The sequence below is a fragment of the Castellaniella hirudinis genome (assembly GCF_042651965.1).
Classification (GTDB): domain Bacteria; phylum Pseudomonadota; class Gammaproteobacteria; order Burkholderiales; family Burkholderiaceae_B; genus Castellaniella; species Castellaniella hirudinis.
In genome coordinates, this window is record NZ_JBHSDY010000001.1 from 110350 (window position 1) to 221426 (window position 111077).

The window sequence follows — 111077 nt, forward strand, 5'->3', positions numbered from 1 at the left end:
GCGCGATCCAGAAGCCCGTCAATGTTTCCAACGAGGCGCAACTGACCCCGCCGACGCCTTCGGCCACCGCATTGCTGCAGCTGCCTCCTCCGCAGAAGAAGATCGTGGCCGCCGTCTATGGTTTCCGGGATGAAACCGGCCAATACAAGCCGTCCCCCAGCAGCGCGTTCTCCACGGCGGTCACCCAGGGGGCAGCATCCATGCTGATGAAGGCCCTGAAGGACTCCGGCTGGTACATCCCCGTCGAACGCGAAGGCCTGCAATCCCTGTTGACCGAGCGCCGGGTGCTGCGGGCCGTGGACGAGGGCGGGCAAAACAGCGGCGGAGTCCCGAACCTGCTGCCCGCCTCCATCATCCTGGAGGGCGGCGTGATCGCCTACGACACCAACACGAGGACCGGCGGCCTGGGGGCGAAGTTCCTGGGAATCGGCATGACCACGCAATACAGCGTCGATCAGGTCACGATCAGTCTGCGGGCCGTCGACGTCGCGTCCGGGGCCATCCTGGACAGTGTCTCGACCACCAAGACGATCTTCTCGTACGAGATTCATCCGAGCTATTTCCGTTTCGTCAATTATTACGACCTGCTGGAAATCGAGGGCGGCTACACCCACAACGAGCCTGCCCAGTTGGCGGTGAAGGAGGCCATCGACGCCGCCGTCATGCACCTGACGGTGCAGGGCATCAAGAACAACCTGTGGCGCCTGAAGAATCCGGCGGACTGGAATAGCGCGCTGATCCAGCGCTACGTGACCGCCGAAAACAACGAGGTGACCACGGTGACGCCGCGCCAGGCAGTCACCACGGGTGCCGCAGCCACCCCGGTCCAGACCCAATAACCGCCTTGAACGCGGCCCAGCCCGCCAGGAGCGCGCCATGAACATACCTTCTCTTTCCCGCTTCGGCCCATCGCTCGGCCGCCTCGGCCTGTACCTGGGTCTCGCGACCCTGCTCAGCGCCGCCCCCCCGGCCAGTCACGGCGCCGGCCTCGATCTTTCCGCGCCCAGCGAACTGCCGCCCCTGGAACTGGCCAATGTCGGCGTACGGGCGCACATCGACCAGCGCGGCGGCCTGAACACCGGCGAAATCACCCAACAGGGCGCCGATTCCGCGGCATCCATCCTCCAGGACGGCTTCCGCAACCGGGCGAGCGCCTCGCAGTCCGGCGCGGGCAACACAGCCGTGATCCAGCAGGCCGGAGCCGGCAACGACGCCCAGATCATCCAGGCCGGAATGGGAATCTGGGGCGAAATCCATCAGACCGGCGTATCCAACCTCGCCCGGCTGGAGCAGTACGCCAGCAACAGCTACGCGAACCTGAACCAGATCGGCAATTTCAATCAACTGTCGGTCACGCTCACCACGCCGGGCCCGCTGGCGCCCATCACCCAGATCGGCAGCGGCCTGAAGCTTTCCGTGTATCGCTGACGCACTCGCACCTCTTCTTCCGACGACGCCCGGTTCCAAGACCGCCGGACAGCGTTTTTTACTCACTGGTCTTGTCGACTCAAGGAGCTTCAACATGAAACACTCTCTTTGCGCACTGGCGTCCGGTCTTGCATTGGCCTTCGCCGGCACGGCAGCCTTCGCCGGCAGCACTGGCAACACCTACCAGAACGGCTTCAACAATGATGCCGCAATCACCCAGGCATACAACGGGAACGCCAGCGCGACCATCACGCAGATCGAAGCCAGCAACGTGGCCAAGGCCAACCAGTCCAACAACTTCTTCGGCGCCGCCCAGATCGACATCTACCAGAAGGGATACAACAACTACGCCGACGCGAAACAGTCGGACAACGTGGGCGCCAGTTCCAAGGTCGTACAACAAGGCTGGAAGAACGTGGTCAACACGGACCAGAGCCATAACGTGAACGCCCGATCGGATGTCTACCAGGAAGGCGTGAACAATTCGGCCGACGTGATGCAGAAATGGACCGGTGACGCCAGCGCCAAGATTGTCCAGACCGGCTGGAAGAACGTCGCAAACTCCAACCAGGAACACAGCCTGGACGTGACGACCGACATTTACCAGAGCGGCGTCAACAACTCCGCCGACGTCACGCAGAAATGGACCAGTGACGCCGACGCGAAGATCGTGCAGGCCGGCTACAAGAACACCAGCACGGTGACGCAGCAGTACGGAAGCAACCAGAAGGCCGACCTTTATCAGGACGGATGGGTCAACTCGGCGACCGTGATGCAAACGGGTTCCAATCTCTCCGCCACAGCGGTGCAGATCGGGTTCGGCAACACCGCTACGTTCAACCAGACGGGCTGGTAAGCCGCACGTCCGGCGGCCCGCTCCCGGGCCGGCCGCCGACGGCCGGCCCGGGGCACTCTCCCTTGATGCCCAATCGCTCCAGGAGACGATCATGATGGCAATGGATGCGGGCCTGCAGGTCTGGCTGGACACCGTACCCGACACCCGGCCCGGCATCATCGTGCCCTACGTGCGCAGCCCCAAGGACGGCACGCTGCGCTATCAGTTGAGCGCCGTCCGGCAGGGACGCAGCGGGACCTCATCCATCCAGCAAAGCGGCAGCGTGCCGCTGCGCGCGGACACGCCGACCGCCCTGACCCGATTTTCCCTGTCCATCGGAGCACAGGACCAATGCAGGATCGAGCTGATCCTGTTTGCCAACGGACATCCCGCAGGCACCTACACCTTCGCATGCCCTCGCAACCCCTGATCCCCGCCCGCCATGAAACCCGACCGGCACGCCCGCCTGCTGCCCGCCGCGCTCACCGTGTGCGTGACATTGGCCCTGCTCAGCACGGCGGTATCCGCATCGACTCCGCTGGAGCAGGCGGCCGACGCCTATGATCAGGCACCGAACGCCCCCGGCGTGGCGCACGCCTATATCCTGGCCCTGCGGCAGGCACGGCTGCCGCAGGCCGCCCTGCGCATCGCGCAGATGCATCCCGGGGTGGAACCCGGGCTGATCCGCGCGCTGCAGGCCGACGTCGCCGCCCAATGGACCCGGACCGCATCGACCGACGCCCGGGGCGAAGCTGACCGGCATGTCCTGGCGGATAAAGCCCTGGCCCAATACGATCAACTGATCCCGCAATGGCGCGCCCTGGGCCCGGAAGCCCGCGACGACACGCAGCGCGCCGAGGCGGACCGCCTGCAGGCCTTGCACGCGCGCGGCCGCATGCGGGAACTCACCCGCAGCTATGAAGCCCTGCGGGCGGACGGCACGCCCGTCCCGGATTACGTGCTGGGCGATGTGGCGAGCGCCTATCTGGCCCAGCATCAGCCGGACACCGCAGCAACCTTGTTTCAGCAGTCCCTGGCCTCCACCGCGGCGGGCCAGGATGCAACGGCCCGGGTGGCAGACCGGATCGGCCTGTTCTACGCGCAGGCCGAGTCGAACCAGGCCGAGGCGGCCAACGCCGGGCTGGACCAGACGCTGGCCGCGCTGCCCACCTGGATCTGGTACAAGGGCGACCCCGTCCGCCGTCCCAATCCTGAAAAGCTGGATGCCGAACTGACGCGCGCACTGGGCGCCGCGTACCAGGGGGACACCCCGAAGGCCCAGGCCGACCTGGACCGCATGGTCGAAGCCGCGCCCGGCAATACCCGCCTGCGCGTCGCGCGGGCCGAGGTCTGGCGCGCCCGGGACCTGCCGCGCCAGGCGGAACTGGACCTGAAGCTCGCCGAGACCGAGGCGCCCCGATCGATCGAAATCGAGACGGGACAGGCCGAAACCGCCCTCGCCCTGCAGGAATGGCGCCAGGCCAGGCTGCTGCACGACGACCTGATGGCCCGCGCCCCGGACAATCCGGCCGTGCAGCGCCTGGACCGTGCATGGACGGCACACCAACAGGCCGAATGGCGGACGAGCGCCGGCCTGGGCACGGCCACCGGCAGCCCGGTACAGGGCAGCCGCGACCTACGCATCGACACCGTGCTGTATTCGCCGCCCCTCGATGAGCACTGGCGCGCGTTCGCCGGCGCCGGCTATGCCGAAGGCCGTTTCGACGAAGGGAACGGCCACGATGCCTGGACGCGCGCCGGCGTCCAATGGCGCAGCCGGGACCTGACGATCGAGGCCGAGGCCTCGGGAAACCGCTACGGCTACGGCAACCGCGCCGGGGCGGCGTTCTCGGCCCTGGTGGACCTGGATGATCATTGGCAGGCGGGCGTCGGCGGCGCGCTGCTGTCACGCGACACGCCGCTGCGCGCCTTGGCGCACGACATCACGGCCAACAGCCTGAGCGCCTCGTTGCGGTGGCGCGGCGACGATCGCCAGGAATGGACGCTGACGCTGACGCCCTCTTTCTTCTCCGACGGCAACCGCCGTCTGGAGGCCGATCTGTCCGGGCGCCAGCGCCTGTACACCGCGCCCCGGGTCCGGGTCGATGCGCTGCTGGACCTGGCCGCCTCGCGCAACACCGCCGACGACGCCCCGTACTTCAACCCCAAATCGGACCTGACCGTTCTGCCGGCCCTGCAGGTGACGCACACCCTGTACCAGCGGGGCGAAACCCGTTGGGATCAGCAGTTTCTGCTTGCGGCCGGCGCTTACGCGCAGCAGGGCTACGGCACGGGCGGCCTCTATACCCTCGGCTACGGTCAACGCTATCACCTCAGCCCCACGTTTGAAATCGGCTTCCTGGCCACGGGGACCTCGCGGCCCTACGACGGCCAGCGTGAACGCAGCTTCAACATCCTCGTCGACATGACGGTCCGGTTCTGACTCGGGAGCACGCCATGCCACGATCCTTCATCCCCGGCCCCCGCCTGTTCCTACTGGCCTGCTGCCTGGCGCTGCTCGCCGGCTGCGCGCGCGACATCCCCGCGTTCGTGCCGCCCGACCAAAGACCCATCGCCGGCGTCGACCAGCCCTGGCCCGCCAACCACGTGCTGGCGCTGGCCTACCACGACGTCGAGGACAGCGACCCCGACCAGCGTTTCCTGGCGGTCCGCACGGATCAACTGGTCGCCCAACTGGAATGGCTGCGGGACAACGGCTATCAAGCCGTGTCCGTCGACCGGATTCTGGACGCCGGACGCGGCGGCGCGCCCCTGCCGCCCAAAGCGGTGCTGCTCAGCTTTGACGACGGGTACAGCAGTTTCCGCAGCCGGGTCTTTCCCATCCTGAAGGCCATGAACTGGCCGGCCGTCTGGGCTCCCGTGGGCCGCTGGATCGACACCCCGCCCGACCAGCCCGTGGCATTCGGCACGCTGCAGGTCCCCCGGGACCACTTCGCCACCTGGGAAGACGTCCGCCGGGTGGCCCGCTCCGGTCTGGTCGAGATCGCCGCCCACACCGATGACCTGCACCAGGGCATCCTTGCCAATCCCCAGGGCAATGAAGAACCGGCCGCCATCACGTATCGCTACGACACCGCCGCGCAGGTGTACGAGACCGATGCCGCCTACCGCCGGCGGATCACGGACGACGTCCGGCGCATCACGCGCAAGATCCGCCAGGCCACCGGCCGGGCGCCGCGCGTCTGGGTCTGGCCCTACGGCGCCGCCAACGGCGAGGCGCTGGACATCGTGCACCGCCAGGGCTACCAGATGGCCCTGACCCTGGACGACGGCCTGGGGTCGGCACACGCCCCCCTGTCCATCCCCCGCCTGCTGGTGACGGACTCGCCCGGCATCAGCGCATTTGCACGGTCCGTGCTGGCCACGGAAGCCAGGAACGACTTCCGGGTGGCGCAAGTGGACCTGGACTACGTCTACGATCCAGACCCTGCGCAAACCGACCGGAACCTGGGCGCCCTGGTGCAACGGATGGCCGATCTGCAGATCGGCACGGTCTTTCTGCAAGCCTATGCCGATCCCACCGGCGACGGCCTGGCGCGCGCGGTCTACTTCCCGAACCGCCAACTGCCCATGCGCGCCGACCTGTTCAACCGTGTCGTCTGGCAACTGCGCACCCGCGCCCATGTGAAGGTCTACGCCTGGCTGCCGGTCCTGAGCTTCGACCTGCCGGCCGGCATCGATCGGGTCGTCCGACCCGATCCCGCACATCCGAACGCCGCGCCGACGCCGGACCCCACGCAATATCGCCGGCTGTCGCTCTTCGACCCCCGAGCCCGGGCGGCCATCACGGCGCTGTACGAGGACATGGCACGCGCCGCGCCGATCGACGGCATCCTGTTCCACGACGACGCCCTGCTGAGCGACTTCGAGGACGCCAGCCCGGCGGCGCTGGCCGCCTACCGGCAGGCGGGCTTGCCGGATTCCATCCCGGCGCTGCGGGCCGACCCGGACACCCTGCGCCGCTGGACCCGGTTCAAGAGCCGCGCACTGGTCGATTTCACCCTCACGCTGGCGCAACACGTGCGCGCCATCCGCGGACCGCAAGTACAGACCGCCCGCAACCTGTACGCCGAACCGATCCTGAACCCGGCCAGCGAGGCGTGGTACGCACAGAACCTGGATGACTTCCTGCAAGCCTACGACTGGACCGTGCCCATGGCCATGCCGCTGATGGAAGGAGTCCCCATGGCGCAGGCCAATGCCTGGCTGGACCGCCTGGTGGCGGCGGTCCAGCGGCGCCCCGGCGCACTGGATCACACCCTGTTCGAACTTCAGGCGCGCGACTGGAGCCGGCCGGGCCAGCCCCCTGTAGACAGCCGGATCCTGGCCGGCTGGATGCAGCGCCTGCAGCGCGACGGCGTCCGGCATTTCGGCTATTACCCCGACGATTTCGTCCAGAACCGGCCGGCGCTGCAAGCCATCCGGCCCGCGATCTCGACCGACTGGTATCCCCACCGCTGAGGAGCTCCGCCATGCCGGACCGACTGCTCGCTTTCCTGCTTCTGTGCCTCGTCGCGGGCGCGCCCTTCGGGGCGGCCCTGCTGTGGACGGGCAATCTGATCCTGGACTTCGTCTTCTTCTATCCGCTGTTCATGTCAGGCCTGTGGATGTTCGGCGGACTCTACTACTGGCTGCACTGGGAGCGGCGCTGGCCCTGGGGGCCGGACGTCGCGCCGCCCGAGCTGCGGGGGCGGCCCTGGGTTTCCATCCTGATCCCCTGCCACGATGAGGCCGAGCATGGCGCCGACACGATTCTGTCGGCCCTGAACCAGCGCTATCCGCGCGTGGAAGTGATCGCCATCAACGACGGCTCCACCGACGACACCGGGGCGATGCTGGACCAGTTGGCTGCGGCGCACCCACGTCTGCGCGTGATCCATCTTGCCCGCAATCAGGGCAAGGCGATGGCGCTGCGCATGGGCGCACTGGCGGCGCGGGGCGAATATCTGGTCTGCATCGACGGCGACGCCATCCTGGAGCGCGACACCGCAGCCTATCTGGTGGCGCCCATGATCAACCATCCCCGGGTCGGCGCCGTCACCGGCAACCCGCGCGTGCGGACCCGATCCACCTTGATCGGCCGGGTCCAGGTGGGCGAATTCTCGTCCATCGTGGGCCTGATCAAGCGCACCCAGCGCATCTACGGCCAGGTGTTCACCGTGTCCGGCGTCGTGGCCGCCTTCCAGCGCGGCGCGCTGGACCGGGTCGGCTACTGGAGCCTGGACATGGTGACCGAGGACATCGACATCAGTTGGAAGCTGCAGCGCGATCACTGGTCGATCTTCTTCGAACCGCGCGCGCTGTGCTGGATCCTGATGCCGGAAACACTGCGCGGCCTGTGGAAACAGCGGCTGCGCTGGGCGCAGGGGGGCGCCGAAGTCTTTCTGAAGAATCTGCCCGGCATCCGGGCCTGGCGCCACCACCGTCTGTGGCCCATGGCGCTGGAATACTGCATCTCGACGATCTGGGCCTTCGCCCTGGCCCTGTCCCTGGTCCTCTGGCTGATCGGCCTGTCCGTGACCTTGCCCGGCCACATCCGCGTCGAGACGCTGATGCCGCCCGCCTTCACGGGCATGGCGCTGGCGGCGGCCTGTCTGCTGCAGTTCTGCATCAGCGTCTTCATCGACCACCGCTATGAACGCGGCCTGTTCCGTTCACTGTACTGGGTGATCTGGTATCCCCTGGCCTATTGGATGATCAGTCTGTTCACCACACTCTGCGGCTTTCCCAAGGTCATGCTCAGGCGCCGCCGCGCCCGGGCCCGCTGGAAGAGTCCCGATCGAGGCATCAAGGCGCCCACATCATGATGATCGTCAAAACCCCCCGCTCCCTCTTGGCATCCGCGCTCGACGTCCTGCTGACGGCTCTGGCCTGGGCCGCATTCGGCTTCCTGTTCGTCTCGGGCGTCCACGCGGTCGTGTGGAACCCGGCGCATGCCGCCGCAGACCCCTCCATCTCCCGCCTGCTGCCCGACGCGCAGGCCTTGCTGGCCTACGCGCTGATCGCCGCCTGCATCGGACTGCTGCTGTCCGCCTGGGCCTGCTACAACGCCCTGCGTTTCTGCGGCATGGACCGGCGCAAACCGCCGGGGGAGCCGCAGTCCGACACACTGGCGGGCCACTTCGACATCAGCCTGTCGCAGTTGCAGGTCCTGCGCGCCAGCCGGACGATCCTCATCCACCATACGGACGAGGGCCGGATCAGCATGATCGATTTCGCGCACGATCCGGCCTTTAACCGCGACGTCATCCCCCAAAAGCGACAGATGAAACAGATATGACCGCAGATTGGTTACGAACGGAAAAAGGGATCACAGATAGCAAGTCAAGGATTGTCAAATCGTACCAATGCATAAAAAATAAACATCCTGCTCACTGCATGCAGCCGAAACTCTTTGCGAGGGAGCATCACGATGGTGACCATCACGGTAGTCGAACCCAACACCCTCTTGCGCATGGGGCTCCTGACGCTGCTGCGCACGTTCGACTGTCCGCTGACCAGCACCGGGATCGACTACACGCAGTTGTTCCACGGCGCCCTCCCGCGCACGGAAACAGACCTGATGCTGCTGTCGGTGCCGGACACTTACGACCGGATGATCGAACTGGTCCGCACAGCCCAGGAACACTATGCGCCACGCCGTCTCCTGCTGCTGTCGGAAACCCGGACCCTGCCTTATTCGCTGCTCAACCTGCCCCCGGTGCTGGCAGGATACATTTCCAAGCACGCCTCGCAGGATGTGCTGAAGGCATCCGTCATGCTGGTCTTGGCCGGCGGGAAATGTTTCCCGCACCCGGACGCGTATCAGACCGAAGCCCCGTCGCCCGATAGCCGCGATCCGCCGAAGCGGCGCTGGTACGACCATCAGGACGCGCCCTCCGTGTCCCGGTACGACGAGCCGCAGCCCGACAATCTCTTGCACATGCCGCTCGACCGGTACGCGCCGCCCGCGCCGCCCACGCCACAGGCCGGCGCCCAGACCCTCACGCCGGAACTCGTCTCCCGAGAAGCCGCCATGCTGCACCTGACGCATCGCCAGTACGAAGTGCTGGTGCTGCTGGCCAAGGGCTATCCGTTGAAGAAGATCAGCCGGGAACTGAACATCTCGGTGGCGACGGCCAAGACCCACGCCGAAGCGCTGTATCAGCGCCTGGCCGTGAACAGCCGCAATGCCGCCGTCTACGCCGCGGTGTCACGCGGCGCCACGCTGGGCTGGCACGACCCGGACCTGGCGACGCATCCGCCCCTGCACCCGGCCGCCTGAAGCGATTCGAATGCATGGGCGACGGCTTGATCAGCGGTGCTTGAAGTCGGGTTTGCGTTTTTCCACGAAAGCCCGCATGCCTTCTTTCTGATCCTCGGTGGCGAACAGGGCGTGGAAATTGCGCCGCTCGAACAGCAGCGATTCGCTCAGCGGCGCCTCGTAAGCGCGATTGATGCATTCCTTGGCCATCATGACGGCCGGCAACGACATCGAGGCGATCGTCGCGGCGGCTTCGAGGGCCTCGTCCAGCAGGCGCTCGACCGGCACGACGCGGGACACCAGCCCGGCGCGCTCGGCCTCGGCGGCGTCCATCATGCGGGCCGTCAGCACCAGATCCATGGCCTTGGCCTTGCCCACCGCACGCGGCAGGCGCTGGGTGCCGCCATAGCCGGGAATCACGCCCAGCTTGATTTCCGGCTGGCCGAACTTGGCATTTTCGGCGGCGATGATGAAGTCGCACAGCATGGCCAGTTCGCAGCCCCCGCCCAGCGCGTAGCCGGACACGGCCGCGATGAGAGGCTTGCGGGTGCGCCGCAGCGCATCCCAGTTGCCGCCCAGATAATCGGACTTGTAGACGTCCATGTAGGTCCAGTCGGACATGGCGCCGATGTCGGCCCCGGCCGCAAAGGCCTTCTGGCTGCCGGTCAGCACCATGGCGCCGATGCCGTCATCGGCCTCGAAGGCGCTCACGGCGGCCGATAACTCGTCGATGACCTCGTTGCTGAGGGCATTCAAGACCTGGGGACGGTTCAGGGTCAGCAGGCCGACGCGGCCCCGGACCTCGACCTTGACGAACGATTCGCTCATGGTGCCTCCAAAGTAAACTACCGACATGAAAAATGAACAGATGATCCAATATCAAGTGCGGCTGGCCGACCCGGCCGGTCACCGCTACGCCATCCGTCTGACGATTCCGCGCCCCGATCCGGCCGGCCAGAGCCTGCGCCTGCCCGCCTGGATTCCAGGCAGCTACCTGATCCGTGATTTTGCCCGACAGATCGAAACTTTGCAGGCTTCGTCCGGCGGCGCCCCGGTGGCCGCGCGCAAGACCGACAGCCACACCTGGCGCTGCGCCCCCTGCACCGGACCGCTGACCGTCGATTATCAAGTCTACGCCTGGGATCTGTCCGTGCGCGGCGCGCATTTCGACGAAAGCCACGCCTTCTTCAACGGCTGCAGCCTGTTCCTGGCCGCCGTCGGCCAGGAAGCGCAGCCCTGCCTGCTGGACCTGTGCCCGCCCGCCCATGCGCGCGGCTGGCAGGTCTACACCAGCCTGCCGTCCGCCGCCGGCCATCCGGACGCGGCCCCGCTGCGCGGCTTCGGCCTGTACCAGGCCCGCGACTACGATGAACTGATCGACCATCCCGTCGAGATCGGCACGCCGCAGTGCATCAGTTTCGAGGCCCACGGCGCGGTCCACGATCTGGTGTTCACCGGCCGCGTGCCCAATCTGGATCTGGAACGCATCGCCGCCGATGCGCAGAAAATCTGCGCGGCCCAGATCGAGCTGTTCGAGCCCGCCAGCCGCCGCGCTCCGTTCCTGGACGGCGCCGAACGCTACGTGTTCCTGGTGACGGTCACGGGCGACGGCTACGGCGGCCTGGAACACCGCGCCTCCACGGCCTTGATCACCCGCCGCGCCGACCTGCCCGCGCAGGGCTGCGCGGCGCCCGAGGGCTACGTCACTTTCCTGGGCCTGCTCAGCCACGAATACTTCCACACCTGGAACGTCAAGCGCATCAAGCCCGCCGCCTTCGCCCCCTACGATCTGAGCCGCCCCGGCCACACGGAACTGCTGTGGGTGTTCGAGGGCTTCACGTCCTACTACGACGATCTGATGCTGCTGCGCGCAGGCGTGATCGACGAGCCCGCCTACCTGAAGCTGGTCGGCCGCACCCTGGACCAGGTGCTGCGCGCCGGCGGACGCCTGAAGCAGTCCGTGGCGGAAAGTTCTTTTGACGCCTGGACGCGCTACTACAAGCAGGACGAGAACTCGCCCAACGCCCTGGTCAGCTACTACACCAAGGGTTCGCTGGTGGCTCTGGGCCTGGACCTGGAAATCCGCCGCCAGTCCGGCGGCGCGCGCAGCCTGGACGACGTCATGCGGCTGCTGTGGCGGCGCTACGGCCGCGACTTCTACCAGGGCCGCCCCCGAGGCGTGGCCGAAGACGCCATGCCGGCGCTGATCCAGGCGGCCACCGGCGCCGACGTGACGGACTTCATCGCCCGCCACGCGCTGGGCCGCGAGGACGTGCCCCTGAAAGCCGCCCTGGCCCGCGTCGGCATCGAACTGTCCGCGCAGCCCGAGCACACCCGCCCGACGCTGGACGTCCGCACCCAGGCGGACCCGGCGGGCCTGCGCCTGGCCACCGTCCACGAGCACGGCCCCGCGCACCGCGCCGGCTTGTCGGCCGGAGACCTGCTGATCGCCGCCGACGGTCTGCGCATCACCGACGCCGCCGGCCTGGACCGCCTGCTGGACGCGCGCCGGCCGGGCGAACGCCTGAGCCTGCATGTGTTCCGACGCGACGAACTGCGCCAGCACACGGTGCGGCTGGGCAAGCCCGCCGCCCTGCGCCACCAATTGCAACGGGTCGGCGGCGGGGCCCACGGGACACCCGCATGAGCGCCGAGGGGGGCTCCATGAGCGCGAACACGAACACCCGGCGCGTGATCCTGGACGCACTGCGCGTCCAGGCGCCCATCGGCATGCTGGACCATGAACGCCAGGCCCCGCAGCCGCTGGTGATCCGGGCGGAATTCGACACCGACGCCTCGCGGCCCGTGGACGATGCGGACATCGGCACGGTGCTGGACTACCGCCTGCTGCGCGCCGCCCTGATCGAGGAAGCCACCCGCACCCACACTGACCTGCTGGAAACCCTGGTGGACCGCGCGCTGGACCGCATCCTGCGCGACTTCCCCGGCGTCCTGGGCGTTAAAATCCGCATCTGCAAGCCGCAGGCCTTCGACGATTGCGCCGTCTGCATCGAACAGGCCCGCCGCCGCTGAACCCAACCCAGTCCGACCCATGAACACGTCCCTCTCGGCGCCGTCCGCCTCCGATCCGATCCCGTCCGCCCGCACGCCCGAATCCGACGCGCACGCCGCCCAGCGCCGCAGCGTCAACGAGAACAAGCTCGTCAAACGCCTGCTGCGCGAGACCGGCAAGGCCATCGGCGACTACGGCATGATCGAACACGGCGACCGCGTCATGGTCTGCCTGTCGGGCGGCAAGGACTCCTACGGTCTGCTCGACATCCTGCTGACGCTGCGTGAACGCGCACCCATCGATTTCGAGATCATCGCCGTCAATCTGGACCAGAAGCAGCCCGGCTTCCCCGAACACGTCCTGCCCGACTACCTGAGCGCGCGCGGCATTCCCTTCCACATCGAGAACCAGGACACCTATTCCGTCGTCAAACGCCTGATCCCGGAGGGCAAGACCACCTGTTCCCTGTGCTCGCGCCTGCGGCGCGGCATCCTGTACCGCGTCGCCCGTGAACTGGGCGCCACCAAGATCGCCCTGGGCCACCATCGCAACGACATCCTGGCGACCTTCTTCCTGAACCTGTTCTACGGCGGGCGCATGAAGGCCATGCCGCCCAAGCTGGTGTCAGACAACGGCGAACACGTCATCATCCGGCCGCTGGCCTACGTGCGTGAAAAAGACCTGATCGCTTACGCCAAGCTGCGCGAATTCCCCATCATCCCCTGCAATCTGTGCGGCTCCCAGGAAAACCTGAAGCGCAAGGAGGTGGGCCGCATGCTGGAGGAATGGGACCGCCATTTCACCAACCGCACATGGAACGTGTTCCGCGCCCTGTCGCACGTGGTGCCTTCGCACCTGATGGACCCGGCGCTGATGGACTTCGCCGGCCTGAAGCCCACGGGCCGGGCCGACGCCGATGGCGACCGCGCCTTTGACGAAGAAGACTTTCCCATGTCCGCCTTTGCCGAGGACGAGGATGAGATCGGACACGAAATGGTCCCTGCGGACCATTTCGAGCCCATCGAATCGAAGCGGCATGCAGGCCGCGCCGTGGACGAGCAGCACAGCAGGCCGCGCGTGCGTCGGCCGGACACGCCCTAGCAGGCCGCCAAAGTCCTTTTCAATGGACGCTATGACGCCACGATCCCCGGCAACCACAACGTCAGACCGGGGAAGGACACCAGCAGTCCGATCATGGTCAGCATGGTCACGACGAACGGCAGGGCGCCATACACGACATCCTTGAGCTTGCCTGATTCACGCGTCCCTTGAACGACGAACAAGTTGATCCCGACCGGCGGCGTCAGCATGGCGGTTTCCATCAACACCATCATCAACACCCCAAACATCAGCGGATCGATGCCTGCGGCCTTGATCGCCGGAATGACCAGCGGCACCGTGGCGATCAGCATGGACAGGGGTTCCATGAACATGCCCAGCACCAGGTAGAAGACCACCGCAGTCACCAGGACGGCGGTCGGCGACAGCCCCGTGCCACTGAACAGCTGCGTCACCAACGACGATAATCCGATCGCCGACAAGACGAAATTGAGCAAGAATGCGCCAATCACGATCAGCATGATCATGGCGGTGGTCGTCATCGTGGCTTCCGCAGCCTCCAGCAGCATCTGGATCGTCAGCCGCTTGCGCGCCACGGCGAGCATCAATGCCATCAGGACGCCCAGCGCCGCCGACTCGGACGGTGTCGCCCATCCCAGGTAAATGACGCCGATGACCACGATGAAGATGAACAGCGGCGGCAGCAGATCGGGCAATACTTCAAAGCGTTTGCGCCACGAAGTGGCAATGGCTTCGCCGCCCCATCCGGGCCGCGCCACGCAACAGACGACGATGATGGCCGAAAACAGCACGGCCAGCAGCACGCCCGGGATCATTGCAGCCAGGTACAGCTTGGGAATCGACGTCTCGGTCAGCACGCCGTAGATGATCAAGGGGATGGAAGGCGGAATCAGGATGCCGAGCGAACCACCCGCCGCAATCGTGCCCAGGAACAGGGGCTCGTGATAGTGATACCGTTTGACCATGGGATTCGCGATGGTGCCCAATGTCGCGGCGCACGCCACACTGGAGCCGCTCATGGCCGCAAAGGCGGTGGAAAAGCCCACATTGGCATGCATCAACCCGCCCGGCATGCGCGCCAGCCACTGGGCGATGGCGTGGTACATCCTTTCACTGATGCCGCTCCGCAGGAGCAGCTCACCCAACAGGATGTACAGGGGAATGGCAAACAGCGTGAACCCGCTCGATGTCCCCCACGTCAGTTCGCCGAACGCAATCCACAAGGGCATGGGCGAATACCAGTCGGCCAGCAACAGGCCCAGCACGATCATGACTGCGGCCACGGGGATACCGGCGCCGAGCATGAGCAACAACATACTGACGGAAGTGCTAAGCATGGCGCGCCTCCTTCGAGCCTGCGTTCTGGATGACCTCCTGCTGCTCGCGCAGATCGTCTTCGGCAGTCCGCGTCCCGATCAGTTTCACGGCATCCATGCGATCACCTCGCACCACATGCCCGAGCGCTCTGGCAAACAGGTACACGCTGGTCATGAACAAAAACACCAGCCCGGCCGCCCAAAGCCCCTGAGGAACGGCCATGGGTACGGCAAGCGGCGTAATCGAGCGGGCGCCGCGTTCCAGCGATTCAAGATAGGTCGCAACACCCACCCAGGCCAGCACGGCGCTGGCCGCGCCAAAGACACACATCGCCAGCAAATCGAAATACACCCAGAGCGACCGGGGAAAGATCGACTGCAGGATGTCGATACGAATATGGCCCCGATTCAACAAAGTCAACGATGCCGCCCATGTCGTGGCAATCGCCAGCACATACCCGGAAATCTCTCCCGCGCCTCCGGAGAGGATGGAATGACCGAACAACTTCCGGCTGAATACGTCGATGCCGATGACGAAGGCCATCAACAATACGGCCAGCCCCCCTATGCGGGCACTCCAACGTGCCAGGGCGGAGAAAATATCTGACATGGCTTTGATCCGTAGAATGAAAGGGACGAAGCGCGAGCCCCCGCCCCTTTCCTGGAAGGATTAGAGCGTGGACAAGTCGATCTGCATGTCGACCACCTTGCCTACGGTTTCGTTCCAGCGGCTGGCACACTCCTTGCCGCAACGCTTGGCCCACTGCGGCAGCACCACTTCCTGCGCGACCTGCTTGATCCGCGCCTTATCCGCATCGGAGGGAGGCACCAGCGTCATGGACTCCTTGCGCCCCAAGGTGCAGGGATCCTTGCCGGTGTTGCAATCGATTCCTTCCTGATTGGCCTTTTCGCCGATGGCCCACAGCCGCTCATCCAGGGAAGCGAATTTCCGGGTCAGATAGTCCCGCACAGCCGGGTCGAACTTGTTCCACGCCTTCAGGTTCACGGACTGGTAGTAGATGGACCAATTGACGGGCACGGCCAGCAGATACTTGGTGACTTCGCCCCAACCTGCCGTATTGCCGGCCAGACTGCCCGTGATCGCGCAATCGAACACGCCGCGCTGCAGCGAAGGCACGACTTCGCCGAATGGCGTCGTGACCGGCGAACCCCCCAGGGCAATGACCATATCGGCCATGGTCCGGCTGTTGACACGAACCTTCTTGCCCTGGATGTCCTGCAGGCCCCTGACCTCGGGCACGCACCAGAAAATCAGACCGGGGTTCGGGGCGAGACCCAGCAGCTTGGTATTGAACTTCTCCTCCATGATCCGCGACACTTCCGGCGCCCAGGCATTGCAGGCCTTGTGCGCCGTCTCGATGTCGGGAGAAATCCCGGTCAGATCACACCCCTCGAATGCAGGCTCATCACCCGCGACCTTGACGATGTCGGTCGAGGCAAAATCGGCCACACCGGAAGCCGTGAGCCGCAGCAACTGCTGCTCCTGCAGGCCCATGACATCATAGTTGGCATATTCGGCCGTGATCCTGCCGCCCGAATCAGCCGGAATTTCCTCGAGCCAGAACGGCTTTTCAACCTGCTGTGTCTGAACCAGCGTGCTGTAGCCGCCGATGACGCGCAGTTTGGTGGCCGGCATCTCCTGGGCATGGCTGCCCGCAAAAGGCGCCAGAACCCCCAGGATCAAAGCCGCGGCAAACACCGGGGCGCGCAGGGCGCAGCACATCCTCGGATGAGTATTCATCATCAGTCTCCTTGCAAATATGAATTGTTGTTCTATTGGGTTAGGTAAAGAAAATCACGCCGCAAACATCCGGGCTTGCGGCCTCCTGCCTGACAGGGCCGCCTCAAGAATGAGGCGCACGCCCTGCGCGTCGACCGGCCGGGGATTCAGGCCGTTGTCGGTCTCGATCACCAGCTCGGTGCAACGCTCGACATCCCCCTGCGTCATGCCCTGATCAGCCAGGCAAACGGGGGCGCCCACGGATCGGGCAAAATCATACAAGCCGCCGGACGCCGTCTCTGCACCGAGCGACCGGGCGACCCGGGACATGATGGCCGGGCACGCCGATTCATTGAAAGCCGTCACATAAGGCAAGGCGACCGAATGCGACGTGGCATGCGGGATGCCGTAGCTTGCGCCCAGGACATGCGCAACACCGTGGTGCAGCGCAAAGCCTCCGGTCAGGGCGGCGCCGCCCAGATACGCTCCGTACAAAGCCTCGCGCCGCGCCTGCAGGTCGGCAGGATCCCGCATGACCCGCGGCACGCCCTCGCTCAAGGCCCGGATCCCTTCAAGCGCGGCCATGGCGATCACAGGGCTGGCCGTCCGCACATAGAGCGCCTCGATACAGTGCGCCATGGCATTCATGGCGCTCTCGGCGCTCACCTGCACGGGCAGGCCCAAAGTCAGCTCGGGATCGTAGATGACGGTGCGCGCCAGCATGCGCAGGCTGGTATGCATCCGCTTCACGCCGTCGATCGTGATGCCGCAGAACCCGGTCATCTCGGATCCGGAATAGGTCGAGGGAACCGCGATGTAACTGCAATCCGTCTCCAACGCGACCGCCTTGGCCAAGCCAATGGCCGCGCCCCCTCCGACGGCGATCAGGCAGTCGATGCCGCATTCCGTGACATACGCACGCGCGGCCCGCGCCAGCTCGATGGGCACTTGCGACACCGCCTTGGGATAGACGCCGACACACAGGCCGCCCAGGCGATCGGCCACCCGATGCGCCATTTCATTGCGCCCGGGCGTGCACACCACCAACGCGCGCCCGGCATTCAGACGGGCCACCTCTTCGGCCACGCGGGCGGCCGCGCCGGCGCCAAAGACGATGCGCGGAGGCATCGCATTGTAGATATCACCCGGTGTCGTGAAGTCCGCGCCACCCGACCATTCATTCCCATTACGGCTCATCAATCCAGTTCCTTCAAATCGTTCCAACCACACATCCGAGGCATCGGCCCACCCTGCGACGGCTACCAGTCGACGACGGTTCCATCGTCGAGCACTGCGCCCGATGCATGCATGACCTCCTGCTTGAACGGATGCCGGGCCGCTTCGCGTTCATTGATTTCGACGCCCAGTCCAGGGCTCTCCGGCACCTGCCAGGCATTGCCGATCCGCCGCATGGGCGTACTGACCACGTCGTCGTACCAGGGCACGGCACCGGACATCTCTTCCTGAATCACGAAATTCGGCGTCGACACATCGAAATGCAGGGCTGCCGCGCCGGCGATCGGCCCATTCGGGTTGTGCGGCGCGACCCCCATGAACGCGTGCTCCGCGGCATGCGCAATGCGCTTGCCCTCGAGCAGGCCGCCCGTATGGTTCAGATCCGGTTGAATGATGTTGACCGCCTGCGCGCGAAACAGCGGCTCGAACTCCTTGAAGCCCACCAGGCGTTCACCCGCCGCGATAGGGCAGGCCGCGCGCGCCGTGATGGCGCGCAAAGCCTCGGCATCGCCCGGCTGAACGGGCTCCTCGCAGAACATCGGCCGATACGGCACAAGCTCCTCGATGAACTGCAGCGCCGCCGACTGCGATGCCGGCCGCCCATGGAAATCGATCATGATGTCCACGTCGTCGCCCACGGCGTCGCGCAACACCTGCATGCGCCGTCCCACATCGCGGCGAGCGGCGTTGCTCACCGAATAATGGGAATACGGAATGAACACGACCTTGAGCGCGTCATAGCCCTTGTCGATCACGGCCAGCGCCCGGTCACGCAACGCGCCTTCGTCGAACGTCTCATAGACGGATTTCATGTCGCCCATGCCCAGGTGGGTATAGACGCGCACACGGTCCCTCACCTTCCCGCCCAGCAGACGCCATGCCGGCACGCCCAGGCTCTTGCCGAAAATGTCCCAGAGCGCATGCTCGATGCCGCTGATGGCCGTCGCCCCGATGATGCCGAGGCGATAGTAGCTGTGCTTGTTCAGCACACGCAGAATCTGTTCGATATCCCGCGGATCACGACCGATCAACAGGGGCGCCAGGTCTTCCACGGTCGAGGCGACGGCGCGCGTCTTCCAGTTGAGGCTCGCCTCACCCCAGCCATACAGGCCATCCTGGTCCGTCATCACTTTGACGAAGATCCAATTGCGCATTTCCGCGTTCACCACCATCGTGGTCACGCTGACGATCTTGATCGGCACGGAGCGTTCCGTCTCCAGCATGTTTGACATCCTTGTGTGACTGTCAGGCCGATGGGGCCCGAACCCTGTTGAGCAGCGGTTCTCCGGCCATCAGGCGCCGGATGTTCCCCGCAATGAACCGGTATCGACGTGCAGCCAGATCGGCAGTCCAGGCGCATGAGTGCGGCGTGCACACGACATTGGGCAACTCGTGAAACGGATGGTCTGCAGGCGAGACCTGATCGTCCGCGGCGGCCGGATAGCGATACCACACATCCAGCACGGCGCCGCCGATCTGCCGGCGCTGCAGGGCCGTGAACAAGGCGCTTTCCTCGACGATCTGGGCACGCGAGACATTGATCAGCACCGCCGACGACTTCATGCGCGCCAATTGCGCCGCGCCCATCATGCCGCGTGTCGCGTCGTTCAACGGACAAGCGATCACCACGAAATCAGCCTCACCCAAGAGACGATCCAGTTCATTCTGCGGGACAAAGTCGTCGATCAACCCGGGTACGGCGCTGCCATGGGGGTCGGTGGCCATCACCCGCATGCCAAATACCTTGGCGCGCTGGGCGATGGCCCGCGCAATACGGCCCATCCCGATCAGGCCGAGGGTCCTGCCATACAACTCCCCGTGCTGAACCCGATGGAGGTACGCATCCGGCCAGCTTTTCTGCACGAACCGCTGACGCATCTCGGCCAGGCGGATTTCCGATTCGAGCATGGCGAGCAGTACATATTCCGCAATGGGAATCTCGTGCTCGAAGACATTGCACACCGTGGCCGAGGGCGGCAGGGTATCGAGCGCGATGCCGTCCAGGCCCGCACCAGGCACATGCAGCAGGCGAAAGGCAGGCATCCTGCCGGCCGGCCTGGTGAGTCGCAACGTGATCAGCACATCATCGGCGGCAATGTCCGAGTCGTAGGCCGCGCTATGGGCGGCTTCCCGTGGCAAGGAGACAAAATCGCAGCCCAGGGGCAGCTCTGCTGCCAGAGTGGCCTGATGGTTTGCCGCCTCACCGACCATGACTATTTTCATGTCCGCCTCCTTTGAACGCATCCTACAAGGGGGCCATTAAGAAAGTCCAATTATGTTTTATGATCTAATAATAATTACCACTTATCAGAAACCCACGACGGCGGAGGCCTCATGGATCAACGGCGCCTGCAGTGTTTCATCGTGCTGGCAGAGGAACTGAACTTCAGGCGCGCGGCAGACCGCTGCCACATCAGCCAGCCCGGACTCAGCCAGCTTCTGCGGCAACTGGAAGACGAGCTGCAGGCACAGCTTTTCTACCGGGACAAACGCAATGTATCGTTGACGCCCGCAGGCGAACTCTTCCGCAAAGAGGCCTACAAGCTGCTGCTGCAGATGCGTGACATCGTGGACCGCACGCGCCAGATCGAGCGTGGCGCCATCGGCGAATTGACCATCGGAGCCACGGCGACGGCCCTGTTCGTGATCCTGCCTGAAATCGTCCGCCGGTTTTCAGAGGCGCTGCCGAAAGTGGCGCTCACGGTCAGGTCGATGACGACCGTCGATCAGGAACATGCGCTACGCCGCGGCGACATTCAGGTGGGGCTGGTACACCCGCCCCTCGAAGACCGGGCGCTCACGTGCCGGGTGATTTCCGCCATACCATTCGACGTGGTGCTCTCGGACCTCAATCCCCTGAGCCGGAAATCCGTCCTGACGCTCAAGGAACTCGCACAGGAAACCTTCATTCTGTTTCCACGCGCCGTCGGCCCCAGGCTATACGATGAAATCATCACCCTGTGCCACCAGCAAGGATTCAGCCCCCGCAAGATCATCGAGGCCGCCCCTGCCCAATCCATCGTCGCCATGGCCGCCTGCAACATGGGCATTGGATTCGTGGCGTCGAAACTGCAGCATTACGCCCGGCCGCTGGCGACCTACCGGCAACTCCAAGGCCCCGGTCCGCGCCTGACCCTGGGCGCCATCCATCCCAGTGAGCACATGTCGCCCGCAGCAGAGAAATTCATCGAAATCGCGGCATCGGTCGGCGCTTCTTTGAACTAGCGCCGCGCGGGGAGCGATAGACTACCATCCCATGAACACAGCCTTTTCAGCGCCGCCTGCAGCGGCCGCCACCCCCGTTCCGATCCCGGCCGCCCACACGCCGGGCGCCAGAAACCACGGGACACGAGGCACGCCATGACGATACGCTGGACACTCGCTCTGCTGGCCCTGCTGGCCGTCCTGGCGGCGGCCTGGTGGGTCAGCACCAAGCCCTCGAACGACCGCGACTGGGCCGATGAGGTCTCGCGCACCCTGCGCGGCAGCGTGCAAGGGTCCCTGGTCACGCTGCACGACATCCGAGATTTCGACTGGCGCAGCGACACCGACTACACCGCGCGCTGGCATGACGGCGTCTACGACCTGGACGCCCTGACGTCCGTGGACATGGCGCTGTCCTACTGGATGGGGCCGGCCATCGCCCACACCCTGGTGTCCTTCGGCTTCGCAGACGGGCGCCATCTGGTGTTCTCCGTCGAGATCCGCCGCGAACGCGACGAGGCCTTTTCCACCCTGGGCGGCTTCATCAAACAGTTCGAGCTGGCCATCGTGGCCGCCGAAGAACGCGACATCCTGCGCGTGCGCGCCGGCCCCCGGGGCGAACAGGTGTTCCTGTACCCGGTCCACATGCCGCCGGACGCCCGGCGCGCCTTGTTCCTGTCCTACGTGGAGCGCGCCAACCGGCTCGCCGACGAGCCGCGCTTCTACCACACGCTGACGGCCAACTGCACCACCCTGGTCTACGACATGGTCCGTCCGCTGGTGCCCGGCCTGCCGATGGACTACCGGCTGATCCTGTCAGGCTACCTGCCCGAATACCTGTACAAGCACCACGGCCTGGACACGAGCCTGCCGCTGGACGCCCTGCGCGCCCGGGCCGACATCACGCGACGCGCCGGACAGCCTGCGGCCGCGCAAGATTCCGCCCTGGACTTCTCGCGGCGCATCCGCGCCCCTGAATCAGCCTCCGGCCCTGCGCGGCCCGGCACCGACGCATCATCATGAACGCTGCTTGCGCCAGACTCCGGGGCGTCTCCCCGGCCCGCCTCCTGCACAAGGCCGGCCTGCTGTGCATGATCGGCCTGCTGACCGGCTGCGCCGGCGTGCGGATCAAGCCCGTCAGCACCCAGGAATTCATCGCCCAGCATCGGGGCGACATCCTCAGTTCCGGCACGCTCAGCATCGCCGCCCGCAATACCTTGTCCGTGATCGGCCAGGATCCGGCTCCCTGCCGCCGCGATCCCGCCCCCTGCATCGAAGCCCTGAGCAGCCCGACGGGCCTGGACGAGGAACAGCGGCTGTCCGCGCTGGCGGAACTCTGGCTGGCCCAGGCCCTGAACGAGGGCCGGGCCAACGGCTCGACCGGCCCGGGCTCCTATCTGCAGGCGGCCCGGTACGCCTACGCCTATCTGTTCTACACCACGCGGCCGCCCGCCCAGCGCGCCTTCGAAGAGCGCCAGACCCAGGTCCGCGACTACTACAACTACGCCACCGAGCAGGTGTCCCTGCGGGCGTACCGCCATTACCAGGCCCACCCGGACGAGTCCCCGCTGGGCGGGGCGGCGCTGCAGACTGCGGGCTGGCGGCTGCGCATCCGCAACGCCGACGTGCGCCTGCCCGAGGGTGAGCGTCTGCCCGACGAACTGATCCCGGCCAGCACGCTGACGTTCCGGGGCCTGCGCAGCATCTACCGGCGCGACGGCCTGGGCGCCGAACTGGTCGCCGTCACCCGCGCCAACCGCGAAGACAAGGGGACATTTCCCCACCCCTGGAGCGAGCCTGCCTTCCCGGCCGTGACCGCCGTGCTGTCCTTTCCGGGAAGCGACCTGGAGGCCGTCCTGCGCACCCGCGAGGCCATGCTCCGGGTCTACGACCCGTACAAGCACGACGCCATCCGGCTCGCGGGCGACACGGTGCCGCTGGCGGCCAATTTCACCTCCGGCTACGGCTTGTGGCTGGCCCGCTCGGGCTTCGCCACCCAGGCCATCCGCAATGTGCTGGGCGGCGAAGACGGCTTGCGCGAGCCGCACATCTACCTGCTGCAGCCCTATGACCCCAAGCGGCGCATCGTCCTGATGCTGCACGGCCTGGCCAGCAGCCCGGAAGCCTGGGTCAATGTGGCCAACGAAGTCCTGGGCGACGAGGACTTGCGCCGCAACTACCAGATCTGGCAGGTCTATTACCCCACCGGCCGGCCGCTGGCCTACAACAACCGGGCCATCCGCCAGGCGTTCCAGGCCACCCTGGACCATTTCGATCCCGACCGCACGGCCCCGGCCGGACGCGACATCACCCTCATCGGCCACAGCATGGGCGGCGTCCTGGGACGCCTGCTGGTGTCGTCCTCGAGCAACGTCCTGCACGACGCCATGCAGACCCGCTACAACCTGGAGCCCGAACAGCAGGCCCGCATCCTCCACGATTACGCCGATCTGCTGTATTTCACACCGGTCCCGGGCGTCAGCCGCGCGGTCTTCATCGCCGCGCCGCATCGCGGCACCGCCTACGCCAACAACCGCCTGGCACGCTTTGCCTCGTCGCTGATCCGCCTGCCCCTGACGATTTTCGAGGACCTCAGCGGCCTGGCCAACATGACGCAGCGCGGCCAGGCCCAATACGACCGGGCCCTGATATCCAACGGGATCGACAATCTGAGCGATCGGGACAGCTATCTGCGCCTGAGCAACGACATGGCGATCTCATCCGCCGTGCGCTATCACAGCATCATCGCCCGCCGCTCGGCGGACGGCCCCCTGGAAGATTCCGACGACGGGCTGGTGTCCTGGCGCAGCGCCCACCTGGAAGGCGCGGTATCGGAAAAGATCATCCCGGGCGCGCACAGCATCCAGGAAACCCCGCCGGCCATCCTGGAGATCAGGCGGATCCTGCACGAGCATCTGCAGGCGCTCGAACCGGATCGCCGACGCTAGGCCGGGCGCGCATGCCGGGCCCGCCATTCGCTGGGCGACACCTCGAAGCGGCGCCGGAAGGCATGGCTGAACACCGAGGTGTCGATGAACCCGTGGGCATACGCCAGTTCGCCGATCTGCCGGGTGCAGGCGGGATCGGCCAGCAGGTCCCGGCAACGTTCCAGCCGGGCGCCCAGGATATAGTCCGCCGGGGTCAGCCCCCGGGCGGAAAACAGCTTGTACAGATAGCGGCGGGACATCCGGAAACGCTGCGCCAAGGTATCGGCGTTCATCCCGCTGTCATGCAAGTGTTCCTGCACGTGCCGCAGAATGACGCGCAGTTGCCCCTGGCGGACTTCCTCGAGGCTGGAAGCGCCGCCGCCGTCGGCATGCTCGCCCAGGCTGAGGGCGAACAGCCGCATCACGGTCGAGGACACCTCGAAGGCCAGTTCCGATCCCAGCGCAGGCCCCTGAGACACCAGCGCCCGCAAGGCATCCATGGCGACCCGCGCGCTGCCGTGCTCCGACCCGAGCCGCCGGGCGAGCTGCGACTGGATGCAGGGCTCCCACACGGAAAGCACGTGCGCCGGCACCTGCAGGACGAGAAAATGCGCGCCCGGTTCTTCACAGACTTCGTAGGGCCGCGACGTGTCGTAGATCCCCCAGTCACCCGGATCGAGCAGCGCCGAACGGCCGTCCTGCTCGATCTGCGTGCGGCCGGAGAGCTGGACGCTGAATTTGTATTGCGCGTTTTCGGCGCGGCTGGCCAGCACGCGCGTGCGCCGCACCCGTTGCGCCGCCGTCACCAGTTCGGAGATCTGGAGACAGCCGAGCATCTCGTTGGCCGCCAGATTGCGGAACGCGCCGTTGCCCCTGGCTTCGACTTCCAGGGGGACGAAATGCTCGGAGATGCTGTCCGCCCAGGCGCCGCGCGTATCGAACCGCCGCAACGGCGTGCTCAGCCACGTAGGCTTGAGCGCGGGCGCCGCGGACTTGGGCATAGGCGCGGACATGGTGTCGATCCTCACTTCCAGACTATCGGGAAATCTAGCGCCCCAACGCCATTCCGGCCAGCGGGACAAACCCCTAGCCGGACGGCCCCGAGGCCCGGTGACGGTCGAATCCACAGGCGCCTGGGAAGGGGCGGCGCGCCCGCGCGCTCAATTTGATCCATAGAGATACGGGGCGGGCGTCAGGCCCAGCTTTTGCAGCCTGGCTTCCAGTTGCCGGCGCGCGGCCACGACATCATCGAAGCGATAGGGCCGGACCGCCCCGACCTCGCCGGCCGTGAACGGCCTGAAATCGGGCGTGACCGTATCCGGGCTGAAGTTGGCGACCATCCAGTTCAGCACGTCCGCGAGCTCGGCGTTGCCCAATTGCGACTGAGCGGCGCCCGGCACGCGGATCATGTATTCCCGGCCTTCAGGCAGGCGGGTGAACAGGCCGATGGAATTGAGGAAACTGGGCACCGCATTGCGGGCCACGCCCTGGCCGTCGAAGCGGTGGCAGCCCCCACAATTGAGCATGTAATCCTTGTAGGCCGACTGGCTGGCCGCCATGGATTCAAGCATCGCATGCGAGGCGGCCCCGGTCTGCGCGGCCCCGACCGGGGCCGACAGGGCCAGCGCCAGGCACAGACCCGTCCTGAACCCGCGCACGAATTTGGACATGATCCGCTCCCTCCTGCCTGAAGGTCAATTCTTGCCCAGCCCCACGATGGTGGAGACGGTGCAATGGTAGGTCGTGTTGCTGTTGGCCATGCACCAGTTCACATCATTGTGCAGGAAGAACTCGTAGCCCGGCCGTTCACGCACCTGGCCGCCGCAGTAGCACCGGCCGCAGGCCGTCTTGCCGCAGCAGTCGTGGTAGCTGACCAGATAGTCCTTGCCATCCTTGGGATTGTGGCAGGTCCCGACCCACGAGATGGGCGAGGGCTCGCTGCCCGGCGGGCAGGTCGTCGCCGAACCGCCGCAGCAGGTGCACAAAAAACCGTCCACCGCGCAATAGCGCCAGTAATCGCACGAGGACAATTCTTCTTCGGTCGCGGTATCCAGGTCCGTCTTGGGCGCCGCTTCCGCGGCCTTGGCGATCCGGGCGACCGGCAGGACCGGCATGACGAAGGCCGTGCCGACGAACACCTTGCCGATCGAACACAACACGCTGCGCCGCGACGAGGCGTGGGCTACCTTGCGGGTCAGGGATTCACCGAAATGATCAAGCCATCGCATTGCTATTCTCCTTGCGCGTGATTTCCTGGACCGTCGTGCCGCGTTCCAGCCATTCCTGGGCCGAGGCCACACCGATTTCCTTGGCCGTGAACAGGCTTTCGAGCTGTTCGCGGGAATTGATCAGGCCCTTGGCCCGGACGACGCCCTGCTCATCGATCAGAATGGCATAGGGCAGCTTGCTGACCTGGAAACGCATGCCGACCTCGGTGGACAGCGCGTAGGGAAAGGCTTCCAGGCCGGCCTTGCGGTAGAAGGCCAGGTGCTCGGGCATCTCGCCGTCGCTGGCCAGCACGATGTCCAGCCAGGCGCCTTCGGTGCGCGCCACCGACTTCAGGATGGGCAGCAGCTTCTTGCACACCGGGCAGGTGGGGGACACGAAGAACAGCAACTGGCCGCGCCCGCCGCCATGGCCGATGCTCAGGGGGCGGCCCAGCAGGTCGGTGAGTTCGAAGCGGGGCGAGGCAGCCCCCACCGCCGGCCCCTTGTCGATGGTCAGGGCGCCCATCGGGGCGACCCGCTCGTACAGGACGCCGATCTGCCGGGACAAGGCCAGCACCACCAGCAGCAAGGCCAGCGTCACGACCCACAACACGATATTCGATACGATCAATGCCGTCATGATTGACTCCTTTTGCGCATCTCGAGATGGGATGCGAGCAACTGATTGAAAGCGAGATAGAGGCCGAGCAGGGCCAGCGACATGCCGAAGAACGTGACGCCGTCCAGCCAGACCAGGTCACGCACCGCAGGACCGCCGATCCCGGGCCAGGCCGGCAGGGCCAACAGCGCGAGCAGGCCGTTGCGCGCCACCACCCACCAGGACAGGCTGGCCGGCGCCTGGGACAGGCCGCCGCAACCGCAGTCGATGTCGGTGCGGCCCCGCAGCAGATTCACGGTCACGCCCAGCGTGGCCGCAGCCAGGACGGCCAGCGCCACAGCCACGCCCGCCGCGCGTGCAGCGGGCCATAGCAGCAGCCCCCCGGCCAGCAGTTCGGCCACGACGAAGACGAGCGCGAACGGCCGGTGCAACACGGTCGGCAGCAGGCGGTAACCCGCCACGGCCGCTTCGAACCCGGACCAGTCGCGCAGCTTGTGCAGGGCGCCCAGCCAGAAGATCGCCGTCAGCACCGCCAGCGCGGCGTACGCGATGACAGGATCACCCATTGCCGCCTCCCGCATAGCCCATCAGTTGCAAGGACGCCTCGGCCGCCTCCGGGATCGTCAGGACCTCTTTCGGCTCGGGCTTGGAGATGTCATAGACATGGACATTCCCGCCATCGATGGTCAGCAGTTGAGGCTTCTTGCCCGGAACGACGGACATGGACAGCGCATCCTTGCCCGGCACGCGGGCGATGCGCTTGCGGGTCTTCAGATCGTAGACCCAGATCTCGGCGGCGGGATGCTTGTGGGAACCCTCGACACCGTCCGGATGCATGAAGATATACAGGCGCTCGCTCTTCGGTTCGACCGCCAGCAGGTTGTAGCCGCCCGGCACCCAGTGCTGCGCCCGGTCCGCGTCGTCGAGCAGGGACCAGACGGGGTCGAATTTCATGGCGCCGTCCTTTTGCGGCCTGGCCGTATAGACATTGCCGTAGAAGGAGACGAACACCATGGCGTTGGACAGGCGGCCCGGGGTGATGAAGACGGGGTCGTCCTTGACCGGGAACATGGGCTCGCTGCGCGCCTGGGACGCCACCTTGCCGTCATCCCCCAGCGTGATCGTCAGCAGGGCGCCGTCACCGCAGATCGTGGAGAAGCTGCGCGGCGTGCCCGGCACGGGAATGATGCTCCAGCAGCCCGCCGTGGCGGTGATTTCATCGACGAAGGCGTTTTTCCGCATATCGACCACGCTGACCGAAGCAGCCGGCGTGGCGTTCTGCACCAGGACGAAATGGCCGTCCCCCGTCTGGCGGAAAATGCCGTCGTAGTTCAAAGAGCCGGCCCGCTTGGGCGGGATCTTGATTTCCCGCACGAAGCTGAGCTTTTCGTTGTCCCAGACTTCGACCACGTCCGTGCGCTCGCCCCGCGTGATGCGCTCGAAATACGTGGTGGCGACATAGATCTGCTTGCCGTCCTTTGAGACCTGGGCCTGGCCGTTGAACGCGGTGGGGATCATCCCCAGGAGCTTGCCGGTGTTGCGGTCGAACTCCTTCAGACGGCTGTCGGTCAGGTGGAAAAACACCGAATCCATCACATAGATGCGCTGGTCCGGGGCGACCTTGACCGAATGGCCGCCGGTCAACTGCTCGACCGGCAGAGGCGGGGCGGCCTGGACGCCGGCGGCGGCGCTCAGCAACAATGCCGCCGACAGCAGGCCCATCCCGGTTGAGATCCTGAATACTGGTTTTTTCATGGCGTGAGTCTCCTGGGTCCGGCCTAGAAGGCGTAGACGTAACGCATCTGCACACCGCGCATGCGCGGACCGTTCTCGACCTTCAGGTCGTGGATGTACTGCAGTTGCACCTGATTGGCGTCATTGATCTGGTGGGTGATCTCGAAGGCCAGTTGGTGGTTCCTGGCGCTGGATACCGTCTCGACGCCATCGACCTTTTCGCGGCCGCCCGTTTCGTAGCGGTAGCGCATGCCCACGTAGGTGCTCTCGGTGATGTTGGTCGACGCCAACGCCATCAGGCGGATGGCCGGCGCCTTCTTGAGCGTGCCGCCGTAGTAATTGGTGTTGTCGCCGAAGAACTCGAATTCGGCGACGGCCTCGAGGAAGGTCGATTCGCCGACCCCCTGCACAAAGGCGAAGTCCTGGATCGTCGTCCAGCGGTTTTTCCCGGACGAGGCATCGGCGTGATTGCTGTGATAGCGGCCGGTCGGCACGGTGATGAAGGGCTCCCAGGCGAACCAGGTCTTGGTCTCCTGGTTGTTGACGAACCAGACCGCCGCGCCCAGTTGGGCGTCGCCCACGCCGGTCACCCGGTCGTCGGGCTCGCCGCTGACCCCGATGGTGGTGCGCGTGGCCGGCAGGATCAGTTCGTACTGGACGGTTTTGCCCAGGACCTCGCTGAAATACATGGGGCGCAGCACCATGCCCCGCACGTCCACCGTGGGCCCGTCATCCACCCGATTCCCATGGTCATAGAAACCATGGGAATTCAGGCCGAACAAGTAGGCCGCGAACACACTGGTGCCCGGCGGCGCCGGAATCCAGTCCCGCGCGCTGGGATCCCCCGCCTGAGCGGAACCTGCCGCCGCCAGGGCGGCAGCCAGCGCAAGCCTGCGCATCGTACGCATCATCGTCATGCATGTCTCCTCGTGGCCGGCTTCCGGGCCGGCTCTGTTGGAATGAAAAAAACTGCTGAAACCTAGTGTCCTGTTTGGCTAATTGCGCGAACTAACCAAGCAGGACACCAGCCGTCAGGCAGCGCCCGGATAGGCGATGCAAACCGACTTGGTTTCGATATAGTTGTCGATCACGGCGCGGCCATGTTCGCGCCCGACCCCGGACTGCTTGTAGCCGCCGAACGGCATGCTCGGGTCCAGCATGTTGTGGGTGTTGACCCAGACCGTACCGGCCTGGATGCGCGGCACCAGGCGATGCACGCGGCCCAGGTCATGGCTCCAGATGCTGGCCCCCAGGCCGAAGCGCGTGTCGTTGGCCAAGGCCACGGCCTGGTCCTCGTCGCGGAACCGCGCCGCCACGACGACGGGGCCGAAGATTTCCTCGCGCACGATCGTGGCATCGGGTGCGGCGCCGTCGAACACCGTCGGCCGCACGAAATAGCCCGGGCCGTCCCAGGCCTGTCCACCCGCCACCACGCGCGCGCCCGAGGCGCGTCCGGCCGCGATGAAGTCGGAAACCCGCTGGCGGTGGCGCGCCGACACCATGGGACCGATCTGCGTGTCCGGATCGAAGCCGGAGCCGATCCTGAGGCTGTCCGCAACGGCCGCCAGGCCTTCCAGCACCTGATCGTAGAGGCCTTCCTGGATGAACAGCCGCGAACCGGCCGTGCACACCTGGCCCTGATTAAAGAAAATGGCCCCGGCCGCGCCCTGGATCGCCTGATCGATGGGGCAATCATCCATGATCAGGACCGGCGACTTGCCGCCCAGTTCGAGCGAAATCCGCTTCATGTCGTCCAGCGCGGCATGGCCGATGAGCTTGCCGACTTCGGTGGACCCGGTGAAGGAAATCTTGTTGACGTCGGCATGGGCGACGAGCGCCGCGCCGGTCGTCTCGCCCCGGCCCGTGATCACATTGATCACCCCGGGCGGGAAGCCGACTTCGAGCGCGAGTTCCGCCAGCCGGATCGCCGTCAACGGGGTCTCCTCGGCCGGCTTGAGCACGACCGTGCAGCCCGCCGCCACGGCGGGGGCAATTTTCCAGACGGCCATCAGCAGGGGGAAATTCCAGGGCACGATCGCGGCGACGACCCCGACGGGTTCCGCCCGGGTATGCGCGTGATACTGGACGCCCGGCGGGAATGGAATCGACAGGTTCAGGGTTTCGCCCGTGATCTTGGTCGCCCAGCCCGCCATGTAGCGCAGCCATTGCGCGCTGGCGCCGACTTCGAGCATCCGGGACAGGCCCAGCAACTTGCCGTTGTTCAGCGTCTCGAGCCGCGACAGGGACTCGCCCTCGGCCTCGACGCGGTCGGCCAGCGCCAGCAGCAGGCGCTCGCGGCCCGCCGGCGTCATGGCGCGCCAGGCGGAAGACTCGAAGGCGCGGCGCGCGGCCCGCACCGCCTGATCCACCTGGGCGGGACCGGCTTCGACCTGATGGGCGATGATGTCGCCGGTCGCCGGATCATAGACGGGCAGGCGGCCTTCCCCCTGAGTGCAGGGTGTGCCGTCGATGATCATGTGTTCCCGAATGGCGGCCTGCTCGGGGCGCGGATCCGTCGCGGTCATGTCTACCTCTTCTTCGCATTGATTCAAGCGAAGAATACCCGCGCCCGCCCGCTGTCAATTGTCACGCCGTGCACCGAAAGATGTCACCCCGTGCACGCCGGCCCCCGGGACACCGCCTCCCGGGCGCTCCAGGGCCTGTTCACACTAGGCCCGCGCCGCCTCGGCGACACCCGACAGAATGTCCACCGCCGCGAGCCGTTCCTTGACGAAATCGATGAAGACCCGCGCCCGGGCCGGCATCATCCGCGACGGGAACAAGGCCACCATGGGAATGGGTGCAAAAGACCAGTCCGGCAACACCCGGACCAGGCCGCCGCCCTTCATGTCCTGAACGGACAAGGGCACGATGCCCATGCCCGCTTCCCCCATGCGGCGCAGCATCAGCACCTGATTCACGGCAATCCGCCCCCGGACCCGGACCCGCTGTTCCTGGCCGTCCCGGGCAAACAGGGTCCAGAGGGAGTCCACTCGCTCGGCGGTGGCGCGCAGGCACTCATGTCGCGCCAGGTCCGCCGGACTGTCGGGAGTCCCTTGCGCGTCCAGATACCCCCGGGACGCGTACAGCCCCAGGACCAAGGTGCCGAGCCGCCGCGACACGATCCCGGAATCGGGCGGCTCGCCCACCCGGATCACCACGTCGTAGGGATCCGACTGCAGGTTGATCCGCCGGATGCTGAGGTCGTACTCGCACTCGATCTCCGGGTAGCGCAGCGAAAACTCCCGCAAAGCGTTCGAGAGCAGCGACATGGCCAGCGTGGACGGCATCGACACCTTCAGGCGTCCGCGCGGATTGCTGGCCTCGTCCACGAGCATTTCATGGGCGATGCGGGCTTCTTCCACAATGTGCTGACAACGCGCGAAATACGCCGCGCCGGCCTCGGTCAGGCTCACCTTGCGGGTGGAGCGGTTCAGCAAGCGCACGCCGATGGATTTTTCCAGCGCCGAGATCCGCCGGGAAATCGTGGACGCCGGCATGTCCAGCGCCTCGCTCGCGCGGGTAAAACCCCGGCCGCGCGCCACCTCGACGAACAGCTCGATATCGTTCAATGAAGGAGACATGACTTCTTTCCTGGGCAAGATCCGGCCCGAGCGTGACATTGTCCCGCATTCCCGCCTCGATTGCCTTCATGAATGGAAAACTGAATTCGCATTCAGCCTGTTTATCACAAGGCAGAGATAGCGCAGAATACGTTTCATCGAGGCAGGACATAGCGCGCAACACGGAAAGCCCGCAGCGCCCTGCCCCATTTCTAACCTTGATTGAAGGAAACCATCATGAAAGTCACCGCTACCCTCGCCGCCCTCTCGCTCGGTCTCGCCTCTGTCGGCCTGGCCCAAGCCGCCGACCTGACCCGCGCCGACGTCGTCCAGCAACTGCACGAAGCCCAGGCCCAGGGCATCGTGACCATCGGCGAACAAGGCAACTACCCGGTCGAAAGCACGCCCAGCACCCTGAGCCGCGCGGAAGTGGTCAACGCACTGCGCCTGGCCCAAGCCCAGGGCCAGGTCGAGTTCGGTGAACAAGCCCAATATCCCCAGGTCCACGCCGAAGGCGCCGCCAAGACCCGCGCCCAGGTCCTGAGCGAACTGGCCACCGCACGCGCCGACGGCGCAGTGAACATCAGCGACAACGAGCAGTATCCGCTGTAATTCCCCGCACACGCGCCATCCCGCCCCCGCCCGCCGCTCATCCGGCGCGCGGGGGCGGCGTCATGGACGAGGGTGCGTCAGGCACGAACCGCTTGCAAGCGGCGAGGCGGGCCTCAAGCCCAGTACATGGCGCCCACGTCATGGGCGAAGATCGGATAATCCATCGGCACGCCGTTCAAGCCCTTGCGGACCACTGAAATGATCTCTGGGGAAAAGATCCAGGCATTCACCGCGTCATCGGTCAGATGACGCTGCATCTGCCGGAACAGGCGGCTGCGCACACGCGGATTCATGCTGGCGTCATGCTCGTCGACCAGCGCCCGGAACGCCGGACTGTCGTAGCCGAAGTAATAATCCGGCCGGGTATAAATCGCGTAGTCCAGCGGCTCGACATGCAGGATCAGGGACAGGTCGAACCGGCCGCGGAATGCGCCGGACAGCCATTCGGCCCAGGCCACCCGCTGCAGGCGGGTCTGGATGCCGACGGCCTGTAGCGCACGCGCGATCACCGGACCGCCCGCCAGGGCATAGGGCGTGGGCGGCAAGGTCAGGTCCAGCGTCAGCGGCAGCGACACGCCGGCCTCTTTGAGCAAGGCCCGCGCCCGTTCCGGATCGTAAGGATAGACCGCCGTCAGGTTGACGTAGTCCGGGTCGGTCGGCACGAAATGGCTGCCGATGGCCCGCCCCCGGCCGTGCAGCACCTCGCGGATGAAGGCTTCACGGTCGATGGCGTGCATCAGCGCGCGCCGTACCCGCACATCCCCCAGCGGCGCACGCCGGTGGTTGATGGCCATCATGCCCTTGCCGGAGGAACTGCCGGCCAAAATGCCGTAATGGCTGCTGGCGTCGAAACGCTCGATGCTGGTGGTCGCCGCCCGGAACAACAGATCGATCCGCTGATCCAGGACCGCCTGGATCTGCTGCTCGGGATCGGGAATGAAACGAAAGGTCGCCGCCTTGATCCGGATCTTCCCGGGCGCGCGGAACCCATCCCAGCGCCGCAGGTCGATATCACCGTCCGGCCGCCGCTTCAGCTCATAGGGGCCGGTGCCTACAGGTGTCTGCGCGGCACGGTCGGCGCTGTCCGGATGCAGAATGACGGCCGGCGGCTCGCCCAGCCGAAACAGCAGAAACGGGTCAGCATGCCGCAGGATCAGCTCGACCGTCCCGGCATCCAGGGTCCGAACGGCCTCGATATTGGCCAGCGTCGCGGCCAGCTTGTTCGCATGGCCCAGGGATTTCGCCCGTTCCAGGCTGTAGGCGACCACCGACGCATCCAGGGGTTTCCCATCGTGGAAGCGCACGTCCGGCCGCAGCCGGAATCGGTAACGCAACTGATCGTCGGACACATCCCACGCCTGCGCCAGCAAGGGCGCGACCCGGCCGCTTTCCTTGATCCGGGTCAGGCCTTCAAAGACGTTGCCATAGACGACCTCGCCGGCTGCGGCCGCAGCCGTCGAGGTCGGGTCCAGGCTCTCAGGCCGCAAAGACAGGCTGATCACGAGCGACCGATCCCTGGGACTCGCCCGGGCTCGCAGAGGCGCTCCGGCCACGGCAGCGGCCGCGAACGGGGAAGAAAGGAGTGTGCGACGGGAAATCAATTCAGGATTCCTCGGCCGGAGCCGGACGCTTGAACGACCAACAAAGGTCTGCGGTAAGATGCGAAGACTCCCGCCGACACTAATGCGCTGCGCGAGTGACCACAGCGGAATTCCGGCCTGGAAACGGGTCGCCAGACATGAAGACGGCTCATCATAACTTGAACCCCTGGCTGCGGTCAGCCTTGTGGATGGTGCTCGTCTTCGGTCTGTTGTTGATCGTGGGCGGGTGTCTGATCTACCAGGACATCAAGGAACGCCACCAACATCAGGCCGAGCAGGAACTGCTGCTGGTCAACCGGCTGCAACTGCAGATCCTGAGAGCCTGGCGTGAAAACCGGATGGCGGATGCCCAGACCCTGATGGGCGACGTACCGTTCAGCCGCACCGTGGCCCACTGGCGCCTGTCTGTCGCTGCGGACCTGGCCGACGAGCCGGCGCTGCGCGACCTGATCCAGGGCCGGCTGCGCCTGCTGCGCGAACAATCGGACTACGCCGCCGCCTATCTGGTCGATACTGACGGCGGCCTCCTGCTGGCGCCCGAGGGCGTCGCCTCGGGACATCTGGCCCCCGCCGAATCCGCCGCACTGCGCCAGGCCTTGTCCCGGGCCCAGCCCGAGACGGTCGAACCCCACCTGAATTCAGCGTTCGCCTTTCCCTTTTTCAGCCTCCTGGCGCCGGTTTACTTCGACGATGAGCCGATCGCGGCAGTCTGGATGGCCGTGGACGTGCGCACCTCGCTCTACCCTCTGATCGAGAAATGGCCCTCGGCCAGCCACACCGCAGAATCCACGCTCGTGATACGGGAAGAGGACCAGGCACGGGTGCTGAGCCCGCTGCGCGACCGGCTCGAAGCCGCGCCCGGCCTGCGCATCCCGCTGACCCGCACGGATGACCCCATGGTCCAGGCCGTCACCGGCATGCGGGGCCTGTTCTACGCGCAGGACTACCGTGATCAACCCGTCATCGCCATGGCCTCGTCCGTGACCGGCTCCCCCTGGTACCTGGTCTCCAAGATCGACACCCAGGAAGCGCTCACCAGCCGCTGGCGGGAATTGCTGCGCATCGCCACGCCGATTGCCGCCGGCCTGCTCTGCGTGTGGCTGGCCCTGGCCTACATGCAGTACAAGGCCTGGCACCGCGAACGCGCCCTCAAGCGCCTGCTGGAACTGCAGGTCCGGCAAGACCCCCTGACGGGCGTCGCCAACCGGCTGGCGCTGGACGAACGGCTGCGGGAAGACTGGCACCGCACGATCCGGCGCGGCCAGCCCCTGTCAGTGCTGATGATCGACGTCGACGACTTCAAGCACTACAACGATCACTATGGCCACGTCACCGGCGACCAATGCCTGCAACGCGTCGCACAAACGATCGTGTCAGTGGCGTCCCGCGCGACCGACCTGGTGGCCCGCTACGGCGGTGAGGAATTCGTGGTGCTGCTGCCGGATACCAGCCCCGACCAGGCCCAGGCGCTGGCGCACACCCTATGCGCAGCGGTGTTCGACGCCGCGCTGGAACATGCATGCTCTACTCACGGGCAGCGCGTCACAGTCAGCATCGGCGTCGCCGGCATGACGCGCGGCGCTGTGCTGAACACCGGTTTCGATCAAGCCAGAAAGGCATTGCTGGAACGCGCGGATGCTGCGCTCTATGCGGCAAAGCATGCGGGGAAGAATCGGGTGGAGATGGGGTGAGGATAAGAGATGGTGGGCGGTACTGGGTTCGAACCAGTGACCCCTGCCGTGTGAAGGCAGTGCTCTACCACTGAGCTAACCGCCCAATCGGGCTGTTCAGGATCTGCGCGGGACGCGCGGGATCAGCCGACTGGAAAGACAGCAATTATACATGGTTTTCCGGGACGGCGCTGACAGCCGCCCGGACTGCGGGGGCGCCCAGCCAGGCTGCCCCCACCGCCTCAGACCGCCGCCCCGCCCGCCTCGGCAGGCGGTGCATCGATCTGCCGCCACAGGCAGGGTTTGCCGCCCGCCTTGTCCAGGCCGTCCAGATAGGCCTCGTGCGCCTGCAGGGCCTGGGCATCGACCTGGATGATGGGCAGGCCGGAGGCGTCGAAGCGCCCCTGGGCGCCGGCCGCACCGGCGCCGGCGCCGCTTGCTGAATCGTCAGCGCCGTCATCCAGCAGAGAATCCTGGCCGCGCGTCATGGCCAGCCAGACCTCGCCCAGCAATTCCGAGTCCAGCAAAGCGCCGTGCAGGGTCCGGTGCGCGTTGGAAATGCCGAAGCGTTCGCACAGCGCGTCCAGATTGTTGCGCTTGCCCGGGAACATTTCGCGCGCCACCATCAGCGAATCGGTGACCTTGCCGCACAGTTCGGTGAAAGGCGGCAGCTTGGCGCGGCGCAGTTCGGCGTTCAGGAACTTCACGTCGAAGGCCGCGTTGTGGATGATGACCTCGGCGTCGCGCACGAAATCCACCAGTTGCTGGGCGACTTCCGGAAAACGCGGCTTATCGGACAGGAACTTGGTCGTCAGGCCGTGGACCCGCAAGGCCTCGGGATCGCTGTCCCGGTCCGGGTTCATGTACAGGTGCAGGTGCCGTTTGGTGACCTGCCGGTTGAGGATCTCGACGCAGGCCATTTCCACCACGCGGTGGCCCTGCTCGGGCTCCAGGCCCGTAGTTTCCGTATCCAGAACGATTTGACGCATGAGATTCCTTGCCGGTCCGCCGGGGCCGGCCCTATCGCGAGATTCAGGAGGCGCGGGCGCCCTGAGGGTCCTCGACGCCGAGATTGGCCAGGGCATCCGCCCGTTCGTTGCCGGGGTCGCCGGCATGGCCCTTGACCCACCGCCAGTGTAATTCATGCCCGGCGGCCAGCTCGTCCAGAATCTGCCACAGGTCGGCGTTCTTCACCGGCTTCTTGTCCGCCGTGCGCCAGTCGCGCCGCTTCCAGTTGGGCAGCCATTCGGTCATGCCCTTTTGCACGTAGGAAGAATCCGTATGCACCGTCACGACGCAGCGCCGCTTGAGCGCCCGCAGCGCCTGGATCACGGCCATCAGTTCCATCCGATTGTTGGTCGTATCCGGTTCGCCGCCGTGCAGCGATTTTTCGTGCGGTCCCTGGCGCAGCAATACGCCCCACCCGCCCGGACCCGGATTGCCCTTGCAGGCGCCGTCGGTCCAGGCGTCCACTCTGGGTTCAGCCATGTTGATCCTCGTTGATTCGATTGGCGACGGGCGCCACGGCGGCCCGGCGTTCGCGCCGGCGGCGCGGCTTGCGCCAGGCCGGTCCGACCAGGCGCATGCTGGAGACCCGCTTGACCGCTGCGATCGCATACACGGCGCCGCCGGCAGGCCACCAGCGGTCGCCCGCATGTTCCATGAAGCGCCAGCGATGCAGCCAGGCCTGGGTCGCGCACAGGGGGGTATAGCAGCCGAAACGGCCCCGATCCAGCTCGAAGGACAGGAGTTTGAACCAGTCCTTCAGGCGTGCAGGCGATACCTGGGACGGCACCGGCACCGGCAGGCGTAAATCCAGGCCCGGCAGGGATTCCCGCAGGCCCCACAGGCTGTAGGGATTGAAGCCGGTCAGCACCACCCGGCCCTCGGGCATCAGGACGCGCTCGACTTCGCGCAGGGCCTGGTGCGGGTCCGCGCACCATTCCAGGGTGTGCGGCATGACCAGCAGGTCGATGCTTTGCGTGTCGAAAGGCAGTTGTTCGGGCTCGCAGACCAGGCGCCCGGCCCGCGTGCCAAAAGGCGCGCTGGGGCTATGCGCCCAGGCCTTGTAGGGGATGCGGTTGGCCTGCAGCAGGTTCCAGTGCGGCAGCCCGATTTGTATGGCATGATAGCCAAACGCATTGCCAACCATGGCATCGACCTGGCGCTGTTCCCAGGCGCGCACGTACTGCCCCGCCGGGGTTTCCAGCCATTCGGCCAATTCAATCGGCAGTTCGCGCTGCGATGCCACTCTGACTCCCTTGCCATGAACACGTCCGCCCCCATCCAGGCCGCGCCGGCCGTCCTGACGCCCATCCCGGCCCTGTCGGACAACTACATCTGGATGGTACAGAAAAACGGCCATGCGATCGTCGTGGACCCCGGCGAATCCGGCCCCGTCGAATCGATGCTGCGCGACGGGCTGATCCTGGAAGCCATCCTGATCACGCACCACCACGGCGACCATGTCGGCGGGGTGCGTGCATTACAACAGCGAACCGGGGCGCGCGTCTACGGGCCGCGCCACGAAAATATCCCGCTGCGCGACGTGCCCCTGTCCGAAGGCGAGACCGTGGACCTGCCCGGCACGGGGCTGCGGTTCCAGGTGCTGGACATCCCCGGCCATACGGCGGGCCACATCGCCTACACCGGCTTGCTGGAACCCGGCCGGCCGGCGGTCTTCTGCGGCGACACGCTGTTCGCGGCCGGTTGCGGCCGGCTGTTCGAAGGCACGCCCGCCCAGATGCTCGACTCCCTGGACAAGCTCGCCGGGCTGCACCCGGACACCCTGGTGTGCTGCGCGCACGAATACACGGCCTCCAATATCCGCTGGGCCTTGCAGGTCGAACCCGATAATGCCGCCTTGCAGCAACGCGCGCAGGACGTGACGCGCACACGGGCGCTGGGCCAGCCCACCCTGCCGTCCACGATCGGCCTGGAGCTGGACACCAATCCGTTCCTGCACAGCCGCCGGGCCGACGTCCGCGCAGCCGCCGCCCGACAAGCCGGGGCGCCCCTGGACACGCCCCAGGCCGTCTTTGCCGGGCTGCGACAATGGAAGAACGACTTCCGCTAAGGGCCGGGCAGACAGGGCGATTCCGGCAATTTCTCAAGTGTTTCGCACAAATGATGGATTCCTTGGGTAAAATCGGGAAATTCGCGCCTCGAAATTCCCAATGATCCACCCATGAAAATCCTGCGACTTCTCCTGCCGCTGATCCTGGTGGTGCTGGCCGGTTGTGCCACCCGCCACCAAACGGCCGATCAGCGCCAGGCCTATGACGCGGAAGACACCTCGCGCACCGTCGACCTGACCCATCCGCCCCGCGACATGTGGGACCGCATCCGACGCGGTTTCGCCATCCCCAATCTGCGCAACGAGCGGGTCGACTACTGGACGGACTACTACGCCTCGCACCCGCAATCGGTGCTGCTCATGAGCCAGCGGGCGGGCAAGTATCTGTACTACATCGTCGACGAGCTGAACCGGCGCGGCCTGCCCACCGAACTGGCGCTGCTGCCCTTCGTCGAATCCGCCTACAACCCCAATGCGCTATCGCGGTCCCAGGCCTCCGGCCTGTGGCAGTTCATTCCCAGCACCGGACAGCACTACAAGCTGGAACAGGACTGGTGGCGCGACCAGCGGCGCGACCCGGTCGCATCCACCCAGGCGGCGCTGGACTACCTGAGCTACCTGTACGACTTCCAGGGCGACTGGTATCTGGCGCTGGCCTCGTACAACTGGGGCGAAGGCGCCGTGAAACGCGCCATGGACAAGGCGGCCAACGCCGGCAAGCCCACCGGCTACACGGCCCTGGACATGCCTGACGAGACCCGCAACTACGTGCCCAAGCTCCAGGCCATCAAGAACATCATCGCCCGCCCGGACAAATTCGGCATCACCCTGCCCGGCGTCAGCAACACCCCGTACTTCACCACGGTGCACAAGTCGCGCGACATGGACATCGCCGTGGCCGCCGCCCTGGCGGAAATGCCGCTGGAAGACTTCCAGGCGCTGAACCCCTCATACAACCGGCCCGTCATGCTGGCCGCGCACAACCCGGCGCTGCACCTGCCGCTGGACAAGGTCGGCGTCTTCAACGACAACCTGGAATCCTATACGGGCAGCCTGTCGTCCTGGCAGGTCGTCCACCCGAAAAAGGGCCAGTCCCTGGCCAGCATCGCCAAAACGCACGGCATCACGCTGAACCAACTGCGCCAGGCCAACAGGCTGGGCCCGAAGCAGACCCGCGCCACCACCGCCCTGCTGATCCCCGCCCGGGAAGCCCCCGCAGGCGGCCTCATGCTGGCGTCCTACGCGTCCCCCGGTGCGGAACCGGCGGCCGAACCCAGGACGATCCGGCGTGTCGAGGTCCCAGCCCGGGCGTCTGCCAAGCTGAACACGCAGGACTTCCGGCCCAAGCCCGTCGTCCGCACGCATACGATCCGCCAGGGCGACACCCTTTATTCGCTGGCACGGCGCTACAACACTTCGGTGGACGCGCTGCGCAAACTCAACAACCTGAAGAATTCCTCCCTGTCCACCGGCCAGCGCCTGCGCGTCCCGGGGACTGAGGTGCAAGGGTAAAAACTTCATTCACTGGACACCACCATGGGCTTTCTGAACGGCAAACGCATCCTGATCACCGGCGTACTCTCGAACCGATCCATCGCCTACGGCATCGCGCACGCCTGCCGCGCCCAAGGCGCCGAACTGGCGCTCACCTACGTCGGCGAACGCTTTGAAGGCCGCGTGCGCGGCTTCGCCGAAGAACTGGGCAGCAGCATCGTCATCCCCTGCGACGTCGCCGACGACGCCCAGATCGAGGCCGCTTTCGCCTCGCTGCGCGAACACTGGGACGGCCTAGACGGCTTGGTGCACTCCATCGGCTTCGCCCCGCGCGACGCCCTGGAAGGCGATTTCCTGGACGGCATGACGCGCGAGAACTTCCGCATCGCCCACGACATCTCCGCCTACAGCTTCCCCGCCCTGGCCAAGGCCGCGATGCCTATGCTGGAAGGCCGCAACGGCTCGGTCCTGACCCTGAGCTACCTGGGCGCTGAAAAAGCCATCCCCAACTACAACATGATGGGCCTGGCCAAGGCATCCCTGGAAGCCAGCGTGCGCTACCTGGCCAAGTCCATGGGCAAAAAAGGCCTGCGCGCCAACGGCATTTCCGCCGGCCCGATCAAGACCCTGGCCGCCAGCGGCATCCGCGACTTCTCCAACATGCTGAAGTACGTCGAATCGCAATCGCCGCTGGGCCGCAACGTCACCATCGAGGACGTCGGCAACGCCGCGTCCTTCCTGTTGTCGGACCTGGCCGCCGGCATCACCGGCGAAATCCTGCACGTGGACTGCGGGTTCTCCAATACCGTGCCGGGCATGGACTGAGCATCCGGCCTGGCAGCCGCCCGGGATCGGGCGACGGTCCGTCACATACGGTCCCTGCAGCCCCGATCCCGTTCACGCCTTAGGGCGCATCGCCACTCATCAACTCGACCAGGGCGCCGGCCACGATGCGCGTCGCCATCCGCAGTTCGTGCAAGGGCACGCGCTCATTCGCGCGATGGCCGTTGGCCTCCAGGGGATCCGCCGGCCCGGCGCCGAACATGACGGTCGGGATGCCGGCCTCGCTGTACAAGCGCGCGTCGGTATAAAGCGGCATCCCGATCGTCGTGACGGGCTTGCCCAGGATGTCATCCGCCTGCGCGCACAGGAGCCCGGCCAGGCGTTCCGAAGCGGCCGTGGGCCTCAGCGGGTGGGCCAGCAGGATGCGCCGCACATCGGCGGACACGCCGGGCAGCGCCGCCAGGGCCTGCTGCACGACGTCCTTCAGTTCGGCTTCCACCGCAACGGGATCTTCCTCGGGGATGATGCGCCGGTCGATGCGCAGGGTCGCCTGGTCCGCCACGACATTCGTATTGATGCCCCCTTCGATCAGCCCGACGATGAGCGTCGGGCTGCCGATGCCCGGCACGCGCGAAGCACGGCCGGACAAGCGGTCCCGATACGCGTACAGGGCATTCAGCAGCACGGAAGCCGCCTCGATGGCATCGGCCCCCGTCGTCGGGAACGCCGCATGCGCGGAACGGCCATGGACCGTGATTTCCAGATGCAGGCAGCCATTGTGGGCGACGACCACATGGTGTGTGAACGCGGCAGAGATGACGTAATCGGGCGTGCTCAGCTTGCGCTCGAGCAGCCACCCGGGCCCCGCCAGGCCGCCCGTTTCCTCATCATAGGTCAGGTGCAATTCCACGCTGCCGCTGAAATCCGCCCCCTGGCGCTTGAGCGCTCGCAAGGCCAGCATCGCATACGCGTACGTGGTGAAATCGGACTTTGACACCGCCGCGCCGCGCCCATACAGCCAGCCGTCGCGCACGATCCCGCTGTAGGGGCCGTCGCTCCAGCCGGCGCCGGGAGGCACCACGTCGCCGTGTGCGTTCAGGGCGATCGTGGGCCCCGGCCCGAACGTATCCCGCACGATCAGATTGGTGACGCTGCGCATGCCGGCCGCACGCACCGCCGCCTCGTCGACGACATGCCGCTCGACGACAAAACCCAGTTGTTCGAGCAGGCCCGCCGCCAGTTCCGCATGCGCGGCGCAATCGCCGGGCGGATTGTCGGAGGGGCATTGCACCAGCTTGGCCAGCAATGCCACCTGCTCCTCGAAGTGCTCATCCACAAAGGCGCGGATCGCGTCTTTCATTTCGGTCTCCTTGGTCATTCGAATCGTCATGGAAGCGGCGTCTCCTGGCGCCGCCTGTGGAAAGGTGCGCTGACGCTCAGCGCTGCGGCTCAGTGGCCGCCACCACGATCCGCTGCTCACCCAAAGGGCGGCAGACTGCGTGGATCACGTCCCCGGCCTTCAGATAATGCTTCGTCGCCATCCCCACCCCCGCCGGGGTGCCGGTCGTGATGACATCACCGGCGCGCAACAGGAAAAACCGTGACAGATACGCGACCAATTCCGGCACTTTGAAAATCATCCCGTTGGTATTCGAACGCTGCCGAACCTGGCCATTGACCTGCAACTCCAGCAGGAGATCCGCAGGATCGGGGACCTCGTCCTTCGTCACCAGCCAGGGGCCCAGCGGCCCGAAGCCAGGCGCACTCTTGCCGATGGTCCACTGCCCGGCATAGCGCGATTGCCACGCCCGGTCGGTGAAGTCGTTCGACAGACAATAGCCGGCGACATACTCCAGGGCTTGGCCGGCTTCGACCTGCCAGGCATCCCGCCCCATCACGACCGCCAGTTCGACCTCATAGTCCACTTCAAGACTGCCGGGCGGCAGGCGTAGGGGATCGTCCGGGCCGGCAATGCAACTGGGTGCCTTGTTGAAGACCAGGGGGTGCTGTGGAATCGGCAAGCCGGCCTCGGCGGCATGATCCGCAAAATTCAGACCGATCCCGATCAGATTGCCGACGCCCGCGATGCAAGGCCCGATCCGGACTCCGGCATCGACCCTGGGCAAGCGGGACAGGTCCAGGGCGCTCAAATGCGCCAGGGCTTCGTCGGACAAGGCCGCCGCATCAATGTCGCCCACGACCGAAGACAGATCGCGCCCGATGCCCTCGGCGTCCAGCAGGGCCGGCCGCTCATGACCCGGATTGCCGTAACGAAATAATTTCATTGCAATGCCCCAAAATGTTCAGCCTAGCCGATCATAAGGCCTGCCATGAAATTGTCTACATTAGTGTAAACACCAGAGCATACAAATAAAGACAGAACGAGGCATCGTTACAGATCACAACAGGAGACTGCACCCAGGCTATCGTGGCGGCTGTCCTGAAACAGCTCGACCAGGAATAGCGGCGGCCCGGCATTGAAAAAGCCCTTGGTTCCATCGGGAACCAAGGGCTTTGATGTGTCCTGGCGGACAAGGGGGGATTCGAACCCCCGATACGCTATTCACGTATACACGCTTTCCAGGCGTGCGCCTTCAACCACTCGGCCACCTGTCCTGCACGCCCACACGCCATAGCGGCAGACGAAGTCCGCTATTCTAACAGAATAATGCCAGATCCGTCAGCCGCTCTCTATCGAGCGACATCCGGCGATCAGGCCGCGCCCAACCCCCCGGACACCGACACGCCCACGCCGCCCACCATCCGTTCAACGTAGCGAGCGATCAGATCGATCTCCAGATTCACCGGCGAGCCGACCTCCAGGTTGCGCAGGGTCGTGACCTGGACGGTGTGCGGGATCAGGTTGATGGAAATTTCGGTGCCCTCTTCCTGGTCGTCCACGCGGTTGACCGTCAGGCTGACGCCGTTGACGGTGACCGAGCCCTTGTACGCCAGGTATTTCGACAGATGAGCGGGGACGATGATGCGCAGCTCGGTCGATTCCGCCACGGCTTCGAAGCAGGTGACGCGGCCCACGCCGTCAACGTGGCCGGATACCAGATGCCCGTCCAGGCTGTCGCCCAGGCGCAGGGCGTGTTCCAGATTGACCTCGCCTGGCCGGTCCAGGCCGCAGGTGCGGTCCAGGCTTTCGCGCGACACATCGACTTCGAAGACATCGCCATCGAGGACAACGGCCGTCATACAGGCCCCCTGGATGGCGATCGAATCCCCCAGGCGGGTCGCCGCCAGCGGCAGGCCGCCGGCCTGGATCGACAGGCGCACGCCTGCATCCTCGCTGTCTCCCAGGGGGCGAACTTCGGTGATGCGGCCCACGGCCGCGACGATACCAGTGAACATGAAGCTATCCTTTATTCATTGCATGCAAACCGAAGGCGCAGCGTGGGGGCCATTACAATCCGCACGCCTGGACCAGCGCCTGCCAGCGCCCCGTATCACGCAAGCGCAGCCGCATGTCCGGGGACAAGGGCTGGACGTCCAGGAATTCATATCGATAGGCCTGGTCCAGGCCCGCAATCGGGGTCGGCAGCGCCGCCAGGCCCTGGCCGTCGCCCAGGATACTGGGCGCCACGTAAGCCACCCACTCGTCGACCAGCCCCGCCTGGATCAGCGCACCCTGCAGCCGCGCGCCGGCCTCGACATGGACCTCGTTGATCTCGTGAGCCCCCAGCCAGCGCGCCAGCGCCTCCAGGGACAGGCCGCCATGATCGTCTGCAGGCAGCACGATGACGCGCACATTGCGCGCCGCCAAGCGGGCGGCCTTGCCGGCGTCGGGCCGTGTCGTGAAGACCCAGACCGGATCGCCATTGATGATCCGGGCCTGCTCGCCCAGCACGAATTGCGTGTCCAGCACCGCGCGGATCGGCTGGCGCGGGGTCTCGACCGCGCGCACGTCCAGCATGGGATCGTCGGCCAGGACCGTGCCAATGCCGGTCAGCACCATGCAGGACCGTGCCCGCCAGCGATGCCCGTCCTCGCGCGCGGCGTCACTGGTGATCCACTGCGAGCGGCCGTCCGGCAGGGCCGTATGCCCGTCGAAGGACGAGGCGGACTTGAGCCACAACCAGGGCGTGCCGCGCGTCATCCGGGCAAAGAAACCGGGGTTCTGCGCCAAGGCGTCTTCGGCGAACAGGCCGACGTCGACCTGGATGCCGGCGGCTCGCAGCCGGGCGATCCCGCCGCCCGCCACCTTGGGGTTGGGGTCCTGCAGCCCGATCACGACTCGCGCGACACCGGCTGCGACCAGCGCATCGGCGCACGGCGGCGTGCGGCCGGTATGGCTGCACGGTTCCAGCGTGACGTAGGCCGTCGCGCCACGCACGGCCACGCCCCGGAGGGCGGCCTCGTGCAGGGCCTGGGCCTCGGCGTGCCGGTCGCCTGCTCGCTGCGTGCTGCCCTCGGCCAGCCAGCGACCGTCGCGCACCAGGACACAGCCGACACGAGGGTTCGGGCTGCTGACGAACAGGGCCTGCTCGGCCACCGTCAGGGCGCGCCGCATCCAGCGGTGGTCTTCGGTGGAGAAAACAGGGCCCCCACGCTGCGCCTGCGGCTTGCTGCCCCCCGAGGGGGCGTCTTCCATCTTGGGGCGGCCCGGCGATGGAAGGGGGCCCCCACGCTGCGCCTGCGGCTTGCTGTCCGGCGATGGAGGGGAATCTTCAACCCGGGTCATCGGCATCATCCGCGCGGCGGAATTCGTCGATGGCCTGGACGAATTCGCGCAGATCCTCGAAGCTGCGATAGACCGAGGCGAAGCGCACATAGGCCACGGGATCAAGCTGGCGCAGTTCCGACATGACCAGCTCGCCCACGTGGTCGGACTGGACTTCGCGCTGACCGCTGGTCAGCAGCCGTTCCTGGATACGCGCGACAGCAGCGTCCAGCGCCGTCGCGCTGACCGGACGCTTGCGCAGCGCCAGAGACATGCTGCCGTGCAGCTTGGACGGATCGAAATCCGCCCGGGTTCCGTTTCGCTTGACGATGGCAGGCATCATCAGATCGACCCGTTCATACGTCGTGAAGCGCCGGTCACAGGCCGTGCACCGGCGGCGACGACGGATCGTGTCGCCTTCCTCGGAAACCCGGGAATCCACGACCTGGGTTTCGGCGCAATTGCAGAACGGACACTTCATCTGCGCTGCGGGCGCCCGCAGGCGCCCGTTCCGGTTGGGTTAGCGATAGACCGGCAGGCGCGCGGTCAGTTCGTTGACCCGCGCGCGCACTCGGGCGACGTTGTCGGCATCATTGGGATTGTCGAGCACGTCGGCGATCAGGTTGCCGGTGAGTTCAGCTTCGGCTTCCTTGAAGCCGCGCGTGGTCATGGCCGGCGTGCCCAGGCGGATGCCGCTGGTCACGAAGGGCTTTTCCGGATCGTTCGGGATGGCGTTCTTGTTGACCGTGATGTGGGCCTCGCCCAGAACGGCTTCGGCGACCTTGCCGGTGATGCCCTTGGCGCGCAGGTCGACCAGCATCACGTGGCTTTCGGTGCGACCCGACACGATGCGCAGGCCGCGCTTGACCAGGGTGTCGGCCAGCACGCGGGCGTTGGCGGCAACCTGGGCGGCGTAGGCCTTGAATTCGGGTTGCAGGGCTTCGCCGAAGGCCACGGCCTTGGCGGCGATGACGTGCATCAGCGGACCGCCCTGGATGCCGGGGAAGATCGAGGAATTGATGGCCTTTTCGAATTCGGCCTTCATCATGATCACGCCGCCGCGCGGGCCGCGCAGGGACTTGTGCGTGGTCGAAGTGACGAAGTCGGCATGCGGCACCGGGTTGGGATAGACGCCGCCGGCCACCAGGCCCGCATAGTGGGCGATATCCACCATGAACAGGGCGCCGTTGTCGTGCGCGATGCGCGCCATGCGCTCGAAATCGATGTGCAGCGAATAGGCCGAGGCGCCGCCGACGATCAGCTTGGGCTTGTGGGTGCGCGCCAGTTCTTCGAGCTTGTCGTAGTCCAGGACCTCGTTGGCGTCCAGACCGTAGGAATGGAAGTTGTACAGCTTGCCGGACGCGTTGACCGGCGAACCGTGCGTCAGGTGGCCGCCTTCGGCCAGGCTCATGCCCAGCACGGTGTCACCCGGCTTCAGGACCGCCATGTACACGCCCTGGTTGGCCTGGGAGCCGGAGTTCGGCTGCACGTTGGCTGCCTCTGCGCCGAAGATCGCCTTCAGGCGGTCGATGGCCAGTTGTTCGACCACGTCCACGTACTCGCAACCGCCGTAGTAGCGCTTGCCGGGATAGCCCTCGGCGTACTTGTTGGTCAATTGCGTGCCCTGGGCCTGCATGACGGCCGGGCTGGCGTAGTTTTCCGAGGCGATCAGCTCGATGTGCTGTTCCTGGCGGGTGTTTTCCTGCTGGATGGCGGCCCAGATGTCCGGGTCAGTCTGATCGATGGTGCGGGAACGGTCAAACATGGGGTAGTGGTCCTGAAGGCAGAGAGGTCAGAGGGGTATAACGAAACCGAATCATTCTAGCGCGAACCCCGCGCATCTACAGAGTGTGCAGGCGGGGGTTCAGGGTGTAGGTGCCGGTCAGGGACGCCTGAGCCAGCACATGGCCCCGCATGGCCTCCAGGGCCTGCGCGCCGGTGAAGCGGCCGGCCACGCCCAGCTCGGCCACGTCCAGCGCGTAGACCGTGAAGACGTAATGGTGGGCGAGCGAGTCGTTCCAGGGCGGGCAAGGGCCGTCGTAGCCAAAGTAATCGCCGTTCATGTCACGGTCGGCCGCAAACCAGCCGGTGTAATCGTTCAGGCCCTGGCGGGTGCCGTCCAGGGACAGCGGACCGGCCTTGCCGCGCGGCGTAATGCCGTTGGAATAATCGCCCTCGGCGATGGCGCGCGCATCGGGCGCCACGTCCACCAGCACCCAATGGAAGAAGTCGGTGCGCGGCAGGTCGGCCGGGACTTCGCGGCCTTCCTGGTTGACGTCGTCGGGCCGCGTCGGCACGTCCGGATCGACGCACAGAATCGCGAAGGACCGCGTGCCCTCGGGCACATCCGACCAGGCCAGGTGAGGATTGCGATTGCCGGCCAGGGCGATGTGGGTTTGCGCATCGATCCGCCCAAAGGCATTGCGTTCGGGAATGACCCCCTGATTGGGGAAAGAGTCGCTATGCAGTTTCATGGGGGTCCTCCGTGGGTGCTTCGGGCTCAGGTCAGGGTGACCCGGGCGAACTTGCGCTTGCCGACCTGCATCACATAGGTGCCCGCCGGCAGCAGCAGGGACTTGTCCTCGACGCGGTCGCCATCGATGCGCACGCCGCCCTGTTCGATGTTGCGCTGGGCTTCGGATGCCGAAGCCGTCAGCCCCGCTTCGCGCAGCGCCTTGAGGATGCCCATGGGCGCAGCCCCGGCGGTGACTTCGGGCATGTCGTCCGGGATCTCGCCGTCGCGGAAGCGGGCGTTGAACTGCTCCAGCGCACGCGCGCCGGCGCCGGCGCCGTGGAACCGGTCGACGATTTCGTCGGCCAACATGACCTTGATGTCGCGCGGATTGCGGCCGGCGGCGATTTCCGCCTGCAAGGCGCCGACGTCCGCCAGTGAGCGGAAAGACAGCAGCTCGAAATAGCGCCACATCAAGGTGTCGGAGATCGACATCAGCTTGCCGAACATGGAATCCGGCGCTTCGGTGATACCGATGTAGTTGCCCTTGGATTTGGACATCTTTTCGACGCCGTCGGTGCCTTCGAGCAAGGGCATCGTCAGGACGCACTGCGGTTCCTGACCGTATTCCTTTTGCAGTTCGCGGCCCACCAGCAGATTGAACTTCTGGTCGGTGCCGCCCAGTTCGAGGTCGGCCTTCAGCGCCACGGAATCGTAGCCCTGCAGCAGCGGATACAGGAATTCGTGCACCGAGATCGGCACCCCGCCCTTGAAGCGGCGGGTGAAGTCGTCGCGTTCCATCATGCGGGCCACGGTGTAGCGCGACGCCAACTGGATCAGGCCGCGCGTCCCCAGGGGATCGCACCATTCGGAGTTGTAGCGGATTTCGGTGCGGTCCGGGTCCAGCACCAGGCTGGCCTGGGCGTAATAAGTCTTGGCGTTTTCGCGGATCTGTTCCGGCGTGAGCGGCGGACGGGTGGCGTTGCGGCCGCTGGGGTCGCCGATCTGCGCAGTGAAGTCACCGATCAGGAAGATCACGGTATGCCCGAGATCCTGCAATTGGCGCATTTTGTTCAGGACCACCGTATGGCCCAGATGGATGTCGGGCGCGGTGGGGTCCAGGCCGAGCTTGATGCGCAGCGGCGTACCGGTGGCGCGGCTGCGGGCCAGCTTGGCGGCGAATTCGGAGACGACGAGCAATTCGTCGCAACCCCGCTGGGCCACACGCAGATCTTCGGCGATCCGGAGGTCGACGGGGTCGGAGGGGGACGGCATGATATACGTTTTTACCAGAAAGGGAACAAAAAAATTGAAAAATCGCTCGAAAAAACGACAGGTATGCGCTAGCATAACGTGCCACCGCAGCTTCTGTACAACACATTCGACGCCACTCCAGGCGGCGAGGACTTCATGTTAGCAGAAGCCTTCTTTACGCCCAGGATCAGCGCAGCCTGAATCCATCACACCGATTCCGCCCATGATGCCCGAGGCCCACCAGCCACCACGTCGCCGACACGTCACCCGCAGTCTGTTGTTCGCCGCCGGCGGCCTGTTTTTGACCGCAGCCGCACTGGCCGTCGTCCAGCCTTCCCCCCCGCCCGAACCGGTTTTCCAGGCTCGCCAAACGCTCGACCTGCCGCCCCTGGATGCGCGGGCCAATCACGATGCCGCGCCCTACATCGCCTCGACCCGCATCCGCCGGGGCGACACGGTGGCCGATCTGCTGAACCGCCTGGGGATCAACGAGAACGGCCTGCTGGCCTTCCTGACGCACGACGCGCGCGCGCGTTCGATCTATAAGCTCTATCCCGGCCGCACGGTGCAGGCCGCCCTGAACGATCAGGGCAGGATGGTGTGGCTGCGCTACGCACACACGCCGGGCGCCACCGCCAAATCCGGGGTGGATTCCGCATGGCTGGAAGTCCGGCCCGAGCACGATGGTTTCTCCGCCCAGGAACGCACCATCGCCGCCGTGCGCGAGACCCGCATCGCCGAAGGCGAAATCAACAGCTCCCTGTTCGGCGCCGCCGATCAGGCCCAGATCCCGGACGCCGTCACCATGGAAATGGTGGACATCCTGGGCAGCCGCATCGACTTCCTGAAAGACTTGCGCAAGGGCGACCGCTTCCGCATCGTCTACGAAGCCTATATGCACGACGGCGAGCAAGTCGGCACCGGCCACATCCGCGCCCTGGAATTCATCAACAAGGGCAAGACCTACAGCGCCGTCTGGTTCCAGAACGGCCAGCAGCCGGGCGGGTATTACGATTTCTCCGGCGCCAGCCTGAAGGGCGCCTTCCTGCGCACCGCCATCAAGTTCACCCGCATCAGTTCGGGCTTCGGCATGCGCATGCACCCGATCCACAATAAATGGATCGGCCACAAGGGCGTGGACTACGCCGCGCCCTCGGGCACGCCGATCTACGCCACGGCCGATGGCTCGGTGGAATTCATCGGCCGGCAGAACGGCTACGGCAACGTCATCATCCTGAAGAACTTCGGCAAGTATTCCACGCTGTACGCCCACCAAAGCCGGTTCGCCAAGGGCCTGAAAAAGGGCGACCGCGTCCAGCAGGGCCAGTTGATCGGCTACGTGGGGTCGACCGGCTGGGCGACCGGCCCGCACCTGCACTACGAATTCCGCATCGACAAGCGGCCGGTCGATCCGCTGGCCGTGGACCTGCCGGTGGCGCGCACCCTGGACTCGGCCGACCGCAAGGCCTTCCAGGCTGTGGCGGCTCGCTACCTGCCGCAGATCGAACTGCTGGCGCGGCTGCAGGAAAGCCGCATCCAGGTCGCCCAGCAATAAGCCGCCGGACACCATGCCCCCTGAGCGGGTGAATCGGGCGCGCGAGCCGTACATCGGCCTGATGTCGGGCACCAGCACGGACGGCGTGGACGGCGTGCTGGCCGACCTGGCGGACGGCGCGATCCGCGTGCTGGCCAGCGCCAGCCTGGCGCTGCCGGACGGGCTGCGTCGCGAACTCCTGTCCCTGAACGCCCCCGGTCCTGACGAACTCGCCCGGGCCGCGCGAGCGGCCAACGCATTGGCGGACTGCTACGCAGCCGTCGTCGGCGACCTGCTGACGCAAACTGATCTGCCCGCCGATCGCATCCGCGCCATCGGCGCCCACGGGCAGACCGTGCGCCACGCGCCCGAATCGGGCTACACCATCCAGATCAACGCACCGGCGCGGCTGGCGGAACAGACGGGTATTGCGGTGGTGGCGGATTTCCGCAGCCGCGACGTCGCCGCCGGCGGCCAGGGCGCCCCGCTGGTGCCGGCCTTTCACGCGGCGCGTTTCGGCTGCGGCGCAGGCCGCGCGGTCCTGAACCTGGGCGGCATCGCCAATCTGACCGTGCTGGAAGACCCGGTGCGCGGCTTCGATACCGGACCGGCCAATATGCTGATGGATGCCTGGATCCGGCGCCATCGGGACCGGCCTTACGATCAGGACGGCGCCTGGGCGGCCCAAGGCCGCTGCCATGACGGGCTGCTGGCTGCGTTGCTGGCCGAACCCTGGTTCAACCTGACGCCACCCAAGTCGACCGGGCGCGACCTGTTCAGCCTGTCCTGGCTGGACGCGCGGCTGAACGCACTGCCTGACGGCGACCGTCTGCAAGCCGCCGATGTCCAGGCGACCTTGCTGCGTCTGTCAGCCGACACGATTGCGAACGCCATACGCAGGTATGCGCCGGGCACGCGGGAAGTCCTGGCCTGCGGCGGCGGCGCCCGCAATCCGGTCTTCATGGATGCGCTGGCGGGCGCCCTGCCCTGCCCGCTGACGACCACGGACGCTTACGGCGTGCCCGCCCAGGACGTCGAGGCGCTGGCCTTCGCCTGGCTGGCGCAAGCGCACATCCAGGGCGACCCCGCCTGCCTGCCCGCCGTCACCGGCGCGCGACACGCGACCGTCGCAGGCTGCCTGTATCCAGGGTAGATCCCCGCTTGATCAGGGCGCGAACGAAGACCCGCAGCCGCAGGTGGTGTTGGCGTTGGGGTTGCGGATGACGAACTGCGAGCCTTCCAGGTCGTCCTTGTAGTCGATCTCGGAACCGACCAGATACTGGAAGCTCATGGGGTCCACCAGCAACTGCACGCCGTCGCGTTCGATCGTGGTGTCATCCTCGGCGACGTCTTCGTCGAAGGTGAAGCCATACTGGAAACCCGAGCAGCCGCCCCCCTGCACGAAGACCCGCAGCTTCAGGCCGGGATTGTTTTCCTCGACCAGCAGCTCGCGGACCTTGGCGGCGGCGGCGTCGGTGAAGATCAGAGGGCTGGGCGGAACGTCGAGATCCGCGTGTTCGATGGTGCTCAAGGCAAGACTCCTGCGTGGCCGGGGGCCGCGCGATTCAGATCGGCGTCCTGAGCGGCCCGGACCGTGTCGCCTTCGAGGATTTCGAGGCGGACTGACTCGATCGTCAGGTCCGGCACCTGTTGCAAGACGCCCGTGCTGCGCTGGAACTGGTCAAAGACCAGGGTGAGCGGGTCCGCCCCCGGGGCGGACGCAGCGGCCTCGCCGGCAGCGGGGGCCACCGGCGGGTTCAATTCGATTTTAACGGCTTTACCCTGCGAACGGCCATTGGCCACGAATCGCATGCGGCCTTTGAAGGGTTCGGCCTGGGGCGAGGCGTTGCGCGTCAGCAGCACCCGATAGCGCAGAAGGTCGCCATCGGCCTGAATGTCAAACGCGCGCACCGCCACGGCGCCTGCCGGTCCCGGCGGGATCAACTGCTCGTAAAAGGCCAGTTGGTCACGGGTGCGGCCCAATTCCTGCTGCAGCTCGGCGTTCTTGTCCTGCAGCACACGCTGGGTGCCCGCCTGGACTTCGGCTTCGCTGCGGCGGGCCGCCAGGTCGGCCTGGACGCGGGACAGTTCAGCCTGCAAGGACTCGACCTGGGACTGCCGCGCCTGCAGTTCGGCGTGCTCGCCCGCATGCATGCCGAAATGCATGGCCAGCGCCCCGGCGGCGAACACCACCAGCAACAGCATGAGCCGGGACAGGCCGCGCACCAGCCAGCCGCTGAAACCGCCGCCGCGCGCCGTAGAGGGTTGCGTCATGCGTGTCCCCCAGGAATCAGGGCAGCACCGCCACGTGCTGCAGGCCGGTGGTTTCCGGCAGGCCGAACATCAGGTTCATGTTCTGCACGGCCTGGCCCGCAGCGCCCTTGACGAGATTGTCCTGGACCACCAGCACCACCAGGGTATCGCCGCCGGCGGGCCGGTGCACGGCGATACGCAGCATGTTCGAGGCGCGCACCGAGCGCGTCTGCGGCAGGCTGCCGGCCGGCATGACATCGACAAAGGCCTCGCCGGCGTAGCGCTGTTCATACAGCGCCTGGAAATCCGTGTCCAGCGCATCGGGCAGGATGCGCAGGTACAGGGTCGAGAACATGCCCCGGATCATGGGCACCAGATGGGGCACAAAGGTCAGCCCCACGGGCGCGCCCGCGATGCGGGCGAGGCATTCGGAGATTTCCGGGTGGTGGCGGTGTCCGGCCACCCCGTAGGCCGAGAAATTGTCGGCGGCCTCGGAGAACAGAGAGCCGACTGCGGCCTTGCGCCCCGCCCCGGACACCCCGGATTTCGAGTCGGCGATGACGTGCGTGGTGTCGATCAGGGGCCGGCCGGCCTGCAGCACGGGGGCCAGGCCCAGCAGGACCGTGGTCGGATAGCAGCCGGGATTGCCCACGACCCGGGCCTGACGGATGCGGTCGCGGTCCAGTTCCGGCAGGCCGTAGACGGCTTCTTTCAGCACGTCGGGGCTGCTGTGCGGCATCTTGTACCACTGCGCAAAGGTCTCGACGTCCTGCAGGCGGAAATCGGCCGCCAGGTCGATCACCCGCACGTCATGGTCCAGCAGGCCGCGCGCCTGTTCCATGGCCACGCCGTGCGGCGTGGCGAAGAACACCACATCGCACTGGTCGAGGGCGGCTTCTTCGGGGGTCTGGAAACACAGGTCCACATGGCCGCGCAGATTGGGGTACATGTCCGCCACCGGCATCCCGGATTCCTTGCGGGACGTGATGGCGTGCAACTGGACGTCCGGATGCTGCGACAGCAGGCGCAGCAGCTCCACGCCCGTGTAGCCGGTCCCGCCGACGATGCCGGCCTTGATGGGTGTCGTGGTGTGGGTGCTCATGCAGTGAAATCCTGTCTACAGTCCTGAAAACAAGCTGTCCGCCATGGGAGCGGACCGAGGGGGGTTCCCTAGATTATGGCACGTGCAGGCGGACCTGCACGGCGACGGGCCGACCGATCGGGAACCTTTTGTGTCGGCCCGGCAAAGAAAAATCCCCGCACGAAGGCGGGGATTTTTCTTTGCACCAGGTGGCAAGCCACCCGGGTGCCGGATCAGCGCTTGCTGAACTGCTTGCGCCGACGGGCCTTGTGGAAGCCGACCTTCTTACGTTCGACTTCGCGGGCGTCACGGGTCACCAGACCCGCTTGCTTCAGCGGCGACTTCAGGGTTTCGTCGTAGTCGATCAGGGCGCGCGTGATGCCGTGACGCACGGCGCCGGCCTGGCCGGACTCACCGCCGCCGTGGACGTTGACGTGAAAGTCGAACGATTCCAGGTGGTTGGTGAGCGCCAGCGGCTGGCGCACGACCATGCGGCCGGTTTCGCGAGCGAAGTACTCGTCCACGGGGCGGCCGTTGACGACGATCTTGCCCGTGCCTTTTTTCAGGAACACACGCGCCACAGACGTTTTGCGGCGGCCAGTGCCATAATTCCAATTACCGATCATGATGGCCTATCCTCAGAAGTCCAGGGGTTGCGGCTGCTGCGCGGTATGCGGGTGCTCGGCACCGGCATAGACCTTCAGCTTTTTCGCCATGGCGTAGCCCAGGGGACCCTTGGGCAGCATGCCCTTGACGGCCTTTTGCAGGGCACGACCGGGGAAGCGCTGCTGCATCTTCTGGAAGTTGGTTTCCGTGATCCCGCCCGGATAGGTCGAGTGACGGTAGTAGCGCTTGTCTTGCGCCTTGGCGCCCGTGACGACGATATCGGCGGCGTTGACGACGACGATGTAATCGCCCGTATCCACGTGCGGCGTGAATTCCGGTTTGTGCTTGCCACGCAGGCGGCGTGCGACTTCGCTGGCCACACGACCCAGGACCTTGCCCTTGGCGTCGATCACAAACCAGTCACGCTTGACTTCATGCGGCTTGGCCACAAAGGTCTTCATGATGGTGTTCCTGATGAAATGAATGAAAGAATTCCCGTCTGATCCGCCAGAGTTTTATGTAAAAGCAGCCTCGGCCACCCCAACCCGTACGGTGTGAATTCAAACGGAAATCCGACCATTGTATCTTGCGAAGGGCAAACAAGCAATAGACACGCCCATCGAAGGCCTTCTGGCTCCCTTCGTCAGCATCCGGCGCCGGTCGACCGGGCTCACCGGACTGTACAGCCCCCGCCGCTCATCGCCTACGAAAAAAGCGCCCGAAGGCGCTTTTTTCATCCGCAGAAAGATTATTTCTTGCGGGCCAGGGCGGCGCCCAGGTAGTTATCGTACGAACCTTCGGCCACACGGAACCAGGGCACGATATTGTCGCGGAAGGCCATGTAGTTGTCGAAGATCTTCTTGAAGCCCGGGTCCTTGTCGCAGAATTCCTTGTAGACCTGGTTGGAGGCCTCGAACGAGGCATCCATCACGTCACGCGGGAAGCTCTTGAGCACGGCGCCCCCGGCGATCAGGCGGCGCAGGGCTTCGGGGTTGTGGGCGTCGTAATCCTGGACCATCTTGGCGCCCGCCGCGCGCGAGGCGACGTCGATGACGCGCTGGTAGGCCTTGGGCAGTTCGGCGTAGGCCTTGTCGTTGACGTACAGCGACACCTGGGCGGAGCCTTCCCACCAGCCCGGGTAGTAATAGTATTTGGCGACCTTCTGGAAGCCCAGCTTTTCGTCGTCCACGGGGCCGACGAATTCCACGGCGTCCAGCGCGCCCTTTTCCAGGGACGGATAGATGTCGCCAGGGGGAATCTGCTGCGGAATCACGCCCATGCGCGACAGGACTTCGCCCGCGAAGCCGGCCGTGCGCATCTTCAGGCCCTTCAGGTCTTCGATCGACTTGATTTCCTTGCGGTACCAGCCGCCCATCTGGGTGCCGGTGTTGCCCAGGGGGAAGTTGACGATGCCGCGCGGCGCGAACAGTTCACGCATCAGCTTCAGGCCGTCGCCCTCGTACATCCAGGAATTCATCTGACGCACGTTCAGGCCGAAGGGCACCGCCGTATCGAAACAGAACGAGGGGTCCTTGCCATAGTAGTAGTAGGACGCGGTCTGGCCGCATTCCACGGTGCGGTTGCCGACGGCATCCATCACGCCGTAGCCCGGCACCAGTTCACCGGCCGGATACAGGCGGATGTTGAAGTTCCCGTCGGTCACTTCCTTGACCATGTCGCAGAACATCTGCGCCGTCGAAAACAGCGGCGGCAGCGACGGCCCATAGGTCGAGGTCATCTTCCAGTTGATCTGGGGGTTGGACTGGGCGATGGCCGGGGCGGCCACGGCCGCCGTACCCGCCACCGCGCCCAAGCCCGCCTTTTTCAGAAATGCGCGACGCTGCATGATGAAGGATCTCCTGTCTATTTTGGAATGGGGATGTGTGTAGAGTTTACAGGCCGGCGACTGCCATGTCTTCGATTAATACCGAGCCGGTGGATTTGGCGCCGCGTGCGTACACATCGGCCCCCACGGCGACGATACGCTGGAACATCTCCGCCAGATTGCCCGCAATGGTGATTTCCTGGACCGGATGGCTGATGACGCCGTCCTGCACCCAATAGCCGAAGGCGCCGCGCGAGTAATCGCCGGTGACGTAGTTCACCCCCTGGCCGATCAGTTCGGTCACCAGCAGGCCGGTGCCCATGCGGCGCAGCATCGCCGGCAGATCGTCGTCCGGCCGGGTCAGGCGCGAGCGCAGATTGAGATTATGCGAACCGCCCGCGTTGCCGGTGGTCGCCATGCCCAGCTTTCGGGCTGTGTAGGTGGACAGGAAATACCCGGTGAGCACACCCTGGTCCACCACCCGGCGGGCCTGCGTGCGGACCCCTTCGGCGTCAAAGGGCGAGCTGCCCTGGGCGCCCGGGATGTAGGGGTTCTCGACCACGTCCAGATGTCCGGCCAGGACCGATTTGCCCAGCGTGTCCAGCAGGAAACTGGCCTTGCGGTACAGCGCGCCGCCGCTGGCAGCCTGGACCAGCGCGCCCAGCAGGCCGACGGCCAGGGGCGCTTCGAACAGCACGGGATAGCGGCCGGTCTTGACCGGGCGCGCGCCCAGGCGCGACAGGGCGCGTTCCGCCGCATAGCGGCCGACCTCGGCCGGAGCGGACAGGCCGTCGGCGCGGCGCGCGGACGTGTACCAGTAGTCCCGCTGCATGCCGTCGCCGCGTCCGGCAATGGGCGCCACCGACAGGCTGTGGCGCGAATAGGGATAACCTCCCAGAAAGCCGCGCGAATTGCCCAACACGAAGTGGCCTTCCATGGTGTCCAGGGAAGCGCCTTCGGAGTTGGTGATCTGCTTGCTGGCGGCCAGCGCCGCGCGTTCGGCCTGGATCGCCAGGCGGGCGGCGCCTTCGGCGTCGATGGCCCAGGGATGGTGCAGGTCCAGGTCCGGATAGTGCAGGGCGAACAGTTCAGGTTCGGGCAGGCCGGCGGCCGGGTCCTCGGCGGTGTAGCGGGCGATGTGCCAGGCGGCGTCCACGGTGCGGCGCAGCGCATCGGCGGAAAAGTCGGAGGTCGAGGCCGAGCCGCGACGCTGGCCCGCGAACACCGTCACGGCCATGGACCGGTCGCGGGTCTGCTCGATGGTCTCGATGGCGCGGCGGCGCACCGAGACGGACAGGCCCCGGCTCTCGGAGATTTCCACGGCGGCATCCGTGGCGCCGGCCTGTTTGGCATGGCGCAGCGCATCGCCGACCAGTTCGCGGAACTGGGCCTGCTGGGCGGGGACGTCGAGAAAATCATCGGTTTTTGGGTTCATGCGGCAGATCACTCGGTATGGGGCGTCGGGATGAGACGGTTATCATAGACAATCACGGATCATTTTATGCCCGAACCCATGGACGATACGCTCCCGCCCACCTCACCGGACGACTTTCCGGACGACCGCCCCCCCAGCAAATCCCAGGTCAAGCGCGACATGCACGCCTTGCTGGACCTGGGCCGCGAACTGATCGCGCTGCCGCCGGCCAAGCTGGCCAAGCTGCCGCTGGGCGAATCGCTGCGCGAAGCCATCGCGCTGGCCCAGCGCATCCACAGCAACGAAGGCAAGCGACGCCAGGTGCATTACGTCGGCAAGCTGATGCGCCAGGCCGATGCCCCGGCCCTGCGCGCCCAGCTCGACGTCTGGGCCAATGGCTCGCGCGAGGAAACCCGCGCCATGCACCGGCTCGAAGAGCTGCGCGACCGCCTGATCGACAGCGACGACGTCCTGACGCAGTTGCTGGAACGATTCCCCGGCCTGGATATTCAATCCCTGCGCGCCCAGATTCGCGCCGCACGCAAGGAAACCCGCGAAAACGCCGCCCTGCCCGAAGGCCGCGAGCCCGCGCGCAAGCACTACCGCGCCTTGTTCCAGACCCTGAAAACCCTGAATTTCGAGGACGAGACTTTCTGATGCCGACGCCGACACTGGAAACCATCGAACGCACCACCGGCCCCGAGCCCACCCACAGCATCATCTGGCTGCACGGCCTGGGCGCCGACGGCCACGACTTCGAACCCATCGTGCCCGAACTGGCCCACCCCGGCCTGCCGGCCCTGCGCTTCATTTTCCCGCACGCGCCGGTGCGCCCGGTGACGCTGAACCAGGGCATGCCGATGCGCGCCTGGTATGACCTGTACGGCCTGGACCGCGACGCGCGCGAGGACATCGACGGTCTGCGCGCCGCCCGCCATGCGGTCATGGAACTGATCGAACAAGAGAACCGGCGCGGCATCCCCGCCGAACGCATCGTGCTGGCGGGCTTTTCGCAGGGCTGCGCCACGGCCCTGTACACCGGCCTGCGCCACGCGGAACGCCTGGCCGGCCTGATCGGCCTGTCGGGCTACCTGCCGCTGCGCAACACCCTGCCCGCGGAACGCCATCCCGCCAACGCCGCCACGCCGGTCTTCATGGCGCACGGCACGGCGGACATGGTGGTGCCCATGTCCTACGCCGAGACCAGCCGGGACGCGATGATCGCGCAGCAACAGCCGGTGGAATGGCACACCTACCCGATGCCGCACGGCCTGCATCCGCAGGAACTGGATGACATCCGGGCGTTTTTGATGCGGGTGACTGCAGAGGCCTGAGAGGCGGCAGAAGGCTGTCTTGGATCGAAGCATCCACGTCGCGGCCTGCAGGCCGCTCCGATGAACCAGGCGGTCGACGGCCCGCAGAGGGGCGTCAACCGTCCAGGTTCATCCACAACCTCCGCATGCCCGGGTCTTCCTCGTCCGGGTCATTGCGCATCCCCAGGGACGTCATCAAGCCCAGCATGGGGCGATTGGTCGCCAGGACGAGGCCCTCGATGTAGCTCAGGTTCTGGCGGCGCGCGACGTCCAGCAGGCTGTGCATCAGCGCGGCGCCGACGCCGCGCCGCTGCCAGTCGTCGGCGATCACCAGCGCGTATTCCGCACCCTGTCCATCGGCATTGCGCAGATAGTGCGCAAAGCCCACGATGCGCTCGCGCAGCAGGCCGCGGTTTTCCGGATTGGGCACCTGGGCCGTCGCGACCAGCGCAACCTCGCGGTCGTAGTCGATACGGGAATACCGCGCCAGCATCCGAGGCGTCAGTTCGCGCAGCATCGACACGAAACGCATATAGCGCGACTCGTCGGACAGATCCCGCACGAACTCCTGCAGCAGCTCGGCGTCCTCCGGACGAATCGGCCGCAACAGCCATTCCTGTCCGTCCTTGCGGATCTGCGGCTGAACCAGGCGGCGCGGATAGGGGTGGATCGCCATATGGCGATAGGCGCGGTTCTCGGGGCGTTCGCCGTCATAGTTGGGGTCCAGGCTGACCTGGATGCCGCCGGCGTACAGGCTGGTGTCATCCCACCAGAGCGGATCGATCGACAGGGTGCGGATGCCAGGCAGTTCGCTGACGATTTCGGAGATCCGCTCCAGTGATTCGCGCAATTGCTCGAATACGGCGGGCGTCAGGTCGCGCGCCAGCACGCGGGACCAGAACTTGCCCCGCTGTATCAGTTGGCGCGCCAGATAGTTGTTCAGCGGCGGCAGTTCGATTTCCCGGTGGGGAGACGCCAGCCGGGCGGAATCACCGCCCGGGCCGAACTGGATGTACGGCCCGAAACGCGCGTCCTGGCGCACGCGGATGGCCATGGACACGTGTTCGCGCGCCGCATCGGGCACGGGCTGGTCGTCCGGGCGGATGGACACGTGGAAGCAGTCCAGCAGCCAACGGCAACTGGCCGGGTCCAGTTCCGAGCGGCCCGACATGATGGCGTCGTTGAGCAGCATGCGGGCCTCGTCCAGACGCGGGGGCCGGCTGAGCATTTCCGGCGGCAGCGTCTGCTGCGCCAGGGTCTGGTTGTACTGATAGGCCGCCAGAATGCCGAAGGCATTGGCGGCCGATTCCGGCGTGCGAAAGGCCGGCAGCCCCACCGAGTCCAGCCGATGGCGCTGAGAGCGCATCGAGGCGTCGCCCAGGAAGCAGGACATGATGGGCTTGGGCGAGGCCTCGGAGAACCGCGCCAGCGCCTCGACGGCGCCATCCATGTCGGACAGGGCATCGGGCGCGATCAGCACCAGCACGCCATCCACGTTGGTGTCGCCCGCCAGCACACCCAGGACCTGCTGCAGCCGGGCGGAGTCCAGCGGCGCATGGCTGATGACGGGGTTGCCCAGCGCCGCCCCGGGCTCCAGCACCGCCGCCAGATCGCGTTGCGTCTGCGTGGACAGGTCCGCCCGCGCCACCGGACCGCTGTCGCCCATGACGTCCAGCGCCAGGTGGGCCGCGCCATAGCCGTTGGAAAACAGCGCGATGCGGCGTCCCCGCTGGCGCTTGGCATGGACCAGGACCTTGAGCGCCGAAAACAGCTGCACGAAAAACCGGATCCGCACCGCGCCGGTGCGCCGCACCAGCGCATCGAACACCGCGTCGGCGGCCGGGCTGCTGTCCGAGCGGCCGGCCTTCAGCAGGATGACGGGCTTGACGCTGGCGGCGGCCATCAGCGCGCTGGTGAAACGGCGCGAGGAATCGGCTTCCTCCAGATACAGCACGATGCTGTCGGTGCGCGGGTCCATCGACAGGTATTCGAGCACATCGGCCACGGTGACGCCGTCTGCGTCGCCCGCCGACACCACGGCGGAAAAGCCGAGCTGGATGTCGCCCGCCCAGTCCAGCACGGCAGCGGCCACCATGCGGGACTGCGCGACCAGCGCGACCCGTCCCACGGGCGCGCCGTGCGGATCGAGCCCCAGGTTCAGTCCCAGATGCGGACGCTGGATGCCCAGCGCGCCGGGGCCGAGCACCAGGCAATCATTCATCCGCCCCCAGGACTGGCAATAGGCGCGCGTCTCGAGGGGATCGGCCGAGGACGTCGAATGCGGCAGCAACAGCAGGACGCGGGGTTGGTGCGTCTTGAGCGCCCCCAGCGCGGTCGGCAGCAAGGCGGGGTCCAGGCACAACAGCGCCATGTCCAGGCGCTGGCCGTCTGTCAGGCCTTCCAACCGCGGCGGCATGCGCCAATGGCCGTCGTCCCCGATCCGCACGTCGGTGATCCGCCCCTGAAGCAAGGCGGGCGGCGTGCGCACGACAGGCAGTTCGCGAGAACTGAGGATCAGCAGAGAACGCGGCTCGAACAGGGCCGCCAGGCGATGGCGCAGCATGAAAAGGACTCCGGACGCCCCTGGGGAACCTCTGGTCGGGCCGTCCCTTAAAATAGGATATCGACCCTCCGATTCTACAGGGGTTTCCCGGTTTTTTTGTTGCAGCGCAACAAGCCCTTTCAATCCATCGCCATGACAGACTCCTCCTCGCGCCCCGTGCGCACGCGCTTCGCCCCGTCCCCCACCGGCTACCTGCACCTGGGCGGCGCCCGCACCGCCCTGTTTTCCTGGGCCTTCGCCCGTCACTTCGGCGGCACCTTCGTGCTGCGCATCGAGGACACGGACCTGGAGCGCTCGACACCCGAAGCGGTGCAGGCCATCCTGGACGGCATGCAATGGCTGGACCTGAAGGCCGACGAGGGTCCGTTCTACCAGATGCAGCGCATGGACCGCTACCGCGCCGTGATCGCCGACATGCTGGCACAGGGCACGGCCTATCATTGCTACAGCACGCCCGAAGAAGTCGAGGCCATGCGCGAACGCGCCCGCGCCGTCGGCGCCAAGCCGCGCTACGACGGCACCTGGCGGCCCGAGCCCGGCAAGACCCTGCCGCCGGTCCCGGCCGGCGTGCAGCCCGTGGTGCGCTTTCGCAGCCCCCAGGACGGCGTCACCGCCTGGGACGACCTGGTCAAAGGCCCCATCAGCTTCGACAACGGCGAACTCGATGATCTGGTGATCGCCCGCCCCGACGGCACGCCCACCTACAACTTCTGCGTGGTGGTGGACGACTGGGACATGCAGATCACCCACGTGATCCGCGGCGACGACCACGTCAACAACACCCCGCGCCAGATCAACATCCTGCGCGCCCTGGGCGGCGAGCTGCCGCGCTACGGCCACGTGCCGATGATTCTGGGCCCGGACGGCGAAAAACTGTCCAAGCGCCACGGCGCCGTCAGCGTCATCGAATATGACCGCCTGGGCTACCTGCCCGAAGCCATGGTCAACTATCTGGCGCGGCTGGGCTGGAGCCACGGCAACGACGAGCTGTTCACCCGTGAGCAATTCGTGGAATGGTTCGACCCGCGCAACCTCAGCCGCTCGGCCGCCCAGTGGGATCCGAAGAAACTGAACTGGGTCAACGCCCACGCGCTGCGCGCGCTCGATCCCGCCGATCTGGCCGCCCGCGTCGCGCCGCGCATCGCCCGCCGCGGCGGCAACCCCGAATCCGCCGATTTGCCCGCCATCATGGCGCTGCTGCGCGACCGCGGCGAAACGCTGGAAGATCTGGCCGAAGGCGCGCTGCTGTTCTGCGGCCCTTACACGCCGGCCGACGAGGCCCTGCGCGCCGAGGTCATGGACGATGCCGCACGGGTGCTGCTGGCCGATTTCCTGCAACGGGCCGACACGCTGGCCGACTGGACCGAAACGGAACTCGACGGCCTCATCAAGGCCGTCCTGAAGGACCACGGGGCCAAGATGCCGAAGCTGGCGATCCCGCTGCGGGTGGCCGTCACCGGCCGCAAGCAGACGCCCGCCATCGGCGCCGTGCTGACGCTGCTGGGCCGCGACGCGGTGCTGTCGCGCCTGGCCGAGAGCCTGGCCTGACCTTGACCGCCGCCGGGCCGGCGCGTCCACAACCAGGACACGCCGGAGCCGCCGCCGGCCGGCGCTAGAACGGCAGGCGGTAACCCGGCGACATGCGCCGCGCCTGGACGCTGCCGGCCGGGCCGCTCAAGCGCAACTCCGTCGCATTGACCCGGTCGACACGATGACGATTGGTGTAGATCGGGTCATTCAGATTCACGGGCGAGCCGTTCGATTCCAGGGTGCGCAGGACCAGCGTCTGGCCTTCGTGCGACCAGCAGCCGGATTCATCCAGCCCCTGGGACGGCGCGCGCGGCCGCTTGACCTGTTCGACGTAGCTCATGGTGCCGTCTGGATTCAGCGTGTAGAGCCGGCGCACGGAACCCGCGACGCCTTTCTGTGAACTGACCGACAGCCAGTTGCCCACCAGGGGATCACCCGCCACCGCCGCCGTGCAGGACGGCCGCGCAGCGGGGGATTCGGCCGATGACGGGGCCTGCTTGATCGGCGCGCAGGCGGCCAAAGCGCCCAGAACGGCCGCGCACGCGACCCAGGCCTGAATACGAATGCGGTCCATTGCTTGATTCCTATCCATGACAAATGTCATTCAATACCCAGGATCGGCGCAGGGCCGAGACGGATCGACGGAGCCTGCCAGCCTACAATTTCCTGGTGCGCGCGCATCCTGCGAGCAAGTCATTATTCTACCGACATGAGCCACTCACTACTCGTTACGCTGCACCTGTTCGCCGCCATCTTTTTCGTGGGCACGGTGTTCTTCGAAGTCCTCATTCTGGAAGGCATCCGCAAGCCCCTGGGCCGCGAGACCATGCGCAACGTCGAACTGGCCATCGGCCGGCGCGCGCGCCGCATCATGCCTTTCGTGATCCTGGTGCTGTTCGGCGCGGGCCTGGGCATGGCCTGGGAATTCCGCGCATCGCTGGCCCATCCTTTCGCCAGCAGCTTCGCCACGCTGCTGTGGATCAAGATCATCCTGGCCTTCAGCGTGCTGGGTCATTTCATCACGGCCATGACGCTCAGCGGCACCGGCAAACTGAAGTCCCGCCATTTCCAGATCATCCACATCAGCGTGTTCTGCCACGTGATCCTGATCGTGTTTCTCGCCAAGGCGATGTTCTACCTGGAGTGGTGAAAAGGTAGAAGGCCTGCGACTTTTTCGAGACAGGTGCAGTCGAATATCGATGCATCGAACGCCGCGTCGGGAATAATGCTTGGAACGCGCCGGGGCTTACGATAGACTTGAAGGCGTGCAGTATTCATGATATTGCGCGCCTGCGCCATTTGAGATGAGCCGCACATCCCGTGGGGGTCATATCAAATGGGTGGACACTCTCTTCGATCCCAAGGAGCATGACGATGGCAACCGCCAAGAAGGCCGCACCCGCTAAAAAAGCCGCAGCCCCAAAGCCCGCATCCAAACCGGCAGCCAAGAAGTCCGCCCCGGCCGCCAAGAAAGCCTCCCCCTCGACCACCGCCAAAAAGGCCGCTCCGGCCAAGAAAGCTGCGCCTGCTAAGAAAGCGGCGCCCGCTAAAAAAGCAGCACCCGTGAAGGCCGCAGCGAAAAAGGCCGTCGCCAAAAAAGCCGCTCCGGTGAAAGCCGCCAAGAAGGCCGCGCCCGCCAAGAAAACCGCCGTGAAGGCGGCTGCTAAAAAAGCGGCGCCGGTCAAGGCCGTAGCCAAGAAAGCGCCGGCGAAAAAGACCGTGGCGAAAAAAGCCGCACCCGCCAAAAAGGCTGCAGTGAAGAAGGCCGCACCGGCCAAGAAGGCCGCCAAGCCCGCCGCGAAAAAGGCCGCAGCAAAAACCGCCGTCGCGAAAAAATCGCCGGCGAAAAAAGCCGCCGCCAAGAAGGCTCCTGCCAAAAAGGCAGCAAAGCCTGCCGCTGCCAAATCCGAGCCTGCCGCGGGCAAGCCTGCTGCCAAAAAGGCCGCGGCCAAGCCCGACACGCCTGCGCCCGAAGCCCGCACGGACACCAACCCGGCCGGCGCCTGGCCGTTCCCCACGGGCAAGCGTCCTTAACCGACGCACTGCTGCTGTAACCCTCTAGGCCTGGCGTAACTGCCAGGCCTTTTCATTCTCAGGGATGGCCTGGACACGAGGTGGAGGCGTCCCATACTGCGACCTTTTCGCCGCCGGGATGAGGCGGGTCATGAGACAGTCCACTACGGACTGTCTCATGCCAGACGAATCCGAGCCGCTTGCAAGCGGCGAGGTGGGAAATTTGATGCGACAATGACTGCTTCCTTTTTGCAGCCTACGAGCACCGCATGGCCCAAGATATCCTGCTGTTTCTGATCGACATCGTTTTCCCGCTCTTCGGCATCGGCCTGATCCTGCGGGCCTGGATGTTCGCGATCCGCCTGCACCCGTTCAACCCGTTCTCCCAGGCCATCCTGCGGGCCACGGAATGGCTGGTGGGGCCGATCCGGCGCATCGTCCCCGGCAGCGGCCGCTTCGACTGGCCCAGCATCCTGGCCTGCTGGATCACCGCGATCCTGTATCTGCTGCTGACCTGGCTGGTCGCCATGGGCGGCCTGCTGCCCTCGGCCTCGGCCATCGGCCCCCTGCTGTTGACGGGCCTGCTGGTCGGCCTGAAATGGGTGTTCAACGTGATCGTCTGGGTGACCCTGATCCAGGCCATCCTGTCCTGGGTCAATCCCCTGTCGCCCATCATGCCGGTGCTCTACACCCTGACCGCGCCGCTGCTCGATCCCATCCGCCGGATGCTGCCGCGCATGGGCGGGCTGGACCTGTCGCCCCTGGTGCTGCTGGTCGTGGCCCAGATCGCCATGATGGTGCTGAACCACCTGGTGTTCACCAGCTTCGGCGTCTGACCAGCCCCGCATTCGGCCGGATCAAAAAATGCCACCGGGCGTAGCGCCCAGTGGCATTTTTTCTGCGCTCAACCTCTCTCAGCGCATCAACTGCGGCAGCATCAACGCAAGCTGGGGGAAGGCATACAGCAGGAACACAAACAGCAGCATGACCACGACGAACGGCAAGGCGCCGATGATCACATCCAGCACGCCGCCCCGGCCACGCACGCTCTGCACAACGAACAGGTTCAATCCAACGGGCGGGGTGATCAGCGCAATTTCCATCAGGATCACCACGATGATGCCCGACCAGACCGGATTGAAACCCGCCGCCGTCATGATGGGCGCAATGATCGGCACGCTGGCGACCATCATCGACAGGGTTTCCATGAACATGCCCAGCACGAAATAGAACGCCACGATCAGGCAGAACAGTTCGAACGGCGACAGGCTCAAGGTGCCGATCCAGCGGCTGGCCGCCACGGGCAGCCCGATCGCGCCGAACACGAGGTTCAGGAAATACGCACCGAACATCACCGCCATGATCATGGCCGAAGTCCGCATCGTGCCTTCGAAGGCCTGTCGAATCACGGCCAGCGTCAGGCAACGATACGCCGCCGCGATCACGAAAGTGGCCAGGACGCCCAGCGCAGCAGCCTCCGTGGCCGTGGCCCATCCCATGTAGATCGTGCCGATGACCGCCAGAAAAATCACCAAAGGCGGCAGCAGATCCGGCAGCGCCCGTATCCGGGCGGACCAGTCGGCGCGCACGGGCCGTCCGCCCCAGGCCGGGCGCCACAGGCAGAGCAGCAGCACCACGACCGAGAACAGCCCCGCCAGCACCAGGCCCGGAATCAGGCCGGCCAGATAAAGCTGCGGAATCGAGGTTTCGGTCAGCACGCCGTAGAGGATCAGATTGATGGACGGCGGAATCAGGATGCCCAAGGTTCCGCCGGCGGCAATCGTGCCGAGGAACAGGCGCTCGTTGTACGAGTTCTTCTTGACCTCCTCCAGGGCCACCGTGCCAATCGTGGCGGCCGTGGCCACGCTGGACCCCGAGGTCGCGGCGAACATCGCGCACGCCGCGATATTGCTATGCATCAGCCCGCCGGGCAGCCAGGGCATCCACAACACCAGCGCCGAATACATGCGCGAAGCCAGCCCGGAACGCAGCAGCATTTCTCCAAGCAGGACGAACAAGGGAATCGCAATCAGCAGAAAGTTGTTGGAGACCGTCCAGGTGATCTCAGCCAGGGCGTAATGCAGGGGCAAGGGCGAAAACGTGCCGGACAGAATCAACCCCACCAGGGCCAGCGTCGCGGCCACGGGAATACCCAGAAACAGCAAGCCGAGCAGGCTTCCAAGAGAGGTGAGTATCATGATCCGCTCCGCTCATGAAGAGGGATGACATCTGCGGCATCGAGTTCCTCCTGGACCTCTTCTTCAGCGGACTTCATGCCGATCAACTGGCTCGCAGCACCCGGCTGAGCCGACAGGATCAGCTTCAGCGCCATGACAAACAGCACCAGGTCGGCCGCCAGGAAAACAGCCATGCCCATCAGCCAGATCACCTGCGGGATGACCATGGGCACCTGCAGGGCGGAAGGGGAACGGGTCTGGTTGGCCCAGGATTCTCCGACCAGATCCAGACCGTAATAAAAGATCAGTGCAAACACGAGGAAGAACGCCACCAACCCGGCCAAGTCCATCGTCAGGCGCATCGCACCCGGAAACCGCGCATAGGCAGTATCGACGCGGATATGCGCGCGATCGAGCAGCGCCCCCGCCAGCGCCCAGGTGGTGGAGATGGCCAGGGCGAAACGCGCCAGCTCATCCGTCCCGTCAATGGCATAGCCCAGGCTGACACGCAGCGTCACGTCGAGGCCGATCAGCACAGCGGCCAGGGTGATGACGCCACCGCCCAGCCAGAGGCCGAACCGGGAAACCATGCCTATGGCACTGAACAGGCGCTCAATGCCGCCGGGACCACCCCCGGCAGGACTGCTCTGTATGGAAGTCGCATGCGTCATGAAATTTACTCCTGTTCCATATACGGCTTCGACCCGGACGCACGCGGCGTCCGGGTCGGACAGCAGGGTTACTTCAGCGTGATCGAATGACCCGTGACCTTGCCGATACGGGCATTCCACTCGGTGACGCAATCCGTACCGCAACGCCGCGCCCAACCAGGCAGCACGCTGTCAGCCACGATCTTGCGGGCCAACTCGAGGTCAGCCGCCGAAGGCGGATTCAAGGCGACCTTTTCCGGCTTGCCCATCGTGCAGCCCGGCGCCGAGGTATTGCACAACGCGGCCTGCTCGATGCCGGTGTGCAGCGTAGCCCACATCTTGTCCTCGTAGGCCGCGAACTCGTCCGTGAGAAATTGACGCGTGGCTTCCGGCAGCGCATCCCAACGCTTCTTGTTCACGGCCACGGCATTGAAGCTCCAGCCCAGCGGCAGCATGAAGACCGACTTCGTCACTTCCGGCAGGCCGGCCGTGTTGCCCGAGAGCGTGCCCGTCACCGCGCAGTCCACCACCCCATTGTTCAGAGCCGGCACGACTTCCGAGAAGGCGATCGAAACGGACGTCGCGCCCAAGCCGGAGATGAAGTCCCGCAGCGTGTTGTTGAAGACGCGGATCTTCTTGCCCTTGAGCTCGGCGAGAGACGTCACGTTGTCCCGGCACCAGAAGACCTGGGGCGTACTGGCGCCAATGGCCAGCAGCTTGCTGTTCCAGTTCTTTTCCATCCGCTCGCGCAGCACATCCTTATAGGCATTGCAGGCCTGTCGCGCCTGATCCACCTCCGGCAGGGTTCCCGCCAGATCGCAGGCCTCGAAGCGAGGGTCGTCCCCGGCCATGCGGGTGATGTCCATGCCGGCGAAATCCATGACGCCCATTTTCATCAGCCGCAGCATCGACTGGTCATCCAGGCCCATCTGCTCGATCGGCGTCAGGTCGGCCGTCAACTGTCCACCTGAATCCTTCGACAAGGTCTCGGTCCAGAAAGGCTTTTCGTCATAAATCGCGGCAGGAATCGTCGACGTGATCCCAATGACCTTGAAGTGATCCTTCTGCAGATCCGGCGCTGCCACGACCGCTGTGGCGCACGCGGCCAACAACGCACCAAAAACCATCTTTTTCATGATTGTCTCCTGTAGTCGCCCCCCGACATGGGGAGCATGCAATCCCCCCGCCTTGCGGGGCTTATGAAATTTCAGCGATCGCCTCGATCTCCACCGCCATGCCCGAAGGCAAGGCGTGCGTACCCGAGGCGATGCGCGCATGCGGGCCCGCCGCGCCCAATACGTCGCACAACAGATCGGAGGCGGCATTGAGCACTTTGGCCTGGTCGCCAAAATCGACCGTACAGCGTACCAGCCCCGCCAGCCTGACCATGCGCACGACTCGATCCAGATCACCCTCGCAAGCCAGCCGCAACTGCGCCAGCACATTGAGTGCGCAAAGACGGGCCGCACGCTGCCCTTCTTCCAGATCGACATCCGCCCCCAAGGTGCCGCGATGCCTCAATTCGCCTGCGAGGCGCGGTCCCTGACCCGCCACGAAAACAAGATTGCCCGTGCGCACGAAGGGCAGGTAGTTGCCCTGCGGCGGATTGACCGGAGGCAGCTCAAGTCCCAGATCGGCCAGGCGCTGATCGACGATTCCCATTCCGGTCTCCTTATTTCAGCTGGCGCCAGTCGCCGCTGTCGCCCTTCCAGCCAATGACGCGGCCCGCCAGGCGGTCCAGCGTATTGCGCAAGGCATTGACCAAACCCTCCCACTCGGCGGCGGCAATGCCGTCGACTGCGGGCTCGGGTCCCATGAACATGCCATCCACGCCGCCGAAGGACACGCACTGCTCGATGCAACGCCGCTCGAGCGCGCCATCATGGAAGATCGAAGGTTTTTCCAGATAGGCCGACAAGGCGGCCACCAGTCCGGTCGCCCCCCAGTTCGAGACATTGGAAACGATCAGGAGGTCAGCGGCCGTGGCAGACGCCACGCCGCCGCGACCGGGATGCCCGGAGTCCTTGGCCTTGGGCGAAAAGGTCTTGAGCTCTTCGGCAATCACGCCCATGCCCAGTTCGTTGCCGCCGTCGCCGATCGCAATGAAGGGCACCTGTTCGGCCTTGGCGCGCCGGAAGAACTGATCGTAATCAGCCACCATGCCGTCCAGCGGACGTCCGCCCAGGCCGTGATACAGGCCATTGTCGTTGGCCCCTGGCCGTTCGATCGCAATCACCAGAGAGGGCCGGGTCACATCCAGCAGCGCATCGGTCACGGCCCGGCATCCCGCGTCATCCTTGGGCGTGCTGCGCAGATAAACGGGGCGGATGAATTCCACCGGACGGATGACACCGTCCGCCGGGAAAGGCAGGGGCGCCAGTCCCGCACCCCGACACGTCCCTTCCAACGCAGGCATCCAGTCGTCATCGGTAAGAATCACGGACTCGATGCCCAGGCCCAGGAACAGCGCACGGGCGATGAAGGCGGCGCCGATCAGCCCATCCGTTTCCGGCACGCCGGCCCCTTCGGGAAAGCCCGTGGCGATCACGACGGGACCGCCATGTTCACGCACGCGCTCGACGATTTTCTCGGCGGCCATCATGCAGGCCGGCCCCGGTTGGCGGGACTGCTGAGCCTCGTACAGCTTGCCGATCAGACCAACGCCGGTCAGATCCAGCGTCATGAAGTTTTCGATCGTCTGCGCGACGATCCTGCCCTTCCCATTCTTGTAATCCAGCATTGCAACGTCTCCGGCGTTCAGGGGGTTTCAGTGATGTACTGCGCGAATTTCTCCGCATCCACATTGCCGCCGCTCAACAGCAGGCCCACCGTCTTGCCTGCGACATCGAGCTTGCCGGCGAGAATGGCCGCCAGCGGCGCGGCACCGCCCGGCTCAACCACCAGCTTCAGTTCACGGTATGCAAAACGGATGGCTTCCTTGAGTTCGGCGTCGGTGACCGACAAGCTGCCGGCCAGATGCCGCTGGCACACCGGAAAGGTGAGCTTGCCCGGCGTCACCACCAGCAGCGCATCGCAGATCGAAGCCACGTCGGCGGGCGCCTTCACGGGCGCGCCTGCCTGCAACGACCGAGCCAGGCCGTCGTAGTGCGCCGGCTCCACGCTATAGACGGCGGTATCGGGGTTCACGGAATGGATGCCGCAGGCCGCGCCGGAAACCAGGCCGGCACCCGAGCAGGAAAACAGGGCGGCATCCAGGCTCAGGCCCCATTCCGCCGCTTGTTCGGCAAACTCGGCGCCCACGGTCGATTGGCCGGTCATCACATAAGGATCGTCATAGGGCGGCACGATCACCGCGCCCGTTTCCGCGGCGATCTGCGCGCCGATCTCTTCACGCACTTCCCGGGTCTTGTCGTACAGCCGCACGGTCGCGCCGTTGGCACGCACACCCTCGATCTTCGTCTTGGGCGCTTCCTGCGGCATCAGGATCGTCGCCTTGATGCCCAGTTCCCGCGCGACATAGGACAAGGCCAAACCATGATTGCCGGAAGACCAGGCGACCAGGCCGCCCGCGCGCTGCGCCGGCGTCAGTTGCAGGGCACGGTTCAGCGCGCCGCGGAATTTGAACGAGCCCGCACGCTGCAGGTTTTCTGGCTTGAAGAGAATCCGGGCGCCCAGGCTGCTGTTCAGCTTGGGCGACTCCAGCAAGGCGGTGCGTACGGCACGGTCGGCGATACGCTGACGCGCTTCGGCGATCAGCTTGGTATCCGGTTCGAAATATTCCGAGGTCATCAAGAACTCCACATGTCAGGGGACATGTGCAGTTTCACCGGACGACAACTTAAAGTAAAATTATAATATCTAATGAAGTTTCATTATAAAAATGAATACTTCGGGCGCAGATCGAACCGCCGCTACGGCTTGCGCATGCGCGCCCCGCCGACCTGCATCGCGAGCATGCGCACCAGCGCCTTCACCGGGTCCTCCAGGAGCCGGGGCGCCCGATGAACCAGGCCGACATCACGATGGAAGGTATGCCGGCCCAGGTCGATGGCACGCACCGCGACGGGCCAACGCCGTTGCGCCGCCGTCTGCGGCACCAGCGCCACCCCCACGCCATGAGCCACCAGCTTGACGATGACATCCAGGTCGTCCGCTTCGCACACCTCGTGCGGCACCAGATTCCGGTCCCGCAGGAACCGGCTCACCTGCCTGCCGCCAAAGGATGCGCGGTCATACCGGATGAACGGCCGGCCGGCCAGCAGTTCCATCCAGTCTTCACCCGGTACGTCGCGTGGCACGATCAGCCGGAAGGGCTCATGGGCCAGCAAGGTCCAGTTCAGGTCGCCGTGCAACGCAAACGCAGGACGAATGATTGCCGCCACATCGATCTCGCCTGCGTCGACCCGGTCCACCAACTCGATCGACAGCCCTGGAATCACGCGGGTGCGACACCCCGGGTACTGCCGATGAAATTTCGCCAGGGCATCCGGCAGCACCGAGTGCTGCAGGGAGGCGATCACGCCGACGTTCACCAGCACGCCGTCGGCTTGGCCGGGCGGCGCAGCGCCTAGCGCACCGTAAAGCCGGATCAGTTCCTGCGCCTGAGACAAGGTCCGCTGCCCCGCCTTGTTCAGCCTGGCCGACCGCCCCACGCGATCAAACAACGCGAAACCCAGTTCAGCTTCGAGGCGCCGCATCTGCGCGCTGACCGCGGCCTGCGTCAGCCCGATCCGATTGCCGGCGGCGGCGAACGTGCCTTCCCGCGCCACGGCGACGAGCGTTTTCAGTTCATGAATCATTGATCGATTTTCTTTATCTAAAACCAAAATATATATTGATATTTTTTTTCATTCAAAGCTTCTAGGATTGTCCCCTCCTTCAACCGGGCATGACGACGGCGCTGCACGCAGCGGCCTCCACATGCCCCGACCTGTTCAGGAGTAAACGATGGATTTGGGTATCGCAGGCAAGCGGGCGCTGGTCATGAGCGCCGGTGGCGGATTGGGCAGCGCGATCGCGGTGGCCTTGGCGCGCGAAGGCGCGACCTTGTGCATCGCCGACCGGGACGCACAATCCCTGGAGGCGACGGCAGAGAAAATCCGTGCCGTCTCGGGGCCGGGACAATCATGCCAGACGTGCGTCTGGGACCTGGGTGTGGCTCAGCAATGGACGCAAGGCGTGGTCGACCTGCTGGCCCGTGTCGGGGGCATCGACATCCTGGTGAACAACACCGGCGGCCCGGCGCCCGGACCCGCGCAAGGCCATGAGTCCGATGTCTGGCGCAATGCCTTCGAATCCATGGTGATCTCCGTGATCGGCATCACCGATCTGCTGCTGCCGGGCATGCGCGAGCGCGGCTGGGGCCGGCTGATCACCAGCACCTCCTCCGGCGTCGTCTCGCCGATTCCGAACCTGGGGCTGTCCAATGCCACGCGCATTTCCCTCGTGGGATGGAGCAAGACGCTGGCACGCGAAGTCGCCAAGGATGGCGTCACCGCCAACATCGTCATCCCGGGGCGCATCGCCACCGCGCGCATCCAGTCGCTGGATGCCGCGCGCGCCCAGCGCGAAGGCAAGGCAGTCGCCGACGTTGCCTCTGAAAGCGTCGCCACGATTCCCATGGGACGCTACGGCCGCCCCGAAGAATATGCCGATATGGTCGCGTTCCTGGCCAGCGAGCGCGCCGCGTACATCACCGGCTCGTCCTTCCGCGTGGACGGCGGCCTGATCCCCGCCCTCTGACCGACAGCGTGCTGTCCCCTCTTCCCTGTCAAGGAGATGAACCATGACCTCCCCGCAAGAAGCAAAGAACTTCGAAGCCCTGGCGCACGTGACCACGGCCACCCTGACCACGGTCCTGCTCAAAAAAGGCCTGCGCAATGTATGGATACGCGGTGCGCGTCCGATCACACCGAACGCCGTCGGCAAGCGCATCGTAGGCCGTGCTTTCACCGTGCGTTTCGTGCCGGCGCGAGAGGATCTCGCCACCCCCGACTCCTGGCGCTCGCCGAAATCCACGCGCGCCGCCATAGAGCAGATGCCTGCAGGCTGCATCGCAGTGGTCGACGCCAACGGCGTCAAGGATGCCGGTTTCTGGGGCGACATCCTGTGCGCACGCATGGCCCGGCGCGGCGTGGCGGCGCTGGTGAGCGACGGCGCGGTCCGCGACATCACCGGCGTGGTCTCCACGGGGCTGGCCGTATGGGCGGGCGGTACGGCGGCCCCGCCATCCGTGGCTCATCTGACTTTTGTGGACTGGCAGCAACCCATCGGCTGCGGCGGCGTGGCCGTGTTTCCCGACGATGTCATCGTGGCCGATCAGGATGGCGCCGTGCTGATCCCTGCAGCGCTGGTGGACGAGGTTGCCGCGCTCGCCGTCGAGCAAGAACGCCTGGAAGGCTGGATCATGGATGAAGTGCAGGCAGGCGCCTCTTTGCCAGGCCTGTACCCGCCCAACGCCGAACACCAGGCGCGTTACGAAGCCAGCAAGCAAAACCCCTAGCCGGAGACTTCGGCATGTCTGGAGGTCGTGGCGACACGACGAGCGATTTCCACCAACTGCTCCAGGATCTCGCCATTGACCCCCAGCACGTAAAAGGCGCAAAAGCTGAGCGACGGCATGTCCAGGTCGCTGTCCATGGCGACCAGCGCGCCACGCACCAAGGAAAGCGAAAAAGCATCCTTGGCCACCAGGGCGACGCCGATGCGGTCCGCGGCCATGCGCTCGATGGTCGCCAGCGAGGAGTTGGTAAAGATCCGGGGCGTCTGGTCCGTCAGCCGGAACAGTTTCTCGCGCAACAGGCTGAAGGGATACGTATTCCGGGGATAGGTGATGATGGGCAGGCGTTTCAGCTCATCGATCGTCAGCCGGTCGCCCTGCACGAATCCGGGGGCCGCATAGAACTGCAAGGGGTAATCCACCAGATGGACGCAGGCGACCTTGTCGACGGTCGCCGGCCCGAGCATCAAGGCAATGTCGATCTCACCGGCCTGCAGGGTGGACATCATCGTCGGCGTGACGTCCACCGTGATGTCGAAGTCGATATTGGGGAAACAGCGGTGGGACTCTTCGAGGAATTGCGCCAGCCACGTGTGGACGATGGTTTCCGACACCCCCAGCCGGACGGTGCGCGGCACGCGCCCCGCCAGGCCCAGGTCATGTTCCAGCTTGGCCACCTGCCGCAGAATGAGCTCTGCGTGCGCCAGCAACGCGCGCCCGCTGTCGGTCAATGAAAACGGCTTGGTCGCACGGTTGACCAACTGCGTCCCGAACTGCTCTTCCAGGCCCGCAATCCGCTGCGAAATGGTGGGCTGCGTGGTATTGAGTTTTTCCGCAGCCCGGGAGAAGCTATTGAGCTGCACAGCCCAATAAAAGATTTCAAGGCTGCGCAGATTGATCATCGGCCGCGATTACATCGGCACGACGCGGGTCGGGCCGCCGCCGCTGATGACCTGGACGCGCTGGCCGGAGCTGAGCGCCACGTCGGCCGCCTGGGCGATGACGCGGGTTTCGCCGTTGTCCAGGCGCACGGTGATTTCGAGCCCCTGGGTCTTGCCGACCTGGTTTTCGACCGCGTTGCCGGCCAGGCCGCCCAGCAGCGCGCCGCCGATCGAGGTCAGGATCTGGCCGCGCCCGCCGCCGATGGCGCTGCCGGCGACCCCGCCCAGCGCAGCGCCGCCCAGGGCGCCGACACCGGACGATTTATCGGACTGGATCACCACCGAGCGCACGGACACCACCGTGCCGTAACGCACGATCTGTTCCTGCTGGGCCTGGCCATAGGTGTAGACGGAACTGGACGCGGACTGATTGGCGCAACCGGCCAGCGCCAACAGCGAGAGGGAGACGCCGGCGACAGCGGCAAGGCGCACCGCGCGGGACGAAAAAGCATGCGTAAGGATCGCCATGGTCTGACTCCTGAAATAAAAAATGCCGTATCCGGATCAGGCGAGCAAACCCGCATCGATACCGTAGTGCTTCTGCAGAACCGCCGCGACGTCGGCGCGCGACGGGCTGTGATTCTGTGGACCTCTGTGGGCGATTTTAAAGCCGCCCATGACGTTCGCCAAGCAGCAGGCGTCCCGCAAAGACCAGTCGTTCGCCAGGCCGTACAGCAGGCCGGCGCGGTGCGCGTCGCCGCAACCCGTCGGGTCGACGACGTCGGCCACAGGCGCGGACGGGATGTCGGTGCGCGTGTCGCCGACGAACAGCGAGGCGCCCTCGGCCCCCCGGGTCACCACCACCGCCTGCAGGCCGGCGGCCAGCTCCTGGATGGTGCGGCCCGTGCGCTCTTCGATCACGCTGGCCTCGTAGTCATTGGCGGTCAGGATGCTGGCCATGCCCAGCATGCGCCGCAAATCGTCGCCGTCGAACAGCGGCATCGCCTGGCCCAGGTCGAAGATGAAAGGAATGCTGGCGGCCTGCAGGCGCTGAGCGTGGGCGAACATGCCGTCCTTGGCATCCGGCGAGACGATCGCCCAGCACGCGGCGTTGCCGCTCAGGTCGTTTTCAGCCGAACGCAGCATCGCCCCGGGATGGAACGAGGCGATCTGGTTGTTTTCCTGGTCGGTGATGATGTGGCACTGAGCCGTGAAGGTATCGGACAGCATGCGCACCAGGCGGGTGTCGATGCCCAGATCGCGCATGCGCTGCAGATAGTCGTCGGCGTCCTGGCCCACCATGCCGACCGGCACGGGCTGACCGCCCAGCAATTTCAGGCTGTAGGCAATGTTGCCCGCGCAGCCGCCGTATTCCTTGCGCAGCGAGGGCGCGAAGAACGACACGCTGAGGGACTTGAGGCTGTCAGCCAGGATATGGTCGCGGAAACGGCCCTCGAACACGGCGATGGTGTCAAAGGCGATGGAACCGCAGATCAAAACGTCCTTGGACATGGCGATGGAATTCCTTCAGGGATAAAAGAGGTCGAGCTGATAGCCGTTGATGCGCACGCCGCTCAGGGTCAGCGGGACACGCACCAGGACTTCGCTGCGAGCCGCGAAAGGCTCGGCGGCGCGGACCGGCCCGAGGTAGTCGGCGGGGGCCAGGTTGCGGCGCACCAGCAGCGTGCCGGCGACGTCCTTCAGGTCCAGAATCAGGGTCGGCCATTCCTGCGGCTGCTCGGCCTGGTTGCGCAGGGTGGCGTGCAACACGAAATGCTGTTCGGCGGCGTCCTGCGCGCCGGATGAGCGGCCTGCGGGAGCGTCGGTATCAGCCGCCTTGAGCGCAGAGCCGGTGATGGCGAGCCGGTCGATGTCGCGGGCATAAGGCACCTTGCAATGCAGCGGCTCGCAGGCCCGTTCGAGCGTGGGCCGCAGCGCCGGCACCACCCGGGCGACAGCGCCCCGATACACGTAGACGGCCTGTGCGGCCAGCAAGAGCAGCAGCAGGATGAACAACAAGCGGGCGCAGAAACGCACCAGCGCGTCCCACCAGCCAAAGGCGTCCTCGTCGCGCAGCAGGGGTTCGGCAGAGCCGCCCTGGCTGCGGTGGCCTGGACGGCCCTCGACCACGAACGGCGCCGCCTGAGCGGGCGGATCGTCACGGCCGAAGGCCGGCTCGGACCCGGAATCGGGCACCCAGCCTTCATCGGCCAGGATTTCATCAACGGGCCGCGGTTCGTCGCGGCCCTCGGCGTCGCCGATGCGGGGTTCCGGCCGGTCGTCCGGCCAGGGCGCGACGCCGATGTGGAATGAAGACGCCGGCTCGGAAGGCGGCACCGCAGGCCGGCCGGACCGGATCACCTGAGGCGGCGGCGCGGCGGGCGGTTCGACCACAGGCTCGACGGGCGGGGCAGACGGACGCAGCGGCGGCGAGGACGCGCCGGACGGCCCGGCCTCGGACGCATCGGAGACCACCTCGGCATAGCCGTCGAAGATATGCGCGCACTGCACGCAACGGATATAGCCCTTGCGCAGTTGCAGGTCCGACAGGCCCGCCTGGAACACGGTCCCGCACTTCGGGCAGCGTGTGGTCAGGTCCATCGCCGCGCGCTCCGTCAAACCCTGCGCCCCGCCAGGCAGACCCAGCCGTCGCGGGCTGCCCAGACCTGCAGGGGCAGATGAGGCGCATACGCCTGGCAGACCTCGTCGGCCTGGCGTTCCAGGACGCCGGACAACGCCAGCCAGCCGCCGGGCGCGACCCGGCCGGCCAACATGGGGGCCAGGAGCTTGAGGGGATTGGACAGGATGTTGGCGACCACCACCTGACTGGTCCCGGCCGGCAGGTCGTCGGGCAAGCAGGCCTGGACGTCCACGCGATTGGTGTCCGCGTTGCGAACCGTCGCCAGCACCGCCTGTTCGTCGATATCCACGCCACGGGTCGGACCGGCGCCCAACAGGCGTGCGGCGATCGCCAGGATGCCGGAACCACAGCCGTAGTCCAGCACGGTCTCGCCGCCTTGCAGATGGGCCGCCAGCCATTCCAGGCACAGATGCGTGGTGGGGTGGCTGCCGGTCCCGAAGGCCAGGCCGGGATCGAGCTCGATGCGCACGATGCCGTCCCGGGCGCCGACCGAGGGCAGGCCCGCGTCGTCGCGGTGCCAGCTCGGGACGATCCAGATGCGTTCGCTGACGACGATGGGGCCGAACTGGGATTGCGTCAGGCGCACCCAGTCGGCGTCCGGCACGTCGCGCAGAAACCAGTCGTCCGCCACAGGCGCAGGGCCTGCCAGGCCGTCCAGCGCCGCCAGCAACTGGGCGGGATCATCACCGTCGGCCAGCAGGGCCACCAGACGATTGCGCCGCCAGGCCAGGACCTCGGGCTCGGTGCCCGGCTCGCCGAACAGCGCCTGTTCGTGCTCCGTGTCGCCGTCAGCATCCTCGACCGACACCGACAGGGCGCCGGCTTCCAGCAAAGCGTCGGACCAGGCCTCGGCCTGGCTTTCCGGACAGTTCAGCACCAGCTCGCGCATCCTGGACCTCAGGCGCGCGCGGCGAGCTTGTGTTCGAGGTAGTGGATGCTGGTGCCGCCTGCGACGAATCGGGCGTCCTGCATCAACTCGCGGTGCAGCGGGATGTTGGTGTTCACCCCCTCGACGATCATTTCCGACAGCGCGATGTCCATGCGCATGATCGCCTGGTGACGGTCGTCGCCGTAGGCGATGAGCTTGGCGATCATCGAGTCGTAGTAAGGCGGCACGGTGTAGCCGGTGAACACGTGCGAATCCATGCGCACGCCCGGGCCGCCCGGCGTATGCCAGTTGGTGATCCGGCCGGGACTGGGCGTGAACTTGTAGGGGTCCTCGGCGTTGATCCGGCACTCGATCGCATGGCCGTGCAGATGGATGTCGCGCTGGCGCAGGGTGAATTTCTCGCCGGCGGCGATCCGCAGTTGCTGCTGGACCAGATCAATGCCGGTGATCATTTCGGTGATCGTGTGCTCGACCTGGATGCGGGTGTTCATCTCGATGAAGAAGAATTCCCCGTTTTCGTACAGGAACTCGAAGGTGCCGGCGCCACGGTAGCGCATCTGGCGGCAGGCCTCGGCGCAACGTTCGCCGATGCGCTCGACCAGCGCGCGATCGATGCCGGGGGCGGGCGCTTCTTCGATGATCTTCTGGTGGCGGCGCTGCATCGAGCAGTCGCGTTCGCCCAGCCAGACGGCCTTGCCCTCGCCATCGGCCAGGATCTGGATCTCGATGTGGCGCGGGTTCTCCAGGAATTTTTCCAGGTAGACCTCGGGGTTGTTGAAGGCGGCGCCGGCCTCGGTGCGCGTCATGGCGACCGCGTTGAGCAGGGCGGCCTCGGTGTAGACCACCCGCATGCCGCGTCCGCCGCCGCCGCCCGCCGCCTTGATGATGACCGGGTAGCCGACCTCGTTGGCGACGCGCAGGATTTCCTTGGGATCGTCGGGCAGCGCGCCGCCCGAGCCCGGCACGACCGGCACGCCGGCGGCGATCATGGCCTGCTTGGCGCTGACCTTGTCACCCATGGTGCGGATGCTTTCGGGACGCGGTCCGATGAACACGAAACCGCTTTTTTCCACACGCTCGGCGAAATCGGCGTTTTCCGACAGGAAGCCGTAGCCGGGGTGGATGGCCTCGGCGTCGGTGACTTCGGCAGCCGAGATCAGCGCCGGCATGTTCAGATAGCTGTCACGCGGCGTGGCCGGCCCGATGCAGACGGATTCGTCGGCCAGGCGCACGTACTTGGCTTCGCGGTCGGCCTCGGAGTGCACCACCACGGTCTTGACGCCCAGCTCGCGGCAGGCACGCAGCACTCGCAGGGCGATTTCGCCGCGATTGGCGATCAGGATTTTTTCGAACATGGCGCTCAGGCGATGATGAACAGGGGTTGGCCGTATTCGACCGGTTCGCCGTTCTCGACGAGGATTTCCTTGATCACGCCGGACTTGTCGGCTTCGATCTCGTTCAGCAGCTTCATCGCCTCGATGATGCACAGAGGATCGCCTTCCTTGACGGTCTGGCCGACCTCGGCGAAAGCGGGCGCGTTCGGGTTGGGCGCGCGGTAGAACGTGCCCACCATGGGCGCCTTGACCTGATGGCCTTGCGGCACCGCAGGCGCCGGCGCGGCGGCGGCCGGGGCCGCCGCAGGCGTCGCCACGACCTGGGCGGGCGCGGCGGCCACGGTCGCCGGAACACCCGCAGCGGTCTGGGAGAACTTGACGATGCGGACCTTGCCCTCGCCCTCGGTGATTTCCAGTTCGGCGATACCCGAATCGGCCACCAGGTCGATCAGCGTTTTCAGTTTGCGGAGATCCATGACGGTTCAATTCCTGTGTGCTGGCCCATGCGGAAGCGGGCCGTTCAATGATTGGGTTCGGGCGGCGAAAACAAATGCGCCGTCGGTCCGACCCCGGTGAGGCGGGGGAGAATCCACGACGGCCACATAGGTTGCTGCTGCCAGCGGGCGGCCCTGGAGTCCTGCCCGAAGCCGCCTGATCCCGGTATGGGGATGCCCTTCAAAGCGCCTTTTTACGCTAAAAACACCGATTTGTCCATGAAAACCAGGTCCACGGCGACCGGCAACTCGATCATTGAAACCTAAAGAAACCAGCGGAGAACAGCGGATCAACGGGCGGGTGCCGCGGACCGGGAGGGGATTACAGGATCTTCGCCAGCCGGGCCTGGATGTCATCGGGCTTGAGTTCGCCCATGACCGAGTCGGCGACCCGGCCCTGGCGGTTGAACAGCAAGGTGAACGGCAGGCCGCCGCCTTTGTTGCCCAGCTCGCGCATCAGCGGAATGCCCTGGGTGCCGGTCAGCAGCAAGGTGTAGGACACCTGGACCTTTTGCAGAAAGCGCTCGACATTGGCCCGGGTGTCGATGGCCAGCCCGAGGATGGCCAGATCCGGATGACTCTGGTGCAAGGTTTCGAGCAGCGGCATTTCGCGCACGCAGGGCGCGCACCAACTGGCCCAGAAATTCATCAGCACCGGCCGCCCCACGTAGGCCGACAGCGCCTGATCATGGCCCTGAAGATCGGCGAACGAACGTCCGAAGACGGGATCGGCCGGCAGGATCGAGGCCCCCGCGCCGCGCGTCCCGGCCGCGAGCCCCAGCGCCGCCGCCGTGCGCAAGAAATACCGCCTGTCCATGATCCATCCAATAACTGTATTGCCCGGTCATCATAGCATCGCCTCCCTGACAACTTACAATACAGGCCGGAGGATACGATGCACGTACACATACTGGGAATCTGCGGCACGTTCATGGGCGGCCTGGCCCTGATCGCCCGCGCGGCGGGCCATCGGGTCACCGGCTGCGACGCCGGCGTCTACCCGCCCATGAGCACACAATTGCGCGAACAGGACATCGACCTGATCGAGGGCTTCGACGCCGATCAGACCGGCCTGGGCGCGGACCTGTACGTGGTCGGCAACGTCGTCAGCCGGGGCAACCCGCTGATGGAGGCCATCCTGGATCAAGGCCTGCCCTACACCTCCGGCCCGCAATGGCTGGCCGATCACGTCCTGGGCGGCCAGCACGTGCTGGCCGTGGCGGGCACGCACGGCAAGACCACGACCAGCGCCATGCTGGCCTGGATCTTCGAGCAATCCGGCCGGCCCGCCAACTTCCTGATCGGCGGCGTGGCGCCGGACCTGGGCGTCTCCGCCCGCTTCGACCCGGCGCGCCGCCACTTCGTGATCGAGGCCGACGAATACGACACGGCCTTCTTCGACAAGCGCTCGAAGTTCGTCCACTACCATCCCCGCACCGCCATTCTGAACAACCTCGAATACGACCACGCCGACATCTTCCCCGACCTGGCCGCCATCGAGACTCAGTTCCATCACTTGGTGCGCACCGTCCCGGCCTCGGGGCACATCATCCGGCCGGCGGCCGGCGAGGCCCTGGATCGCGTCCTGGCGCGCGGCTGCTGGTCGCCGGTCGAAACCTTCGGTCCCGGCGGCGACTGGCAGGCGGAACCGGAAACGGACGACGGCCGGCGCTGCCGCATCCTGTATCGGGGTCAAGCGGTCGGCGTGCTGGACTGGTCCCTGTCCGGCACCCACAACCAGGCCAACGCCCTGGCGGCCCTGGCGGCCGCCCGCCATGCCGGCATCGCGGCGCAGGACGGCATCGCCGCCCTGAATGGCTTCCAGGGCGTGCGCCGCCGCCTGGAACTGCGCGGCACGCGGGACGGCGTCGCCGTCTATGACGATTTCGCCCACCACCCCAGCGCCATCGCCACCACGCTGGACGGCCTGCGCCGCCACGTCGGCCCCCGGACCCGCATCCTGGCGGTGATCGAGCCGCGCTCCAACACCATGAAGCTGGGCACCATGGCCGCCCGGCTGCCGGACGCGCTGGCCGATGCGGACCTGGTCTTTTGCCACGGCGCCACCCAGGGCAAGCATGCGCTGGGCTGGGATCCCCGCCAGGTGCTGGCCGGCCTGGGCGAACGCCTGTGGGCGGGCGACGACCTGGATGCCCTGGCCGACGCCATCTGCGATGCGGCACAGCCCGGCGATCAGGTGCTCGTCATGAGCAACGGCAGTTTCGGCGGCATCCACCAGACCCTGCTCGACCGGTTGGCGCAACGCCGCCCCCGGTCCCCCCATTGAACCCCGCAGTCTCCCGATTCTTTTATGCACGTTCTCTACGAAGACGCCGGCAAACTCAAGGCCGAAACCATTTTCTCCGAAGCCGACACCTCTTTGCAGGTCGAGTCGGCCAGCGGCAAGCGCAGCAAGATCAAGCGCAGCGCCGTGCTGTTCACCTTCGAGCAACCGTCTCCCGACGGCCTGCTGCCCGCCGCCGAGACCCTGGCGGCCACACTGGACGCGGGCTTTCTGTGGGAATGCGCGCCGCAAGAGGAATTCGAGGCGGCCGCCCTGGCCGAGGACTACTTCGGCCACCCACCCGATGCGGTGGAAAAGACCGCTGCGATCCTGGCCCTGTCGGCCGCGCCGGCCTATTTCCATCGGCGCGGCAAGGGCGCCTTCCGCCCCGCCCCGCCCGAGATCCTGCAGGCTGCGCTGGCCGCGATCGAGAAAAAACGCCGCCAGGCCGAGCTGCAGCAGGAATGGACCGACGCGCTGGTGGCCGGCACGCTGCCCGACGCCCTGCGGCCCGTCGCCGCCACCTTCCTGGACCGCCCCGACAAGAACACGCTGGAATGGAAGGCCTTTGACGCCGCCGTGCAGCAGTCGGGCACCAGCCCCGAACGGCTGCTGCTGTCGCTGGGCGTCTGGCCCCATCCCCTGGCCATGATGCGCGACCGCTTTCTGTCGGCCCACTTTCCCCGGGGCACGGGCTGGCCGCCCGTGGATCTCCAGGATTGGGGCGCGGACCTGCCGCAGGCCCAGGTCGAAGCCTATTCCCTGGACGACGCCAGCACCACCGAAATCGACGACGCGCTGTCGGTCTCGATGCCGGAACCCGGCACGATCCGCGTCGGCATCCACATCGCCGCGCCGGCGCTGGCCATCACGCGCGGCAGCGCGTTGGACGAGCAGGCGCGGGCCCGCATGTCCACCGTCTACATGCCGGGCGACAAAATCCCCATGTTGTCGCCCGAACTGATCGCCGCCTTTTCCCTGGACGAAGGCCAGTGGCGTCCGGCCCTGTCGCTGTACGTCACCGGCCGCCTGGAAGACGGCGAGGTGCTGGACACCGAGACCCGCCTGGAACGCATCCGGGTGACCGCCAACCTGCGCCACGGCCAGATCGGCGAGGTCACCGAAGCCGCGCTGGCCGACCCCGACGCGCCCCTGCCGCACGGCCCCTGGCTGCGCCCCCTGTGGCAGTTCGCCCAGGCGCTGTGCGCCGTGCGCGACCGCACGCGCGGCAAGCCGGAAAACAACGATCGCATCGAATACGGTTTCGAGATCGACGGCCCGCCCGACGATCCGGACTCGATCGTCCGCCTGGTGCCGCGCCAGCGCAACGCGCCGCTGGACCGGCTGGTGGCCGAATACATGATCCTGGCCAACACCCAATGGGGCGGCCTGCTGGCCCGCCACGGCGTGCCCGGCATCTACCGGTCCCAGCAGATGGGCCGCACCCGCATGTCCACCCAGGCGCTGCCGCACGACTCCATCGCCGTGCCGCAGTACATCTGGTCGACCTCGCCGCTGCGCCGCTATGTGGACCTGATCAACCAGGGCCAGATCCTGGCGGCAGCCGAGCACGGCGTCTCCGCGCGCCTGGCGGCGCCCTTCAAACCCAAGGACGCGGACCTGTTCGCCCTGATCGGCGCGTTCGACTCGCAGTACACAGTGTGGGGCGACTTCCAGTCCTCGATGGAACGCTACTGGTGCATCCGCTGGCTGCAGCAGCAGGGACTGAAGGAAGTCTCCGCCCACGTGCTGCGGGAAAACCTGGTCCGGCTGGCCTGCGCGCCCTTCGTCACGCGCATCAACGGCCTGCCCGAATTCGAGCGCGGCCGGGAAGTCCGCCTGGACATCCTGAGCTACGACGAGATCGGCCTGGACGTCGAATTCCGCCTGCGGGAAGCGGGTTAGGGCCTGTTCACACTAATCAAGGGGTCGGGAAGCCATGGACACGCTGCCGCTGCGACTGCTGGAATCCCGGAGCGAAGGCCGCGGCCGCATGGCGGCGGCCCTGCTGCTGTCCCTGGCGGCGCACGCGGCGCTGCTGGCCTGGCATTTCCTGCCCGTGCAGCCGGCCACGCAGTCGTCCACGCTGGAAGTCACCCTGGTCAACAGCCGCAGCGAGCAGGCCCCCCTGAACCCCCAGGCGCTGGCCCAGCAGAATCTGGACGGCGGCGGAGACCAGGCGCAGGGCATGGCCTCGTCCCCCCTGCCCCGGACGTCCGACGGCAGCGCCGAGGAAACCGTGCTGGCCGCCCTGCGGCGGCGGCAGGCCGAACTGGAAGCCGAGCAGCGCCGCCTGCTGACGCAACTGGAAGCCCTGGACACGGTGGCCGCTGCGCGGCCTTCCCCCGAACTGCTGGGCCGCAGCACCGACCCGGGCGAGGACGATCGCCAACAGGACAGCCTGATCCTCAGCGCCCGCATCGCCGCCCTGAAAGACCGCATCGAACGCTACAACGCCCTGCCCCGGCAGACCTTCACCGCCCCGTCGGCCCGGGCCTCGGACGACGCCCGCTATGTGGAGGCCTGGCGCCAGCGCATCGAACTGATCGGCACGCAGCACTACCCGCCCGAGGCGCGCGGCCGCATCTACGGCGACCTGCAACTGACCGTCTACATCCGGCGCGACGGCAGCCTGGACCACATCCAGTTCGACCGCCCCTCGGACCAGGCCGTCCTGAACAGCGCCGCCCGGCGCATCGTCGAACTGGCCGCGCCCTTTGACCCGCTGCCGCCGGAACTGGCGCGGCACACCGACATCCTGGCCATCACGCGGACCTGGCACTTCACCCGCGAAGGCCTGGACACGGGGATGCCATGAGTGCGCCGGGCCGCCCCAAGCACGAATTCCCCCCCGGGGGGATGGCGCGTAGCGCCAAGGGGGCGCCATGAGTTTGCGCAAGCTCATCACGACCGTCCTGCTGGCGGCGTTCTGCGCCGGCTTCCTGTACCAGATCGGCCTGCTGGGCATGGTGGTCTGGTTCAATTTCCGCGACCCGTCCAACACCCCCGTCATGCAGGACACGCTCAACGTCCTGCGGGCCGAAAACGATCAGGCCCGGCTGGCGCACGAGTGGGTGCCGTACGAACGCATCAGCCCGAACCTGAAACGCGCCGTGATCGCGTCCGAGGACAGCGGCTTCATGGATCACGACGGGGTCGAATGGGAAGCGATCCGCAAGGCCTGGAGCTACAACCAGCGCCAGGCCGATCTGGGCCGCTCGCGCCGGCGCGGCGGGTCCACGATCACTCAGCAACTGGCCAAGAACCTGTTCCTGTCGAACTCGCGCAACTACCTGCGCAAGGGCCAGGAACTGATCCTGACCTATATGATCGAAGCCGTCATGAGCAAGCGCCGCATCCTGGAGCTCTATCTGAACGTGGCCCAGTGGGGCGCCGCCACCTTCGGCGCCCAGGCCGCCGCCCGGCATTACTTCCGCACGGACGCGGCGCGCCTGTCGTCCGGCCAGGCCGCGCAACTGGCCGCCATGCTGCCCAACCCGGCCTACTACGACCGCCACGGCGCCACCGCTTTCCTGCGATCCCATACGGCCACCGTACGCGCGCGGATGTCGCAGGTCGCGGTGCCTTAGGGAAAAGGTCAGGACACGCGCAAGGTCCGCCGCAGTTTTTTCACCGCACTGACGGGGGTCGACAGCACCGTCCTGCCCGGCACCGGCGCGATGCCCGCCACTGCGCGGGCCAGGGAGAACTGGCACAGCACGAGCGCATCCACGTCCGCCAGCGTTTCTGCGCAAGCCGCCGCCAGGGCATCGTGCCGATGCCCGTCACCGGCCTTCAAAGCCTCCAGCGCACCTGCCGCAACCCCGGTACGCACTTCGATGCGTTGCCCCCTCGACCGGGCCATGTGCTCCAGTTCATCCACCAGCGGCGGCAAGGCCTTGGGAAAGCTGACCATCAACCCGATGCGCGATCCGGCATCGAGCGCTTCTTCGAATGCCGCCTCGTTGGGCCGCAGCACCGGGATGTCCAGATCCGCCTTGACCCGGTCGATCGCAGGGCCGAATGCCGAGCAGGTGAACAGAATGGCGTTCGTCTCATCGCCCTCCACGCCGGTGCTGGCGGCATACCGGCCGATCGCAAGAAAACGCCCGATCATCCGTTCGGTGATTTTCCCTTCGACCGCCAGATCCCTGGCCAAAGAGTCATCCAATACATTATGGATGCGGGCCTCCGGCCAGGCGTCGGCAAACGCAGCCCACGCCGGCTGCTGGGAATCGGTCAATGCATGCACCAAGGCAATCCTGGCGTGCCCCATGTTCTTTACTCCTTCACTGTTCCGTCAATCCGACAAAAGCGCTGCAGCCGGGCGCACCTGCCCACGCCTAGAACGCCACCGCGTCACCGCCCTTGAGCCCGAGGATCACGCGGGCTTCAGCCGGGGTGGCCACTTCCAGGCCCAGACCTTCGATGATCTGCCGTGCGCGCGACACCTGCTGGGCATTGCTTTCCGCCAGACGGCCTTTACCCAGCCAGAGGCTGTCCTCCAAACCCACACGGACATTGCCGCCCATGCTGGCGCTCATCGCAGCGATCCGCAATTGATGGCGCCCGGCGCCCAGGACGGACCAGCGGAAATCCCCGCCAAACAGCCGATCGGCCGTCCGCTTCATATGGGCGACGTCCTCGTCATGGGTTCCGATCCCCCCCAGAATGCCGAACACGGACTGAACGAAGAACGGGGGTTCAACCAGGCCGCGATCAACGAAATGCGCCAGGTTGTACAAGTGGCCGATGTCATAGCACTCAAACTCGAAGCGGGTGCCATTTTCAGCGCACTTGGCCAGGGCGTACTCGATGTCCTTGAAGGTATTTCTGAAAATCAGGTCCCGGCTATCTTCCAGATGCTTGCGCTCCCAGTCGTATTTGAATTCGCTGAAGCGCTCCAGCATCGGGAACAGCGCAAAATTGAACGACCCCATGTTCAGCGACGCAAGCTCGGGCTTGAACACCATCGAAGGGCGAATCCGCTCGTCGATGGTCATATAGGGAGACCCGCCGCTGGTCAGGTTGAGCACCGCATCGATCCGGGCCTTGATCGGGGGCAGGAACTTCGCAAACGCCTCGGGGCTCTGATCGGGCCGTCCGGTGTGCGGATCGCGCGCGTGCAGATGGATGACGGCGGCGCCCGCCGCCGCAGCCTCGACCGAGGCCTCGATAATTTCCTCGGGCGTGATGGGCAGATGGGGGGACATGGACGGCGTGTGGATGGCTCCAGTCACCGCGCAGGTAATCACAACTTTGTTCATTGTTTGCTCCTTGCCGCAAACGCCGTCTTCCGAATGCCTCGACAATCACCGAAAGACAGCCTGTTCAACTCCAAGACTCGCGTTTTCCAAGGCTGCTCACGGACTCCAGCAGACCGGCCGCCTGGAAAACCTTGGCTTCGCCAAATTGGTCGCCCACCACCTGCACACCGATCGTCCGGCCGTCTGCCTCGCGGCCAACCGGCAGAGACAGCGCCGGCACGCCCAGATAGTTGAAGATCCCCGTATAGGCCGCGACCCGCGCATTGAGCGCCAGGATCTCACCCACGTCACGACACGTCTCGTAGCGGGAACGCTCCGGCGCCGGACACGGGGACACGGGGCAGAGCAGGACATCCAGATGATCGAAGAACGTCCGCCGCCATCGCATCCTGTGCTTTTCCCTCTGCTGCAACGCCGACACGTACAGACTGGCGGGAAACGCCAGCCCCTGCTGCAAGCGCTCCCGCACTTGCGCTCCGATCTTCGCAGGTCGACGTCGCAAGGCGTCGAGGTGCACCGCCGAGGCCTCGCTCGCGAACACCAATCCCGTCAGAGAATTCAAGTGCGTCCAATCCGGGACTTCGACCGTTTGCACCAGGCAGCCCGCCTGCCGCAAGCGCTCCGCGCATGCCTCATAGGCCTTCAACACCACGGCGTCCGGCGGGACCGGCAACGAATCCGGATGGATCCATCCGATCCGCATGGCGGCGGACGGGGACAAGGCCGCCAGTTCATAGGGCGCCGGCCCCGCTGTCCACCCAGGCCTGGTCAGGGCATCGAGCACCCGCGCACAATCCGGCACATTCCTCGCCAGGGAACCCACAGTGTCCAACGTCGTGGACACCGGATGCACGCCGGTCAGGGAGACCAGCCCGTTGCTGGGTTTGAGCCCGACGACCCCGCAAAACGCCGCCGGAATACGGATCGACCCACCGGTATCCGTCCCCAGCGCCGCGAATACGGCCTTGTGCGCCACGACAGCGGCGCTGCCGCTCGAAGAGCCGCCCGTGACGTAGCCGGGTGAGACCGGATTGTCGATGAAGCCGTAATGTTCGCTCCAGCCGGCCGGGCCCATCGCGAATTCGGACAAATGCAGCGCCCCAAGATCGACCGCACCCGCCTGCTGTAAAGCGGACAAGGCATCCGCCAGGCGTGTGCCTCGACGATGAAACGCCGGATGGGCGGCAAACGATGAGATCCGTCCCGGACTGGAAAACAAATCCTTGTGCGCCACGGGAATACCGTACAGCAACCCGCCGGCGCCTGCCTTCAGGCCATCATGCCCAAGCGATGCGGCGTCCTCGGCGTCCATGCGCAGGAAACACGCGCGCGCCGAAGGAGACGACGTAATCCGCGCCACAGCCGCGGCCGACAGTTCTCGCGCGGAAATCCTCCCCGAAGCCACCTCAGCCGCTGCGCTCCGCAAGGAGCCGTCCAGAATATCGTCCAACATGGTCACTCGCCGTCCGCCTCCTCGAAACCATCCAGCGCCAGGCAGGCATCGGCCAGCACCGACGAAAGCAGCAGCAGTTCCCTGGACATGCGAGCGTCAATCCGTCCCTGCACATCCGGCTCGATCGCCGCGTCATATGCCCCGCGCACGAAATCCCCGAAGATTGACGATGTCATCACGCTTCCCCCTCAGTGAGCGCCGCCGCACGATCCGTGGCCAGCCACTGCCACAGACATGCTGCCAACCGGGCGCCGGGCCGGAAGCCCAGCGCGTCGGCATGCACATTGACGTGCGAGATCACACCCTGCTCGTACGTGGATAAGGCATCGCCGATGCGCGCCGAATGATGCGCCACTGTCACAGCGGCGATACCGAGCCGGTCAAGCGGCTCCAGGCGGCCTATGCCCGCCGCATCCGTCCCGACACCCGCATCATTGAACGCGGCAAACCGGACCGCCACATTCATGGCCTTGGCCGCATCCCCCCCGATCAAACCGCCATGCGATCCCGTGACAACGATCCCGCCCCTGTCTTCCGGCTTGATCAGGGATGCCGAGTCGATGCATACGATTCGCCGCCCGAGCAGCGGCTGCTCGTGCCGGTGCTCCGCAACCGTCGCGGCGGACGCCGCAGCCGGCCCGGCAGCATGCAAGCGCTCGAGCGCGTCATCACAGGCCATCCCCGCCTGGACGCCCAATACGGCGGCGGCACGATTGGCATGACTGATCCGACCGCGACGGCGCATGTCGCCCGCATCGCCGATCCGGGCGCTCGAATGCGCGATCGCGGCCACCGGCAGGCCTGCGGCATCGCCATAGGCCAGAGACGCGATGCCGGCCTCGTCCAGGCCGACCCCGGCATCGTTCAGGATCACGCTCCGCACCCCCAGGCTCAACGCCTTGTAGGCGCTGTACAAGCCGCCGTGGGAGCCCGCCAATACCGTCATGCCCGCATGTTCCGGCATCAGGTAGTTGATGGAATCGACCATCACGATCTCGGGCGGCTGCCGAAGGCTGCTGTTTTCCATGGTTTCCTTTGCACCTATTTGAGCGTCCCGGGCAGCCATAGGGCAAGCTGCGGAAAGGCATACAACACCACCAGGAACGCCAGCATGATCAAGACGAAAGGGAAAGAGCCCCGAATAATGGTCTTCAGGGGCACATCCTCGGCCACCGCGTTGATCGCGAACAGATTCAACCCCATCGGCGGCGTCAACGCCCCAAGCTCGATGAACACGACCAGGACAACGCCAAACCACACGGGATCAAAACCCAGCGCGACCACGCTCGGAAACAGGATCGGCAGCGTCAGCAGCATCATGGACACGCCTTCGATGAGCATGCCCAGAACGATATAAAGGCCGACGATCAGCAAGAAGAACTGCCAGGGCGCCAGGTTCGCATCGACCACGGCCTGGCTGACGCCCCGCGCAATCCCGGCGTCCACCATGCCGAAGGACAGCAGGGAACCGGCGACGATGATGTAGAACACGATCGCCGTCGTGGTCACCGTCCCGCTGAGCGTCGCGACCAGGCTCTTCCACGTCAGCTCTCTGAAGCCCACGCCCACCAGCAAAGCGGCAAGCGCACCGAACGCCCCGGCCTCGGTCGGGGTGACCAGGCCGAAATACAAACTGCCGATCGTCGCGCCGATCAGCACCAGCAGCGGCAGGCAATCGACGACCGCCCGGAACACAAGCCCCGTCTCGAACGGGTGAAGCTCGCCATCAGGCACCAGAGACGGCTTGCGCCATACCTGAAAAGCAATCCAGGCCATGAAAGAGGCCGCCAGCAGCAGTCCCGGCACCACGCCCGCCATGAAAAGATCGACGATCGAGGTCTGGACGGCCACCGCATAGATGATCATGGGTATGCTCGGCGGAATCAGGATGCCCAGCGTCCCGCCCGCCGCCAGCGATCCGGTCGTCAAGCCCATATCGTAGTTGCGACGCCGTAATTCGGGCATGGCGACCTGGGACATCGTCAAGGCCGTGGCCACCGAGGACCCGCAGATCGCGGAGAACATCGCGCTGCCGGCGACGTTCGCATGCGCCAAGCCGCCGGGCGTGCGCCCCAGCAGGTACGCCAGGCCACGGTAAAAGCGCCGCGCCACCCCGGTCTGCATGATGACCTCGCCCATCAGGATGAACATGGGGATGGCCACCAGAGTGAACGAATTCGAGGTATTCCAGATGATGTCCCCGATCGTCGGGAGCAGATCGAAACCATGCTGGACGGCCACCCCCGTGATGGCGGCGACCCCCAGGGCAATGGCGATCGGGCAGCCGGTGACGATCAGCACGCCGATCACGCCCACATACAGCATCAGCATTGTCTGCCAGGCCAACATCATTTCACCCGCCCTTCGGTCGCGCGGAAACTGCGCACCAGTACGAAAACGCCGGCCAGCACCGCCGCGCACAGCGCAGCCAGCACCGCCAACTGCGGATACGCCAGCACCGTCTGGGAAGGCTGTATCGAACGCGTCTGGAACCGCAGGCTGGCCATGGTGGTGAGATACATGGAATAGACGAGCAGGGCGTTGAACGCAATGCCGAGGGCGGACAGGATGAACAGCACCAGCGGGGATTTCACGACCGGCGACCAGGACTCGGGCAAGTCGATCTTGATCAACTTGTCATGATGCAGGCAGTGGCTTAAACCCAGGTACACCATGGCGGCGAAAAAGTACGCGCTATATTCGTCCGCCACCAGAGTCGACGTCGAGAAGAAGTACCGGCACAGAACCTCGATATTGATCAAGAGAAACATGCCGGCCAGCAAACAGCAGGCGAGCGCTTGCGCTGCACGCGCCAGGCCTTCGGCCAGACGCCCCAGGAGATCATTGCTTTTCATACGCGTCATCCCGTCGTCGGGAACCTCATGCGCGGCCCGTCCGTTTCCAGAACAGGCCACGCGGTTCCCACGCTGTCACATCACCCCTGTTGGCAGGCCGGCATCAGGCGCTGCAACAGTTCCGCGGCCACGGGACCGTTCTTGGCCGCCCATGATTCCCACATCGGTCGCAACTGGGTCTTCACCTGAGCCAGTTCGTCTTCCTTGGGCATGGATAAAGTCACGCCATGCGCCGCCATGTTCTTGATCGCGCTCTGGTCGGCCTCCTGCGAGGCGGCAAAATACTTCGGCGTCCATTCCTCGGATTTCTTCTTGACGATCTCCTGCAGATCCTCGGGCAGCTTGGCCAGCGCCTCGGCATTGACCAGGGTGATCTGATGCGCCATGGTGAAATTCAGGACCAGGCCATGCTTGACGATGTCATACGCTTTCCAGTCATTGGCGGACAACGCCGAGGTGATGGCGCCATCGACGACTTTGCGCTGCAGGGCCGGAATCACCTCCGCCGGATCCAGCGAGGTCGGTGTCGCCCCGAGCTGTTTCAGCATCTCGACTTGCAAGGGATTCCAGATCCGGATTTTTTTGCCCTTCACCGCGCCGATGGTCTCGATCGGCTCCGCGCTCCAGATGCTTTGCCCTGGAATAGGCCAGTTCATCAGGACGCGAATGCCGAATTTCTTGTTCAGGACTTCATCGGGAATATCGCCCATGGCCTTGACGCCGGAATCGAAGGCGGCATAGCTGGTGCACAGGAACGGCAGGGAAAACACGTCCAGCTCCGGCGCATCGCCCGCAGCCAGGCCTGCCCCAACCTGCCCCATCTGAATCTGGTTGGTCGCAACGGCCTTCAAGATGTCGCCGGCGCGGTACGGCAGCTCACCTGCGCTGTAATGCGTGATTTCCAGGCGGCCGCCACTGGCCTTGCTGATGTCCTCGGCAAAAGCCTTGTTCATCTTGGCATGAAAATCAGTGGCCGGCACATAGGTGAAAAACCGCCAGTTATATTCCGCGGAAAACGCAGAACTCGCTCCGAATATGGCCGAAGCAGCCACCAGGACGTTTGCAATGAGCCTGATTTTCATATTGGTCCCCATATTTAAAATAATATTTCTGTTGAAACCGCGAGATGCCTGACTTCCCCTTCCAGACGGGGAAAATTCATGAAATCCGCCCGAGATTTCTGGCGCACTTCTGAATGCAATGAAAAATTCAGATCCTCAACCGAGTCGAAAACCAATTCGGCGAGCAGAAAAACCGCATCCTTGTTGACGGCCACCGGATCATCCCAGTCGACCGGATGATGCAAACGACAGGATCGGATCCTCGGATACTCGCGCATGATCGCCGCATGCTCCGTCCGATAGTGCTGAAGAAACTGCCTGGCGTCTTCCACCGTGCCGACATACCTGACGAAATACGAAACACTCATGAGGCAACTCCTAACCAAGAAACAACCGCTGGGCAACAGGCAAGGGGGAAAACTTGCGGCCAGTATATGGCTTGTATCGATTACTTAATAATGATATTTTATGATTATTCGATAACTTGAAAGAATTGAAGTTCATCGTGAATCAGCTCATAGAACACGAGTCCCTGGACGAGCAGAACATCCGCTCCAGATTGACGGTGCGGCATCTTTCCGTGCTGGCCAGCCTGGGACGCCATCGCAACGGCCACCAGGTGGCCGCCGAATTGAACCTGACCCAGCCTGCCATCAGCAAGGCCGTGCGCGAAATCGAGGGCATCTTCAATATCAAGCTATTCGACAGCGGCCGTAACGGCACGCACCCGAATCGCGTGGGAGAAGCCCTGATCAATCGGGCTGCCGCCCTGATCAATCAATTGGGCGATACCCAGCGGGAAATCGAGGCCATCATCCAGGGGGAATCCGGCAGCCTGCGGCTGGGCGTCATCCCGTTCATCACGCCCGACCTCATCACGCAAACACTGAAGCGCCTGCACGAAAAAAAGATCAACCTGACGATGGAAATCCGGGAGGACACCACGACATCCCTGGTCAATCAGCTCTTGGCCAAAGAACTGGACTGCGTCATTGGCCGATACGCAAACGTCAGGGAGGACGAACTGGAGCAACAGATCCTGCGCTATCAGCGATTCTCCGTCGTGGTCAGCTCGCGGCACCCCATGCTCGGCGCAGGAAAGCACATCACCCTCGAACATACGACCGACTTCGCCTGGATCGTGCCGCCGCCGAGGACCGCCGCTCGGACCATGCTGAGCGAGCTGTTCGTGAAAGCCGGCTTGCGCCCACCGAGCGTACGGATCGAAACATCCTCGCTCGAAGTGATCAAGGCCGCCCTGGCCGATAACGACCTGATCGCCATCATCCCCACGGATATTGCCAGGCACTATGCGCTGGCGGACCAATTACGGATTTTGCCCATTGACACTGATTACCAGCTCGCGCCGCTCACCCTCATCCGACGCCGCAACGAAACCATGCTGCCCTCCACCCAGTGGTTCTGCGAACAACTCCTGGCGATCGGGCACGCCATGGACGAGACACACGACGCGGCGCCCGCTGCGACCTGACCGCCCGATGTCCTGAACCGCAGTTCCCCACCGGCCGGTCCTGACGGAACACGTCCATCGGGCCGGGGAATCCGTTCAGGGTACTATTGAGGTTTCCATCGTTTTTTCGCTCATGCGCACGGCCCGACGTTATATCGCCCGCGAAATCTACCGCTCGACCGCCGTCGTCCTGGTGGCCCTGGTGGGGCTGTTCATGTTCTTCGCACTGATCGAAGGCCTGGACAAGGTCGGCCAGCGCCTGACCCTGCTGAACCTGTTCTATCTGCAGGCCCTGGACGTCCCCAACCACCTGTACGAACTGCTGCCCATCGGGCTGCTGATCGGCGCAGTGCTGGCGCTTGCGGGACTGGCGCAGCGCAACGAACTCACCATTCTGCGGGCCTCGGGGGTCAGCGGCATGCGCCTGCTGGGCGCCTTGTGGCTGATCACGATTCCGCTGGTGATGGGCGCCTTCATCCTGTCGGAATTCATCACCCCGGCGGCGGAACTGCGCGGCAGCGAGTCCCGCCTGGCGCTGCTGGGCCGCACCGACGGCGGCCGCCTGTCCAGCGGCTACTGGTTCAAAGAAGCGGACGGCAAGGGCGGCACCCGCATCATCAATATCGGCCAGCTCACCGGCAAGGGCAGCGTGGACAACGTGGTGCTCTACGAATTCGCGGCGAACAATACGCTGAAGGACCTCGTCCAGGCCGCCAACGGGCAGTTCGAGCAGGGCCGCCTGGTGCTGCGCAACCTGACCGAGACCCGCATCCAGCCGCAGTCCGCCGGCGCGCTGGCCGACGCCCGCATCCCTGACAAGCCCATCAGCGAAGTCGTCCACCTGGACGAGCGCAGCATCCCCACCTCGCTGACGCCCGAACGCCTGATCGCCCGCATTCTGACGCCCGAGCGCATGGCGATCTCGGATCTGCTGGACTACATCCGCTATCTGAAGAACAACCAGTTGCAGACCGACCGCCAGGAAGTCGCCCTGTGGCGCAAGATCGCCTACCCCTTCACGCTGCTGGTCATGGTGACCATCGCCGCGCCGATCGGCTTCATGCAGACGCGCCGGGGCGGGGTCGGGGTCAAGGTCTTCGCGGGCATCATTCTGGGGGTGGGCTTTTTCATGCTCAACCAGTTGGCCCTGAACGCCGGCATGCTGGGTGACTGGCCGCCCTGGGCCACGGCCCTGGTGCCCAGCCTGGCCGGGCAGGCAGCCGCCCTGCTGGCCCTGCTGGGCATGGAGCACCGCCATCCGCTGTCCCTGTGGCTGCGCCAGCGCAAGCTCCAGCGGAGCCCCGCATGACCCTTGCGGCAACCCCTCGGGGCGACGTCTGGGTCATCGGCGACATCCAGGGCTGCGCGGGGGCCCTGCGCGCTTTGCTGGATCACCCCGAACTGGCCCGCTCCGACACCGAATTGTGGTTCGCCGGGGATCTGGTCAATCGGGGTCCCGATTCACTGGGGGCGCTGCGCCTGATCCAATCGCTGGGGCCGCGCGCCCGCGCCATTCTGGGCAACCACGACCTGCATCTGCTGGCCGTGGTCGCCGGGGTACGCCCTCCGGGCAAATCGGACACGTTCCAGGACATCCTGAGCGCGCCCGACGCCGCCGAACTGATCGACTGGCTGCGCCACCGGCCGCTGCTGGTGCGCGACCGGGGCCACGTCATGGTTCACGCCGGCATCCTGCCCGCCTGGACCCTGGATCAGGCCCAGGCGCTGGCAGGCGAGATCGAGACCGCCATCCGCCGGCCCGACTGGCATCCCGCCATGCACGACCTGTATGGCGAGGAACCCCTGCAATGGGACGACGCCCTGCAAGGGCCGGACCGCATGCGGGTGATCGTCAACGCCCTGACCCGCATGCGGGTCTGCCATGCGGACGACGGCCGCATGAATTTCCGCCACAAGGCAGGCCCCCACGACAACCCCGAACTGGTGCCCTGGTTCGAACTGCCCGGCCGGCGCGATCCGGCCGAACCGGTGGTCTTCGGTCACTGGTCCGCATTGGGGCTGCACATCCGTCCGGATGCGATCTGCCTGGACACCGGCTGCGTCTGGGGACGCGCGCTGACCGCGTTGCGGCTGCGCGACCACAAGATCGTCCAGCAGGACTGCGCGACCTGCCGCTAAGCTGCGACGCCGCGCACGGCCTCGCCGATCGCGGCCTGAGTACGGCGCGACAGTTCCGCCCGCGTCAGGCCGTCCGCCGCCGGAATCGGCGCCAGAAAATCACACTCGACCGACACGCCCCAGGCGCTCAGCAAAAACCACAGGTTCGCCACCAGGGTCTGCTCGCCGACGAAAGCCAGTTCCGGCGCGCGACGTCCGCGCCTCAGGAAACGCAGGGCCACCGGCTGCGTCGGTACGCCAGCCTGCACGGCGGCGTCAAACAAGCCCGCATGAAAGGGCAGCACGTCCGAACCGTCGGTCGTCGTGCCCTCGGGGAACAGGCCCACGGCATCGCCCTGGTCGAAGCAGCCTCGCATCTGGCGGCCGGCGTCGCGCACGGCGTGCCGATGGCGGCGGTCGATGAACAAGGTGCCCGCCCAGGCGACCAGCAGCCCGATCACCGGCCAGCGCCTGATGTCGCTCTTGGCCACAAAGGACGTGGTGCGCACACTGTTGAGCACGAAGATATCGACCCAGGACACGTGATTGGCGACCCACAGCACGGCGCCCCGCTCCACGGGAACGCCCATGCGGCGCACACGGACCCCGCACAGCCGCATCAGACCGCGTGACCACCCACGGACCACCCGGCGCCGCCGGGCGCGGCCCAGCGCCGGGAAGACCGCCAATTCGGTCAGCAGGCCCAGCAGAATCCAGACGGATACACAGACGAAACGGAACAGAAATAAAAAAGGCGCCATAGTGTCCTGTTTGGCTAATTCAAGTGCTCGTCTTCGGTGCCCGGGCGCCCCACAGGTTCTCCCGAATTGCGGCATCCCTCCACCTCCCGGCCTACATGCCGGTCGGATTCAATAGGCACGGAATGGTCCGCAGGGACCATTCCGTGTCCGATCTCATCCAAATACCGCTGCAGGATCACGGCGGCGGCCATGGCGTCATCGGCGGCGTGGGTGCCCAGAATCTGCTGGGCCTCCAGGCTGGAACCACGTTCGTCCACCAGCACGACACACACGCGGAAGCGGCCTTCGAGCTGGTGCGCAAAACGGCGGCTGTGCTGCGAGGCGGGCTGCTCGCCGCCGTCCAGCGTCAGCGGCAGGCCGACGACCACGCGATCGGGCTGCCATTCGGCCAGCAGGGCGCCGACCTGGTCGAAACGCTGTTCACGCGTGGTCGGCGTCAGGATGCACAGCGGGCGCGCGTGGTTCGTCAGGGTGTTGCCCAGCGCCACGCCGATTTTCTTCAGGCCGAAATCGAAAGCCAGCAGCGTCTGTTCGGATTCAGGCATGGCCCGCGTCGCTGGCCAGCATCGAGGCGCGGATGCCCAATTGAGCCAGTGCGGCGTCGTAGCGGTCTTCCGCGGGCGTGTCGAACAGGATGTCGTTGGACGACAGCACGTTCAGCCAGGCATTGCGGGCGAGTTCGTCTTCGAGCTGACCCGCGCCCCAGCCGGCATAGCCCAGCGTCACCAGCAGCCGGGCCGGGCCGTGGCCGGCGGCGACGTCCTGCAGCACGTCGCGCGAGGTGGTCAGCGCCACGTCGCCCCCCAGCTCGATGCTGGAACTGTATTCGCCACGCGGCACGTGCAGCACAAAGCCGCGATCGGTCTGCACCGGCCCGCCGAAGAAGACCGGTGATTCCTGCACCGGCCCGATTTCCAGCGACAGGGGCAGATCGATGCGCTGCAACAAGTCGCCGATGGTGAGATCGGTCGGCCGGTTGATCACCAGCCCCAGCGCGCCGTGTTCTGTATGTTCGCAGACATAGATCACGGTATTGGCCAGTTCACCCGACACCATCCCCGGCATGGCCAGCAGGAACTGCCGGGACAGGTCGATGCGTGAACCGGCGTCGGAAGCATGCGGTACTGTCGTCATGTCGATCCCCTGTAGTCCGGCCCCATGGCCCATGACGTTAGAGTATCAGAAACGGGTCGAATCACACACGGAAGCAAAGGGGTCAGATTTCGATCAGCTCGAAGTCTTCCTTGCGCGCGCCGCATTCGGGACAGACCCAGTTGGGCGGCACGTCCTCCCAGCGGGTGCCGGGCGCAATCCCGTCTTCCGGGTAGCCGGCCGTCTCGTCATAGATAAAGCCGCAGATCAGGCACATCCAGGTTCGCATGGCGATGAAATCTCTCGTCTTCCGACGGCGTCCCGATCGACGCCGATGCCGCATACATTAGAATGGATGCTCATAGTACACAAACCCCACAGACTGCCGGCCGTGGCAACCGGCCCTTTGCTGTCATGCCTGCGCCCGATTCCCCTGCCATCCCCCTGCCCCTGATTTTCGGCCCGTTCGATCCCAGCGGCGCCAGTCACCTGCCTATCGACGCGGTTATCTGCGCCGGTCTGGGCACGCACGCGGGCTCCGTGGCCACCGCCATCCACGTCCAGGACACCGCCGGCACGGAAACCATCCAGCGCCTGGCCCCGGACCTGGTCGATGACCAGGCCCGCTGCCTGCTGGAAGACATGGCCATCGGCGCCCTGAAGATCGGCCCTCAGTACGACCCCGAGACCATCTCGACCCTGGCCCAGATCGCGGCCGACTACAGTGCGCTGCCGCTGGTGCTGCAACTGTGCGCGCCGCCGCCGATCCCCGACCTGGAAGACCTGGACCCCGAGGAAACCGTCGGCGCGCTGCTCGAGCTGCTGCTGCCCCAGGCGCATCTCGTCGTCGTGGACGCCCGCCTGCCGGAACTCTGGGCCGGCCAGGGCCTGCTGTCCTCGACGCGGGCGGCCGATCCGATCGCCGCCCTGCACGAACTGGGCGCGCCGCTCGTCCTGTGCTGCAACGCGGCGCTCGGCCCCGGCCTGAACGGCCTGGTCCTGCACACGCAGGACCAGGCCGGCCGCCGCTGGCCCTGGCCGACGCCGCGCGTGCGCGCGGGCGACGCCGAAAGCCTGCTGGCCACGGTGCTGTGCTGCCTGCTGGCGCGCGGCCTGGACCCGGACGAGGCCGTCTCCCAGGCGGTCACGACCGCCACCGCCCTGCTCGAACGACATTTCCACCCCGGCATGGGGCAGCGCATCCTGCTGCACGCCGCACCGCTTCAAACCTGAAGGAGGCTCCGTGAACCCGCCCCGATTCCCGCGCGGCCTGTACGGCGTCACCCCCGACTGGGCCGACACCGACCGCCTGCTGACCGCCATCGAACAAGCCCACGCCGGCGGCATGACCGCCTTGCAATGGCGCCGCAAGCTCGGCGCCCCGGCCGATCTGCGCGCCCAGGCCCGTGCGGTCCGCGACCTGTGCCTGCGGCTGGGTCTGGTCCTGATCATCAATGACGACTGGCGCCTGGCGGCCGACCTGGACGCCGACGGCGCCCATCTGGGCAGGGATGACGGCGCCGTCGCCCAGGCGCGGCTGGCGCTGGGCTCGGACAAGCTGATCGGCTGCTCCTGCTACGACCAGCCGGAACTGGCCGCCCGACGGCTGCGCGAGGACGCCGACTACATCGCCTTCGGCGCCCTGTACCCGTCCGGCGTCAAGCCCGACGCCGTGCGCGCCACGCTGGACCACGTCCGCGCCGGCCGGGCGCTGACCGAAGCGCCGACCGCCGGCGGGACGCGCCGCGCCGCCGTCGTCGCCATCGGCGGCATCACGCCCGACAACGCCGCCCCCGTGATCCAGGCGGGCGCCGACAGCATCGCCGTCATCAGCGCCCTGTTCGACGCCCCCGACATCCACGCCGCCGCGCGCCGATGCGCCGATTTGTTCGACACCGGCGCCAGCCGGTCATGAACCCCGGTCCGCGACACGCCGACCTTTCCTGAAACCCTGCAGCAACCGGAATTCCGCCATGTCCCGCAACACCGAACTCTTTGAACGCGCCTGCCGCGCCATCCCGGGCGGCGTCAACTCGCCCGTGCGCGCCTTCCGCTCCGTGGGCGGCACCCCGCCCTTCATCCAGCGCGCCCAGGGTCCCTATCTGTGGGACGCCGAAGGCACCCGCTACATCGACTACATCGGCTCCTGGGGGCCTGCCATCCTGGGCCACGCCGACCCCGAAGTCGTCGCCGCCGTGCAGGCCGCCGCCGTGGACGGGCTGTCCTTCGGCGCGCCGACCGAGGCCGAAATCGAGCTGGCCGAGGCCATCATCGACCGCATCCCCTCGATCGAGCAAGTGCGCCTGGTCAGTTCCGGCACCGAGGCCACCATGTCGGCGATCCGGCTGGCGCGCGGCCACACCGGCCGCTCCAGGATCATCAAGTTCGAAGGCTGCTACCACGGCCACGCCGACAGCCTGCTGGTCAAGGCCGGCTCGGGCATGCTGACCTTCGGCAATCCGACCTCGGCCGGCGTGCCGCCCGAATTCGTGCAGCACACCCTGGTGCTGGATTACAACGACCTGGCCGCCGTCGAGGCCGCCTTCGCCCAGTACCCCGAGGACATCGCCTGCATCATCGTCGAGCCGATCGCCGGCAACATGAATCTGGTGCGTCCGGCGCCCGGCTTCCTCGAAGGCCTGCGCACGCTGTGCACCCGCTACGGCAGCGTCCTGATTTTCGACGAAGTCATGACCGGCCTGCGCGTCGGCCCGCAAGGCATGCAAGGCCTGTGCGGCGTCACGCCGGACATGACCACGCTGGCCAAGATCATCGGCGGCGGCATGCCGGTGGGCGCCTTCGGCGGTCGCGCCGACATCATGGCCGGCATCGCGCCGCTGGGCACGGTCTACCAGGCCGGCACGCTGTCGGGCAATCCGGTGGCGGTCGCCGCCGGGCGCGTCACCTTGCGCCGCCTGGCCGAGCCGGGCTTTTACGACACCCTGCACCAGCAGACCGGCAAGCTGATCCAGGGCCTGGTCGAACGCGCCCGGCGCCACGGCGTGGCGCTCAGCGGAGACTGGCAGGGCGGCCTGTTCGGCCTGTATTTCCGCGATACGGCGCCGACCAGCCTGGCCGAAGTCTCCGCCTGCGACACCGAGGCTTTCAAGCGCTTCTTCCACGGCATGCTGTCCGCAGGCGTGCATTTTGCGCCCTCGGCCTTCGAGGCCGGCTTCGTCTCGTCCACCCACGACGACGCCGTCATCCAGGCGACGCTGGACGCGGCCGACCGGGTGTTCGCAGGGTTTAAATAATCCGAACTTCAAGTTTCTTGACGCAGGACAAGGACACGCCACGGCGTGTTCCCTACACTGGGTGCGCACTGATCAAGTCCGCCCGGAGGCGCGTCATGACCGACTACACCCAATACGCTGCGACCCAGCACCCTGCCGTCACCCCCTCGGTGCCGGATCTCGAAACCCAGGCCACCGGCCAGGAACCCCAGGACCTGCGCCTGTGGCTGCGCATGCTCAGTTGCTGCACGCTGATCGAAAACGAACTGCGCAGCCGGCTGCGCTCGGAATTCCAGACCACGCTGCCGCGCTTCGACCTGATGTCCCAGCTCACCCATGCCCCCAAGGGCCTGAAAATGAGCGAACTGTCCCGCCTGATGATGGTGACCAACGGCAACATCACCGGCATCACCGATCAGCTGGAAAAAGACGGCCTGGTCGAACGCCTGAAGGACGACGCCGACCGCCGCAGTTCGCTGATCCGCCTGACGATGAAGGGCCGCCGCTATCACCGCCGCATGCAGCGGGCGCACGCCTCCTGGATCCAGTCCCTGCTGGGCGGCCTGGCGCCGACCGCACGCACGGCGCTGTTCGATCTTCTGGGCGACCTGAAGCAATCCACCTACGCGCGCCTGCCGGCCTGATCCTCGGGCATCCCGCAGACCGCCCGACTCCGCAGATGCACAGCCCCCATTCGGCATAGAATGGGGGCTTCTTTTCGCCCTCACCCACTGCCTCCGGACTTCCTCGCCATGGCCATCAACCTGATCATCCCGGCGCAAGACGCCATCCACCCGGTTCCCGGCATCCGCATCGGCACGGCCGAAGCCGGCATCCGCAAGGCCGGGCGACGCGACCTGACCGTCCTGCTGCTGGACGAAGGGACTTCGGTGGCGGGGGTCTTCACACGCAACCGCTTCCGCGCCGCGCCGGTCCAGGTCTGCGAAGCGCACCTGGCCGCCGGCGCCGGCATCCGCGCCCTGGTCATCAACACCGGAAACGCCAATGCCGGCACCGGGGAACCGGGCCTGCGGGCCGCCCGCGACACCTGCCGCGCCCTGGCGGACCAGTTGGGCGTCGCGCCGGAACAGATCCTGCCGTTTTCCACCGGGGTCATCCTGGAACCGCTGCCGGTGGACCGCCTGATCGCCGGCCTGCCCGCCGCCCTGGACGATGCCCGTCCGGACCACTGGTTCCAGGCGGCGCACAGCATCATGACCACGGACACCCAGCCCAAGATCCACTCCACCCGGATCGACCTGGGCGGCACGCCGGTCTCGATCACCGGCATCAGCAAGGGCGCCGGCATGATCCGCCCCAATATGGCGACCATGCTGGGCTTCCTGGGCACGGACGCAGGCCTGCCGCCCGCGCTGCTGCGCACTCTGGCCAAACGCATCGCCGACCAGTCCTTCAACCGCATCACGGTGGACGGCGATACCTCGACCAACGACTCCTTCATCATCATCGCCACCAGCGCCAGCGGCGCGCACATCGAATCCGAACAGGATCCGCGCTACGCCGCGCTGGCCGAGGCCCTGACGGCCGCCGCCCGCGATCTGGCCCAGAAGATCGTGCGCGACGCCGAAGGCGCGACCAAGTTCATGACCATCCAGGTCGAACAGGCCGCCTCCACGGACGAAGCCCTGAAGATCGCCTACGCCATCGCCCACTCGCCACTGGTCAAGACCGCCTTCTACGCCTCCGACCCCAACCTGGGCCGCATCCTGGCCGCCATCGGCTACGCCGGCGTCGACGACCTGGACGTGTCCAGACTGACGCTGTGGCTGGGCGACGTGCGCGTCGCCTCGCAGGGCGGCCGAGACCCCGACTACCGCGAAGAAGACGGCCAGCGCATCATGAAGGAATCCGAAATCCTGGTGCGCGTCGCCCTGGGACGCGGCGACGTGGCCGACACGGTCTACACCTGCGATTTCTCGCACGAATACGTCAGCATCAACGCGGATTACCGGTCGTAAAACCGCGCATCAAACGCCCCAGACGTTGCCACACGCCGAAACCGCTTGATTTGCAAAAGGTTTTCAGCATAAAATGTAAGGCTTGGCTTGATCCGTTCGTGGATCTGGCCTTTTTTGGCATCCCTGGTGTCTGCCAACAGGCTTTGCTCCTGTACAGGAACAAAGCGACGGCACCAGGAATTCTCACAGGAAATCCCCATGTACGCGGTCATAAAAACCGGTGGCAAGCAATATCGCGTTTGCGCCGGCCAAAAACTGAAAATCGAACAGATACCGGCTGACATTGGGCAAGAAATCTCGCTCGACCAGGTGTTGTCCGTCGGCGAAGGCGAAACGCTGAAGATCGGCGCGCCTTTCGTCGAAGGCGCAGCGGTCAAAGCCACCGTTCTTGCACAAGGCCGTCACGACAAGGTCAAGATCTTCAAGATGCGCCGTCGCAAGCACTATCAAAAGCATCAAGGCCATCGTCAGAACTACACCGAAATCCGCATCGACGCCGTTGCGGCCTGATCCGGTCATCGTATTTAGGAGCTCATCATGGCACACAAAAAGGGCGGCGGCTCGACTCGCAACGGCCGCGATTCCGAATCGAAACGACTGGGCGTAAAGGTCTACGGCGGTCAGCAGATCTCGGCCGGCGGCATCATCGTCCGCCAGCGCGGCACCCAGTTTCACCCCGGCGTCAACGTCGGTATCGGCAAGGACCACACGCTGTACTCCCTGGTGGACGGTGTTGTGCAATTCGCCATCAAGGGCGCGCAGAACAAGCGCACCGTGTCGGTGAGCGCGGCGAACTGATCGCTGCATTCCCGCACACAGCCCCACGCTGCGCCTTCGGCTTGCCGCCCCTTTTTCACGGGGCAGCCCCTAGGACGGCCTGAAGGCACAAGGCCCTGCTATCCAGCAGGGCCTTTTTTTTCATTAGAATGGTTCCACCATGAAATTCGTAGACGAAGCCACCATCGAGGTCGTTGCCGGCAAAGGCGGCAACGGCGTCGCCAGCTTCCGCCGGGAAAAATTCATTCCCATGGGCGGCCCCGACGGCGGCGACGGCGGCCGGGGAGGCTCGATCCTGGCCGTGGCTGACCGCAACATCAACACCCTGATCGACTATCGCTACGCGCGCCTGCACCGGGCCAAGAACGGCGAGAACGGCCGGGGTTCGGACCAATACGGCGCGGGCGCGCCGAACATCGTCCTGCGCATGCCGGTCGGCACCGTGGTCTACGACGCCGACACCGGCGAGCAGCTCTTTGACCTGGACCGCCATGGCGAACAGGTCACGCTGGCCGAGGGCGGCAACGGCGGCCTGGGCAATCTGCACTTCAAGTCCAGCGTCAACCGCGCGCCGCGCCAGTTCACCCCCGGTCGCGAGGGCGAGCAACGCCGCCTGCGCCTGGAATTGAAGATCCTGGCCGACGTAGGCCTGCTGGGCATGCCCAACGCGGGCAAGTCCACCCTGATCACGCGCGTGTCCAACGCCCGCCCCAAGATCGCGGACTATCCCTTTACCACCCTGCACCCGAACCTGGGCGTGGTGCGCACCTCGCCGTCGCACAGCTTCGTCATCGCCGACATCCCCGGCCTGATCGAAGGCGCCTCGGAAGGCGCCGGCCTGGGCCACCTGTTCCTGCGCCACCTCAGCCGCACCCGCGTGCTGCTGCATCTGCTGGACGTGTTTTCGCCCGACCCGGACGTGGACGCCTGCGCCCAGGCCGTGCTGGACGCCCAGGCCATCGTGCGCGAACTCGAACGCTACAACCCGGACCTGGCCGCCAAGCCGCGCTGGCTGGTGCTGAACAAGCTGGACATGGTGGAAGACCCCGCCGCCGTCCAGGACCGCATCTGCCGTGAACTCGGCTGGACGGGGCCGGTCTTCGGGATTTCCGCCCTGACCGGCGACGGGACCGCCGCCCTGACCGGGGCGCTGCAGTCCTGGCTGGACGAACAGCAGCGCAGCGCCCACGCCCATGACGAAGACCCCCGCTTCACGCACGACGACGCGGACACGGGCGCCGGCCCGGACGCACCGGACGGCGTCGACCCGGACGACCCGCGCTTCGCACGCTGAGTCCGCTGACATCCGCCGAAGTTTCCAGCCCTACGCGTTCCAACCCTCGCCCGCCACCATGACTCGTCCGGATCTGTCTCCTTCCGTCGCCCAGGACGCACAACGCCTCGTCCTCAAGGTCGGTTCATCCCTGGTCACCAACGAGGGCAAGGGCATCGACCTGGAAGCCGTCGCCCAGTGGGCCGAGCAGATCGCCGGACTGCACGCCTCGGGCCGGCAACTGGTGCTGGTGTCCAGCGGCGCGATCGCCGAAGGCATGGCGCGCCTGGGCTGGCCCCGGCGGCCCAAGCTGATGTCGGAACTGCAGGCGGCGGCGGCCGTGGGCCAGATGGGCCTGATCCAGGCGTACGAGGCCGCCTTCGCCCGCCACGGCGTGCGCACCGCCCAGATCCTGCTGACGCACGAGGACCTGGCCGACCGGCGCCGCTACCTGAACGCACGCAGCACGCTGAACACGCTGCTGGCCCTGGGCGTGGTGCCCATCGTCAATGAAAACGACACTGTGGTCACCGACGAGATCCGCGTGGGGGACAACGACACCCTGGGCGCGCTGGTGACCAATCTGATCGAAGCCGACGTGCTGGTCATCCTGACCGACCAGTCCGGCCTGTACAGCGCCGATCCGCGCAAGCATCCGGACGCGCGCTTCATCCATCAGGGCCAGGCGGGCGACCCGGCGCTGGAAGCGATGGCGGGCGGTTCGGGCAGCGCCATCGGCACCGGCGGCATGCTGACCAAGGTCCTGGCCGCACGGCGCGCCGCCAACAGCGGCGGCCACACCATCATTGCCTCCGGCCGTGAATCCGCCGTGCTGCGGCGTCTGGCCTCGGGCGAACCGATCGGCACCGAGCTGCGCGCCGTCCTGCCGGTGCGTTCCGCCCGGCAGCGCTGGATGGCCAACCACCTGCGCCTGCGCGGCCGCGTCACCCTGGACGCCGGCGCCGTGCGCGCGCTGACCCAGAGCCACCGGAGCCTGCTGCCCATCGGCGTGATCGCCGTCGAAGGCGACTTCGAACGCGGCGACGTGGTGGCCTGCGTGGACGAGCATGGCGTCGAGTGCGGGCGCGGCCTGATCAACTATTCGTCCGCCGACACGGCGCGCATCCTGCGCCAGCCCAGCGCCCGCATCGCCGAGATCCTGGGCCACCTGGCCGACCCGGAACTGATCCATCGCGACAATATGATTGTGGCAAGGATGAGGCGGGACATAGGATAGCCCACAGCGAACTGTCCTATGCCAGACGAATCCAGGCGGCATGCAGGCCGCGATGTAGCGGTGTAAGCCAACTGACCGATGGAGCTGTCAGAGGCGGATTTGCTCGAAGCGCCCCGTCATCCTCCACGGGATACGCACTGCAGCGCCACCCTGGATACGGGCTTGATAGTCTTCGATCGCCGGCCACCATTTCACCAGATTCTGGGCCTTGGTCCAGTAGGTGTGATCCATCCACTGCTTGGAAAGCACAAAAACGGCAAGCCCGCATTTGCGCAGCGCCTCGCGCTCCAGGTCATTCTTGCGAAAGCCGTCTTGGGAGACGATGGACCAGCCGCCTTCCACTGATAGCGCGGTGATCCATTCGTGATCAGGTGTATTGCGGGGGAATTTTTGGCCAAGAGGAATAATTTGATACCGCGAGGCACCCTGGCAAAGCTCGTGCAGTGCCAAGGCGAAATGGGGTGACAGATTATTATCGAATAGGAATTTCACGCTGCCATGAGTTGATCTTCGAATTTCACGGCGGCAGATACGTCCGCAACTGGGATATCGAATTGCGAGGCAACCCTTTTCTGATTGCCTTCGACTTTGACGGCCGCTGCAATGATTTCGGTAGGAATCCCGAATTTGCTCAAGGAAGGGCGACCAAAAGAGAGTTTGGGATCAAGTATGACGGCCCTGCTTTTTTTAAGTGGATACCACCGTGTGGCTGTGCCGGTGGCATCGAATTCGATACCCGCATAGAGGCTAGGCCGGATGATGGACTCGAAGACCAGTTGTTTTTTCAGCAGGTCAGTGAGTTGAGGTTCCTGATGGATCGCTTCATAAAAGATGGATTTTCCGTCAGTCAGGAAGCGATTTGCGGTAAAGGGATAAGGCGTATCGAAAATCTGCTGTGCCGACTGGATCGACGCCCGGATGGTGCGCAGGGGAACACCATGGCGTACGAACGCCTTGACGATACGGAGTTCCATCAGGTCCATGAAGCCGATCACTTTATCTTCGGACTGTGTGATCTGCGGCTGCCAGAGCGGAGGCTGCAATTCACCCGACTGGTTCTTGTAACCGAACATCCAGCGGCGAACCTCACGGGGGTCTGCACCCGTGATACGAGCCGCCTGGTTGGGCGTATAGAGTCCAAGGCCGATCAGTTCCATGGCGATAGTGTACGGTCTTCTGCGCCGATGGTGCGATGGGTGTGCTAGTGATATCCCGCGTGCCTGTCTTGTACCGCCCGGAGACCGCGTACCGCCGCACCCTAACGCTGCGCCGGAATGAACTGGGTCTCCTTGACCTCCTCCATCACCACGCAGCTCTTGGTCTGGGTCACCCCCGGCAGGCGCAGCAGGATGTCGCCCAGCAGGTTGCGGTACTGGCCGATTTCCTTGATCCGCGCCTTGACCATATAGTCGAAATCCCCGGACACCAGGTGGCATTCCAGCACCTGCGGCACACACAGCACTTCACGACGAAAGTCCTCGAAGGTGCGGCCGGACTTGCTGGACATGCTGATTTCCACGAACACCAGCAGGCCGGCGTCCAGCGCGGCCGGCGACACCCGGGCGTGGTAGCCGGTGATGACGCCATCGCGCTCCAGGCGGCGCACGCGTTCGATGCAGGGCGTCACCGTCAGCCCCACCGCGTCGGCCAGCTCGGTCATCGACAGGCGGCCGTTCTGCTGCAACAGATCCAGGATGTGGCGGTCGATCTTGTCCAGGGCATGGACGGAGTCCTTCTGTACGCGCATGATATCTCTCCGGAAAGGGATGGATCGGCAAGGGTCCGGAGCCGCGTCCGCGCACGGAAAACCGGTCCGCAAACCCCTTGAGCGAATACCGCTGCGGTGCACCAGGATTTTGTCCTGTACCCTTGCGTCGCTCCTCGCCCATACTAATGGTTTTTCCTAAAAACCTTATTTTTTCATAAAAATTTATCTGGGTATATTGCCTATCATCATGAAAAATTAATCCATCGAGGCGATGTTATGAAGGTTCTGGTTCTGGGAGCAGGTGTCGTGGGCGTCACGAGCGCCTATTATCTGGCCCGGCAAGGGCACGAAGTCACCGTGATCGACCGCGAAAGCGGCACGGCGGAGGAAACCAGCTTTGCCAACGCCGGCCAGTTGTCCTTTGGCTATTCCTCGCCCTGGGCTGCGCCCGGCATCCCGCTGAAGGCGCTCAAGTGGCTGTTCACGCCGCACGCTCCGCTGACCATCCGGCCCGACGGCAGCCTGACCCAGTTGCGCTGGATGCTGGACATGTGGCGCAACTGCACGCCGGCCCGCTACGCGGCCAACAAAGACCGCATGCTGCGCCTGTCGGCCTATAGCCGCCAGTGCCTGCACGCGTTGCAGGCCGACACCGACATCCAGTTTGAAAGCCGCCGCCAAGGCACGCTGCAGGTCTTCCGCACCCAGAAACAGATGGATGACGCCCAGCGCGACGTCCAGGCGCTGAGCGAGGCGGGCGTCGCCCACGAACTGCTCGGGGGCGACCAACTGGTCCAGTACGAACCCGCGCTGGCCCAGGTCCGCCACAAGCTGGTCGGCGGCCTGCGCACGCCGGACGACGAAACCGGCGACTGCCGCCTGTTCACCCACGCCCTGACCAAGCTGGCCGAAGCCGAGGGTGTGCATTTCCGCTATGGCGTCACCATCCAGTCCCTGCAGACGGCGGGCGACCGGATCACGGGCGTGCAGTGCACCTCCGGCCTGGAACAGGCCGACGCCTACGTCGTGGCCCTGGGATCCTATTCGCCGCTGCTGCTGCGCGGCCTGATCAGCA

114 protein-coding genes, 2 tRNA genes and 1 pseudogene (2 of these 117 only partly in view) are annotated in these 111077 nt (G+C 65.8%); 47 read left to right on the forward strand and 70 right to left on the reverse strand.

All coding sequences use genetic code 11. The features are described from left to right. The 9 genes from ACFO0J_RS00580 to ACFO0J_RS00620 all read left to right on the forward strand — a co-directional run. Positions 1-839, forward strand: partial view of a CsgG/HfaB family protein gene (locus tag ACFO0J_RS00580; protein ID WP_376811119.1) — the 3' portion only. 91 nt of this gene lie to the left of the window's left edge; only the last 839 of its 930 coding nucleotides appear in the window; its start codon lies beyond the left edge, outside the window; it ends in the stop codon at positions 837-839. A 37-nt stretch (positions 840-876) separates the two neighbouring features. Next, complete coding sequence (locus tag ACFO0J_RS00585) at positions 877-1428, forward strand: hypothetical protein (RefSeq protein WP_376811120.1); 552 nt, start codon at positions 877-879, stop codon at positions 1426-1428. Between the two features lie 94 nt (positions 1429-1522). After that, positions 1523-2284, forward strand: a complete 762-nt coding sequence (locus tag ACFO0J_RS00590; RefSeq protein ID WP_376811121.1) for a hypothetical protein — start codon at positions 1523-1525, stop codon at positions 2282-2284. A gap of 91 nt (positions 2285-2375) precedes the next feature. Continuing rightward, positions 2376-2693 (forward strand): curli-like amyloid fiber formation chaperone CsgH, encoded by a 318-nt coding sequence (gene csgH, locus ACFO0J_RS00595; RefSeq protein WP_376811122.1) that lies wholly within the window; start codon positions 2376-2378, stop codon positions 2691-2693. A gap of 12 nt (positions 2694-2705) precedes the next feature. Then, positions 2706-4706 (forward strand): poly-beta-1,6 N-acetyl-D-glucosamine export porin PgaA, encoded by a 2001-nt coding sequence (gene pgaA / locus ACFO0J_RS00600; protein WP_376811123.1) that lies wholly within the window; start codon positions 2706-2708, stop codon positions 4704-4706. A 14-nt stretch (positions 4707-4720) separates the two neighbouring features. Then, on the forward strand, positions 4721-6745 hold the full coding sequence (gene pgaB, locus ACFO0J_RS00605; RefSeq protein WP_376811124.1) for a poly-beta-1,6-N-acetyl-D-glucosamine N-deacetylase PgaB: 2025 nt from the start codon (positions 4721-4723) through the stop codon (positions 6743-6745). Between the two features lie 11 nt (positions 6746-6756). Beyond that, a complete protein-coding gene (gene pgaC / locus ACFO0J_RS00610; protein WP_376811125.1) occupies positions 6757-8091 on the forward strand; it encodes a poly-beta-1,6-N-acetyl-D-glucosamine synthase in 1335 nt (444 codons plus the stop codon). Continuing rightward, complete coding sequence (pgaD, locus tag ACFO0J_RS00615; RefSeq protein ID WP_376811126.1) at positions 8088-8564, forward strand: poly-beta-1,6-N-acetyl-D-glucosamine biosynthesis protein PgaD; 477 nt, start codon at positions 8088-8090, stop codon at positions 8562-8564. Before pgaC ends, pgaD begins: the two co-directional genes overlap by 4 nt. 132 nt (positions 8565-8696) lie before the next feature. Then, positions 8697-9548, forward strand: a complete 852-nt coding sequence (locus tag ACFO0J_RS00620; RefSeq protein WP_376811127.1) for a response regulator transcription factor — start codon at positions 8697-8699, stop codon at positions 9546-9548. 30 nt (positions 9549-9578) lie between these two features. Here ACFO0J_RS00620 and ACFO0J_RS00625 read toward each other — a convergent pair whose 3' ends face one another. After that, positions 9579-10355, reverse strand: a complete 777-nt coding sequence (locus tag ACFO0J_RS00625; RefSeq protein ID WP_376811128.1) for an enoyl-CoA hydratase — start codon at positions 10353-10355, stop codon at positions 9579-9581. Positions 10356-10380: 25 nt separating this feature from the next. On the opposite strand from ACFO0J_RS00625, the gene ACFO0J_RS00630 reads away from it, so the two are divergent. Genes ACFO0J_RS00630 through ttcA form a run of 3 tightly spaced genes read left to right on the forward strand, consistent with a single transcriptional unit; the run spans position 10381 to position 13641 of the window. After that, positions 10381-12174 carry a M61 family metallopeptidase gene (locus ACFO0J_RS00630; protein WP_376811129.1) on the forward strand — a complete coding sequence of 598 codons (1794 nt, stop codon included), beginning with the start codon at positions 10381-10383 and terminating at the stop codon, positions 12172-12174. Between the two features lie 17 nt (positions 12175-12191). Further along, positions 12192-12560, forward strand: a complete 369-nt coding sequence (locus ACFO0J_RS00635) for a dihydroneopterin aldolase (protein ID WP_376811130.1) — start codon at positions 12192-12194, stop codon at positions 12558-12560. Between the two features lie 19 nt (positions 12561-12579). Continuing rightward, on the forward strand, positions 12580-13641 hold the full coding sequence (ttcA, locus tag ACFO0J_RS00640) for a tRNA 2-thiocytidine(32) synthetase TtcA (protein ID WP_376811131.1): 1062 nt from the start codon (positions 12580-12582) through the stop codon (positions 13639-13641). A 29-nt stretch (positions 13642-13670) separates the two neighbouring features. Here the strand turns inward: ttcA and ACFO0J_RS00645 are convergent, their stop codons facing one another. From ACFO0J_RS00645 to ACFO0J_RS00670, 6 genes are read right to left on the reverse strand one after another with little or no spacing between them, the layout of a single operon-like run. After that, positions 13671-14957: a TRAP transporter large permease gene (locus tag ACFO0J_RS00645; RefSeq protein ID WP_376811132.1), complete on the reverse strand. Its 1287-nt coding sequence runs from the start codon at positions 14955-14957 to the stop codon at positions 13671-13673. Continuing rightward, complete coding sequence (locus ACFO0J_RS00650; RefSeq protein ID WP_376811133.1) at positions 14950-15546, reverse strand: TRAP transporter small permease subunit; 597 nt, start codon at positions 15544-15546, stop codon at positions 14950-14952. The genes ACFO0J_RS00645 and ACFO0J_RS00650 overlap by 8 nt, the downstream gene beginning before the upstream one ends. Before the next feature lie 60 nt (positions 15547-15606). Then, entirely contained in the window at positions 15607-16701 is a 1095-nt protein-coding gene (locus ACFO0J_RS00655) for a TRAP transporter substrate-binding protein (protein WP_376811134.1), read from the reverse strand. A 51-nt stretch (positions 16702-16752) separates the two neighbouring features. Continuing rightward, the gene (locus tag ACFO0J_RS00660) at positions 16753-17901 is read right to left on the reverse strand and encodes a maleylacetate reductase (protein WP_376811135.1); all 1149 of its coding nucleotides are present in this window, start codon (positions 17899-17901) and stop codon (positions 16753-16755) included. Between the two features lie 35 nt (positions 17902-17936). Continuing rightward, entirely contained in the window at positions 17937-19136 is a 1200-nt protein-coding gene (locus tag ACFO0J_RS00665) for an enolase C-terminal domain-like protein (RefSeq protein ID WP_376811136.1), read from the reverse strand. Positions 19137-19158: 22 nt separating this feature from the next. Next, positions 19159-20136, reverse strand: coding sequence for a 2-hydroxyacid dehydrogenase (locus ACFO0J_RS00670; protein WP_376811137.1), 978 nt, complete (start codon positions 20134-20136; stop codon positions 19159-19161). Between the two features lie 111 nt (positions 20137-20247). On the opposite strand from ACFO0J_RS00670, the gene ACFO0J_RS00675 reads away from it, so the two are divergent. The 3 genes from ACFO0J_RS00675 to ACFO0J_RS00685 all read left to right on the forward strand — a co-directional run bounded on the left by ACFO0J_RS00675 (position 20248) and on the right by ACFO0J_RS00685 (position 24065). Further along, positions 20248-21138 (forward strand): LysR family transcriptional regulator, encoded by an 891-nt coding sequence (locus tag ACFO0J_RS00675; protein WP_376811138.1) that lies wholly within the window; start codon positions 20248-20250, stop codon positions 21136-21138. A gap of 135 nt (positions 21139-21273) precedes the next feature. Next, the gene (locus ACFO0J_RS00680; RefSeq protein WP_376811139.1) at positions 21274-22140 is read left to right on the forward strand and encodes an Lnb N-terminal periplasmic domain-containing protein; all 867 of its coding nucleotides are present in this window, start codon (positions 21274-21276) and stop codon (positions 22138-22140) included. After that, entirely contained in the window at positions 22137-24065 is a 1929-nt protein-coding gene (locus ACFO0J_RS00685; protein ID WP_376811140.1) for an esterase/lipase family protein, read from the forward strand. The genes ACFO0J_RS00680 and ACFO0J_RS00685 overlap by 4 nt, the downstream gene beginning before the upstream one ends. On the opposite strand, the gene ACFO0J_RS00690 is transcribed toward ACFO0J_RS00685, so the two are convergent. The 9 genes from ACFO0J_RS00690 to ACFO0J_RS00730 form a co-directional block, all read right to left on the reverse strand. Next, positions 24062-25057, reverse strand: a complete 996-nt coding sequence (locus tag ACFO0J_RS00690; RefSeq protein WP_376811141.1) for an AraC-like ligand-binding domain-containing protein — start codon at positions 25055-25057, stop codon at positions 24062-24064. The genes ACFO0J_RS00685 and ACFO0J_RS00690 overlap by 4 nt on opposite strands. Positions 25058-25204: 147 nt before the next feature. Beyond that, complete coding sequence (locus ACFO0J_RS00695; protein ID WP_376811142.1) at positions 25205-25714, reverse strand: cytochrome C; 510 nt, start codon at positions 25712-25714, stop codon at positions 25205-25207. A gap of 24 nt (positions 25715-25738) precedes the next feature. After that, the gene (locus ACFO0J_RS00700; RefSeq protein ID WP_376811143.1) at positions 25739-26272 is read right to left on the reverse strand and encodes a methylamine dehydrogenase light chain; all 534 of its coding nucleotides are present in this window, start codon (positions 26270-26272) and stop codon (positions 25739-25741) included. Further along, the gene (gene mauD, locus ACFO0J_RS00705) at positions 26259-26891 is read right to left on the reverse strand and encodes a methylamine dehydrogenase accessory protein MauD (RefSeq protein ID WP_376811144.1); all 633 of its coding nucleotides are present in this window, start codon (positions 26889-26891) and stop codon (positions 26259-26261) included. The genes ACFO0J_RS00700 and mauD overlap by 14 nt, the downstream gene beginning before the upstream one ends. Next, positions 26888-27436 carry a MauE/DoxX family redox-associated membrane protein gene (locus tag ACFO0J_RS00710; RefSeq protein WP_376811145.1) on the reverse strand — a complete coding sequence of 183 codons (549 nt, stop codon included), beginning with the start codon at positions 27434-27436 and terminating at the stop codon, positions 26888-26890. The genes mauD and ACFO0J_RS00710 overlap by 4 nt, the downstream gene beginning before the upstream one ends. Further along, a complete protein-coding gene (locus tag ACFO0J_RS00715) occupies positions 27429-28625 on the reverse strand; it encodes an amine dehydrogenase large subunit (protein ID WP_376811146.1) in 1197 nt (398 codons plus the stop codon). Before ACFO0J_RS00715 ends, ACFO0J_RS00710 begins: the two co-directional genes overlap by 8 nt. Before the next feature lie 23 nt (positions 28626-28648). Next, positions 28649-29521, reverse strand: a complete 873-nt coding sequence (locus ACFO0J_RS00720) for a transporter (protein WP_376811147.1) — start codon at positions 29519-29521, stop codon at positions 28649-28651. 114 nt (positions 29522-29635) lie between these two features. Beyond that, the gene (locus ACFO0J_RS00725; protein ID WP_376811148.1) at positions 29636-31129 is read right to left on the reverse strand and encodes an aldehyde dehydrogenase family protein; all 1494 of its coding nucleotides are present in this window, start codon (positions 31127-31129) and stop codon (positions 29636-29638) included. A 144-nt stretch (positions 31130-31273) separates the two neighbouring features. Beyond that, a complete protein-coding gene (locus tag ACFO0J_RS00730; protein ID WP_376811149.1) occupies positions 31274-32188 on the reverse strand; it encodes a LysR family transcriptional regulator in 915 nt (304 codons plus the stop codon). A gap of 216 nt (positions 32189-32404) precedes the next feature. Here ACFO0J_RS00730 and ACFO0J_RS00735 point away from each other — a divergent pair, with 216 nt between their 5' ends. Continuing rightward, positions 32405-32779: a DUF4148 domain-containing protein gene (locus tag ACFO0J_RS00735; protein WP_376811150.1), complete on the forward strand. Its 375-nt coding sequence runs from the start codon at positions 32405-32407 to the stop codon at positions 32777-32779. A 113-nt stretch (positions 32780-32892) separates the two neighbouring features. On the opposite strand, the gene ACFO0J_RS00740 is transcribed toward ACFO0J_RS00735, so the two are convergent. After that, positions 32893-34281, reverse strand: coding sequence for an ABC transporter substrate-binding protein (locus ACFO0J_RS00740; protein WP_376811151.1), 1389 nt, complete (start codon positions 34279-34281; stop codon positions 32893-32895). A 236-nt stretch (positions 34282-34517) separates the two neighbouring features. Between ACFO0J_RS00740 and ACFO0J_RS00745 the strand changes: the two genes are divergently transcribed. Beyond that, the gene (locus tag ACFO0J_RS00745; RefSeq protein WP_376811152.1) at positions 34518-36071 is read left to right on the forward strand and encodes a GGDEF domain-containing protein; all 1554 of its coding nucleotides are present in this window, start codon (positions 34518-34520) and stop codon (positions 36069-36071) included. Between the two features lie 10 nt (positions 36072-36081). Here the strand turns inward: ACFO0J_RS00745 and ACFO0J_RS00750 are convergent. The 4 genes from ACFO0J_RS00750 to ACFO0J_RS00765 form a co-directional block, all read right to left on the reverse strand. Beyond that, positions 36082-36156 (reverse strand) — tRNA-Val (locus tag ACFO0J_RS00750). A 136-nt stretch (positions 36157-36292) separates the two neighbouring features. Further along, complete coding sequence (gene dnaQ / locus ACFO0J_RS00755) at positions 36293-37039, reverse strand: DNA polymerase III subunit epsilon (protein WP_376811153.1); 747 nt, start codon at positions 37037-37039, stop codon at positions 36293-36295. Positions 37040-37082: 43 nt separating this feature from the next. Next, the gene (gene rnhA, locus ACFO0J_RS00760; RefSeq protein WP_376811154.1) at positions 37083-37538 is read right to left on the reverse strand and encodes a ribonuclease HI; all 456 of its coding nucleotides are present in this window, start codon (positions 37536-37538) and stop codon (positions 37083-37085) included. After that, entirely contained in the window at positions 37531-38301 is a 771-nt protein-coding gene (locus ACFO0J_RS00765) for a class I SAM-dependent methyltransferase (protein ID WP_376811155.1), read from the reverse strand. The genes rnhA and ACFO0J_RS00765 overlap by 8 nt, the downstream gene beginning before the upstream one ends. Positions 38302-38316: 15 nt before the next feature. Here ACFO0J_RS00765 and gloB point away from each other — a divergent pair, with 15 nt between their 5' ends. The 3 genes from gloB to fabI all read left to right on the forward strand — a co-directional run bounded on the left by gloB (position 38317) and on the right by fabI (position 41445). Further along, positions 38317-39126 (forward strand): hydroxyacylglutathione hydrolase, encoded by an 810-nt coding sequence (gene gloB / locus ACFO0J_RS00770; RefSeq protein ID WP_376811156.1) that lies wholly within the window; start codon positions 38317-38319, stop codon positions 39124-39126. A 111-nt stretch (positions 39127-39237) separates the two neighbouring features. After that, positions 39238-40638 (forward strand): transglycosylase SLT domain-containing protein, encoded by a 1401-nt coding sequence (locus ACFO0J_RS00775; protein WP_376811157.1) that lies wholly within the window; start codon positions 39238-39240, stop codon positions 40636-40638. A 24-nt stretch (positions 40639-40662) separates the two neighbouring features. Next, positions 40663-41445 (forward strand): enoyl-ACP reductase FabI, encoded by a 783-nt coding sequence (gene fabI, locus ACFO0J_RS00780; RefSeq protein ID WP_376811158.1) that lies wholly within the window; start codon positions 40663-40665, stop codon positions 41443-41445. A gap of 79 nt (positions 41446-41524) precedes the next feature. Here the strand turns inward: fabI and ACFO0J_RS00785 are convergent, their stop codons facing one another. From ACFO0J_RS00785 to tyrS, 9 genes are all read right to left on the reverse strand, one after another. Beyond that, positions 41525-42793, reverse strand: a complete 1269-nt coding sequence (locus tag ACFO0J_RS00785; RefSeq protein WP_376811159.1) for a M20/M25/M40 family metallo-hydrolase — start codon at positions 42791-42793, stop codon at positions 41525-41527. Between the two features lie 46 nt (positions 42794-42839). Further along, complete coding sequence (locus ACFO0J_RS00790) at positions 42840-43688, reverse strand: fumarylacetoacetate hydrolase family protein (protein ID WP_376811160.1); 849 nt, start codon at positions 43686-43688, stop codon at positions 42840-42842. Positions 43689-43928: 240 nt separating this feature from the next. Next, positions 43929-44019 (reverse strand) — tRNA-Ser (locus ACFO0J_RS00795). A 96-nt stretch (positions 44020-44115) separates the two neighbouring features. Continuing rightward, positions 44116-44760 (reverse strand): riboflavin synthase, encoded by a 645-nt coding sequence (locus tag ACFO0J_RS00800; RefSeq protein WP_376811161.1) that lies wholly within the window; start codon positions 44758-44760, stop codon positions 44116-44118. A gap of 52 nt (positions 44761-44812) precedes the next feature. Continuing rightward, a complete protein-coding gene (gene ribD, locus ACFO0J_RS00805) occupies positions 44813-46000 on the reverse strand; it encodes a bifunctional diaminohydroxyphosphoribosylaminopyrimidine deaminase/5-amino-6-(5-phosphoribosylamino)uracil reductase RibD (RefSeq protein ID WP_376811162.1) in 1188 nt (395 codons plus the stop codon). Positions 46001-46076: 76 nt separating this feature from the next. After that, complete coding sequence (gene nrdR, locus ACFO0J_RS00810) at positions 46077-46550, reverse strand: transcriptional regulator NrdR (RefSeq protein WP_376811163.1); 474 nt, start codon at positions 46548-46550, stop codon at positions 46077-46079. A 39-nt stretch (positions 46551-46589) separates the two neighbouring features. Continuing rightward, positions 46590-47834 (reverse strand): serine hydroxymethyltransferase, encoded by a 1245-nt coding sequence (glyA, locus tag ACFO0J_RS00815; RefSeq protein WP_376811164.1) that lies wholly within the window; start codon positions 47832-47834, stop codon positions 46590-46592. A gap of 76 nt (positions 47835-47910) precedes the next feature. Beyond that, a complete protein-coding gene (locus ACFO0J_RS00820) occupies positions 47911-48543 on the reverse strand; it encodes a YbhB/YbcL family Raf kinase inhibitor-like protein (RefSeq protein WP_376811165.1) in 633 nt (210 codons plus the stop codon). A 26-nt stretch (positions 48544-48569) separates the two neighbouring features. Next, positions 48570-49796 carry a tyrosine--tRNA ligase gene (gene tyrS / locus ACFO0J_RS00825; protein ID WP_376811166.1) on the reverse strand — a complete coding sequence of 409 codons (1227 nt, stop codon included), beginning with the start codon at positions 49794-49796 and terminating at the stop codon, positions 48570-48572. A gap of 202 nt (positions 49797-49998) precedes the next feature. On the opposite strand from tyrS, the gene ACFO0J_RS00830 reads away from it, so the two are divergent. Both ACFO0J_RS00830 and ACFO0J_RS00835 read left to right on the forward strand, forming a co-directional pair. Beyond that, complete coding sequence (locus ACFO0J_RS00830; protein ID WP_376811167.1) at positions 49999-51330, forward strand: M23 family metallopeptidase; 1332 nt, start codon at positions 49999-50001, stop codon at positions 51328-51330. Between the two features lie 13 nt (positions 51331-51343). Next, entirely contained in the window at positions 51344-52462 is a 1119-nt protein-coding gene (locus ACFO0J_RS00835; protein WP_376811168.1) for an anhydro-N-acetylmuramic acid kinase, read from the forward strand. A 12-nt stretch (positions 52463-52474) separates the two neighbouring features. Here the strand turns inward: ACFO0J_RS00835 and erpA are convergent, their stop codons facing one another. The 7 genes from erpA to pmbA all read right to left on the reverse strand — a co-directional run bounded on the left by erpA (position 52475) and on the right by pmbA (position 58509). Then, a complete protein-coding gene (gene erpA / locus ACFO0J_RS00840; protein WP_376811169.1) occupies positions 52475-52840 on the reverse strand; it encodes an iron-sulfur cluster insertion protein ErpA in 366 nt (121 codons plus the stop codon). Next, on the reverse strand, positions 52837-53583 hold the full coding sequence (locus ACFO0J_RS00845) for a DUF6776 family protein (RefSeq protein WP_376811170.1): 747 nt from the start codon (positions 53581-53583) through the stop codon (positions 52837-52839). The genes erpA and ACFO0J_RS00845 overlap by 4 nt, the downstream gene beginning before the upstream one ends. A gap of 16 nt (positions 53584-53599) precedes the next feature. After that, positions 53600-54664 carry an N-acetyl-gamma-glutamyl-phosphate reductase gene (gene argC / locus ACFO0J_RS00850; protein WP_376811171.1) on the reverse strand — a complete coding sequence of 355 codons (1065 nt, stop codon included), beginning with the start codon at positions 54662-54664 and terminating at the stop codon, positions 53600-53602. A gap of 212 nt (positions 54665-54876) precedes the next feature. Further along, entirely contained in the window at positions 54877-55269 is a 393-nt protein-coding gene (rpsI, locus tag ACFO0J_RS00855) for a 30S ribosomal protein S9 (RefSeq protein WP_376811172.1), read from the reverse strand. 12 nt (positions 55270-55281) lie between these two features. Further along, positions 55282-55710, reverse strand: a complete 429-nt coding sequence (rplM, locus tag ACFO0J_RS00860; protein ID WP_376811173.1) for a 50S ribosomal protein L13 — start codon at positions 55708-55710, stop codon at positions 55282-55284. A gap of 287 nt (positions 55711-55997) precedes the next feature. Next, a complete protein-coding gene (locus ACFO0J_RS00865; RefSeq protein ID WP_376811174.1) occupies positions 55998-57095 on the reverse strand; it encodes a TRAP transporter substrate-binding protein in 1098 nt (365 codons plus the stop codon). A 46-nt stretch (positions 57096-57141) separates the two neighbouring features. Beyond that, positions 57142-58509 carry a metalloprotease PmbA gene (gene pmbA, locus ACFO0J_RS00870; RefSeq protein WP_376811175.1) on the reverse strand — a complete coding sequence of 456 codons (1368 nt, stop codon included), beginning with the start codon at positions 58507-58509 and terminating at the stop codon, positions 57142-57144. A 78-nt stretch (positions 58510-58587) separates the two neighbouring features. Between pmbA and yjgA the strand changes: the two genes are divergently transcribed. Continuing rightward, positions 58588-59145, forward strand: a complete 558-nt coding sequence (yjgA, locus tag ACFO0J_RS00875) for a ribosome biogenesis factor YjgA (protein ID WP_376811421.1) — start codon at positions 58588-58590, stop codon at positions 59143-59145. Beyond that, a complete protein-coding gene (locus tag ACFO0J_RS00880) occupies positions 59145-59822 on the forward strand; it encodes an alpha/beta hydrolase (RefSeq protein ID WP_376811176.1) in 678 nt (225 codons plus the stop codon). Before yjgA ends, ACFO0J_RS00880 begins: the two co-directional genes overlap by 1 nt. A gap of 94 nt (positions 59823-59916) precedes the next feature. On the opposite strand, the gene ACFO0J_RS00885 is transcribed toward ACFO0J_RS00880, so the two are convergent. Further along, positions 59917-62364, reverse strand: coding sequence for a bifunctional acetate--CoA ligase family protein/GNAT family N-acetyltransferase (locus tag ACFO0J_RS00885; protein WP_376811177.1), 2448 nt, complete (start codon positions 62362-62364; stop codon positions 59917-59919). 132 nt (positions 62365-62496) lie between these two features. Here ACFO0J_RS00885 and gltX point away from each other — a divergent pair, with 132 nt between their 5' ends. Beyond that, positions 62497-63912: a glutamate--tRNA ligase gene (gene gltX, locus ACFO0J_RS00890; RefSeq protein ID WP_376811178.1), complete on the forward strand. Its 1416-nt coding sequence runs from the start codon at positions 62497-62499 to the stop codon at positions 63910-63912. 64 nt (positions 63913-63976) lie between these two features. Here gltX and ACFO0J_RS00895 read toward each other — a convergent pair whose 3' ends face one another. Further along, complete coding sequence (locus ACFO0J_RS00895) at positions 63977-64468, reverse strand: hypothetical protein (RefSeq protein WP_376811179.1); 492 nt, start codon at positions 64466-64468, stop codon at positions 63977-63979. A gap of 135 nt (positions 64469-64603) precedes the next feature. Here ACFO0J_RS00895 and ACFO0J_RS00900 point away from each other — a divergent pair, with 135 nt between their 5' ends. From ACFO0J_RS00900 to ACFO0J_RS00910, 3 genes are all read left to right on the forward strand, one after another. Further along, positions 64604-65044, forward strand: a complete 441-nt coding sequence (locus ACFO0J_RS00900) for a CopD family copper resistance protein (protein ID WP_376811180.1) — start codon at positions 64604-64606, stop codon at positions 65042-65044. Positions 65045-65268: 224 nt separating this feature from the next. After that, a complete protein-coding gene (locus ACFO0J_RS00905; RefSeq protein ID WP_376811181.1) occupies positions 65269-65928 on the forward strand; it encodes a histone in 660 nt (219 codons plus the stop codon). 248 nt (positions 65929-66176) lie between these two features. Next, positions 66177-66743 carry a YggT family protein gene (locus tag ACFO0J_RS00910; RefSeq protein ID WP_376811182.1) on the forward strand — a complete coding sequence of 189 codons (567 nt, stop codon included), beginning with the start codon at positions 66177-66179 and terminating at the stop codon, positions 66741-66743. Positions 66744-66821: 78 nt separating this feature from the next. Here ACFO0J_RS00910 and ACFO0J_RS00915 read toward each other — a convergent pair whose 3' ends face one another. From ACFO0J_RS00915 to ACFO0J_RS00945, 7 genes are all read right to left on the reverse strand, one after another. Further along, on the reverse strand, positions 66822-68105 hold the full coding sequence (locus ACFO0J_RS00915; protein ID WP_376811183.1) for a TRAP transporter large permease: 1284 nt from the start codon (positions 68103-68105) through the stop codon (positions 66822-66824). Beyond that, positions 68102-68755 (reverse strand): TRAP transporter small permease subunit, encoded by a 654-nt coding sequence (locus tag ACFO0J_RS00920; protein ID WP_376811184.1) that lies wholly within the window; start codon positions 68753-68755, stop codon positions 68102-68104. Before ACFO0J_RS00920 ends, ACFO0J_RS00915 begins: the two co-directional genes overlap by 4 nt. Positions 68756-68823: 68 nt before the next feature. Continuing rightward, the gene (locus tag ACFO0J_RS00925) at positions 68824-69912 is read right to left on the reverse strand and encodes a TRAP transporter substrate-binding protein (RefSeq protein ID WP_376811185.1); all 1089 of its coding nucleotides are present in this window, start codon (positions 69910-69912) and stop codon (positions 68824-68826) included. Positions 69913-69931: 19 nt separating this feature from the next. Continuing rightward, on the reverse strand, positions 69932-70396 hold the full coding sequence (locus tag ACFO0J_RS00930) for a RidA family protein (RefSeq protein WP_376811186.1): 465 nt from the start codon (positions 70394-70396) through the stop codon (positions 69932-69934). A 10-nt stretch (positions 70397-70406) separates the two neighbouring features. Further along, positions 70407-71474, reverse strand: coding sequence for a DUF4392 domain-containing protein (locus ACFO0J_RS00935; RefSeq protein WP_376811187.1), 1068 nt, complete (start codon positions 71472-71474; stop codon positions 70407-70409). 17 nt (positions 71475-71491) lie between these two features. Continuing rightward, positions 71492-72484: a threonine ammonia-lyase gene (locus ACFO0J_RS00940; RefSeq protein WP_376811188.1), complete on the reverse strand. Its 993-nt coding sequence runs from the start codon at positions 72482-72484 to the stop codon at positions 71492-71494. Positions 72485-72606: 122 nt separating this feature from the next. Continuing rightward, positions 72607-73494 carry a LysR family transcriptional regulator gene (locus ACFO0J_RS00945; protein WP_376811189.1) on the reverse strand — a complete coding sequence of 296 codons (888 nt, stop codon included), beginning with the start codon at positions 73492-73494 and terminating at the stop codon, positions 72607-72609. A 148-nt stretch (positions 73495-73642) separates the two neighbouring features. Between ACFO0J_RS00945 and ACFO0J_RS00950 the strand changes: the two genes are divergently transcribed. Together ACFO0J_RS00950 and ACFO0J_RS00955 are read left to right on the forward strand one after the other, a co-directional pair. Further along, positions 73643-74437, forward strand: a complete 795-nt coding sequence (locus ACFO0J_RS00950) for an SDR family oxidoreductase (protein WP_376811190.1) — start codon at positions 73643-73645, stop codon at positions 74435-74437. Between the two features lie 43 nt (positions 74438-74480). Continuing rightward, entirely contained in the window at positions 74481-75197 is a 717-nt protein-coding gene (locus tag ACFO0J_RS00955) for a ribonuclease activity regulator RraA (protein WP_376811191.1), read from the forward strand. Here the strand turns inward: ACFO0J_RS00955 and ACFO0J_RS00960 are convergent. The 8 genes from ACFO0J_RS00960 to ACFO0J_RS00995 form a co-directional block, all read right to left on the reverse strand. Beyond that, positions 75194-76096, reverse strand: coding sequence for a LysR family transcriptional regulator (locus tag ACFO0J_RS00960; RefSeq protein ID WP_376811192.1), 903 nt, complete (start codon positions 76094-76096; stop codon positions 75194-75196). The genes ACFO0J_RS00955 and ACFO0J_RS00960 overlap by 4 nt on opposite strands. A gap of 9 nt (positions 76097-76105) precedes the next feature. Next, positions 76106-76603 carry an outer membrane lipoprotein gene (locus tag ACFO0J_RS00965; protein WP_376811193.1) on the reverse strand — a complete coding sequence of 166 codons (498 nt, stop codon included), beginning with the start codon at positions 76601-76603 and terminating at the stop codon, positions 76106-76108. A gap of 36 nt (positions 76604-76639) precedes the next feature. Continuing rightward, positions 76640-77587, reverse strand: coding sequence for a carbohydrate kinase family protein (locus tag ACFO0J_RS00970; protein WP_376811194.1), 948 nt, complete (start codon positions 77585-77587; stop codon positions 76640-76642). 15 nt (positions 77588-77602) lie between these two features. Continuing rightward, entirely contained in the window at positions 77603-78676 is a 1074-nt protein-coding gene (locus ACFO0J_RS00975) for a zinc-ribbon and DUF3426 domain-containing protein (protein ID WP_376811195.1), read from the reverse strand. A 14-nt stretch (positions 78677-78690) separates the two neighbouring features. Continuing rightward, entirely contained in the window at positions 78691-79605 is a 915-nt protein-coding gene (prmA, locus tag ACFO0J_RS00980; RefSeq protein WP_376811196.1) for a 50S ribosomal protein L11 methyltransferase, read from the reverse strand. An 8-nt stretch (positions 79606-79613) separates the two neighbouring features. Further along, positions 79614-80960, reverse strand: coding sequence for an acetyl-CoA carboxylase biotin carboxylase subunit (gene accC, locus ACFO0J_RS00985; RefSeq protein WP_376811197.1), 1347 nt, complete (start codon positions 80958-80960; stop codon positions 79614-79616). A gap of 5 nt (positions 80961-80965) precedes the next feature. Next, the gene (accB, locus tag ACFO0J_RS00990) at positions 80966-81415 is read right to left on the reverse strand and encodes an acetyl-CoA carboxylase biotin carboxyl carrier protein (protein WP_376811198.1); all 450 of its coding nucleotides are present in this window, start codon (positions 81413-81415) and stop codon (positions 80966-80968) included. Positions 81416-81755: 340 nt separating this feature from the next. Continuing rightward, a complete protein-coding gene (locus ACFO0J_RS00995; RefSeq protein WP_376811199.1) occupies positions 81756-82250 on the reverse strand; it encodes a TlpA family protein disulfide reductase in 495 nt (164 codons plus the stop codon). Between the two features lie 78 nt (positions 82251-82328). On the opposite strand from ACFO0J_RS00995, the gene mpl reads away from it, so the two are divergent. The 4 genes from mpl to mtgA all read left to right on the forward strand — a co-directional run bounded on the left by mpl (position 82329) and on the right by mtgA (position 87307). Beyond that, positions 82329-83720 (forward strand): UDP-N-acetylmuramate:L-alanyl-gamma-D-glutamyl-meso-diaminopimelate ligase, encoded by a 1392-nt coding sequence (gene mpl / locus ACFO0J_RS01000; protein ID WP_376811200.1) that lies wholly within the window; start codon positions 82329-82331, stop codon positions 83718-83720. A gap of 24 nt (positions 83721-83744) precedes the next feature. After that, the gene (locus ACFO0J_RS01005) at positions 83745-85622 is read left to right on the forward strand and encodes a ribonuclease catalytic domain-containing protein (protein ID WP_376811201.1); all 1878 of its coding nucleotides are present in this window, start codon (positions 83745-83747) and stop codon (positions 85620-85622) included. A 34-nt stretch (positions 85623-85656) separates the two neighbouring features. After that, positions 85657-86535, forward strand: a complete 879-nt coding sequence (locus ACFO0J_RS01010) for an energy transducer TonB (protein ID WP_376811202.1) — start codon at positions 85657-85659, stop codon at positions 86533-86535. A gap of 67 nt (positions 86536-86602) precedes the next feature. Further along, complete coding sequence (mtgA, locus tag ACFO0J_RS01015; RefSeq protein ID WP_376811203.1) at positions 86603-87307, forward strand: monofunctional biosynthetic peptidoglycan transglycosylase; 705 nt, start codon at positions 86603-86605, stop codon at positions 87305-87307. 8 nt (positions 87308-87315) lie between these two features. Here mtgA and ACFO0J_RS01020 read toward each other — a convergent pair whose 3' ends face one another. From ACFO0J_RS01020 to ACFO0J_RS01060, 9 genes are all read right to left on the reverse strand, one after another. Next, positions 87316-87969 carry an aspartate/glutamate racemase family protein gene (locus ACFO0J_RS01020; RefSeq protein WP_376811204.1) on the reverse strand — a complete coding sequence of 218 codons (654 nt, stop codon included), beginning with the start codon at positions 87967-87969 and terminating at the stop codon, positions 87316-87318. Positions 87970-88060: 91 nt separating this feature from the next. Further along, positions 88061-88984 (reverse strand): 3,5-dioxohexanoate:acetyl-CoA acetone transferase, encoded by a 924-nt coding sequence (gene kce / locus ACFO0J_RS01025; RefSeq protein ID WP_376811205.1) that lies wholly within the window; start codon positions 88982-88984, stop codon positions 88061-88063. Between the two features lie 64 nt (positions 88985-89048). After that, positions 89049-90437 carry an amidase gene (locus ACFO0J_RS01030; protein WP_376811206.1) on the reverse strand — a complete coding sequence of 463 codons (1389 nt, stop codon included), beginning with the start codon at positions 90435-90437 and terminating at the stop codon, positions 89049-89051. 2 nt (positions 90438-90439) lie between these two features. Continuing rightward, complete coding sequence (locus ACFO0J_RS01035; protein ID WP_376811207.1) at positions 90440-90613, reverse strand: hypothetical protein; 174 nt, start codon at positions 90611-90613, stop codon at positions 90440-90442. Then, positions 90613-91464, reverse strand: a complete 852-nt coding sequence (locus tag ACFO0J_RS01040; RefSeq protein WP_376811208.1) for a hypothetical protein — start codon at positions 91462-91464, stop codon at positions 90613-90615. Before ACFO0J_RS01040 ends, ACFO0J_RS01035 begins: the two co-directional genes overlap by 1 nt. Positions 91465-91478: 14 nt before the next feature. Then, positions 91479-92768 (reverse strand): TRAP transporter large permease, encoded by a 1290-nt coding sequence (locus ACFO0J_RS01045; protein WP_376811209.1) that lies wholly within the window; start codon positions 92766-92768, stop codon positions 91479-91481. A 17-nt stretch (positions 92769-92785) separates the two neighbouring features. Further along, positions 92786-93292, reverse strand: a complete 507-nt coding sequence (locus ACFO0J_RS01050; protein WP_376811210.1) for a TRAP transporter small permease — start codon at positions 93290-93292, stop codon at positions 92786-92788. A gap of 80 nt (positions 93293-93372) precedes the next feature. After that, positions 93373-94386 carry a TRAP transporter substrate-binding protein gene (locus ACFO0J_RS01055; RefSeq protein ID WP_376811211.1) on the reverse strand — a complete coding sequence of 338 codons (1014 nt, stop codon included), beginning with the start codon at positions 94384-94386 and terminating at the stop codon, positions 93373-93375. A gap of 2 nt (positions 94387-94388) precedes the next feature. Continuing rightward, complete coding sequence (locus ACFO0J_RS01060; protein WP_376811212.1) at positions 94389-94721, reverse strand: EthD family reductase; 333 nt, start codon at positions 94719-94721, stop codon at positions 94389-94391. 137 nt (positions 94722-94858) lie between these two features. On the opposite strand from ACFO0J_RS01060, the gene ACFO0J_RS01065 reads away from it, so the two are divergent. The 3 genes from ACFO0J_RS01065 (at position 94859) to ACFO0J_RS01075 (ending at position 97963) form a co-directional block, all read left to right on the forward strand. Beyond that, positions 94859-95845 carry a LysR substrate-binding domain-containing protein gene (locus ACFO0J_RS01065; RefSeq protein WP_376811213.1) on the forward strand — a complete coding sequence of 329 codons (987 nt, stop codon included), beginning with the start codon at positions 94859-94861 and terminating at the stop codon, positions 95843-95845. A gap of 112 nt (positions 95846-95957) precedes the next feature. After that, positions 95958-97133, forward strand: coding sequence for an LPS export ABC transporter permease LptG (lptG, locus tag ACFO0J_RS01070; protein WP_376811214.1), 1176 nt, complete (start codon positions 95958-95960; stop codon positions 97131-97133). Next, a complete protein-coding gene (locus ACFO0J_RS01075; RefSeq protein WP_376811215.1) occupies positions 97130-97963 on the forward strand; it encodes a symmetrical bis(5'-nucleosyl)-tetraphosphatase in 834 nt (277 codons plus the stop codon). The genes lptG and ACFO0J_RS01075 overlap by 4 nt, the downstream gene beginning before the upstream one ends. Here ACFO0J_RS01075 and ACFO0J_RS01080 read toward each other — a convergent pair. From ACFO0J_RS01080 to ACFO0J_RS01095, 4 genes and pseudogenes are all read right to left on the reverse strand, one after another. After that, complete coding sequence (locus ACFO0J_RS01080) at positions 97960-98703, reverse strand: lysophospholipid acyltransferase family protein (protein WP_376811216.1); 744 nt, start codon at positions 98701-98703, stop codon at positions 97960-97962. The genes ACFO0J_RS01075 and ACFO0J_RS01080 overlap by 4 nt on opposite strands. Before the next feature lie 149 nt (positions 98704-98852). Next, positions 98853-99248 (reverse strand): annotated as a pseudogene (gene ruvX / locus ACFO0J_RS01085) (Holliday junction resolvase RuvX); the annotation flags it as partial. After that, positions 99241-99837: a YqgE/AlgH family protein gene (locus ACFO0J_RS01090; protein ID WP_376811217.1), complete on the reverse strand. Its 597-nt coding sequence runs from the start codon at positions 99835-99837 to the stop codon at positions 99241-99243. The pseudogene ruvX and the gene ACFO0J_RS01090, both read right to left, overlap by 8 nt. An 82-nt stretch (positions 99838-99919) precedes the next feature. Next, positions 99920-100084, reverse strand: coding sequence for a rubredoxin (locus ACFO0J_RS01095; protein WP_376811218.1), 165 nt, complete (start codon positions 100082-100084; stop codon positions 99920-99922). 125 nt (positions 100085-100209) lie between these two features. Here ACFO0J_RS01095 and thiD point away from each other — a divergent pair, with 125 nt between their 5' ends. The 9 genes from thiD (at position 100210) to proB (ending at position 108294) form a co-directional block, all read left to right on the forward strand. Continuing rightward, complete coding sequence (thiD, locus tag ACFO0J_RS01100) at positions 100210-101028, forward strand: bifunctional hydroxymethylpyrimidine kinase/phosphomethylpyrimidine kinase (RefSeq protein WP_376811219.1); 819 nt, start codon at positions 100210-100212, stop codon at positions 101026-101028. 10 nt (positions 101029-101038) lie between these two features. Then, on the forward strand, positions 101039-101710 hold the full coding sequence (gene thiE, locus ACFO0J_RS01105; protein ID WP_376811220.1) for a thiamine phosphate synthase: 672 nt from the start codon (positions 101039-101041) through the stop codon (positions 101708-101710). Positions 101711-101768: 58 nt separating this feature from the next. Next, positions 101769-103049 carry a glutamate-1-semialdehyde 2,1-aminomutase gene (gene hemL, locus ACFO0J_RS01110; protein WP_376811221.1) on the forward strand — a complete coding sequence of 427 codons (1281 nt, stop codon included), beginning with the start codon at positions 101769-101771 and terminating at the stop codon, positions 103047-103049. A gap of 95 nt (positions 103050-103144) precedes the next feature. Further along, positions 103145-103672: a MarR family winged helix-turn-helix transcriptional regulator gene (locus ACFO0J_RS01115; protein ID WP_376811222.1), complete on the forward strand. Its 528-nt coding sequence runs from the start codon at positions 103145-103147 to the stop codon at positions 103670-103672. Between the two features lie 108 nt (positions 103673-103780). Further along, positions 103781-105007, forward strand: a complete 1227-nt coding sequence (gene argJ / locus ACFO0J_RS01120) for a bifunctional glutamate N-acetyltransferase/amino-acid acetyltransferase ArgJ (protein ID WP_376811223.1) — start codon at positions 103781-103783, stop codon at positions 105005-105007. 198 nt (positions 105008-105205) lie between these two features. Further along, entirely contained in the window at positions 105206-105517 is a 312-nt protein-coding gene (gene rplU / locus ACFO0J_RS01125) for a 50S ribosomal protein L21 (RefSeq protein WP_043685103.1), read from the forward strand. A 27-nt stretch (positions 105518-105544) separates the two neighbouring features. Next, the gene (gene rpmA / locus ACFO0J_RS01130; protein WP_376811224.1) at positions 105545-105805 is read left to right on the forward strand and encodes a 50S ribosomal protein L27; all 261 of its coding nucleotides are present in this window, start codon (positions 105545-105547) and stop codon (positions 105803-105805) included. 139 nt (positions 105806-105944) lie between these two features. Continuing rightward, positions 105945-107078: a GTPase ObgE gene (obgE, locus tag ACFO0J_RS01135; RefSeq protein WP_376811225.1), complete on the forward strand. Its 1134-nt coding sequence runs from the start codon at positions 105945-105947 to the stop codon at positions 107076-107078. A 58-nt stretch (positions 107079-107136) separates the two neighbouring features. Continuing rightward, a complete protein-coding gene (gene proB / locus ACFO0J_RS01140; protein WP_376811226.1) occupies positions 107137-108294 on the forward strand; it encodes a glutamate 5-kinase in 1158 nt (385 codons plus the stop codon). An 87-nt stretch (positions 108295-108381) separates the two neighbouring features. On the opposite strand, the gene ACFO0J_RS01145 is transcribed toward proB, so the two are convergent. The 3 genes from ACFO0J_RS01145 to ACFO0J_RS01155 all read right to left on the reverse strand — a co-directional run bounded on the left by ACFO0J_RS01145 (position 108382) and on the right by ACFO0J_RS01155 (position 110041). Then, positions 108382-108786, reverse strand: coding sequence for a PIN-like domain-containing protein (locus tag ACFO0J_RS01145; RefSeq protein WP_376811227.1), 405 nt, complete (start codon positions 108784-108786; stop codon positions 108382-108384). Continuing rightward, on the reverse strand, positions 108783-109451 hold the full coding sequence (locus tag ACFO0J_RS01150; RefSeq protein ID WP_376811228.1) for a DUF433 domain-containing protein: 669 nt from the start codon (positions 109449-109451) through the stop codon (positions 108783-108785). Before ACFO0J_RS01150 ends, ACFO0J_RS01145 begins: the two co-directional genes overlap by 4 nt. A gap of 101 nt (positions 109452-109552) precedes the next feature. Next, positions 109553-110041 (reverse strand): Lrp/AsnC ligand binding domain-containing protein, encoded by a 489-nt coding sequence (locus tag ACFO0J_RS01155; RefSeq protein WP_376811229.1) that lies wholly within the window; start codon positions 110039-110041, stop codon positions 109553-109555. 237 nt (positions 110042-110278) lie between these two features. On the opposite strand from ACFO0J_RS01155, the gene ACFO0J_RS01160 reads away from it, so the two are divergent. Continuing rightward, positions 110279-111077 carry the 5' portion of a D-amino acid dehydrogenase gene (locus ACFO0J_RS01160; protein ID WP_376811230.1) on the forward strand. Its footprint extends 452 nt past the window's final position, so only the first 799 of its 1251 coding nucleotides appear in the window; its start codon is at positions 110279-110281; its stop codon lies off the right edge, out of view.

Bases quoted from the DNA above. Each gene is read 5' to 3' on its own strand.
- pgaB (WP_376811124.1), top strand. From the start codon at position 4,721: ATGCCACGATCCTTCATCCCCGGCCCCCGCCTGTTCCTACTGGCCTGC.
- fabI (WP_376811158.1), top strand. From the start codon at position 40,663: ATGGGCTTTCTGAACGGCAAACGCATCCTGATCACCGGCGTACTCTCG.
- ACFO0J_RS00965 (WP_376811193.1), bottom strand. From the start codon at position 76,603: ATGGCGATCCTTACGCATGCTTTTTCGTCCCGCGCGGTGCGCCTTGCC.
- ACFO0J_RS01050 (WP_376811210.1), bottom strand. From the start codon at position 93,292: ATGAAAAGCAATGATCTCCTGGGGCGTCTGGCCGAAGGCCTGGCGCGT.
- ACFO0J_RS00880 (WP_376811176.1), top strand. From the start codon at position 59,145: ATGCCGACGCCGACACTGGAAACCATCGAACGCACCACCGGCCCCGAG.
- ACFO0J_RS00635 (WP_376811130.1), top strand. From the start codon at position 12,192: ATGAGCGCGAACACGAACACCCGGCGCGTGATCCTGGACGCACTGCGC.
- ACFO0J_RS00950 (WP_376811190.1), top strand. From the start codon at position 73,643: ATGGATTTGGGTATCGCAGGCAAGCGGGCGCTGGTCATGAGCGCCGGT.
- yjgA (WP_376811421.1), top strand. From the start codon at position 58,588: ATGGACGATACGCTCCCGCCCACCTCACCGGACGACTTTCCGGACGAC.
- ACFO0J_RS00945 (WP_376811189.1), bottom strand. From the start codon at position 73,494: ATGATTCATGAACTGAAAACGCTCGTCGCCGTGGCGCGGGAAGGCACG.
- ACFO0J_RS01115 (WP_376811222.1), top strand. From the start codon at position 103,145: ATGACCGACTACACCCAATACGCTGCGACCCAGCACCCTGCCGTCACC.
- ACFO0J_RS00900 (WP_376811180.1), top strand. From the start codon at position 64,604: ATGAGCCACTCACTACTCGTTACGCTGCACCTGTTCGCCGCCATCTTT.
- ACFO0J_RS00720 (WP_376811147.1), bottom strand. From the start codon at position 29,521: ATGACGATGATGCGTACGATGCGCAGGCTTGCGCTGGCTGCCGCCCTG.
- prmA (WP_376811196.1), bottom strand. From the start codon at position 79,605: ATGCGCGAGCTGGTGCTGAACTGTCCGGAAAGCCAGGCCGAGGCCTGG.
- ACFO0J_RS01075 (WP_376811215.1), top strand. From the start codon at position 97,130: ATGACCCTTGCGGCAACCCCTCGGGGCGACGTCTGGGTCATCGGCGAC.
- ACFO0J_RS00935 (WP_376811187.1), bottom strand. From the start codon at position 71,474: ATGCTGGATTACAAGAATGGGAAGGGCAGGATCGTCGCGCAGACGATC.
- ttcA (WP_376811131.1), top strand. From the start codon at position 12,580: ATGAACACGTCCCTCTCGGCGCCGTCCGCCTCCGATCCGATCCCGTCC.
- ACFO0J_RS00785 (WP_376811159.1), bottom strand. From the start codon at position 42,793: ATGACGATTCGAATGACCAAGGAGACCGAAATGAAAGACGCGATCCGC.
- glyA (WP_376811164.1), bottom strand. From the start codon at position 47,834: ATGTTTGACCGTTCCCGCACCATCGATCAGACTGACCCGGACATCTGG.
- ACFO0J_RS01080 (WP_376811216.1), bottom strand. From the start codon at position 98,703: ATGGCGCCTTTTTTATTTCTGTTCCGTTTCGTCTGTGTATCCGTCTGG.
- ACFO0J_RS01005 (WP_376811201.1), top strand. From the start codon at position 83,745: ATGCACGTTCTCTACGAAGACGCCGGCAAACTCAAGGCCGAAACCATT.
- ACFO0J_RS00690 (WP_376811141.1), bottom strand. From the start codon at position 25,057: ATGTCCGCGCCTATGCCCAAGTCCGCGGCGCCCGCGCTCAAGCCTACG.
- ACFO0J_RS00930 (WP_376811186.1), bottom strand. From the start codon at position 70,396: ATGGGAATCGTCGATCAGCGCCTGGCCGATCTGGGACTTGAGCTGCCT.
- ACFO0J_RS01010 (WP_376811202.1), top strand. From the start codon at position 85,657: ATGGACACGCTGCCGCTGCGACTGCTGGAATCCCGGAGCGAAGGCCGC.
- kce (WP_376811205.1), bottom strand. From the start codon at position 88,984: ATGAACAAAGTTGTGATTACCTGCGCGGTGACTGGAGCCATCCACACG.
- ribD (WP_376811162.1), bottom strand. From the start codon at position 46,000: ATGGAAGACGCCCCCTCGGGGGGCAGCAAGCCGCAGGCGCAGCGTGGG.
- ACFO0J_RS00960 (WP_376811192.1), bottom strand. From the start codon at position 76,096: ATGATCAATCTGCGCAGCCTTGAAATCTTTTATTGGGCTGTGCAGCTC.
- ACFO0J_RS00995 (WP_376811199.1), bottom strand. From the start codon at position 82,250: ATGGACAGGCGGTATTTCTTGCGCACGGCGGCGGCGCTGGGGCTCGCG.
- rplU (WP_043685103.1), top strand. From the start codon at position 105,206: ATGTACGCGGTCATAAAAACCGGTGGCAAGCAATATCGCGTTTGCGCC.
- ACFO0J_RS00885 (WP_376811177.1), bottom strand. From the start codon at position 62,364: ATGCTGCGCCATCGCCTGGCGGCCCTGTTCGAGCCGCGTTCTCTGCTG.
- ACFO0J_RS01155 (WP_376811229.1), bottom strand. From the start codon at position 110,041: ATGCGCGTACAGAAGGACTCCGTCCATGCCCTGGACAAGATCGACCGC.
- ACFO0J_RS00590 (WP_376811121.1), top strand. From the start codon at position 1,523: ATGAAACACTCTCTTTGCGCACTGGCGTCCGGTCTTGCATTGGCCTTC.
- accC (WP_376811197.1), bottom strand. From the start codon at position 80,960: ATGTTCGAAAAAATCCTGATCGCCAATCGCGGCGAAATCGCCCTGCGA.
- pgaA (WP_376811123.1), top strand. From the start codon at position 2,706: ATGAAACCCGACCGGCACGCCCGCCTGCTGCCCGCCGCGCTCACCGTG.
- ACFO0J_RS00715 (WP_376811146.1), bottom strand. From the start codon at position 28,625: ATGAAAAAACCAGTATTCAGGATCTCAACCGGGATGGGCCTGCTGTCG.
- obgE (WP_376811225.1), top strand. From the start codon at position 105,945: ATGAAATTCGTAGACGAAGCCACCATCGAGGTCGTTGCCGGCAAAGGC.
- ACFO0J_RS01055 (WP_376811211.1), bottom strand. From the start codon at position 94,386: ATGGGGACCAATATGAAAATCAGGCTCATTGCAAACGTCCTGGTGGCT.
- ACFO0J_RS00895 (WP_376811179.1), bottom strand. From the start codon at position 64,468: ATGGACCGCATTCGTATTCAGGCCTGGGTCGCGTGCGCGGCCGTTCTG.
- rplM (WP_376811173.1), bottom strand. From the start codon at position 55,710: ATGAAGACCTTTGTGGCCAAGCCGCATGAAGTCAAGCGTGACTGGTTT.
- ACFO0J_RS01090 (WP_376811217.1), bottom strand. From the start codon at position 99,837: ATGACGACAGTACCGCATGCTTCCGACGCCGGTTCACGCATCGACCTG.
- dnaQ (WP_376811153.1), bottom strand. From the start codon at position 37,039: ATGCGTCAAATCGTTCTGGATACGGAAACTACGGGCCTGGAGCCCGAG.
- ACFO0J_RS00655 (WP_376811134.1), bottom strand. From the start codon at position 16,701: ATGATGAATACTCATCCGAGGATGTGCTGCGCCCTGCGCGCCCCGGTG.
- ACFO0J_RS00625 (WP_376811128.1), bottom strand. From the start codon at position 10,355: ATGAGCGAATCGTTCGTCAAGGTCGAGGTCCGGGGCCGCGTCGGCCTG.
- argJ (WP_376811223.1), top strand. From the start codon at position 103,781: ATGGCCATCAACCTGATCATCCCGGCGCAAGACGCCATCCACCCGGTT.
- gloB (WP_376811156.1), top strand. From the start codon at position 38,317: ATGAACACGTCCGCCCCCATCCAGGCCGCGCCGGCCGTCCTGACGCCC.
- ACFO0J_RS00630 (WP_376811129.1), top strand. From the start codon at position 10,381: ATGAAAAATGAACAGATGATCCAATATCAAGTGCGGCTGGCCGACCCG.
- ACFO0J_RS00650 (WP_376811133.1), bottom strand. From the start codon at position 15,546: ATGTCAGATATTTTCTCCGCCCTGGCACGTTGGAGTGCCCGCATAGGG.
- ACFO0J_RS00975 (WP_376811195.1), bottom strand. From the start codon at position 78,676: ATGGACCTGACCACACGCTGCCCGAAGTGCGGGACCGTGTTCCAGGCG.
- ACFO0J_RS00745 (WP_376811152.1), top strand. From the start codon at position 34,518: ATGAAGACGGCTCATCATAACTTGAACCCCTGGCTGCGGTCAGCCTTG.
- ACFO0J_RS00620 (WP_376811127.1), top strand. From the start codon at position 8,697: ATGGTGACCATCACGGTAGTCGAACCCAACACCCTCTTGCGCATGGGG.
- ACFO0J_RS00685 (WP_376811140.1), top strand. From the start codon at position 22,137: ATGAACGCTGCTTGCGCCAGACTCCGGGGCGTCTCCCCGGCCCGCCTC.
- ACFO0J_RS01040 (WP_376811208.1), bottom strand. From the start codon at position 91,464: ATGGAAAACAGCAGCCTTCGGCAGCCGCCCGAGATCGTGATGGTCGAT.
- ACFO0J_RS00905 (WP_376811181.1), top strand. From the start codon at position 65,269: ATGGCAACCGCCAAGAAGGCCGCACCCGCTAAAAAAGCCGCAGCCCCA.
- hemL (WP_376811221.1), top strand. From the start codon at position 101,769: ATGTCCCGCAACACCGAACTCTTTGAACGCGCCTGCCGCGCCATCCCG.
- ACFO0J_RS01030 (WP_376811206.1), bottom strand. From the start codon at position 90,437: ATGTTGGACGATATTCTGGACGGCTCCTTGCGGAGCGCAGCGGCTGAG.
- ACFO0J_RS00645 (WP_376811132.1), bottom strand. From the start codon at position 14,957: ATGCTTAGCACTTCCGTCAGTATGTTGTTGCTCATGCTCGGCGCCGGT.
- ACFO0J_RS00845 (WP_376811170.1), bottom strand. From the start codon at position 53,583: ATGACGCAACCCTCTACGGCGCGCGGCGGCGGTTTCAGCGGCTGGCTG.
- gltX (WP_376811178.1), top strand. From the start codon at position 62,497: ATGACAGACTCCTCCTCGCGCCCCGTGCGCACGCGCTTCGCCCCGTCC.
- mpl (WP_376811200.1), top strand. From the start codon at position 82,329: ATGCACGTACACATACTGGGAATCTGCGGCACGTTCATGGGCGGCCTG.
- ACFO0J_RS01045 (WP_376811209.1), bottom strand. From the start codon at position 92,768: ATGCTGATGCTGTATGTGGGCGTGATCGGCGTGCTGATCGTCACCGGC.
- ACFO0J_RS00700 (WP_376811143.1), bottom strand. From the start codon at position 26,272: ATGCGATGGCTTGATCATTTCGGTGAATCCCTGACCCGCAAGGTAGCC.
- ACFO0J_RS00800 (WP_376811161.1), bottom strand. From the start codon at position 44,760: ATGTTCACTGGTATCGTCGCGGCCGTGGGCCGCATCACCGAAGTTCGC.
- pgaC (WP_376811125.1), top strand. From the start codon at position 6,757: ATGCCGGACCGACTGCTCGCTTTCCTGCTTCTGTGCCTCGTCGCGGGC.
- ACFO0J_RS00695 (WP_376811142.1), bottom strand. From the start codon at position 25,714: ATGTCCAAATTCGTGCGCGGGTTCAGGACGGGTCTGTGCCTGGCGCTG.
- lptG (WP_376811214.1), top strand. From the start codon at position 95,958: ATGCGCACGGCCCGACGTTATATCGCCCGCGAAATCTACCGCTCGACC.
- csgH (WP_376811122.1), top strand. From the start codon at position 2,376: ATGATGGCAATGGATGCGGGCCTGCAGGTCTGGCTGGACACCGTACCC.
- ACFO0J_RS00915 (WP_376811183.1), bottom strand. From the start codon at position 68,105: ATGATACTCACCTCTCTTGGAAGCCTGCTCGGCTTGCTGTTTCTGGGT.
- mtgA (WP_376811203.1), top strand. From the start codon at position 86,603: ATGAGTTTGCGCAAGCTCATCACGACCGTCCTGCTGGCGGCGTTCTGC.
- ACFO0J_RS00920 (WP_376811184.1), bottom strand. From the start codon at position 68,755: ATGACGCATGCGACTTCCATACAGAGCAGTCCTGCCGGGGGTGGTCCC.
- tyrS (WP_376811166.1), bottom strand. From the start codon at position 49,796: ATGCCGTCCCCCTCCGACCCCGTCGACCTCCGGATCGCCGAAGATCTG.
- ACFO0J_RS00680 (WP_376811139.1), top strand. From the start codon at position 21,274: ATGACGATACGCTGGACACTCGCTCTGCTGGCCCTGCTGGCCGTCCTG.
- ACFO0J_RS00970 (WP_376811194.1), bottom strand. From the start codon at position 77,587: ATGTCCAAGGACGTTTTGATCTGCGGTTCCATCGCCTTTGACACCATC.
- ACFO0J_RS00940 (WP_376811188.1), bottom strand. From the start codon at position 72,484: ATGACCTCGGAATATTTCGAACCGGATACCAAGCTGATCGCCGAAGCG.
- accB (WP_376811198.1), bottom strand. From the start codon at position 81,415: ATGGATCTCCGCAAACTGAAAACGCTGATCGACCTGGTGGCCGATTCG.
- rnhA (WP_376811154.1), bottom strand. From the start codon at position 37,538: ATGGCTGAACCCAGAGTGGACGCCTGGACCGACGGCGCCTGCAAGGGC.
- mauD (WP_376811144.1), bottom strand. From the start codon at position 26,891: ATGACGGCATTGATCGTATCGAATATCGTGTTGTGGGTCGTGACGCTG.
- rpmA (WP_376811224.1), top strand. From the start codon at position 105,545: ATGGCACACAAAAAGGGCGGCGGCTCGACTCGCAACGGCCGCGATTCC.
- ACFO0J_RS00710 (WP_376811145.1), bottom strand. From the start codon at position 27,436: ATGGGTGATCCTGTCATCGCGTACGCCGCGCTGGCGGTGCTGACGGCG.
- ACFO0J_RS01150 (WP_376811228.1), bottom strand. From the start codon at position 109,451: ATGGAACTGATCGGCCTTGGACTCTATACGCCCAACCAGGCGGCTCGT.
- argC (WP_376811171.1), bottom strand. From the start codon at position 54,664: ATGAGCACCCACACCACGACACCCATCAAGGCCGGCATCGTCGGCGGG.
- ACFO0J_RS00725 (WP_376811148.1), bottom strand. From the start codon at position 31,129: ATGACCGCGACGGATCCGCGCCCCGAGCAGGCCGCCATTCGGGAACAC.
- pmbA (WP_376811175.1), bottom strand. From the start codon at position 58,509: ATGAACCCAAAAACCGATGATTTTCTCGACGTCCCCGCCCAGCAGGCC.
- ACFO0J_RS01035 (WP_376811207.1), bottom strand. From the start codon at position 90,613: ATGACATCGTCAATCTTCGGGGATTTCGTGCGCGGGGCATATGACGCG.
- ACFO0J_RS00790 (WP_376811160.1), bottom strand. From the start codon at position 43,688: ATGAAATTATTTCGTTACGGCAATCCGGGTCATGAGCGGCCGGCCCTG.
- pgaD (WP_376811126.1), top strand. From the start codon at position 8,088: ATGATGATCGTCAAAACCCCCCGCTCCCTCTTGGCATCCGCGCTCGAC.
- ACFO0J_RS00670 (WP_376811137.1), bottom strand. From the start codon at position 20,136: ATGAAAATAGTCATGGTCGGTGAGGCGGCAAACCATCAGGCCACTCTG.
- ACFO0J_RS00730 (WP_376811149.1), bottom strand. From the start codon at position 32,188: ATGTCTCCTTCATTGAACGATATCGAGCTGTTCGTCGAGGTGGCGCGC.
- ACFO0J_RS00735 (WP_376811150.1), top strand. From the start codon at position 32,405: ATGAAAGTCACCGCTACCCTCGCCGCCCTCTCGCTCGGTCTCGCCTCT.
- ACFO0J_RS00775 (WP_376811157.1), top strand. From the start codon at position 39,238: ATGAAAATCCTGCGACTTCTCCTGCCGCTGATCCTGGTGGTGCTGGCC.
- ACFO0J_RS00830 (WP_376811167.1), top strand. From the start codon at position 49,999: ATGATGCCCGAGGCCCACCAGCCACCACGTCGCCGACACGTCACCCGC.
- ACFO0J_RS00820 (WP_376811165.1), bottom strand. From the start codon at position 48,543: ATGAAACTGCATAGCGACTCTTTCCCCAATCAGGGGGTCATTCCCGAA.
- ACFO0J_RS00675 (WP_376811138.1), top strand. From the start codon at position 20,248: ATGGATCAACGGCGCCTGCAGTGTTTCATCGTGCTGGCAGAGGAACTG.
- thiD (WP_376811219.1), top strand. From the start codon at position 100,210: ATGCCTGCGCCCGATTCCCCTGCCATCCCCCTGCCCCTGATTTTCGGC.
- rpsI (WP_376811172.1), bottom strand. From the start codon at position 55,269: ATGATCGGTAATTGGAATTATGGCACTGGCCGCCGCAAAACGTCTGTG.
- ACFO0J_RS00910 (WP_376811182.1), top strand. From the start codon at position 66,177: ATGGCCCAAGATATCCTGCTGTTTCTGATCGACATCGTTTTCCCGCTC.
- ACFO0J_RS00585 (WP_376811120.1), top strand. From the start codon at position 877: ATGAACATACCTTCTCTTTCCCGCTTCGGCCCATCGCTCGGCCGCCTC.
- ACFO0J_RS00865 (WP_376811174.1), bottom strand. From the start codon at position 57,095: ATGCAGCGTCGCGCATTTCTGAAAAAGGCGGGCTTGGGCGCGGTGGCG.
- ACFO0J_RS00835 (WP_376811168.1), top strand. From the start codon at position 51,344: ATGCCCCCTGAGCGGGTGAATCGGGCGCGCGAGCCGTACATCGGCCTG.
- ACFO0J_RS00665 (WP_376811136.1), bottom strand. From the start codon at position 19,136: ATGCTGGAGACGGAACGCTCCGTGCCGATCAAGATCGTCAGCGTGACC.
- nrdR (WP_376811163.1), bottom strand. From the start codon at position 46,550: ATGAAGTGTCCGTTCTGCAATTGCGCCGAAACCCAGGTCGTGGATTCC.
- ACFO0J_RS01095 (WP_376811218.1), bottom strand. From the start codon at position 100,084: ATGCGAACCTGGATGTGCCTGATCTGCGGCTTTATCTATGACGAGACG.
- proB (WP_376811226.1), top strand. From the start codon at position 107,137: ATGACTCGTCCGGATCTGTCTCCTTCCGTCGCCCAGGACGCACAACGC.
- ACFO0J_RS00955 (WP_376811191.1), top strand. From the start codon at position 74,481: ATGACCTCCCCGCAAGAAGCAAAGAACTTCGAAGCCCTGGCGCACGTG.
- ACFO0J_RS01060 (WP_376811212.1), bottom strand. From the start codon at position 94,721: ATGAGTGTTTCGTATTTCGTCAGGTATGTCGGCACGGTGGAAGACGCC.